The sequence below is a fragment of the Variovorax sp. IB41 genome (genome assembly GCF_016405905.1).
In the GTDB taxonomy this organism is placed as follows: Bacteria; Pseudomonadota; Gammaproteobacteria; order Burkholderiales; family Burkholderiaceae_C; genus Variovorax.
In genome coordinates, this window is sequence record NZ_JAEFCB010000001.1 from 392,135 (window position 1) to 503,872 (window position 111,738).

General features: G+C 64.7%; 113 protein-coding genes and 1 tRNA gene (2 of these 114 only partly in view). 74 read left to right on the forward strand and 40 right to left on the reverse strand.

Features of this window, described 5'->3' with window-relative positions:
* Window positions 1-838, reverse strand: the 5' portion of a protein-coding gene (guaB, locus tag JC881_RS01795; protein WP_198784001.1) for an IMP dehydrogenase. Its footprint begins 632 nt before the window's first position; the window shows 838 of its 1,470 coding nt (coding positions 1-838); it begins with the start codon at window positions 836-838; its stop codon lies off the left edge, out of view.
* A gap of 129 nt (window positions 839-967) precedes the next feature.
* Here guaB and JC881_RS01800 point away from each other — a divergent pair, with 129 nt between their 5' ends.
* Window positions 968-1,498, forward strand: coding sequence for a DUF4124 domain-containing protein (locus tag JC881_RS01800; RefSeq protein ID WP_198784002.1), 531 nt, complete (start codon window positions 968-970; stop codon window positions 1,496-1,498).
* A 16-nt stretch (window positions 1,499-1,514) separates the two neighbouring features.
* Here JC881_RS01800 and JC881_RS01805 read toward each other — a convergent pair whose 3' ends face one another.
* Both JC881_RS01805 and JC881_RS01810 read right to left on the reverse strand, forming a co-directional pair.
* Window positions 1,515-1,850 (reverse strand): RnfH family protein, encoded by a 336-nt coding sequence (locus JC881_RS01805; protein ID WP_198784003.1) that lies wholly within the window; start codon window positions 1,848-1,850, stop codon window positions 1,515-1,517.
* Complete coding sequence (locus JC881_RS01810) at window positions 1,850-2,296, reverse strand: type II toxin-antitoxin system RatA family toxin (RefSeq protein WP_198784004.1); 447 nt, start codon at window positions 2,294-2,296, stop codon at window positions 1,850-1,852. The genes JC881_RS01805 and JC881_RS01810 overlap by 1 nt, the downstream gene beginning before the upstream one ends.
* 62 nt (window positions 2,297-2,358) lie before the next feature.
* Between JC881_RS01810 and smpB the strand changes: the two genes are divergently transcribed.
* The 6 genes from smpB to JC881_RS01840 all read left to right on the forward strand — a co-directional run bounded on the left by smpB (window position 2,359) and on the right by JC881_RS01840 (window position 6,697).
* Window positions 2,359-2,835 (forward strand): SsrA-binding protein SmpB, encoded by a 477-nt coding sequence (smpB, locus tag JC881_RS01815; RefSeq protein ID WP_198784005.1) that lies wholly within the window; start codon window positions 2,359-2,361, stop codon window positions 2,833-2,835.
* 105 nt (window positions 2,836-2,940) lie between these two features.
* The gene (locus JC881_RS01820) at window positions 2,941-3,330 is read left to right on the forward strand and encodes a COG4315 family predicted lipoprotein (RefSeq protein ID WP_198784006.1); all 390 of its coding nucleotides are present in this window, start codon (window positions 2,941-2,943) and stop codon (window positions 3,328-3,330) included.
* A 27-nt stretch (window positions 3,331-3,357) separates the two neighbouring features.
* On the forward strand, window positions 3,358-3,873 hold the full coding sequence (locus JC881_RS01825) for a sigma-70 family RNA polymerase sigma factor (RefSeq protein ID WP_198784007.1): 516 nt from the start codon (window positions 3,358-3,360) through the stop codon (window positions 3,871-3,873).
* A 16-nt stretch (window positions 3,874-3,889) separates the two neighbouring features.
* Window positions 3,890-4,720, forward strand: a complete 831-nt coding sequence (locus tag JC881_RS01830) for an anti-sigma factor family protein (protein ID WP_198784008.1) — start codon at window positions 3,890-3,892, stop codon at window positions 4,718-4,720.
* A gap of 73 nt (window positions 4,721-4,793) precedes the next feature.
* Window positions 4,794-5,186 (forward strand): COG4315 family predicted lipoprotein, encoded by a 393-nt coding sequence (locus tag JC881_RS01835; RefSeq protein ID WP_198784009.1) that lies wholly within the window; start codon window positions 4,794-4,796, stop codon window positions 5,184-5,186.
* An 86-nt stretch (window positions 5,187-5,272) separates the two neighbouring features.
* A complete protein-coding gene (locus JC881_RS01840; protein WP_198784010.1) occupies window positions 5,273-6,697 on the forward strand; it encodes a hypothetical protein in 1,425 nt (474 codons plus the stop codon).
* Between the two features lie 23 nt (window positions 6,698-6,720).
* Here the strand turns inward: JC881_RS01840 and JC881_RS01845 are convergent, their stop codons facing one another.
* The 12 genes from JC881_RS01845 to JC881_RS01900 form a co-directional block, all read right to left on the reverse strand.
* Window positions 6,721-7,650: a DMT family transporter gene (locus tag JC881_RS01845; RefSeq protein WP_198784011.1), complete on the reverse strand. Its 930-nt coding sequence runs from the start codon at window positions 7,648-7,650 to the stop codon at window positions 6,721-6,723.
* Between the two features lie 15 nt (window positions 7,651-7,665).
* A complete protein-coding gene (gene typA, locus JC881_RS01850) occupies window positions 7,666-9,504 on the reverse strand; it encodes a translational GTPase TypA (RefSeq protein WP_198784012.1) in 1,839 nt (612 codons plus the stop codon).
* Complete coding sequence (truB, locus tag JC881_RS01855; RefSeq protein WP_198784013.1) at window positions 9,501-10,469, reverse strand: tRNA pseudouridine(55) synthase TruB; 969 nt, start codon at window positions 10,467-10,469, stop codon at window positions 9,501-9,503. The genes typA and truB overlap by 4 nt, the downstream gene beginning before the upstream one ends.
* 2 nt (window positions 10,470-10,471) lie before the next feature.
* A complete protein-coding gene (gene rbfA / locus JC881_RS01860; RefSeq protein ID WP_198784014.1) occupies window positions 10,472-10,843 on the reverse strand; it encodes a 30S ribosome-binding factor RbfA in 372 nt (123 codons plus the stop codon).
* A 21-nt stretch (window positions 10,844-10,864) separates the two neighbouring features.
* Entirely contained in the window at window positions 10,865-13,837 is a 2,973-nt protein-coding gene (gene infB / locus JC881_RS01865; protein ID WP_198784015.1) for a translation initiation factor IF-2, read from the reverse strand.
* 24 nt (window positions 13,838-13,861) lie between these two features.
* Entirely contained in the window at window positions 13,862-15,355 is a 1,494-nt protein-coding gene (nusA, locus tag JC881_RS01870; protein ID WP_198784016.1) for a transcription termination factor NusA, read from the reverse strand.
* Window positions 15,356-15,371: 16 nt separating this feature from the next.
* On the reverse strand, window positions 15,372-16,019 hold the full coding sequence (rimP, locus tag JC881_RS01875) for a ribosome maturation factor RimP (protein WP_198784017.1): 648 nt from the start codon (window positions 16,017-16,019) through the stop codon (window positions 15,372-15,374).
* Between the two features lie 213 nt (window positions 16,020-16,232).
* On the reverse strand, window positions 16,233-17,429 hold the full coding sequence (locus tag JC881_RS01880; protein WP_198784018.1) for a YbfB/YjiJ family MFS transporter: 1,197 nt from the start codon (window positions 17,427-17,429) through the stop codon (window positions 16,233-16,235).
* Between the two features lie 19 nt (window positions 17,430-17,448).
* Window positions 17,449-19,080, reverse strand: a complete 1,632-nt coding sequence (locus JC881_RS01885; protein WP_198784019.1) for an ABC transporter ATP-binding protein — start codon at window positions 19,078-19,080, stop codon at window positions 17,449-17,451.
* A gap of 5 nt (window positions 19,081-19,085) precedes the next feature.
* Window positions 19,086-20,135: an ABC transporter permease gene (locus JC881_RS01890; protein WP_198784020.1), complete on the reverse strand. Its 1,050-nt coding sequence runs from the start codon at window positions 20,133-20,135 to the stop codon at window positions 19,086-19,088.
* Window positions 20,119-21,159 carry a microcin C ABC transporter permease YejB gene (locus JC881_RS01895; protein ID WP_198784021.1) on the reverse strand — a complete coding sequence of 347 codons (1,041 nt, stop codon included), beginning with the start codon at window positions 21,157-21,159 and terminating at the stop codon, window positions 20,119-20,121. The genes JC881_RS01890 and JC881_RS01895 overlap by 17 nt, the downstream gene beginning before the upstream one ends.
* Before the next feature lie 25 nt (window positions 21,160-21,184).
* A complete protein-coding gene (locus JC881_RS01900) occupies window positions 21,185-22,996 on the reverse strand; it encodes an extracellular solute-binding protein (RefSeq protein ID WP_198784022.1) in 1,812 nt (603 codons plus the stop codon).
* Window positions 22,997-23,033: 37 nt separating this feature from the next.
* On the opposite strand from JC881_RS01900, the gene fabI reads away from it, so the two are divergent.
* Together fabI and JC881_RS01910 are read left to right on the forward strand one after the other, a co-directional pair.
* Window positions 23,034-23,816, forward strand: a complete 783-nt coding sequence (gene fabI, locus JC881_RS01905; protein WP_198784023.1) for an enoyl-ACP reductase FabI — start codon at window positions 23,034-23,036, stop codon at window positions 23,814-23,816.
* A 70-nt stretch (window positions 23,817-23,886) separates the two neighbouring features.
* Window positions 23,887-24,741: a DNA ligase gene (locus JC881_RS01910; RefSeq protein WP_198784024.1), complete on the forward strand. Its 855-nt coding sequence runs from the start codon at window positions 23,887-23,889 to the stop codon at window positions 24,739-24,741.
* 6 nt (window positions 24,742-24,747) lie between these two features.
* Here JC881_RS01910 and JC881_RS01915 read toward each other — a convergent pair whose 3' ends face one another.
* Window positions 24,748-27,057 (reverse strand): Orn/Lys/Arg decarboxylase N-terminal domain-containing protein, encoded by a 2,310-nt coding sequence (locus JC881_RS01915; RefSeq protein WP_198784025.1) that lies wholly within the window; start codon window positions 27,055-27,057, stop codon window positions 24,748-24,750.
* A 197-nt stretch (window positions 27,058-27,254) separates the two neighbouring features.
* On the opposite strand from JC881_RS01915, the gene JC881_RS01920 reads away from it, so the two are divergent.
* The 5 genes from JC881_RS01920 (at window position 27,255) to JC881_RS01940 (ending at window position 29,820) form a co-directional block, all read left to right on the forward strand.
* Window positions 27,255-27,680: an NfeD family protein gene (locus tag JC881_RS01920; protein ID WP_198784026.1), complete on the forward strand. Its 426-nt coding sequence runs from the start codon at window positions 27,255-27,257 to the stop codon at window positions 27,678-27,680.
* A gap of 36 nt (window positions 27,681-27,716) precedes the next feature.
* On the forward strand, window positions 27,717-28,646 hold the full coding sequence (locus JC881_RS01925) for an SPFH domain-containing protein (protein WP_042579791.1): 930 nt from the start codon (window positions 27,717-27,719) through the stop codon (window positions 28,644-28,646).
* 24 nt (window positions 28,647-28,670) lie between these two features.
* Window positions 28,671-28,761 (forward strand) — tRNA-Ser (locus JC881_RS01930).
* Window positions 28,762-28,973: 212 nt separating this feature from the next.
* Entirely contained in the window at window positions 28,974-29,330 is a 357-nt protein-coding gene (locus JC881_RS01935) for a hypothetical protein (protein WP_198784027.1), read from the forward strand.
* Window positions 29,331-29,430: 100 nt separating this feature from the next.
* Window positions 29,431-29,820 carry a response regulator gene (locus JC881_RS01940; RefSeq protein ID WP_198784028.1) on the forward strand — a complete coding sequence of 130 codons (390 nt, stop codon included), beginning with the start codon at window positions 29,431-29,433 and terminating at the stop codon, window positions 29,818-29,820.
* Between the two features lie 104 nt (window positions 29,821-29,924).
* On the opposite strand, the gene JC881_RS01945 is transcribed toward JC881_RS01940, so the two are convergent.
* The 4 genes from JC881_RS01945 to JC881_RS01960 all read right to left on the reverse strand — a co-directional run bounded on the left by JC881_RS01945 (window position 29,925) and on the right by JC881_RS01960 (window position 33,635).
* A complete protein-coding gene (locus JC881_RS01945) occupies window positions 29,925-31,133 on the reverse strand; it encodes a branched-chain amino acid ABC transporter substrate-binding protein (RefSeq protein WP_198784029.1) in 1,209 nt (402 codons plus the stop codon).
* A 137-nt stretch (window positions 31,134-31,270) separates the two neighbouring features.
* Window positions 31,271-31,666, reverse strand: a complete 396-nt coding sequence (locus JC881_RS01950; protein ID WP_198784030.1) for a hypothetical protein — start codon at window positions 31,664-31,666, stop codon at window positions 31,271-31,273.
* Entirely contained in the window at window positions 31,666-32,109 is a 444-nt protein-coding gene (locus JC881_RS01955; RefSeq protein ID WP_198784031.1) for a DNA polymerase III subunit chi, read from the reverse strand. The genes JC881_RS01950 and JC881_RS01955 overlap by 1 nt, the downstream gene beginning before the upstream one ends.
* Window positions 32,106-33,635 (reverse strand): leucyl aminopeptidase, encoded by a 1,530-nt coding sequence (locus JC881_RS01960; protein WP_198784032.1) that lies wholly within the window; start codon window positions 33,633-33,635, stop codon window positions 32,106-32,108. Before JC881_RS01960 ends, JC881_RS01955 begins: the two co-directional genes overlap by 4 nt.
* Before the next feature lie 21 nt (window positions 33,636-33,656).
* On the opposite strand from JC881_RS01960, the gene lptF reads away from it, so the two are divergent.
* From lptF to JC881_RS02000, 8 genes are all read left to right on the forward strand, one after another.
* Window positions 33,657-34,796, forward strand: a complete 1,140-nt coding sequence (gene lptF, locus JC881_RS01965; protein ID WP_198784033.1) for an LPS export ABC transporter permease LptF — start codon at window positions 33,657-33,659, stop codon at window positions 34,794-34,796.
* Window positions 34,793-35,902, forward strand: a complete 1,110-nt coding sequence (gene lptG / locus JC881_RS01970; protein WP_198784034.1) for an LPS export ABC transporter permease LptG — start codon at window positions 34,793-34,795, stop codon at window positions 35,900-35,902. Before lptF ends, lptG begins: the two co-directional genes overlap by 4 nt.
* Window positions 35,899-36,276, forward strand: coding sequence for a sirohydrochlorin chelatase (locus tag JC881_RS01975; protein ID WP_198784035.1), 378 nt, complete (start codon window positions 35,899-35,901; stop codon window positions 36,274-36,276). The genes lptG and JC881_RS01975 overlap by 4 nt, the downstream gene beginning before the upstream one ends.
* Window positions 36,277-36,338: 62 nt before the next feature.
* The gene (locus JC881_RS01980) at window positions 36,339-37,280 is read left to right on the forward strand and encodes a CysB family HTH-type transcriptional regulator (RefSeq protein WP_198784036.1); all 942 of its coding nucleotides are present in this window, start codon (window positions 36,339-36,341) and stop codon (window positions 37,278-37,280) included.
* Complete coding sequence (locus tag JC881_RS01985) at window positions 37,277-38,449, forward strand: pyridoxal phosphate-dependent aminotransferase (RefSeq protein ID WP_198784037.1); 1,173 nt, start codon at window positions 37,277-37,279, stop codon at window positions 38,447-38,449. The genes JC881_RS01980 and JC881_RS01985 overlap by 4 nt, the downstream gene beginning before the upstream one ends.
* Window positions 38,450-38,477: 28 nt before the next feature.
* On the forward strand, window positions 38,478-38,852 hold the full coding sequence (locus tag JC881_RS01990; RefSeq protein ID WP_198784038.1) for a rard protein: 375 nt from the start codon (window positions 38,478-38,480) through the stop codon (window positions 38,850-38,852).
* Between the two features lie 11 nt (window positions 38,853-38,863).
* Entirely contained in the window at window positions 38,864-39,316 is a 453-nt protein-coding gene (locus JC881_RS01995; protein WP_198784039.1) for a DUF3592 domain-containing protein, read from the forward strand.
* Between the two features lie 99 nt (window positions 39,317-39,415).
* Window positions 39,416-39,574 (forward strand): DUF3309 family protein, encoded by a 159-nt coding sequence (locus JC881_RS02000; protein ID WP_013541242.1) that lies wholly within the window; start codon window positions 39,416-39,418, stop codon window positions 39,572-39,574.
* A gap of 45 nt (window positions 39,575-39,619) precedes the next feature.
* Here the strand turns inward: JC881_RS02000 and hrpA are convergent, their stop codons facing one another.
* On the reverse strand, window positions 39,620-43,483 hold the full coding sequence (hrpA, locus tag JC881_RS02005; protein ID WP_198784040.1) for an ATP-dependent RNA helicase HrpA: 3,864 nt from the start codon (window positions 43,481-43,483) through the stop codon (window positions 39,620-39,622).
* Between the two features lie 381 nt (window positions 43,484-43,864).
* Here hrpA and JC881_RS02010 point away from each other — a divergent pair, with 381 nt between their 5' ends.
* The 4 genes from JC881_RS02010 (at window position 43,865) to JC881_RS02025 (ending at window position 49,045) form a co-directional block, all read left to right on the forward strand.
* Entirely contained in the window at window positions 43,865-45,856 is a 1,992-nt protein-coding gene (locus tag JC881_RS02010; protein ID WP_198784041.1) for an AAA family ATPase, read from the forward strand.
* Between the two features lie 40 nt (window positions 45,857-45,896).
* Entirely contained in the window at window positions 45,897-47,243 is a 1,347-nt protein-coding gene (gene argA / locus JC881_RS02015) for an amino-acid N-acetyltransferase (RefSeq protein WP_198784042.1), read from the forward strand.
* Between the two features lie 25 nt (window positions 47,244-47,268).
* Window positions 47,269-47,907, forward strand: coding sequence for a LysE family translocator (locus JC881_RS02020; protein WP_198784043.1), 639 nt, complete (start codon window positions 47,269-47,271; stop codon window positions 47,905-47,907).
* A gap of 136 nt (window positions 47,908-48,043) precedes the next feature.
* The gene (locus tag JC881_RS02025) at window positions 48,044-49,045 is read left to right on the forward strand and encodes a DUF3829 domain-containing protein (protein ID WP_198784044.1); all 1,002 of its coding nucleotides are present in this window, start codon (window positions 48,044-48,046) and stop codon (window positions 49,043-49,045) included.
* 6 nt (window positions 49,046-49,051) lie between these two features.
* On the opposite strand, the gene JC881_RS02030 is transcribed toward JC881_RS02025, so the two are convergent.
* Window positions 49,052-50,059 carry a zinc-dependent alcohol dehydrogenase family protein gene (locus JC881_RS02030; protein WP_198784045.1) on the reverse strand — a complete coding sequence of 336 codons (1,008 nt, stop codon included), beginning with the start codon at window positions 50,057-50,059 and terminating at the stop codon, window positions 49,052-49,054.
* Window positions 50,060-50,154: 95 nt separating this feature from the next.
* Here JC881_RS02030 and JC881_RS02035 point away from each other — a divergent pair, with 95 nt between their 5' ends.
* From JC881_RS02035 to JC881_RS02070, 8 genes are all read left to right on the forward strand, one after another.
* Window positions 50,155-51,021 (forward strand): LysR family transcriptional regulator, encoded by an 867-nt coding sequence (locus JC881_RS02035; RefSeq protein WP_198784046.1) that lies wholly within the window; start codon window positions 50,155-50,157, stop codon window positions 51,019-51,021.
* 32 nt (window positions 51,022-51,053) lie between these two features.
* Window positions 51,054-52,265: a succinyldiaminopimelate transaminase gene (gene dapC, locus JC881_RS02040; RefSeq protein WP_198784047.1), complete on the forward strand. Its 1,212-nt coding sequence runs from the start codon at window positions 51,054-51,056 to the stop codon at window positions 52,263-52,265.
* A gap of 66 nt (window positions 52,266-52,331) precedes the next feature.
* The gene (gene dapD / locus JC881_RS02045; RefSeq protein WP_198784048.1) at window positions 52,332-53,165 is read left to right on the forward strand and encodes a 2,3,4,5-tetrahydropyridine-2,6-dicarboxylate N-succinyltransferase; all 834 of its coding nucleotides are present in this window, start codon (window positions 52,332-52,334) and stop codon (window positions 53,163-53,165) included.
* A gap of 52 nt (window positions 53,166-53,217) precedes the next feature.
* A complete protein-coding gene (locus JC881_RS02050) occupies window positions 53,218-54,366 on the forward strand; it encodes a PilT/PilU family type 4a pilus ATPase (RefSeq protein WP_198784049.1) in 1,149 nt (382 codons plus the stop codon).
* A 16-nt stretch (window positions 54,367-54,382) separates the two neighbouring features.
* Window positions 54,383-55,558 carry a succinyl-diaminopimelate desuccinylase gene (gene dapE / locus JC881_RS02055; protein ID WP_198784050.1) on the forward strand — a complete coding sequence of 392 codons (1,176 nt, stop codon included), beginning with the start codon at window positions 54,383-54,385 and terminating at the stop codon, window positions 55,556-55,558.
* Window positions 55,555-56,436, forward strand: coding sequence for a 50S ribosomal protein L3 N(5)-glutamine methyltransferase (prmB, locus tag JC881_RS02060; RefSeq protein WP_198784051.1), 882 nt, complete (start codon window positions 55,555-55,557; stop codon window positions 56,434-56,436). The genes dapE and prmB overlap by 4 nt, the downstream gene beginning before the upstream one ends.
* A gap of 141 nt (window positions 56,437-56,577) precedes the next feature.
* Window positions 56,578-58,566 (forward strand): ABC-F family ATP-binding cassette domain-containing protein, encoded by a 1,989-nt coding sequence (locus tag JC881_RS02065; protein WP_198784052.1) that lies wholly within the window; start codon window positions 56,578-56,580, stop codon window positions 58,564-58,566.
* Window positions 58,567-58,607: 41 nt separating this feature from the next.
* Window positions 58,608-59,117 (forward strand): hypothetical protein, encoded by a 510-nt coding sequence (locus tag JC881_RS02070; RefSeq protein ID WP_198784053.1) that lies wholly within the window; start codon window positions 58,608-58,610, stop codon window positions 59,115-59,117.
* Window positions 59,118-59,298: 181 nt separating this feature from the next.
* On the opposite strand, the gene JC881_RS02075 is transcribed toward JC881_RS02070, so the two are convergent.
* Window positions 59,299-59,538, reverse strand: coding sequence for a helix-turn-helix domain-containing protein (locus tag JC881_RS02075; RefSeq protein ID WP_198784054.1), 240 nt, complete (start codon window positions 59,536-59,538; stop codon window positions 59,299-59,301).
* Window positions 59,539-59,601: 63 nt separating this feature from the next.
* Between JC881_RS02075 and JC881_RS02080 the strand changes: the two genes are divergently transcribed.
* Window positions 59,602-60,312: a helix-turn-helix domain-containing protein gene (locus tag JC881_RS02080; protein WP_198784055.1), complete on the forward strand. Its 711-nt coding sequence runs from the start codon at window positions 59,602-59,604 to the stop codon at window positions 60,310-60,312.
* A 298-nt stretch (window positions 60,313-60,610) separates the two neighbouring features.
* Here the strand turns inward: JC881_RS02080 and JC881_RS02085 are convergent, their stop codons facing one another.
* The 3 genes from JC881_RS02085 to JC881_RS02095 all read right to left on the reverse strand — a co-directional run bounded on the left by JC881_RS02085 (window position 60,611) and on the right by JC881_RS02095 (window position 62,543).
* Window positions 60,611-61,171 (reverse strand): fasciclin domain-containing protein, encoded by a 561-nt coding sequence (locus JC881_RS02085; RefSeq protein WP_198784056.1) that lies wholly within the window; start codon window positions 61,169-61,171, stop codon window positions 60,611-60,613.
* Window positions 61,172-61,305: 134 nt separating this feature from the next.
* Entirely contained in the window at window positions 61,306-61,626 is a 321-nt protein-coding gene (locus JC881_RS02090) for a hypothetical protein (RefSeq protein WP_198784057.1), read from the reverse strand.
* Between the two features lie 113 nt (window positions 61,627-61,739).
* A complete protein-coding gene (locus JC881_RS02095; RefSeq protein ID WP_198784058.1) occupies window positions 61,740-62,543 on the reverse strand; it encodes a MetQ/NlpA family ABC transporter substrate-binding protein in 804 nt (267 codons plus the stop codon).
* Between JC881_RS02095 and JC881_RS02100 the strand changes: the two genes are divergently transcribed.
* The 7 genes from JC881_RS02100 (at window position 62,542) to JC881_RS02130 (ending at window position 68,881) form a co-directional block, all read left to right on the forward strand.
* Window positions 62,542-62,739, forward strand: a complete 198-nt coding sequence (locus tag JC881_RS02100; RefSeq protein ID WP_198784059.1) for a hypothetical protein — start codon at window positions 62,542-62,544, stop codon at window positions 62,737-62,739. The two genes, JC881_RS02095 and JC881_RS02100, sit on opposite strands and share 2 nt — an antisense overlap.
* A gap of 97 nt (window positions 62,740-62,836) precedes the next feature.
* The gene (locus JC881_RS02105) at window positions 62,837-64,354 is read left to right on the forward strand and encodes an amidohydrolase family protein (RefSeq protein ID WP_198784060.1); all 1,518 of its coding nucleotides are present in this window, start codon (window positions 62,837-62,839) and stop codon (window positions 64,352-64,354) included.
* A 59-nt stretch (window positions 64,355-64,413) separates the two neighbouring features.
* Entirely contained in the window at window positions 64,414-65,469 is a 1,056-nt protein-coding gene (locus JC881_RS02110) for an ABC transporter substrate-binding protein (protein WP_233101578.1), read from the forward strand.
* Complete coding sequence (locus JC881_RS02115) at window positions 65,466-66,335, forward strand: ABC transporter permease (RefSeq protein WP_198784062.1); 870 nt, start codon at window positions 65,466-65,468, stop codon at window positions 66,333-66,335. The genes JC881_RS02110 and JC881_RS02115 overlap by 4 nt, the downstream gene beginning before the upstream one ends.
* Window positions 66,332-67,144, forward strand: a complete 813-nt coding sequence (locus JC881_RS02120) for an ABC transporter permease (protein WP_198784063.1) — start codon at window positions 66,332-66,334, stop codon at window positions 67,142-67,144. The genes JC881_RS02115 and JC881_RS02120 overlap by 4 nt, the downstream gene beginning before the upstream one ends.
* Before the next feature lie 151 nt (window positions 67,145-67,295).
* Complete coding sequence (locus JC881_RS02125; protein WP_198784064.1) at window positions 67,296-68,156, forward strand: ABC transporter ATP-binding protein; 861 nt, start codon at window positions 67,296-67,298, stop codon at window positions 68,154-68,156.
* Window positions 68,157-68,500: 344 nt separating this feature from the next.
* Window positions 68,501-68,881, forward strand: coding sequence for a hypothetical protein (locus JC881_RS02130; protein WP_198784065.1), 381 nt, complete (start codon window positions 68,501-68,503; stop codon window positions 68,879-68,881).
* 222 nt (window positions 68,882-69,103) lie between these two features.
* Here JC881_RS02130 and JC881_RS02135 read toward each other — a convergent pair whose 3' ends face one another.
* The gene (locus JC881_RS02135) at window positions 69,104-69,319 is read right to left on the reverse strand and encodes a hypothetical protein (RefSeq protein WP_233101481.1); all 216 of its coding nucleotides are present in this window, start codon (window positions 69,317-69,319) and stop codon (window positions 69,104-69,106) included.
* 353 nt (window positions 69,320-69,672) lie between these two features.
* On the opposite strand from JC881_RS02135, the gene JC881_RS02140 reads away from it, so the two are divergent.
* The 4 genes from JC881_RS02140 to JC881_RS32780 all read left to right on the forward strand — a co-directional run bounded on the left by JC881_RS02140 (window position 69,673) and on the right by JC881_RS32780 (window position 71,988).
* Window positions 69,673-69,876 carry a hypothetical protein gene (locus JC881_RS02140; protein WP_198784067.1) on the forward strand — a complete coding sequence of 68 codons (204 nt, stop codon included), beginning with the start codon at window positions 69,673-69,675 and terminating at the stop codon, window positions 69,874-69,876.
* Between the two features lie 97 nt (window positions 69,877-69,973).
* Complete coding sequence (locus tag JC881_RS02145; protein ID WP_198784868.1) at window positions 69,974-70,924, forward strand: LysR family transcriptional regulator; 951 nt, start codon at window positions 69,974-69,976, stop codon at window positions 70,922-70,924.
* 115 nt (window positions 70,925-71,039) lie between these two features.
* The gene (locus JC881_RS02150) at window positions 71,040-71,789 is read left to right on the forward strand and encodes an SDR family NAD(P)-dependent oxidoreductase (RefSeq protein WP_198784068.1); all 750 of its coding nucleotides are present in this window, start codon (window positions 71,040-71,042) and stop codon (window positions 71,787-71,789) included.
* Window positions 71,790-71,865: 76 nt separating this feature from the next.
* The gene (locus JC881_RS32780) at window positions 71,866-71,988 is read left to right on the forward strand and encodes a DUF1330 domain-containing protein (RefSeq protein WP_443083331.1); all 123 of its coding nucleotides are present in this window, start codon (window positions 71,866-71,868) and stop codon (window positions 71,986-71,988) included.
* A 163-nt stretch (window positions 71,989-72,151) separates the two neighbouring features.
* Here the strand turns inward: JC881_RS32780 and JC881_RS02160 are convergent, their stop codons facing one another.
* Window positions 72,152-72,619: an ester cyclase gene (locus tag JC881_RS02160; RefSeq protein ID WP_198784070.1), complete on the reverse strand. Its 468-nt coding sequence runs from the start codon at window positions 72,617-72,619 to the stop codon at window positions 72,152-72,154.
* A gap of 98 nt (window positions 72,620-72,717) precedes the next feature.
* On the opposite strand from JC881_RS02160, the gene JC881_RS02165 reads away from it, so the two are divergent.
* The 8 genes from JC881_RS02165 (at window position 72,718) to JC881_RS02200 (ending at window position 82,501) form a co-directional block, all read left to right on the forward strand.
* Entirely contained in the window at window positions 72,718-73,590 is an 873-nt protein-coding gene (locus JC881_RS02165) for a helix-turn-helix transcriptional regulator (RefSeq protein WP_198784071.1), read from the forward strand.
* Window positions 73,591-73,774: 184 nt separating this feature from the next.
* Window positions 73,775-74,065: a hypothetical protein gene (locus tag JC881_RS32280; RefSeq protein WP_233101482.1), complete on the forward strand. Its 291-nt coding sequence runs from the start codon at window positions 73,775-73,777 to the stop codon at window positions 74,063-74,065.
* A 271-nt stretch (window positions 74,066-74,336) separates the two neighbouring features.
* Window positions 74,337-75,734: an integrase arm-type DNA-binding domain-containing protein gene (locus JC881_RS02175; RefSeq protein WP_198784072.1), complete on the forward strand. Its 1,398-nt coding sequence runs from the start codon at window positions 74,337-74,339 to the stop codon at window positions 75,732-75,734.
* A gap of 87 nt (window positions 75,735-75,821) precedes the next feature.
* Window positions 75,822-76,718 carry a transcriptional regulator domain-containing protein gene (locus tag JC881_RS02180; RefSeq protein ID WP_198784073.1) on the forward strand — a complete coding sequence of 299 codons (897 nt, stop codon included), beginning with the start codon at window positions 75,822-75,824 and terminating at the stop codon, window positions 76,716-76,718.
* 137 nt (window positions 76,719-76,855) lie between these two features.
* Window positions 76,856-77,734, forward strand: coding sequence for a helix-turn-helix transcriptional regulator (locus tag JC881_RS02185; protein ID WP_198784074.1), 879 nt, complete (start codon window positions 76,856-76,858; stop codon window positions 77,732-77,734).
* A gap of 378 nt (window positions 77,735-78,112) precedes the next feature.
* Window positions 78,113-79,345, forward strand: a complete 1,233-nt coding sequence (locus JC881_RS02190) for a hypothetical protein (RefSeq protein WP_233101483.1) — start codon at window positions 78,113-78,115, stop codon at window positions 79,343-79,345.
* 777 nt (window positions 79,346-80,122) lie between these two features.
* On the forward strand, window positions 80,123-81,670 hold the full coding sequence (locus JC881_RS02195; protein ID WP_198784076.1) for a hypothetical protein: 1,548 nt from the start codon (window positions 80,123-80,125) through the stop codon (window positions 81,668-81,670).
* Between the two features lie 69 nt (window positions 81,671-81,739).
* Window positions 81,740-82,501 (forward strand): DUF4145 domain-containing protein, encoded by a 762-nt coding sequence (locus JC881_RS02200; RefSeq protein WP_198784077.1) that lies wholly within the window; start codon window positions 81,740-81,742, stop codon window positions 82,499-82,501.
* A 117-nt stretch (window positions 82,502-82,618) separates the two neighbouring features.
* Here JC881_RS02200 and JC881_RS02205 read toward each other — a convergent pair whose 3' ends face one another.
* From JC881_RS02205 to JC881_RS02235, 7 genes are all read right to left on the reverse strand, one after another.
* Window positions 82,619-83,092, reverse strand: coding sequence for a helix-turn-helix domain-containing protein (locus JC881_RS02205; protein WP_198784078.1), 474 nt, complete (start codon window positions 83,090-83,092; stop codon window positions 82,619-82,621).
* 137 nt (window positions 83,093-83,229) lie between these two features.
* Complete coding sequence (locus JC881_RS02210; RefSeq protein ID WP_198784079.1) at window positions 83,230-83,502, reverse strand: hypothetical protein; 273 nt, start codon at window positions 83,500-83,502, stop codon at window positions 83,230-83,232.
* Between the two features lie 280 nt (window positions 83,503-83,782).
* Window positions 83,783-85,591 carry an ATP-dependent nuclease gene (locus tag JC881_RS02215; RefSeq protein WP_269823120.1) on the reverse strand — a complete coding sequence of 603 codons (1,809 nt, stop codon included), beginning with the start codon at window positions 85,589-85,591 and terminating at the stop codon, window positions 83,783-83,785.
* 307 nt (window positions 85,592-85,898) lie between these two features.
* Entirely contained in the window at window positions 85,899-86,912 is a 1,014-nt protein-coding gene (locus JC881_RS02220; RefSeq protein ID WP_198784081.1) for a dienelactone hydrolase family protein, read from the reverse strand.
* A 140-nt stretch (window positions 86,913-87,052) separates the two neighbouring features.
* Complete coding sequence (locus JC881_RS02225; RefSeq protein ID WP_198784082.1) at window positions 87,053-87,736, reverse strand: hypothetical protein; 684 nt, start codon at window positions 87,734-87,736, stop codon at window positions 87,053-87,055.
* On the reverse strand, window positions 87,733-88,149 hold the full coding sequence (locus JC881_RS02230; RefSeq protein WP_198784914.1) for a hypothetical protein: 417 nt from the start codon (window positions 88,147-88,149) through the stop codon (window positions 87,733-87,735). The genes JC881_RS02225 and JC881_RS02230 overlap by 4 nt, the downstream gene beginning before the upstream one ends.
* A gap of 21 nt (window positions 88,150-88,170) precedes the next feature.
* Window positions 88,171-88,521, reverse strand: a complete 351-nt coding sequence (locus tag JC881_RS02235) for a hypothetical protein (protein ID WP_198784083.1) — start codon at window positions 88,519-88,521, stop codon at window positions 88,171-88,173.
* A 123-nt stretch (window positions 88,522-88,644) separates the two neighbouring features.
* Here JC881_RS02235 and JC881_RS02240 point away from each other — a divergent pair, with 123 nt between their 5' ends.
* Window positions 88,645-89,064, forward strand: coding sequence for a helix-turn-helix domain-containing protein (locus JC881_RS02240; protein WP_233101484.1), 420 nt, complete (start codon window positions 88,645-88,647; stop codon window positions 89,062-89,064).
* Between the two features lie 26 nt (window positions 89,065-89,090).
* Here the strand turns inward: JC881_RS02240 and JC881_RS02245 are convergent, their stop codons facing one another.
* The 4 genes from JC881_RS02245 to JC881_RS02260 form a co-directional block, all read right to left on the reverse strand.
* Window positions 89,091-89,426 carry a hypothetical protein gene (locus JC881_RS02245; protein ID WP_233101485.1) on the reverse strand — a complete coding sequence of 112 codons (336 nt, stop codon included), beginning with the start codon at window positions 89,424-89,426 and terminating at the stop codon, window positions 89,091-89,093.
* The gene (locus JC881_RS02250; RefSeq protein WP_198784085.1) at window positions 89,410-90,138 is read right to left on the reverse strand and encodes a hypothetical protein; all 729 of its coding nucleotides are present in this window, start codon (window positions 90,136-90,138) and stop codon (window positions 89,410-89,412) included. Before JC881_RS02250 ends, JC881_RS02245 begins: the two co-directional genes overlap by 17 nt.
* Window position 90,139: 1 nt before the next feature.
* Window positions 90,140-90,526, reverse strand: coding sequence for a type I restriction endonuclease subunit M (locus JC881_RS02255; protein ID WP_233101486.1), 387 nt, complete (start codon window positions 90,524-90,526; stop codon window positions 90,140-90,142).
* 134 nt (window positions 90,527-90,660) lie between these two features.
* On the reverse strand, window positions 90,661-91,737 hold the full coding sequence (locus tag JC881_RS02260) for a hypothetical protein (protein ID WP_198784086.1): 1,077 nt from the start codon (window positions 91,735-91,737) through the stop codon (window positions 90,661-90,663).
* 647 nt (window positions 91,738-92,384) lie between these two features.
* Here JC881_RS02260 and JC881_RS02265 point away from each other — a divergent pair.
* The 8 genes from JC881_RS02265 to JC881_RS02295 all read left to right on the forward strand — a co-directional run bounded on the left by JC881_RS02265 (window position 92,385) and on the right by JC881_RS02295 (window position 96,881).
* Entirely contained in the window at window positions 92,385-92,564 is a 180-nt protein-coding gene (locus JC881_RS02265) for a DUF3606 domain-containing protein (RefSeq protein ID WP_198784087.1), read from the forward strand.
* Window positions 92,564-92,821: a hypothetical protein gene (locus JC881_RS02270; RefSeq protein WP_198784088.1), complete on the forward strand. Its 258-nt coding sequence runs from the start codon at window positions 92,564-92,566 to the stop codon at window positions 92,819-92,821. Before JC881_RS02265 ends, JC881_RS02270 begins: the two co-directional genes overlap by 1 nt.
* 44 nt (window positions 92,822-92,865) lie before the next feature.
* Window positions 92,866-93,015 (forward strand): hypothetical protein, encoded by a 150-nt coding sequence (locus JC881_RS02275; RefSeq protein WP_233101487.1) that lies wholly within the window; start codon window positions 92,866-92,868, stop codon window positions 93,013-93,015.
* Between the two features lie 65 nt (window positions 93,016-93,080).
* Window positions 93,081-93,278 carry a hypothetical protein gene (locus tag JC881_RS32285; RefSeq protein WP_233101488.1) on the forward strand — a complete coding sequence of 66 codons (198 nt, stop codon included), beginning with the start codon at window positions 93,081-93,083 and terminating at the stop codon, window positions 93,276-93,278.
* An 89-nt stretch (window positions 93,279-93,367) separates the two neighbouring features.
* Window positions 93,368-94,519, forward strand: coding sequence for an ATP-binding protein (locus tag JC881_RS02280; RefSeq protein WP_198784090.1), 1,152 nt, complete (start codon window positions 93,368-93,370; stop codon window positions 94,517-94,519).
* 37 nt (window positions 94,520-94,556) lie between these two features.
* Window positions 94,557-94,880 (forward strand): hypothetical protein, encoded by a 324-nt coding sequence (locus JC881_RS02285; RefSeq protein ID WP_198784091.1) that lies wholly within the window; start codon window positions 94,557-94,559, stop codon window positions 94,878-94,880.
* 58 nt (window positions 94,881-94,938) lie between these two features.
* Window positions 94,939-95,754 (forward strand): alpha/beta fold hydrolase, encoded by an 816-nt coding sequence (locus tag JC881_RS02290; RefSeq protein ID WP_198784092.1) that lies wholly within the window; start codon window positions 94,939-94,941, stop codon window positions 95,752-95,754.
* A complete protein-coding gene (locus JC881_RS02295; protein WP_198784093.1) occupies window positions 95,751-96,881 on the forward strand; it encodes a PAS domain-containing sensor histidine kinase in 1,131 nt (376 codons plus the stop codon). The genes JC881_RS02290 and JC881_RS02295 overlap by 4 nt, the downstream gene beginning before the upstream one ends.
* A gap of 34 nt (window positions 96,882-96,915) precedes the next feature.
* Here JC881_RS02295 and JC881_RS02300 read toward each other — a convergent pair whose 3' ends face one another.
* Window positions 96,916-97,158 (reverse strand): hypothetical protein, encoded by a 243-nt coding sequence (locus tag JC881_RS02300; protein WP_233101489.1) that lies wholly within the window; start codon window positions 97,156-97,158, stop codon window positions 96,916-96,918.
* A gap of 268 nt (window positions 97,159-97,426) precedes the next feature.
* Here JC881_RS02300 and JC881_RS02305 point away from each other — a divergent pair, with 268 nt between their 5' ends.
* The 11 genes from JC881_RS02305 to JC881_RS02355 form a co-directional block, all read left to right on the forward strand.
* A complete protein-coding gene (locus tag JC881_RS02305; protein ID WP_198784094.1) occupies window positions 97,427-100,285 on the forward strand; it encodes an ATP-binding protein in 2,859 nt (952 codons plus the stop codon).
* Between the two features lie 790 nt (window positions 100,286-101,075).
* A complete protein-coding gene (locus JC881_RS02310; RefSeq protein WP_198784095.1) occupies window positions 101,076-101,813 on the forward strand; it encodes a gluconate 2-dehydrogenase subunit 3 family protein in 738 nt (245 codons plus the stop codon).
* Window positions 101,814-101,826: 13 nt separating this feature from the next.
* A complete protein-coding gene (locus JC881_RS02315) occupies window positions 101,827-103,587 on the forward strand; it encodes a GMC family oxidoreductase (RefSeq protein WP_198784096.1) in 1,761 nt (586 codons plus the stop codon).
* A 14-nt stretch (window positions 103,588-103,601) separates the two neighbouring features.
* The gene (locus JC881_RS02320; RefSeq protein ID WP_233101490.1) at window positions 103,602-103,955 is read left to right on the forward strand and encodes a c-type cytochrome; all 354 of its coding nucleotides are present in this window, start codon (window positions 103,602-103,604) and stop codon (window positions 103,953-103,955) included.
* Window positions 103,956-104,070: 115 nt separating this feature from the next.
* Complete coding sequence (locus tag JC881_RS02325; protein ID WP_233101491.1) at window positions 104,071-105,507, forward strand: efflux transporter outer membrane subunit; 1,437 nt, start codon at window positions 104,071-104,073, stop codon at window positions 105,505-105,507.
* 71 nt (window positions 105,508-105,578) lie between these two features.
* Window positions 105,579-107,093, forward strand: a complete 1,515-nt coding sequence (locus JC881_RS02330; protein WP_198784098.1) for an MFS transporter — start codon at window positions 105,579-105,581, stop codon at window positions 107,091-107,093.
* Between the two features lie 30 nt (window positions 107,094-107,123).
* Window positions 107,124-108,137 (forward strand): HlyD family secretion protein, encoded by a 1,014-nt coding sequence (locus tag JC881_RS02335; RefSeq protein WP_198784099.1) that lies wholly within the window; start codon window positions 107,124-107,126, stop codon window positions 108,135-108,137.
* A gap of 278 nt (window positions 108,138-108,415) precedes the next feature.
* The gene (locus JC881_RS02340; RefSeq protein WP_198784100.1) at window positions 108,416-109,060 is read left to right on the forward strand and encodes a TetR/AcrR family transcriptional regulator C-terminal domain-containing protein; all 645 of its coding nucleotides are present in this window, start codon (window positions 108,416-108,418) and stop codon (window positions 109,058-109,060) included.
* Window positions 109,041-110,135, forward strand: a complete 1,095-nt coding sequence (locus tag JC881_RS02345) for a TetR/AcrR family transcriptional regulator C-terminal domain-containing protein (RefSeq protein ID WP_198784101.1) — start codon at window positions 109,041-109,043, stop codon at window positions 110,133-110,135. Before JC881_RS02340 ends, JC881_RS02345 begins: the two co-directional genes overlap by 20 nt.
* Window positions 110,136-110,221: 86 nt before the next feature.
* Window positions 110,222-110,446 (forward strand): hypothetical protein, encoded by a 225-nt coding sequence (locus tag JC881_RS02350; RefSeq protein WP_198784102.1) that lies wholly within the window; start codon window positions 110,222-110,224, stop codon window positions 110,444-110,446.
* Window positions 110,447-111,210: 764 nt separating this feature from the next.
* Window positions 111,211-111,738, forward strand: partial view of a recombinase family protein gene (locus JC881_RS02355; RefSeq protein ID WP_198784103.1) — the 5' portion only. The gene runs 69 nt beyond the window's last position; only the first 528 of its 597 coding nucleotides appear in the window; its start codon is at window positions 111,211-111,213; its stop codon lies off the right edge, out of view.

Here is a 111,738-nt window from a genome sequence, read left to right on the forward strand (position 1 = left end):
CGCCGGTGGCGATGTTGCCGCCGATGACGTCGACCTGCGGATAGTTGCGCTTGACCCAACGCACGCGCTCGATCACGCCGGCGCTGTGGCCGTGTGCGGTGTCGACCACGATGGCATCGACGCCGGCCTTCACCAGCGCCTCGACGCGCTCCTCGGTGCCGTCGCCCACGCCGACCGCCGCGCCCACGCGCAGGCGCCCGCTCGCGTCGCGTGCGGCGTTGGGGAAGCTGGTCTGCTTGGTGATGTCCTTGACGGTGATGAGGCCCTTGAGCTCCCAGTCGTTGTTGATGACCAGGAGGCGCTCGAGCTTGTACTTGTTCAGCAGCGCCTTGGCATCGGCCAGCGTGGTGCCGTCGGGCACGGTGATGAGCTTGTCGCGCTGCGTCATGATTTCGCTGACGGGCACGTCGTAGCGGGTCTCGAAGCGCAGGTCGCGCCCCGTCACGATGCCGACGACCTTGCCGCCGTCGACCACCGGGAAGCCGGAAATGCCGAGCTGGTCGGACAGCGCCATCACCTGGCGCACCGAGTGCGTCGGCGTGATCACCACCGGGTCGCGCAGCACGCCCGATTCGTAGCGCTTCACGCGGGCCACTTCGGCGGCCTGCTGTTGCGCGGTGAGGTTCTTGTGAACGATCCCGATGCCGCCCTCCTGCGCGATGGCGATCGCGAGGCGGGCTTCCGTCACGGTGTCCATGGCCGCCGAGACGAGCGGCAGGTTCAGCGTGATGTTGCGGGAGAGTTTGGTGGCGAGGGAGGTGTCCTTGGGCAGGACCTGGGAGAACGCTGGCACCAACAACACGTCGTCGAAGGTGAGCGCTTTGCCGAGAAGGCGCATGGGTGAAGCTCCAAAAGACGGATTGTAACGAGGCTCCCGCACCGTTCGCCGGCCCGGGCTTTTCACAACCGTTGCAAAAGCACCCCACCCAGGATGTTGCAAGAAGTAAGGCACGGCTAAACTTCGGGCATGAAATTCATGCACTGGCTGCTGGTGGGATGTGTCGTGGCGCTGCCGCTCTCTGCGAGCGCGCAATGGCAATGGATCGACAAGGACGGCAAGAAGGTCTTCAGCGACCAGGCGCCGCCGCCCGATGTTCCCGAGAAGAACATCCTGCGCCGCTCGGGCACGCCGCCGCCGCGGCCCGCTGCCGGCATCGCCGCGCCGGATGCGCCGGCGGCCGAGGGCACCGAAGCCGCTGCGGCCAAGCCGCGCGAAAGCGCCGCGGCGCCCAAGCCGAGCGGCGTCGACAAGGAACTCGAAGAGAAGACCAAGAAGGCCGAGGCCGAAGAAAAGGCCAAGCGCGCCGCCGAAGAGGCGAAGGTCGCCAAGGCCAAGGCCGACAACTGCGCCCGCGCCCGCGAAGGCAAGTCCACGCTGGACAGCGGCATCCGCATCGCGAAGGTGAATGCCAAGGGCGAGCGCGAGATCATGGACGACGGCGCACGCGCCGCAGAGCAGAAGCGCGTTCAGTCGGTCATCGACAGCGACTGCAAATAAGCCGACGCCGGCAGCCTCAGTAGCCGGCCTTGCCGCCCTTGCGGCGGTTCGCGAAAAGGCCGGCACTCCCCGCGCCCTGGCGCTTGAATCGTTCGCGGCGCGCGACCTTCGGGTCCACCGTGAGCGGGCGGCACAGCTCGATGCGATCGCCGTCTTTCAGGGCCTGACTCCACTCGACCGCCCTGCCCCAGATGCCCGGCGTCATCGCATGCCGCCAATCGAGATCGGGAAAGCGCAGCGACAACCCGCTCGCTTTCACCGCGTCGCTCAAGACGATGCCATCTTCCAGTTGCAGGACCTGCTCGAACACCTCGCGCGCCGCGGGCGAGCAGCTCAGCGTGACCTGGATCATCAGGGGCTGCCGTAGACCTGCTCGGCGCGCTTGACGAAGGCCTCGACCAAGCTCGATGCAATGGTGTCGAACACCGGGCCGACGAGCGCCTGCAAGGCGAAGTTGCTGAAGCCGTAGCTCATGTGCAGTTCGACGCGGCAGGCGCGTTCGCCCGCTTCCCCCACGGGCACGAACTTCCAGTTGCCGTCGAGGTTGGAGAACGGGCCATCGACCAGTTTGAGTTGCACTTCCCGGCCAGGAATGTGGGTGTTGCGGGTGGTGAAGCTCTGGCGCAGGCCGGCGAAGGCGAGGCCGACTTCGGCGGTCATGCCGGCTTCGTCCTCCTCGATGATCCGGGCCTTGTCGCACCACGGAAGGAACTGCGGATACTTCACCACATCGGTGACGAGCGCGTACATCTCTTGGGCGCTGTACCAGATGAGGACGGACTTGTTGACTGTTTTCATAGAATCGGTGCAGCGTGCGCGACGGATTGTATTGAAGCCATGCGTCCCCATCTTCCCGAGCCATGGCCACAAAGAAACAAGATAACTCCTCCCGCATCGCCGACAACAAGAAGGCCGCGTACAACTATTTCTTCGAAGAACGCTTCGAGGCCGGCATGGTGCTCGAAGGCTGGGAAGTCAAATCGCTGCGCGAAGGCAAGGTGCAGCTGACCGACGGCTACGTGGTCATCCGCGACGGCGAACTCTACGTCGTGGGCCTGCAGATCAACCCGCTCAAGAGCGCCTCGACGCACGTCAACCCCGATTCCATCCGCACCAAGAAGCTGCTGCTGCACAAGGAAGAAATACGCCGGCTGGTCGGCAAGGTCGAGCAAAAGGGCTACACGCTGGTGCCGCTCAATCTGCACTGGAAGGCGGGCAAGGTCAAATGCGACATCGCGCTGGCCAAGGGCAAGGCCGAGCACGACAAGCGCGACACCATCAAGGACCGCGAAGGCAAGCGCGAGGTCGAACGCGCGATGAAGAGCCGCAGCCGCTAGGCATTCTTTTCATTCTTTTTTGCGCGGCATGGAATAAAACGCGCTCTGCGGGCGTTTGTGCGGTGTCATCGGATTGCCGATGCCACCCAACCCAGGAGTCTTTCCATGTCGCCCCTTCGCGTGTTTCGAATTTCCTCCGCCGGCATTGCAGCCGCCCTGCTCGGCAGCCTGCTCGCCCTCCCCGCGTTCGCCCAGCCCAAGCCCGCCGATGGCGCGCTGGTCGGTGCGACCGGCATGACGCTCTACACCTTCGAGAAAGACACGGCCGGCAACGGCAAGTCGGTCTGCAACGGCGGCTGCGCCACCAACTGGCCGCCCTTCATGGCCGCCGACAGCGACAAGCCGAGTGGTGACTTCACCATCGTCACGCGCGACGACGGCAAGAAGCAATGGGCCGCCAAGGGCTGGCCGCTCTACTACTGGGTGAAGGACACCAAGCCGGGCGACAAGACCGGCGATGGCGTGGGCGGCAACTGGAAGACCGCCAAGCCCTGACCCGGAACACGCGCTCCCGGCCCGCCCATGGACGCCCGCCTGCTGGTCGACCACATCCCGAGCCTGCGCCGCTATGCGCGCGCGCTCACGGGCAACACGTGGGCGGCCGACGACCTGGTGCAGGACACCCTCGAGCGGGCCTGCAGCAAGTGGCGCCTCTGGGTGGTGGGGAGCGACCTGCGCGCATGGCTCTTCACGGTCATGCACAACATCTTCGCGAGCCAGGTGCGGCGCACGCCGCCGCCGCACAGCGTGGTGTCGCTGGACGAGACCACGCACGAATTGCACGGCGGCATCGATCCGGGCCGCGACCAGGGCGCGAGCCTCGACCTCCAGCGCTGCCTCATGCAACTGCCCGAGGAACAGCGCGCCGTGCTGCTGCTGGTGACGCTCGAAGACCTGTCCTATGCCGAGGTGGCGAAGGTGCTGGGCATTCCCGCCGGCACCGTGATGTCGCGCCTCTCGCGCGCCCGCGTGCGGCTGCAGGAACTGCTGGACGGCGCCGCCGCCCCGAACCGCCCCGGCCTGCGCCGCCTCAAGTGAAACCCGCCGCCGCACCATGAACCGCCCCGCCCCGCCCTCCACCGACGTCACCGACGACGAACTGCACGCGCTGGTCGATGGCCAGCTCGCCCCGGATCGCCAGTGCGCCATCGAAGAGGCCCTGGCGCGCGACCCTGCCATGGCCGCGAAGGTCGCGGCCTGGCACACGCAGCGCGATGCCCTGCGCCGCCTGCACGGCGAGTTGCTGGACGAACCCATTCCGGCGCCGCTGATGAGCGCGCTCGAGCGCCATCTGCCGCGGCAGGCGCAGCGCAGCAGCTGGATGCGCTGGGGCGGCATCGCGGCCGGCGTGCTCGTCGCCTTTGCGGCGGGCTGGCTCGGCAATGCGCAATGGTCGGCGTCGCGCACCCCATCGACCCAACTGGCCAAGGCGCCCGCGATGCGCGAGTTCGTGCACGACGCATCGATCGCCCACGTCGTCTACGCGCCCGAGAAAAGGCACCCGGTCGAGGTGGCCGCCTCCGAGCAGCAGCACCTCGTGCAGTGGCTCTCCAAGCGCCTGGACAGGCCGCTCAAGGTGCCCGACCTGAGCACCCTGGGCTACACGCTCGTCGGCGGCCGCCTGCTGCCCGGGGAAACCGGCGCACGCGCCCAGTTCATGTTCGAAGACACCGCGGGCGAGCGCGTCACGCTCTACATCGGCACCCTCGACGCCCGGGCACCGGATTCGGCGGCCGCGCGCGAAACCGCCTTCCGGTTCACCTCCGACGGTCCGGTGCCGAGCTTCTACTGGGTCGACCAGGGCTTCGGCTATGCCGTAGCCGGCAAGCTCCCGCGTGATGTTTTGCTGAAACTCGCGACCCTTGCCTACCGCGATTTGTCGTGAGCCCGGCATAAACTGCCGGGTCGCGCAACCACCTGCCTTGTTGTCGCGATTTTTCAACTGAAGGAGAAACTGCATGAAATTGCTCAGCGCCTCGATCCTCGCGGCGGCCCTGCTCGCCGGCTGCGGCGGCATGTCCAACAAGACCGCCAGCGCGCCCGACACGCCCACCCGCACCGCCGACGGCGTGCTGGTCGGACCGAACGGCATGACGCTCTACACCTTCACCAAGGACACGTCCGGCGCCGGCACCTCCGGCTGCAACGCCCAGTGCGCCGCCAACTGGCCGCCGCTCCCCGTGGCCGAAACCGCCAAGCCCATCGGCGGCTACACCATCATCATTCGCGAAGACGGCAAGCGCCAATGGGCCTACAAGGGCTGGCCGCTGTACTACTGGGCCAAGGATGCCAAGCCGGGCGACAAGACCGGCGACGGCGTGGGCGGCAACTGGAAGATCGCGCGCCCCTGAACGGCACGGTGATCACCTGATCGCAAAGGCTCCGGCACACGCCGGGGCCTTTTTTCTTGGTGCACGCGCCACGGCAGAATCGCCGCATGAATCCTGCAGCTGCGAATCCGGACGCGTTCCTCGCCCTTCTCTCCCACGGCCTGATCACCGACGCGCAGCACGACGCGGTGCTCGCCCATCCCGAGACCGCCGCGCTCCCGCCGATTCCCGGCCCCGCGCACGCACTGGCCTGGATGTGCGTGAAGGGCCTGGTCACCCAGGAAGAAATCGACGCCGCCGTCGAACGGCTCGAGGAGGCCTCGCCGCCCGTCGCCACCGCCGACGATGCAGCGGACATCGCCTACGACGCCGAGGATTTCGTGGAACTCGGCGACCGCGGCATCACGCACGAGGCGGTGAACGCGCTCTTCAACGACGGCCTCGTCGATGCCGAGACGCGGGACATGGCCCTGGAGGAAACGCCGCTGGTCGGCAGCGTCCCCGCCGCACCGAGCGCCACGCTGGCCTGGATGGTGATCGACGGACCGCTGGAGAAAGAACTGTTCGAGGCCACGCGCGCCGAAGTCGCGGCCGAGCCCGCCTTTGCCATGGCGGCAGACCGAGCCCGCATCGTGGCCGAGGCGCAGCAGGAGATCGCAGCCGATGAAAAGTCGACCGGCGCATGGCAGGCCCGCGCGCAAGGCAAGCGCCGCTGGGGCACCTGGACCTTCTGGCTGCTCGCGCTGTGCATCACTGGCGGGTGGGCTTGGGATCTCGTCGTGCCGGACAGCGTGCCGGCCTGCAACGGCGACGCCGCGCGCAAGATGCTGCAGAGCCAGATGCGCCGCCTGTCGATCGATGCCCGCATGCAGACGCCGGACTCGCGCGAGAGATCCGATCTCACCACTCCGACCGTCAGCGGGTTGCGAGAAGTCGGCTACCGAAAGGACGAGCGCACCCGCGGCTGCATGGCGACAATGATCCTGGAAGACGGGACCAAATCGATCGCGTACACGATCGGCCCGGTCCCCGCTGACAACGGCCAGATGACGGTGCGCGGTGCCGACCCGGTCATGGTGGAGGCCCGCTTCGGCAATCTGGATGCGAAAGGCAAGCCGCTCTACAACGCCGAGCCCATCGGGCGCGTGGCGGCGGAGAAGGCCTTCCGAGACGGCGTGACCGCCCTGCCGTCGAACTCGGCTGCCGCGGCGATGCTTGAACGCCAGCGTCGGCGTTCCGGCGCGGGCCTCGCGGCCGCTGTCCCGGAGATCACCGGCCTCGAGCCCACCGGCTCCTGTCGCGTGCATGAAGACGGCGTGAGCCGGGTCTGCCCGCTGGTCGTCGAATACAACGACCGCGTGCTGGGCACCCTCGGCCGCGCGCAATCGCTGCCGCTGACCGGCGACTTCACCTTCGTGCCGGACAACGGCGCCTGGCGCATGAGCGACGACTTCGCGAAGCGCTTCAATCGCGCCGTGCTGGAAGCCCGCCTCACCCGCATGGGCGTGACGGACGCTGCGATGCCCGAGTAGTTCTTTGGGCGCCTGGTGGGCGCCTAGTGCGCGCCCGGCAGCGCGTTGTCGGCCGCCGTCGTGCGGCGCCCGCGCAGCGCCAGCAGCTCGTTGAACACCAGCGCGCCGATGACCAGCGCACCGCCGGTCAGCACGCTCGCGGCGGGCTCCTCGCCCGCGCCGATCCAGGCCAGCGCGATGCCGAAGATCACTTCGAGCAGGGCCAGCAACGCGACCTCGGGCGCCTTCAGCACCTGCGCGCACAGCACCGACAGCACGCACGGAATCGCGAGCTGGAACACCCCCAGGAAGGCCAGCAAACCCAGGTCGTGTGCGCTCGCCTGGAACGGCAAGGCGAAGGGCAAGGTGAACAAAGCGGTGAGCACGGCGCCGATCAGCACCGCGGGCACCAGGTCGATGTCATGCCCCTTGGCATGCGCATGCTGCACGACGGTCCAGTTGGTGGCGCCGGCGATCGGCACGCACAACGCAACGAGCGTCCCGAGCAGCGAGCCGCCCACACCGCCTGAAGCGCCCTGCATCAATTGCGTGCCGTACATCCAGCCGATGCCGACACCGGCCACCACGATCGCCGCCCACGTGCGCGCAGGCAGCCGATGCCCGATGAAGACGCGCGCGGCCAGCGCGGTGAGCAAGGGCCCGAGCGACATCGTGACCAGCACGCTCGCCGTCGAGGCCATCGTGAGCGCCACCATGAAGGCCGTGAACATCACGGCCCAGCAGACACCCGAGATCCAGAGTTCGCGCCCGCCGCTGCGCAGCTGCGAGAACACGGCGCGCCCCCGCCAAAGCGGCAAGATCACCAGCAGCGCCAGCGTCGTGAAGAGGCTGCGCCAGAAGGTGATCTCGAAACTGTGCGCCTGCGTGAGATGCCGTGTGACGACGCCCGCCGTGCCCCACATCAGGGTCACGACGACCATCAGCCACACAGCCCCGCCGTGCGTCAGGCGCATGGAACCCTCGGGGGGTCAGGCGGCCTGGGTGTCGCGGCCGGCGCGCTTGCGTTCGTTTTCCTTCAGGAAGCGCTTGCGCAGGCGCACGCTCTTGGGCGTGATTTCGACCAGCTCGTCGTCCTCGATGAACTCGACGCCGTATTCCAGCGTGAGGTCGATCGGGGGCGTGATCTTGATCGCGTCTTCCTTGCCGCTCACGCGGAAGTTGGTCAGCTGCTTGGTGCGCGTGGCGTTCACCACGAGGTCGTTGTCGCGGCTGTGGATGCCCACGATCATGCCTTCGTACACCGGATCGTTCGCCTTCACGAACATGCGGCCGCGGTCGTCCAGCTTGCCCAGCGCGTAGGTGAAGATTTCACCGTCGTCCATCGAGATCAGCACGCCGTTCTTGCGGCCGCCGATGTCGCCCTTGTGCGCTTCGTAGCTGTCGAAGATGTTGCTGATGAGGCCCGAGCCGCGCGTCAGGTTCAGGAATTCGTTGGTGAAGCCGATCAGGCCCCGCGCCGGAATGCGGTACTCCAGGCGCACGCGGCCACGGCCGTCCGGTTCCATGTTGACCAGTTCGCCCTTGCGCTCGCCCAGCGCCTGCATCACGCCGCCCTGGTGGCCTTCTTCGATGTCGGCCGTGACCATTTCGATGGGCTCGTGCTTTTCGCCGTTCACGGTGCGGAACACCACGCGCGGCTTGGACACGGCCATTTCAAAGCCTTCGCGCCGCATGTTTTCCAAGAGGATGGTCAGGTGCAGTTCGCCGCGGCCCATGACTTCGAAGATGCCTTCTTCGTCGGTCTCGCTCACGCGCAGGGCCACGTTGTGCTGCAGCTCTTTTTGCAGGCGGTCCCAGATCTGGCGGCTGGTGACGAACTTGCCTTCGCGGCCGGCCAGCGGGCTGGTATTCACGCAGAAGTTCATGGTCAGGGTCGGTTCGTCGACCTTGAGCATGGGCAGCGGCGCGGGCTTGTCCTTGTCGGTCACGGTGACGCCGATGCCGATGTCGGTGATGCCGTTGATCAGCACGATTTCGCCGGGGCCGGCTTCGGTCGATTGCACGCGGTCCAGGCCCTGGAAGGTCAGCACCTGGTTGACGCGACCCTTGATGGCCTTGCCGTCCGGACCTTCCATGACCAGCACGTCGGTCATGGGCCGGAGCGTGCCCTGGCTGATGCGGCCCACGCCGATGCGGCCGACGAATGTCGAGAAGTCGAGTGCGGAGATCTGCAGCTGCAGCGGCGCTTCAGGGTCGCCCTTCTGTGCCGGCACGTGCTTCAGGATGGTGTTGAAGAGGGCCGACATGTCGGGACCCCACTGCTCGCCCGCAGCGCCTTCTTCGAGCGACGACCAGCCGTTGATGCCCGAGGCGTACACCACGGGGAAGTCCAGCTGTTCGTCGGTCGCGCCGAGCTTGTCGAACAGGTCGAAGGCGGCGTTGACCACCTTGTCGGGGTTCGCGCCGGGCTTGTCCACCTTGTTCACGACCAGGATGGGCTTCAGGCCCAGGGCCAGCGCCTTCTTGGTCACGAAGCGCGTCTGCGGCATCGGGCCTTCCTGCGCGTCGATCAAGAGCACCACGCCGTCGACCATCGAGAGCGCGCGTTCCACTTCACCGCCGAAGTCCGCGTGGCCCGGGGTGTCGACGATGTTGATGTGCGTGCCTTCCCAGGTCACGGCGCAGTTCTTGGCCAGGATCGTGATGCCACGTTCCTTTTCGATGGCGTTGTTGTCCATCACCGTGTCAACGACCTTCTCGTGCTCGGCGAAGGTGCCGGACTGGCGCAGCAGCTGGTCGACCATGGTGGTCTTGCCATGGTCCACGTGGGCAATGATGGCGATATTGCGGATTTGCTTGGTACTCATGGTGTCGCTTCTGTCTGTTGTGCGTTCAAAAGAATTTGCTGAATTTCGATGGGGTTCAGCAAGCGCCCCGGGATCAGTTCGTTGGCGGCGACGTGCGCCGTACCGAGAAAGGCGGGCGGCGTGTCGCCAAATACCGCCACGTGGTCGGCGTCGGGCCAGGCGCCACGGCGGCGCAGGCCGGACAAAAAGCGCCCCGCATCTTCGCTGCCGAGCGTGACGATGGTGTGGCCTTCGACCAGGGATTCGGCAGGCAACAATTGGGCCAGCCGCTCGTCCTCGCCCATGGCTTCGAGCGCCTCGAGCGTGATGCACTGCGCCACGCCGAAGCCGCCGGTGGCGGTGCGGCGCAGCGACGTGAGGTGGGCGCCGCAGCCCAGCGCCTCGCCGATGTCTTCGCCCAGCGTGCGGATGTAGGTGCCCTTGCTCACGGAGGCCACGATGCGGATGGCGTTGCCAGCTGATTCAGAAGCGGCCTGCGTGACCTTCAGCGCGTGGATCACCACGTCGCGCGGCGCGCGTTCGATCTCGATGCCTTCGCGGGCGTATTCGTAGAGCGCCTTGCCGTCCTTCTTGAGGGCGCTGTGCATCGGCGGAACCTGGCGGATCGGGCCGGTGAACTGCGTCTCGGCGCGGGCCAGGTCTTCAGCGGTGACGTTCACCGGGCGCTCGGCAATCACCTCGCCCTCGGCATCGCCGGTCGAGGTCTTGATGCCCAGGCGTGCCGTGGCTTCGTAGGTCTTGTCGGCGTCCAGGTGCAGCTGGCTGAACTTGGTGGCCGCGCCGAAGCACAGCGGCAAGACGCCGGTGGCCAGCGGATCGAGCGTGCCGGTATGACCCGCTTTTTCGGCACGCAGCAACCACTTGGCCTTCTGCAAGGCCTGGTTGCTGGAGAGTCCCAGCGGTTTGTCGAGCAACAACACCCCATGCACAGGGCGCCGCTGCACCCTTGTGCGTGGCGCATTCATCGCTAGTCGTCTTTCGAGCGCGAAGCGACGGCCTGCGCGATGAGCGCGTTCATGTCGGCCGCACGCTCGGTGGTGCGGTCGAACAGGAAGTGCAGCGTCGGCACGGTGTGAATATGGAGGCGCTTGAACAGGCCGTTGCGCAGGAACCCTGCAGCCTGGTTCAGCGCGTCGGTGGTCTCGGTCACGTCGCCCGTGAGCATGCTGAAGTAGATCTTCGCGTGCGCATAGTCGGGCGTGACCTCGACCGCCTGGATCGTGACCATGCCCACGCGCGGGTCCTTCAACTCGCGCGCGATCAGCTCCGTCAGATCCCGCTGGATCTGGTCGGCAACCTTGAACGCGCGATTGGGGGCGGCGGCTTTTCTCTTGGGCATGGACTCTTTCGCTTCGAACGCTTACAGCGTCCGGGCGATTTCCTTGATTTCGAAGAATTCGAGCTGATCGCCTTCTTTGATGTCGTTGTAGTTCTTGAGCTTGATACCGCACTCAAAACCTTCGCGGACTTCGCGGACATCGTCCTTCATGCGCTTGATCGAGTCGACTTCGCCGGTGTAGATCACCACGTTGTCGCGCAGCAGGCGGAAATGCGCACTGCGGTTGACCGAGCCCGAGGTGATGTACGAACCTGCGACCGTACCGATCTTGGAAGCCACGAACACCGTGCGGATCTCGGCCGAGCCGATGATCTCTTCGCGGCGCTCCGGTGCCAGCATGCCCGACATCGCAACCTTGATCTCGTCCACGGCGTCGTAAATGATGCTGTAGTAGTTCAGTTGCACGCCGTTGTTCTCGGCCAGCTTGCGCGCACCGGAATCGGCCCGCACGTTGAAGCCGATCACGATGGCCTTGGAGGCGATGGCGAGGTTGATGTCGCTTTCGCTGATGCCGCCGACGCCGGCGTACACCATCTGCACCTTGACTTCCTCGGTCGCCAGCTTGAGCAGCGACTGGGCCAGCGCTTCCTGCGAGCCCTGCACGTCGGCCTTGATGATGATCCGCAGCGTCTGCACTTCGCCCGCCGACAAGTCGGTGAACATGTTCTGCAGGTTCGCGGCCTGGGCCTTCGCCAGCTTCGTGTTGCGGAACTTGCCGGCACGGTAGGTGGCGATTTCGCGCGCACGGCGCTCGTCGGCCATCACCATGAACTCGTCGCCCGCTTGCGGCACTTCGGTCAGACCCTGGATTTCGACCGGGATCGACGGACCCGCGGTCTTGATGGTCTTGCCGTTCTCGTCCAGCATGGCGCGCACGCGGCCATAGGTGGAACCGGCCAGCACCACGTCGCCGGTCTTGAGCGTGCCCGACTGCACCAGCACGGTGGCGACCGGGCCGCGGCCCTTGTCCAGCTGCGCTTCGATGACCAGGCCCTTGGCGGCGGCATCCACCGGCGCCTTCAGTTCCAGCACTTCGGCTTGCAGCAGCACCTGCTCGAGCAGGTCGTCGATGCCCTGGCCGGTCTTGGCCGACACCGGCACGAACGGCACGTCGCCGCCGTACTCTTCGGGCACGACCTCTTCGGCCACCAGTTCCTGCTTCACGCGGTCCAGGTTGGCGTCGGGCTTGTCCACCTTGTTGATCGCAACCACGATCGGCACACCCGCCGCCTTCGCGTGCTTGATGGCTTCCTTGGTCTGGGGCATGACGCCGTCGTCGGCCGCCACCACCAGGATCACGATGTCGGTGGCCTGCGCACCGCGGGCACGCATGGCGGTGAACGCCTCGTGACCCGGGGTGTCGAGGAACGACACCATGCCGCGTTCGGTTTGCACGTGGTACGCGCCGATGTGCTGCGTGATGCCGCCGGCTTCGCCCGCTGCGACCTTGGCGCGGCGGATGTAGTCCAGCAGCGAGGTCTTGCCGTGGTCGACGTGACCCATGACGGTCACGACCGGTGCGCGCGGCAGGGCTTCCGCCGTTTGCGCCGACACGTCCTCGTCGGTGAAGGCTTCCGGATCGTCCAGCGCGGCAACCACCGCGTTGTGACCCATTTCCTCCACCAGGATCATGGCGGTATCTTGGTCGAGCGACTGGTTGATGGTCGCCATCTGCCCCAGCTTCATCAATTGCTTGATGACTTCGCCGGCCTTGACGGCCATCTTGTGCGCGAGCTCGGCCACCGTGATGGTTTCGGGCACGTGCACTTCCAGGATGCGCGCCTCGACCGGTGCGGCCGGTGCGTGCTCCTCGTGACCGCCGCGGTCATTGCCGCGACGGCCGCGCGGGCCTCCGCGCCAGTTGCCGCGACCGACACCACCGCTGGCATCGCCGCGGGTCTTGATTTCCTTCTTCTTGGCAGGATCGCCCGCCCAGCTCGAGGAGAGCTTGGCCGACTTGACTTCCTTGCCGGCACCGGCTGCGGCGCCAGGGGCTGCTGCAGCACCCGGAGCGGCCGGCGCGCCGGGACGCGCTGCGGGCGCGGCCGGCTTGTGCAGCGTGCCCTTGACCGCGGCCTTTTCGGGCTGCGGCTTCTCGGGCGCCTTGTGCGGCACCAGCACGCGGGCCGGTGCATTCATCATGGCGCGGATGGCTTCGGCCTCGGCGAGGGCCTTGCGGCGACGCTCGTCCAGGTCCTTGGCGCGGGCGGCTTCCTCGTCGGCACGGGCCTTCGATTCGGCGGCGGCCTTGGCCTTCGCGTCTTCCTTGGCTTGCGTGGCGGCGGTCTGGGCGGCCAGCTTGGTATCGGCGGCTTGCTGTTCGGCGGCGGCGGCAGCAGCGGCCGCGGCGACTGCAGCAGGCGCCTCGACCGGCTTGGCGGCTTCCTTCGCGGGCGCAGTGGCGGCTTCGGCGGCAGCCTTGGCGGCCTTCTGTTCGGCGGCGACGCGCGCGGCTTCCTGCTCGGCCTGTTCGGCGCGCTCGGCCTTTTCGGCTTGCTCGCGTTCGCGGGCTTCGGCTTCTTCGCGCAGGCGCCGCTTCTCGACCAGCTCTTCTTCCTGGCGGCGGATCAGTTCGGCCTGGCGGCGTGCTTCTTCCTCGCGGCGGGCCAGCTCGGCCTCGTCGACGTGGGGTGCGGCCGGCGCGGCGGCGGGCGCCTCGGCGACTTGCTGCGCCGGCTCGGCCGGGTGGCCTTCGTCGCGCTGGATGAAGGTGCGCTTCTTGCGCACTTCCACCTGGATGGTGCGGGCGCGGCCGGTGGCGTCGGCCTGCTTGATCTCGCTGGTCGACTTCTTGGTCAGCGTGATCTTCTTGCGCTCGGGCTCGGCGGTGCCGTGGCTGGCTTTGAGAAAGCCGAGCAGGCGCTGCTTGTCAGCCTCGGTGAGTGCATCGGTGGGTGCCGCTTTGGGCACGCCTGCGCTCTTGAGCTGGTCAAGCAAGGTTTCGGGAGTCTTCTTGAGCTCGTTCGCGAACTCGGCGACAGTGGTACTGGACATATTGGTTTCGTGCCTCCATGACCATCACTCTTGGCCGGCGAACCAATGTTCGCGGGCTTTCAAGATGAGGGCTTTGGCGTCATCGGCGCTGTGGCCGGTGATCTCGGTGAGTTCATCGACCGCGAGGTCGGCGAGGTCGTCACGGGTGTTCACACCCGCTTCGGCCAACTTGGGAATCAGCTCGGGGTCCAGGCCTTCGAGGTCGCGCAGGTTCTGCGACACCGGCGACTGGGTCTCCACGCCCTCTTCCTTGGCGATTTCCATGGTCAGCAGCGCATCCTTGGCACGCGAGCGCAGCTCATTGATGGTGTCTTCGTCGAACGCTTCGATCTCCAGCATTTCGGAAATCGGCACATAGGCGACTTCTTCCAGGCTGTTGAAGCCTTCGGCGATCAGGATGTCGGCGATTTCTTCATCGACGTCGAGCTTTTCCATGAAGAGCTTGCGGCTGGCATCCGTTTCGGTCGCCTGCTTCTGGGCCGACTCGTTGGCGTCCATGATGTTGATCTTCCAGCCGGTGAGGTCGGAAGCCAGGCGCACGTTCTGGCCGCCGCGGCCGATGGCGATGGCGAGGTTTTCCTCGTCGACCACCACGTCCATGGCGTGCTTTTCTTCGTCCACCACGATCGAGGACACGTTGGCCGGGGCCAGGGCGCCGATCACGAACTGGGCCGGGTCTTCGCTCCACAGCACGATGTCCACGCGCTCGCCGGCGAGCTCGTTGGTCACGGCGTTCACGCGGGTGCCGCGCACGCCGACGCAGGTGCCGATCGGATCGACGCGCTTGTCGTGCGAGAGCACGGCGATCTTGGCGCGCGAACCCGGGTCGCGGGCGCAGCTCTTGATTTCGAGGAGGCCCTGCTCGATTTCGGGCACTTCCTGGCGGAACAGCTCGATCATGAATTCAGGCGCCGAGCGCGACAGGATGATCGGCGCGCCGCGCAGCGTCAGGTCGACTTCCATGATCATGGCGCGCACGCGGTCGCCGTTGCGCAGGTTCTCCTTGGCGATCATCTCGCTGCGGCGCAGGCGCCCTTCGACGCGGCCGGCCTCCACGATGATGTCGCCCTTGTCCAGGCGCTTGACGGTGCCCACGAAGATCTTGTCGCCGCGCGACATGAAATCGTTGAGCAGCATCTCGCGCTCGGCGTCGCGGATCTTCTGCAGGATCACCTGCTTGGCGGCCATGGCGCCGATGCGGCCGATCGGCACCGAGTCCACCGCTTCTTCGATGTACTCGCCGACTTCGATGTCCGACATTTCTTCCTTGGCTTCGAACAGGAGGATTTCCTGGTCGGGCAGCTGCAGGCCGGCCTCGTCGGGAACAACGTGCCAGCGGCGGAAGGTTTCGTAGTCGCCGCTGTCGCGATCGACCGCGACGCGGATGTCCACATCGCCCTGATGGAGCTTCTTGGTGGCTTGCGCCAGTGCGGATTCGACCGCGCCGAAGACGACGTCACGTTCGACGTTCTTCTCGCGCGAGATCGCATCCACCAACATCAACATTTCGCGATTCATGCCACCACTCCTCTGGTCAGTCCGGAACATTCGTTCCGTCGTCAATATCCGAAAAACCCGGTTGGGTTTTGGCCTTGCGGCCCTTGAAATCCACAATGGGCGCGAGCCGCGCGTCGCGCAGCTCGTCCAGCACGAAGCCCAGCGCCCGCAACGGTGCAGGCGCGCGCTTCTTGCTCACTTTTTGACCCGGCTTGGGCTCGGGCGCATCGCTCCAGACGATTTGCCAGCCCGGGGCTGAGTCAGCCCCTTCTGCCTTTTCAGCACGCTCCAGCGTGCCGCGAAATTTCTTGCGGGTGGCGGACACCTGGCCCGCCGCCGCCGCGCCCATAGGCACCTTGAGCGTGATGTCGATCACCGCGCCCACGAAACGCTCGAAATCCTGCTCGTTGCGCAACGGCCTGTCGATACCGGGCGAGGACACCTCGAGCCGCTTGTAATCGACACCATCGACCTCGAGCGCGAACTGCAGCTGGCGCGTCACCTTCTCGCAGTCCTCGACCGTCACGAAAGGCTCCGGCACGCCTGCAGCCACAGCTTCAGAAGTGGGGGCCGTCCAGGGCAAATCAATCGTCACGCGCAGCAATCCCCCGGCCGAGCGTTCGATCTCGACCAGGTCGTAGCCAAGACCGGCCACGGTTTGTTCCACTATTTGCTGCAATGCCACGTGTTCGAAAGTGCCTTTTAAATACTCAATTCGCCGAATTCGCGATATCCGCCTCTGCGAATACGGCGAATGCCTGGTGCTGAAATCACTCAGCGACGTAACGAATGATCAAGAATGCATAGACCAAAAAAAACGGGCGGTTGGTACCCGCCCGTTTGGTCGTGAGCCTCGAATTATATGCTATTCGTGTGATAAATGAAGGGGCATTGCAGTTCAGACAGTCATTGGACGACGAGATTTCGACCAGACCACTGCAAACAACACCGCCCCGAGCGCCAATGCCGCCGCCGCAACCAGCAATGGCTGCTCGAAGGAGCCGGTGCGCTGCGCCAGGGGCGCCGCGAACAGCGGTCCGATGATCTGCCCCACCCCATAGGACGCCGTCGCATAACCGATCAGCCCGGCCGCCGCATTGCCGCGCAGCCGGCGCGCCTCCCGCATCGCGAAAAGCGTGATGGCAGTGAACGGCATGCCCAGCAGCAGGCTTCCCAGCGCAAAACCAACGATCGTGGGCCACGCCACGGACAGCACCACGCCCAGCGCCTGCAACGCATAGGCGGCCGCCAGCAACAGGCGGTTGTCCCAGTGGATGGGCGCGCGGGCGCCGATCAACGCGCCCGGAATGATCGCCGCACCGAACAGCGGCCAGAAGAAATCAGGCCACGACGATCCCGGCAGCGCCTGGCGCGCGATCACCGGCAGGAAGGTGGCCGTGATGATGTAGCCGAAGCCCGCCAGCCCATAGAGCGCGACCAGCCAGATCGCATCGCTGCGATCCGCGCCGGATGCGGTCACGCGGCTTGCGGTCACAGGGGCCTTCGCACCGCCGTTTTGCGCGGATTCACCGTCATCGAACACCCGCCAGATCACCGCCACGAGCACCACGGCCAGCAGCCCCAGGCCGATCCACCCTACCTCGGAACCCCAGCGCCCCAGCGCGCCGCCGAGCAGCCCGGTCATGGCAATGCCGATGCCCGGCCCGGTGTAGATCACGCCAGCCAGCGTCGGCGAATTCGTTTCGGCCAGCCGCCGCAGGCCCCAGCCCGAGGCAAAGACGAAGACCCAGGCGCTCATCACGCCCGCCGCCGCGCGCAGGATGCCCCAGCCTGCAAAGCTGTGGAGCAGGCCCATGCCGATCAGCAAAGCGGCGGTCGCGGCCAGCCCGCCCCGGACCATGCTCGACGCCTTGATCCCGATGGCGGCGCAGCTCACCGCCCCAAGGAAATAGCCCAGGTAATTGAGCGACGCCAGCACCCCGCCCCCGGCCAGCTCCAGTTTTCCCTCGCCCAGCATGATGGGCAGCATGGGCGTGAAGGCGAAGCGCCCGAGGCCCATCGCCACCGCCAGGGTGACCATGCAGGCCAGCGCCGCGCGCCAGGCGCCGCGGCGGTCCTGTCCGTTTACCGACATTTCTTCTTCTCTTTTCGTTCTATTCCAGCAGCGCAGCGGCCACCAGTTTCTGCGTATAGGGATGCGCCGGCGCATCGAGCACGCGCTCGACCGACCCGGTTTCGAGGATCGCCCCGTCCTTCATCACGATGACCTGGTGCGCCATGGCGCGGATCACCTCGACGTCGTGGGTGATCAAGAGGTAGCTCAGCCCGCGCTCGCGCTGCAGACGCTGCAGCAGGCCCAGCACCTGTTTCTGGATCGTCACGTCGAGCGCGCTGGTCGGCTCGTCGAGCACCAGCAGTTGCGGATCGACGATCAGCGCGCGCGCGATCGCCAGCCGCTGCCGCTGGCCGCCCGAGAACTCGTGCGGGTAGCGGTCGAGCAGCGCGGGAAACTGCGCCTCGGTCAGCCCCACGTCCGCCAGCGCCGCGAGCGAACGGGCCCGGCGCGCCTTCGTGTCGAGTTCGGGCGCGTGAACGCGCAGCCCCTCCCCCACGATCTGCTCGACTGTCATGCGCGGCGAGAGCGAGGAGAACGGGTCCTGGAACACCACCTGCATCGTGCGGCGAAGGGCCAGGTCCGACGCGCGATCGACCGCCCACCCCTTGCCGTCCACCTTCAGCTCGCCCCCATGCTTGAGCAGCCCGAGCGCCGCGAGCGCCAGCGTCGACTTGCCCGAGCCCGATTCGCCGACCACGCCCAGCGTCTCGCCCGGCACGATGCGGAAATCGGCGCCCTGCACGGCGATGAATTCGCCCTTGCGGAACCAGCCGGCAAAGCCCGGCCTCGCCACCGGATAGCTCACGCGCAAGGCCTTGGCCTCGAGCACCGGCGCGGCATCCGCACGCGCGGCCACCGCCGCCACGTCGCGCTCCGGATGGCTGTCGATCAGCTTGCGGGTGTAGGCGTGCTGCGGGGCATCGAACACGGTCGCCACCGCACCGTGCTCGACGATGTGGCCGTTCTCCATCACCGCCACGCGGTCGGCGAAACGGCGCACGAGGTTCAGGTCATGCGTGATCAGCAGCACGGCCATGCCGTACTTGCGCTGCAGCTCGGCCAGCAGCTCGAGGATCTGCGCGCGCACCGTGACGTCCAGCGCCGTGGTCGGCTCGTCGGCCAGCAGGAGGCGCGGCTTGCAGGCAAGCGCCATCGCGATCATTGCGCGCTGGCGCTGGCCGCCCGAGAGCTGGTGCGGAAACGACCGCGCCCGCCGCGCCGGCTCGGGAATGCCGGTGTCCGCCAGCAGCTGGACGGCCGCCGCCTGCGCCGCGCGGGCCGACAGCCCCTCGTGCAGCTCGAGCACCTCGGAGATCTGGTCGCCCACGCTGTAGAGCGCGTTGAGCGCGGTCATCGGCTCCTGGAAGATCATCGCGATCTCCTTGCCGCGGATGCCGCGCAGCTCGCGCTCCGGAATCGCCAGCAGGTCGCGCGCGCCCTGCGACGGCTCGGGGCCGAAGAGCCGTGCGACGCCCGCGAGATCGGCGTTCTGCACCAGCCGCAGCAGAGACAGTGCCGTGACGGTCTTGCCCGAGCCCGATTCGCCCACCAGCGCAAGCTTTTCGCCCGCGCCGATCTGGAAGTCGACGCCATGCACGACCTCCTTGCCGCCGAAGGAAACCCGCAGGCCCTTCACGTCGAGCAGGGGCTTCTTCGTTGTTGGATTCATGTCGCTCACTTGTCGGCCTTCCGCGGATCGAGCGCATCGCGCAGCGCGTCGCCCATGAAGGTCAGCAGCATGAGGGTGATGACCAGGACGCCGAAGGTGGAGAGCGAGATCCACCAGGCGTCGATGCTCGACTTGCCCTGGTTGAGCAATTCGCCCAGCGACGGCGTGCCCGGCGGCACGCCGAGGCCGAGAAAGTCGAGCGAGGTGAGCGCCAGGATCGCCGCGCTCATGCGGAACGGCAGGAAGGTGACGACGGGCACCATGCTGTTGGGCAGGATGTGGCGCCACATGATCTGCAGGTTGCTCACGCCCAGGGCGCGGGCGGCGCGCACGTAGTCCATCTGGCGGTTGCGCAGGAACTCGGCGCGCACGTAGTCGGACAGGGCCATCCAGCCGAACAGGCTCAAGAGGATCAAGAGCAGCGTCACGCTCGGCTTGAAGATGGCGCTGAAGATGATCAACAGGTAGAGCTCGGGCATCGAGCCCCAGATCTCGATGAAGCGCTGGAACGCCAGGTCGATCCGGCCCGCGAAGTAGCCCTGCACCGCGCCGGCCGCCACGCCCAGCACCGTGCCGATGACCGTGAGCGCAAGGGCGAACAGCACGCTCACGCGAAAGCCGTAGATCAGCTGGGCCAGCAGGTCGCGGCCGCGGTCGTCGGTGCCGAGCCAGTTGTCGGCCGAGGGAGCGGCCGGGCTCGGCGCCTTGGCGAAATAGTTGAGCGTCTTGGCGCCGTAGGTGTTGGGCGCGAAGACTGCCCAGTTGTCGCCCGCGGTGATCCGCTCGCGGATGAAGGGGTCGAGGTAGTCGGCCGGCGTCTCGAAGTCGCCGCCGAAGGTCTTCTCGGAGTAGTCGCGCAGCACGGGGAAATAGGTTTGCCCCTGGTAGCGCACGACGAGCGGCTTGTCGGTGGACAGCACCTCGGCAAAGAGGCTCAGCACCACCATCAGCGTGAAGACCACCAGGCTCCAGTAACCAAGCCGGTTGCGCTTGAAGCGCATCCAGGCGCGGCGGCCGGGCGAGATGTGCGGGGCCGTCTCAGTCGAATTTGACACGCGGATCCACCCAGACGTAGCAGAGATCGGAGATCAGCTTGGTCACCAGCCCGATCAGCGTAAAGATGTAGAGGGTGCCCAGCACTACGGGGTAATCGCGCCGGATCACGCTTTCGTAGCCCAGCAGGCCTAAGCCGTCGAGCGAGAACAGCGTCTCGATGAGCAGCGACCCCGCGAAGAACGAGCCGATGAAAGCCGCCGGCAGCCCGGTGATGATCGGAATGAGCGCATTGCGGAACACATGCTTCCAGAGCACCTGCCGCTCGCCCAGCCCCTTGGCGCGCGCGGTCAGCACGTACTGCTTGCGGATTTCCTCGAGGAACGAGTTCTTGGTCAGCATCGCCGTCACCGCGAAGCTGCCGAGCACCATGGCCGTGACCGGCAAGGTGATGTGCCAGAGGTAGTCGACGATGCGGGCGCCCCAGCTCAGTTCGTCCCAGTTCGAGGAGGTCAGCCCGCGCAGCGGAAACCACTGCAACTGCCCGCCGAAGATCACCAGCAGCGCCACGCCCAGCACGAAACCCGGAATGGCGTAGCCGATCAGCACGATCAGCGTGGTGACGAGGTCGAAGCGCGAACCGGCGCGCACCGCCTTGGCCACGCCCAACGGCACCGCCACGCCATAGCTGATGAAGAAGGTCCAGAGGCCCAGGCTGATCGACACGGGCAGCTTCTCCAGGATCAGCGTCCACACGTCCTTGTTCTGGAAGAAGCTCTTGCCCAGATCAAAACGCGCGAACTGCCCGAGCATCTGCCAGAGGCGCTCGTGCGGTGGTTTGTCGAAACCGTAGAGCGCCTTGATCTGCGCCAGGCGCTTGGGGTCCACCCCCTGGTTGCCCCGGTAGGAGCCGCCGCCCGATTCGAACCCGCCGCCTCCGCCGCCGACGCCCGCGGTCTTCGCCTCGGCCAGGTACTGCTCCACCGGGCCTCCGGGCACGAACTGCACCACCGCGAACGTGACCAGCAGCACGCCCAGCAGCGTTGGAATGAACAGCAGCAGCCGCTTGAGGACATAGGAGAGCATCGACGGGTTCCTTCTCTTCTATGTTCTAGGGCTTGGGCGGCCTGGCCCACCAGGTGCCCATGATCCAGCCCTCGGCGGCGGCATACGGCGGCATCGGCGCCTTGAACGCCAGGCGCCAGTCGTCGTACACGACGCGGTGCGAGCTCAGCGTCCACTGGGGAATCAGGTAGTGGCTGTGCATGATGACGCGGTCCAGGGCCCGGCAGGCGGGCAGCAGTTCGGCTTTGGTGTCGGCATCGACGATGTCCTTGAGCAAGGCATCGACTGCTGGCGTCGATACGCCCATGTAGTTGCCCGAGCTCTCCGTCTTGGCCGCCTTGCTGCCGAAGATTTCGAGCAGCTGCTGGCCCGGGTTGTTGGTGCCGGGGAAATTGATGGTGGTGATGTCGAATTCGAACCGATCGAGCCGCTCCTGGTAGAGCGCGAAATCGACGGACGAGAAATTGAGCGCGATGCCCAGCTTCTCGAGATTGCGCACCCACGGCGACACGGTGCGCACGCCGCCTTCCCTGCTGTCCAGGTACTCCAGCGTCATGGCCTCGCCCTTGGCGTTGCGCAGCGCGCCGTCGCGGTATTCCCAGCCGGCTTCCTTGAGCAGTTCGCGCGCGCGGCGCAGGTTGTTGCGCAGCGACTGGTCCGCGCCCTCGGTCGTGGGCGGCGTGTACATCGGGCCGAAGCTCGCGTCGGGAATCTTGCCGCGCCAGCGTTCGAGCAGGGCTTTTTCTTCTGGAGAAGGCAGGCCTTGCGCTTCGCAGTCGGTGTTGCCGAACAGGTCCTTCACGCGTGGATAGCCGCCGTAGAACATCTGGCGGTTCATCCACTCGTAGTCCAGCGCCAGCCCGAGCGCCTCGCGCACGCGCGGGTCCTTGAGCTTGTCCCGCCGGCTGTTGAGCACGTAGCTCTGGAAGCCCGCGGGCTTCTTGTGCTGGAACTCGTGCTTGATGAGTTCGCCGGTGTCGAAGCGCTTGCCGGTCACCCGCCGCGCCCAGTCGCCGGCCGAGTAGAAGCTCATCATGTCGAACTCGCCGGCCTTCAGCGCCTCCAGGCGCGCCGTGTTGTCCTTGTAGATCTTGACGGTGATGCGGTCGAAGTTGTAGCTGCCGCGGTTCACCGCGAGGTTGCGGCCCCAGTAGCCGGGGTCGCGCACGTAGGTGATGTCTTTGCCGAAGCGCACCGGCCCGATCCTGTAGGCGCCGCTGCCGATGGGGACGTCCATCACCACCTGGTCGAAGGGCTTGGCCTTGCCGTTCTCCACGCCCCAGTCGCGGCTGAAGACCGGCAGGCTGCCCACGGTGAGCGGCAGTTCGCGGTTCGGCGTCTTGAAGCGAAAGCGGATGGTGCGCGCGTCGAGTACGTCGGCGCCCTCGACCTCCTGCAGCAGCGTCTTGTAGCCCGGCGCGGTGAAGGGGCCGATCAACGTGTCGTAGCTGTGCTTCACATCGGCCGCCTCGACCGGCTTGCCGTTGTGGAACTTCGCCTCGGGCCGCAGGCGAAAGGTCACGCTGCGGCGGTCGGGCGCGACCGCGATGTCCTCGGCCAGCAATCCGTAGCCCGAGGCGGTTTCGTCCATCGAACCGGCCAGCAGCGTCTCGAAGATGAGGCTGTCCAGGTAGGCCGGCGCCGTGCCCTTGATGGTGAACGGGTTGTACTTGTCGAAGGTGGAAACGCGCAGGTTGCTCACCAGGCGCAGCTCGCCCCCCTTGGGCGCGTCGGGGTTGACGTAGTCGAAGGCGGTGAAGCCGGGGGCGTACTTCAGGTCGTCCCAGAGTGCATAGCCATGCGCCGCCCACGCGGGAGCCGCACACACCAACAACCACCAGACCCGAAGAAACCGCATGCGAGAATTCTGCCCAAGATTTTCACGAGGCAATTTCATGAGCTTTCTTTCCGGCAAAAAACTGTTGATCACCGGCGTGTTGAGCAATCGCTCGATCGCTTACGGCATCGCCAAGGCGTGCCACGAACAAGGTGCGGAGCTCGCCTTCAGTTATGTCGGCGAACGATTCAAGGACCGTATCACCGAATATGCCGCAGACTTCGGCTCGAACCTGATTTTTGATTGCGACGTGGGCGACGACGCCCAGATCGACAAGCTCTTCGCCGACCTCGCCCAGACCTGGCCGAAGTTCGACGGCTTCGTGCACAGCATCGGCTTCGCCCCGCGCGAAGCCATCGCCGGCGACTTCCTCGATGGCCTCTCGCGCGAAGGCTTCCGGATCGCACACGACATCAGCGCCTACAGCTTCCCGGCGATGGCCAAGGCGGCCCTGCCCTACCTGAACGACAAGTCGGCCCTGCTCACGCTGACCTACCTGGGCGCCGAGCGGGCGCTGCCCAACTACAACACCATGGGCCTGGCCAAGGCCTCGCTCGAAGCCTCGGTGCGCTACACCGCGTCGTCGCTGGGGCCCAAGGGCATGCGCGTGAACGGCATCAGCGCCGGCCCCATCAAGACGCTGGCCGCGAGCGGCATCAAGGGCTTCGGCAAGATGCTGGCCGCCGTGGCCGACGCCTCGCCGATCCGCCGCAACGTGACGATCGAGGAAGTGGGCAACGTCGCCGCCTTCCTGCTGAGCGACCTGGCCAGCGGCGTGACGGCCGAGATCACCTACGTGGACGGCGGCTTCAGCAACGTCGTCGGGGGCATGGCGGAGTAAGCCTGCCTTCTGTCCGAAGGACAGCGGCGATCGTCGAACGATCGCTGGTCGCTACCCATTGAATGGCATCGTGCTGAATCGACGTTCCCTCCTGCTCGCGGCTCTGGGCGCGGCCCTGGCCGCCCCGGCGCTCGCGCGCAATGCCGCGCCTTCGCTGATGCTGGCCGACGTCTACCGCCCCGGCATGTCGCTGGCCGACTACTGGGTCAGCGAAAAATACGACGGCGTGCGTGGCTACTGGGACGGCAAGCAGCTCTGGACGCGCGGCGGCGAGCCCGTCGCGGCGCCCGCCTGGTTCATCGCGTCGCTGCCCAGGCAACCGCTCGACGGCGAGTTGTGGGCCGGCCGCGGCCGCTTTGCGCACGCGGTGTCCACCGTGCGCAGCCAGACACCGAACGACGTCGCCTGGCGCGAGATGCGCTTCATGGTGTTCGACATGCCGGCCCAGCCTGGCGACTTCACGACGCGCCTGGCAGCCTTGCGCCGGCTGCTGCCGATCACCGATGCGCCGTGGGTCACCCTCGTGCCGCAGGAGCGCGCCACCACCGAGGCCGAGCTGCAGGCCCTGCTCGACAAGACGGTGAAGATGGGCGGCGAAGGCCTGGTGCTGCACCGCGGCGGCTCGCTCTACCGGGGCGAGCGCAACCACGACCTGCTCAAGTTCAAGCCCTACGACGATGCCGAGGCCCGCGTGGTCGGCCACGTGACCGGCAAGGGCCGCAACAGCGCGCGGCTCGGCGCGCTGATCGTCGAGACGCCCGAAGGCAAGCGCTTTCGCATCGGCAGCGGCCTGACCGATGCCGACCGCGAGCACCCGCCCGCCATCGGCAGCTGGGTCACCTACCGCTTCAACGGCACGAATGCCAGCGGCCTGCCCCGGTTCGCGCGCTTCATGCGGGTGCGCGAAGACGCCCCGCACTCCTGAACGACATCAGCCGGCCCTGCGCACGCAGTCGGCGTAGTAGCGCTTCTTGCCCGTCTCGTCGACGCGCGCCACGAGGCCGTGGATGTCGGTCTCGAAGCCCGGGCACTGCAGGTTGAATTCGCGCGAGAACTTCAGGTAGTCGACGATCTTCTTGTTGAACACTTCGCCCGGAATCAGGAGCGGAATGCCCGGCGGGTACGGCGTGATCAGGCTGGTCGTGATGCGGCCTTCGAGCTCGTCGATCTCCACGCGCTCGGTCTTGCGGTGCGCGATGTGCGCGAAGGCGTCGCTCGGCTTCATGGCCGGCGTGAGGTCGCTCAGGTACATCTCGGTGGTCAGGCGCGCCACGTCGTAGCGGGCGTAGAGCTGGTGGATGTGCTGGCACAGGTCGCGCAGGCCCAGGCGCTCGTAGCCCGGGTGCTGCTGGCAGAACTCGGGAAGGATTCGCCACATCGGCTGGTTGCGCGCGTAGTCGTCCTTGAACTGCTGCAGCGCCGTGAGCAGCGTGTTCCAGCGGCCCTTGGTGATGCCGATGGTGAACATGATGAAGAAGCTGTACAGGCCCGTCTTCTCCACGATCACGCCGTGCTCGGCGAGGAACTTGGTCACCACGCTCGCGGGAATGCCGGTCTCGGCGAAGTTGCCTTCCAGGTCGAGGCCGGGCGTCACGATGGTCGACTTGATCGGGTCGAGCATGTTGAAGCCGTCGGCCAGGTCGCCGAAGCCGTGCCAGTTGCGCGGCGTGTTCTTGTTCTTGCCGCGCTTGGAGGTCTGGCCTTCCTTCTCGCCCTTCATGATCCAGTCGTCGGCGCGGCCGATGCCTTCGTCGACGAGCTTCTCGGGGCCCCAGACCTTGAACCACCACTCGTCCTTGCCGAACTCTTCTTCGACCTTGCGCATGGCGCGGCGGAAGTCGAGCGCCTCCAGGATGCTTTCCTCCACCAGCGCGGTGCCGCCGGGCGGCTCCATCATGGCGGCGGCCACGTCGCAGCTGGCGATGATCGCGTACTGCGGGCTGGTGGACGAGTGCATCAGGTAGGCCTCGTTGAAGAGGTCGCGGTCGAGCGCGCGGTTCTGCGAGTCCTGCACGAGCACGTGGCTGGCCTGGCTGATGCCGGCCAGCAGCTTGTGGGTGGACTGCGTGGCGAACACCAGCGAATCCTTGGGCCGCACGCGGCGCTTGCCCATCGCGTGGTAGGCGCCGTAGAACGGGTGGAAGGCGGCGTGCGGCAGCCAGGCCTCGTCGAAGTGCAGCGTGTCGACGTAGCCGTCGAGCATGTTCTTGATGGTCTCGGTGTTGTAGATCACGCCGTCGTAGGTCGACTGGGTGAGCGTCATCACGCGCGGCTTGACCTTCTCGTGGTCCACGTCCGCCAAGAGCGGATTGGCCTTGATCTTGGCCTTGATGGCGCTCTGCTCGAACTCGCTCTTGGGGATCGGGCCGATGATGCCGAAGTGATTGCGCGTGGGCTTCATGAACACGGGAATCGCGCCGGTCATGATGATCGCGTGCAGGATCGACTTGTGGCAGTTGCGGTCCACCACCACCACGTCGTCAGGGGCCACCGTGTGGTGCCACACCATCTTGTTGCTGGTGCTGGTGCCGTTGGTCACGAAGAAGCAATGGTCGGCATTGAAGATGCGCGCGGCATTGCGTTCGCTGGCCGCCACCGGGCCGGTGTGGTCGAGCAGTTGGCCCAGCTCTTCCACCGCGTTGCAGACGTCGGCGCGCAGCATGTTCTCGCCGAAGAACTGGTGGAACATGCGGCCCACCGGGCTCTTGAGAAACGCCACGCCGCCCGAGTGGCCGGGGCAATGCCAGGAGTACGAGCCGTCTTCCGCGTAATCGATCAGCGCCCTGAAGAACGGCGGCTGCACGCCTTCCAGATAGCTCTTGGCCTCGCGGATGATGTGGCGCGCCACGAACTCCGGCGTGTCCTCGAACATGTGGATGAAGCCGTGCAGTTCCCGCAGGATGTCGTTGGGGATGTGGCGCGCGGTCTTGGTCTCGCCGTAGATGTAGATGGGCACATCCGCGTTCTTGCGCCGCACCTCGCCGATGAAGGTGCGCAGGTTCAGCACAGCCGGATCGAGGTCGGGGCCAACGGTGAACTCCTCGTCGTCGATCGACAGGATGAAGGCGCTGGCGCGGCTTTGCTGCTGCGCGAACTGGCTCAGGTCGCCGTAGCTGGTGACGCCCAGCACCTCGAAGCCCTCGCTTTCGAAGGCCTGCGCGAGCGCGCGAATGCCGAGGCCCGAGGTGTTTTCGGAGCGGAAGTCCTCGTCGATGATGACGATGGGAAAGCGGAATTTCATGAGCGGGGCTCCGGACAGGCAATGAGGCGCGAAGTGTACGGAATTCAGATGAAGGATTTGGTCAGCCTCGTGCAAGACATTCGGGCGATGGCGGCATGAGGCACGCCCCTGGCGCCAGTACCCCTACGTGGGGCAAGCGCTTGGCGCCGTATGCCTCAGAATGGCGCGCATCGAACAAGCAAAAAAGAGGAGTTGTCATGGCGAATTCCACCATCTGGTGGCTGATCGCGGGCGCAGCCATCGTGGTCGAGCTGCTCTCGGGCACGGTGTACCTGCTGCTGCTGGCGGCCGGCTTCGCGGCCGCGGCAATCGCAGCGCACCTGGGCTTCGGCACCATCACCCAATTGATCGTCGCGGCCGTGATCGGCGTGGGTGCCGTGCTGGTCTGGTACTCGATCCAGCGCAAGCGTCCGCGGGCCGCGGCCGCCGGCACCAACCGTGACGTGAACCTGGACATCGGTGAGAGCGTGCATGTCGATGCATGGAACGCCGACGGCACCGCCACCGTGCGCTATCGCGGCGCCCAATGGACCGTCGTGCAGCGCGCGGGCCATGCGCCCTCCACGGGCGAGCACCGCGTGGTCGAGGTGGTCGGCAGCCGCCTCGTCGTCGACAAGATCTAGTCAACAGAGAACAGAGCTTAGAAAAGGAAGAGCACCATGGAATTCTCGGTCCCCCTCATCATCCTGGTCATTGCGATCATCTTCATCAGCCAGTCGGTCAAGTTCGTGCCGCAGCAGAACGCCTGGGTGCGCGAGCGCCTGGGCAAGTACCACGGCACCATGACGCCAGGGCCCAATTTCCTGATCCCGTTCATCGACCGGGTGGCCTACAAGCACAGCCTGAAGGAAATCCCGCTCGACGTGCCGAGCCAGATCTGCATCACGCGCGACAACACGCAGCTGCAGGTCGACGGCATCCTCTACTTCCAGGTGACCGACCCGATGCGCGCGAGCTACGGCTCGTCGAACTACATCGTGGCGGTGACGCAGCTGGCGCAAACGTCGCTGCGCAGCGTGATCGGCAAGCTCGAGCTCGACAAGACCTTCGAGGAACGCGACGTCATCAACGCCCAGGTGGTGGCCGCGATCGACGAGGCTGCGCTCAACTGGGGTGTGAAGGTGTTGCGCTACGAAATCAAGGACCTGACGCCGCCCAAGGAAATCCTCTTGGCCATGCAAGCGCAGATCACCGCCGAGCGCGGCAAGCGCGCGCTGATCGCGGCCTCGGAAGGCCGCCGGCAAGAGCAGATCAACATCGCCACCGGCGAGCGCGAGGCCTTCATCGCCCGCTCCGAAGGCGAGAAGCAGGCGCAGATCAACAATGCCCAGGGCGAAGCCGCCGCCATCACGGCCGTGGCCACCGCGACGGCGGACGCCATCGAGCGCGTGGCGGCCGCCATCCAGCAGCCGGGCGGCGAACAGGCCGTGCAGCTGAAGGTGGCCGAGCGCGCGGTCGATGCTTACGGCAAGGTCGCGGCCGATTCCAAGACCACGCTGATCGTGCCGAGCAACATGAGCGAGACCGCCGCGCTCATCGCCTCGGCGATGCGCATGGTTCAGGCCGGCAAGCCGTCGAATCCGAGTTGAGCGACTGCTATAATCGAGGGCTCAGGAGCGGTGGATGAGCGGTTTAAGTCGCACGCCTGGAAAGCGTGTGAGGGTTAATAGCCCTCCGCGGGTTCGAATCCCGCCTGCTCCGCCAGAGATTGATTGTTCGTAACCGTTCACGAACATGCAGAGAGACAGCAAGAAGCCCAAGTCGCCACAAGCACTTGGGCTTTTTTGTCGTCCAGGGTGTCATATGACACGTTGCTTCACTGCAACTGGGGTCAAGGCTGCGGACGCATTCGTCTGGCGGTACGATCCAAAGGTTTTACTTTTTCAAAGCCGGCAAGAGCCGCAAAAGGAGCCTCGATGGCTGGACAGACCCAAACCGCGCCGCGTGGCAAGACCTCCCTGGACAAGACGCTCCAAAAGAGCGAAGAAGTCGCCGCCGATGTGCAACGGGCGTCGGACAACCTCGCCGTGGTGAGCACGGTGCTCGAGCAGGAACTGCCCGACGAGATCCAGGTCGGCGAAGTGGCGCAGGCCATCGAGCACACCAGCCAGCTCGAAGAGAAGCTGGCCAGGTCGGCGGAAAAACTGGCCGAGGTGAACGCAGCGCTGAGCGAGGAAATCGAGAAGCGCATCGAGGCGACGGCGGAGCGCGACGAGAGCCAGGCGCTGGCCGAGAAGCTCAAGGCCAAGATCCGCGCCAACGGCTCGGACTGAACGGGCGACAGAACAACGTTCCCTCGGTCCGTCTCCCTTCTCCTACGCTGCGACCGCGTTCGGCACGCTACGCTATTGGTTCTCAAAGCGAAACCAAGGCATGTCCCTCATCACGTTCCTCGTCGAGGACAACAAGACCATCAGAGACAACCTGGTCCCGGCACTGGAGGATCTGGTCAATGGACATGTGGTCGGATTTGCCGAAACGGAGTCGGATGCGCTGGCGTGGCTGGCGGCCCACCCGAATGACTGGCAACTGTTGATCGTCGACCTGTTCCTCAAGGAAGGCTCCGGCCTGGGCGTGCTGGCCGGCTGCAAGGCCCGCTCGGCGGGCCAGCGCGTCGTGGTGCTGAGCAACTACGTGACCGTGGACATCCGGGCCCGCTGCCAGGCGCTGGGGGCCGACGCGGTGTTCGACAAGTCGCGCGACCTCGATGCCTTCATCGAGTACTGCAACACCGACCGCCCCTCGGGCCTCGCCGCACTCTGATGAAGTCGTGGTCGCGCTCGCGGCGCACCATGAAAAAAGGGCCCGAAGGCCCTTTTCTTTTTTAGCCGGCAAGCCGCGCAAATTTGCGCGACTGCCAATGCGCTTCAGCGCACCACGGCGATCTGCGTGCGCACGCCACCCTTGTACGTGAACAAGGTCAGCGCGCCGTTCTTGATGTCGCCCTTTTCGTCGAAGGCGATCGGGCCGGTCACGCCCTTGTATTGCAGCTTGCCGATTTCAGGCAGGTACTTTTCCGGCTCCGACGAACCGGCCTTGACCATGGCTTCGGCCAGCACGTTGACCGCGTCATAGACGTACGGTGCATAGATCTGCACTTCGACGCCGTTCTTGGTCTTGAAGCGGGCCTTGAAGTCTTCCAGCGGCTGCTTGAAGTCGCCGTCGACACCGCCGGCTTCGGCGCACACCACCATGTCTTCGCCGATGGCATCGCCAGCCAGCTTCGGCAGTTCGCCGGTGCACAGGCCGTCGCCGCCCATGAACTTGACGTTCAGGCCGAGTTGCTTGACCTGCTTGAGCATCGGGCCGCCAACGGCGTCCATGCCGCCGAAGAACAGGACGTCGGGCTTGGCAGCCTTGAGCTTGGTCAGGATGGCGTTGAAGTCGGTCGACTTGTCGGTGGTGAATTCGTGGCCCACGATGGTGCCGCCGGCGGCCTTGGCGGCCTTCTCGAATTCTTCGGCAACGCCTTGGCCGTAGGCCGTGCGGTCGTCGATCACGGCAATGTTCTTGCCCTTGAGCGTGTCGACGGCGTACTTGCCGAGCGTGCCGCCCAGTTGCGTGTCGTCAGCCACCACGCGGAACGTGGTCTTGAAGCCCTGGCGCGTGTACTTGGGGTTGGTTGCCGAAGGCGAGACCTGCGGAATGCCGGCGTCGCTGTAGAGCTTGGAGGCGGGAATGGTGGTGCCCGAATTCAGGTGGCCGACCACGCCGTTGACCTTTTCGTCGACCAGCTTCTGCGCAACGGCCGTGCCTTGCTTCGGATCGCCGGCATCGTCTTCAGGCACCAGCACGAACTTGGCAACCTTGTCGCCGATCTTGAGGCCCTTTGCATTCAGGTCTTCGATGGCCATCTTGGCGCCGAACTCGTTGTCCTTGCCGAGGTGGGCAATGGGACCGCTGGTCGGGCCGACGTGACCGATCTTCACGACCAGTGCATCGGCAGGAGGTGCTGCGGGTGCGGGGGCAGCCGCCGTGGGCGCCGGCGTTGCAGCGGGTGCAGCAGCTTCTTCTTTCTTGCCGCAAGCCACCAGCGTGAGTGCAGCCAGTGCGACCGCAGTCCATTTCAATTGCATGGGAAACCTCCAGAACTTGGATGAAAACAATAAAAAACCGGTCGTGTGATCCGGGCGCGCAGACCTCGCAAGTTTCGCGCCGCAGACCAGCGGCACCCTCACGCCATTCCGACCTGCGGCGCAGTTTAGCCGAGGATTTATGCGCCGGAAGCTGGCGTAGACCCTGTGTTTTCGGAGAGTTCGGCGGCCATCGATTCGATCACCAGCGCGCGCAGAACGGCCTCGATTTCACCGCGCAGCCGCGGCACCATGTCGTCCAGTTGCTGCTGCACCGCGGCGGACACCGCATCGCTCAATCGCTCTTCCAGAGACAGGTCCACGCGCTGCAGCACGCGATGCAGAAGCTGCTCTTCGAGGCTCACGATTTCGGCCTGCGTGAGCTGCGCCGCGGGCGGCAATGCGACCGCGCTGGCCGCATCGGGTTGTGGCGCCGGCGCGTCGGCCGGCTCGGCGCTCGCGGGCTCCGCCGGGATCTCCAGCACCGTGGTCAGCGTGGGAACGAACCGGGGCGGCGTGCGCAGCGTGCTGGCCATCAGGAGGCGCTCCTTGCGAAGTCGTGCGGCTGGATCGTGTAGCCGCGGTCGGCGTAGTGGCGCCAGCGCGAGCGGCCGACCTGCCGGTCGTTGGCCTCGTCGCTCACGATGTCGATCAGGCGCTCGAAGCGCTCGAAACCGGCGGGCACTTCGAGGCCCAGGTTCACCAGCATCTCGCGGTGCGGCAGCGATGCCGCGTCGGCGCCTTCGGAAGAAAGAATCACCGGCGAGCGGGCCACCACGTGGGCCTGCGCGTCGCTCCTGCAATGCGCGACGAAGTCGACAGGCGACAGCTGCCAGAGCGCGGCGCCCACCGCGTCGAGCGCCTGTGCGTCGCCGACCACCACCACCCGCAGGCCGCGTGCATTCACGGCCTTGCGAACGAGCCGGCAAGCGTAGTTCAGCTTGTCGGGCGCGTTGAAGTGAAAGCCGATTTCCGTCACTTGGAGGACCGGGCCTTCCGGGGCGGCGCCGCCTTCGGTTCGGCCTTGGCCTTGGGCTTGGCTTGAGGTGAAGCCGAAGCAGTCTTGTCTGCCGCGCGTGTCGTCAGGTAGGACACCAGAAGCCCCACCGGCCGCCCCGTCGACCCCTTGGCCGCCCCGCTCTTCCATGCGGTGCCCGCGATGTCCAGGTGCGCCCATGCGTAGTCGGCGGCAAAGCGCTGCAGGAACTTGGCCGCGACAACCGCGCCACCGGCACGTCCGCCGATGTTGGCCACGTCGGCGAAGTTGCTCTTGAGGCCTTCGGCGTACTCGTCGTCCAGAGGCAGGCGCCAGCAGCGGTCCTGCGATTGCTCGCCCGCCGCCTGCAGGGCCGTGGCCAGCGTCTCGTCGCTTGCGAAGAGGCCGCTGCGCACGCCGCCCAGCGCGATCACGCAGGCGCCCGTGAGCGTGGCGATGTCGATCACCGCGGCCGGCTCGAAGCGCTTGGCATAGGTCAGCGCATCGCACAGGATGAGCCGGCCTTCGGCGTCGGTGTTGAGCACCTCGATGGTCTGCCCGCTCATGCTGGTGACCACGTCGCCGGGCTTGACGGCCTTGCCGTCGTTCATGTTCTCGCACGAGGGAACGAGGCCGACCACGTTGATCGCCGGCTGGATCTCGCCCAGCGCGCGGAAGGTGCCCAGCACGCTCGCGGCGCCGCACATGTCGAACTTCATCTCGTCCATCTCGGCCGCGGGCTTGAGCGAAACGCCGCCCGTGTCGAAGGTGATGCCCTTGCCGACCAGCACCACGGGCGCCTGGTCCTTAGGCGCGCCCTGGTAGCGCAGCACGATGAAGCGCAGCGGCTCGGCCGAGCCCTGTGCCACCGCGGCGAAGGAGCCCATGCCCAGCTTCTCGACTTCTTTCGGCCCGAGCACTTCGCACTTGATGTTGGGAAGCTTGGCCAGCCCCTTGGCGGCTTCGGCCAGCAGCGTGGGTGTCGCGTAATTGGCGGGGCGGTTACCCCACTCCTTGGCCAGCTCGATGCCCAGCACGGTGGCGCGGGCTTCGTCGAAGGCCTGGCTCGCACCGGTTGCGTCTGCAACGCCGAGCGTCAGGTGGCGGATGCTGCGCGCCTCGGCCTTCGGCTTGGTGGTGGTGTAGACATAGCTGGCATCGGCCGCGGCGGTGACCGCGCAGGCCACGGCAGCGCCATCGGCCGGCTGGGCGAACACGATGACGGCCCGCTTGGGCCGATGGGCCTTGGCGGCATTGACCGCCGCGATCACCCCGCTGCGCACCGACGCGGGCTTGCCGTCGCCGATGGCCGCGAGCACCACGCGGGAGGCCACGACGTCGTCGGGGCGGTAGAGTGCCAGGAGCTTGCCGGCCTTGTCGGGCAGGTCGCCGGCCTTGCGGGCGCTGGCGGCCAGCACGGAAAGCGCGTCCTTGGAGGTGATGGGAGCGCTGCCGACGAGCACGATGAGGACATCGGATTTTTCGGCTGCGGCCTGGGCGACGGTGAGGGGCTTGAGTTGAAAGTCCATAATCCTTTTTTTCCTCGAACGATGTTATTCCATTCTTCATTACGCAAGGAGCTGTCCCGCAGCTTCGGAGCGACCCTCGTGGTTCTGGTCACCATCGTGATGACCATGATGCTCATCCGTACCCTCGGCCTCGCGTCCAAGGGCAGTGTGAATCCGGCCGATGTCTTCATCGTGATGGCCTACACGGTGCTGGGCTACATGCCCACCATCCTCAGCCTGAGCCTGTTCATCGCCATCGTGGGCACGCTCTCGCGCATGTACCGCGACAGCGAAATGGTGATCTGGTTCTCCAGCGGCCGGGGGCTGACCGACTTCATCGAGCCGCTGTTCCGCTTCGCCTGGCCGGTGCTGATCCTGATCGCCGCCATGGCGCTGGTGGGCTGGCCCTGGGCCAACTCGCAGACCATCGGCATGCGCCAGCAGTACGAGCAGCGCGGCGACATCGAACGCGTCACGCCCGGCGAATTCCGTGAATCCTCGGGCCGCATGCGCGTCTTCTTCATCGACAAGGACACGCCGGACGGCGCCACCGCCACCAACGTCTTCATCTGGGCGATCGAGCGCGGCCTGCAGATCACCACGTCGGCGCGCAGCGGCCGCGTCGAGAACGTGGGCGCCAACCAGTTCATCATGCTCAGCAACGGCCAGCGGCTGGAACGCCCGCTGCTGCCGACCTCGGGCCTGAAGATCAGCGAATTCAAGACCTACGGCACCCGCTCCGGCGGCAGCGCCGGTGCCGGAACAGACGCCACGCCGGCGCGCGCGCGCACCACCCTGGCGCTGCTGCGCGATCGCAGCAACGCGAGCCTGGGCGAACTGGGCTGGCGCATCGGCATGCTGCTGGCGGCCATCAACTTCGTGCTGCTGGCGCTGACTGTCTCCAGCGTCAACCCGCGCGTGGGACGCAGCGGCAACCTGCTGTTCGCGCTGTTCGCGTTCGTCATCTACTACAACCTGCTGAACCTCGGCCAGAGCTGGGTGAGTTCCGGCCGCTACGGCATGGGCACCTTCCTGCTGATGCTGCACGGCGGCGTGTTCCTCATCGGCACGGCGTGGCTGGTGCTGCGCAACAACAACTGGGGACAGCGCAAGACCCCCGCACATGCGACCGGCGGCAGCGCCCCGGCCCCGCAGCCCTCCAAGATCGACCCCACCTCGTGAAAACCATAAGACGCCTGATCTACGTGGAGGCCCTGAAGTCGGTGGCCTTCGTGACGCTCGGCTTCCTGAGCCTGTTCTTCTTCTTCGACTTCGTCGACGAACTGCAGTCCGTGGGCAAGCCCGAGAGCCTCGCCTACGGGCCGATGCAGGCGCTGGCGTACGTGGCGCTGCTGGTCCCCAGCCACCTGTACGAGCTGCTGCCGATCACCGTGCTGATCGGCTGCATCTTCGTGATGGCGCGCCTCGCGCAAAGCTCCGAATACACGATCCTGCGCACCAGCGGCCTGGGGCCATGGCGCGCACTGCGCACGCTGCTGCTGCTGGGCCTTGGCTTCGTCATCCTCACCTTCGCGGTGGGCGACTACATCGCGCCGCTGTCCGGACGCACCGGCCAGTTGCTCAAGTCCAAATACCAGGCCCCCTACACGCTGGTGGGCAACACCGGCGCCTGGCTCAAGGAGAAGCGCGACAACGTGTCCTACGCGGTCAACGTGCTGTCGATCTCGCGCGACGGCACGCTCAAGAACGCGCGCATCTTCGAATTCGACGCCAACGGCTACGTGAGCAAGCAGCTGGTGGCCAAGTCCGCGCGCATCCTGGACGGACACTGGGCGCTCGCGGACATCGAGAAGCAGGACTACGACACGCGCAGCGCCGCCGACAAGGCCCGCATCGTCACCACCGAAATCCCGCAGATGGACTGGCCCACTTCGCTCACCGCCGAAATGGTCTCGGTGGCGCTGCTGCGGCCGGACCGCATGAGCACCATCGACCTGTTCGACTACATCCGCCACCTGGATGCCAACGGCCAGACGGCGCAGCGCTACGAGATCGAGTTCTGGCGCAAGGTGTTCTATCCGCTGTCGTGCCTGGTGATGGTGGTGCTCGCCCTGCCCTTCGCCTACCTGCACTTCCGCCAGGCCGGCATCACGACCTACGTGTTCGGCGGCGTGATGATCGGCATCAGCTTCTTCTTGCTGAACAACGTGTTCGGCTACCTGGGCAACCTCAGCAACTGGTCGCCCTGGCTCACGGCGGCGGCGCCGGGAATGATCTATTCGGTGATGTCGTTGACGGCCTTCAGCTGGCTGGTGCTTCGAAGATGACCGGGGCGCTGGCATCGCGGGGCACCGTCCTGCTGGCGCACGGTTCGCGCGACGCGCGCTGGCGCGAACCCATCGAGGCCGTGGCCGCGCGGGTGGTCCAAGACGACCCGACCGCGCGCGTCGTGTGCGCGTACATGGAACTGGCCACGCCGGACCTGCATTCGGCCGCAGCCGGCCTGATCGCCGATGGCGCCACCGCCATCCGCGTCGTTCCGCTGTTCCTCGGCATGGGCAAACATGCCCGCGAAGACCTGCCCATGCAGCTCGACGCGCTCCGCAAGACCTGGCCGCAGGTCGATTTCTCCCTCGCCCGCATCGTCGGCGAGGAGCCTGAACTGGTCGAATTGCTGGCGAGAATTGCGGTCAAATCCTGAGACCCGGCAATTTCGATAGATTGCGAAGGCATAATGAATTCCGCAATAAGACGGAATTTGATATGAATCTGCACCAATTCAAGTTTGTTCAGGAAGCCGTGCGGCGCAACCTGAACCTTACCGAGGCGGCCAAGGCGCTCCACACCTCGCAGCCGGGCGTCTCCAAGGCGATCATCGAACTCGAAGAAGAACTGGGCGTCGAGATCTTCGCGCGCCACGGCAAGCGTTTGAAACGCGTGACCGAACCTGGCCAGCACGTCATCGCCAGCATCGAACTCATCATGCGCGAGGTCGGCAACCTGAAGCGCATCGGCGAGCAGTTCAGCGCGCAGGACAGCGGCACCCTCTCCATCGCCACCACCCACACCCAGGCGCGCTACGTGCTGCCGGTGCCCGTGGCCAATTTGCGCGAGGCCTATCCGAAGGTCAATGTGAGCCTGCACCAGGGCTCGCCCGACCAGGTGGCGCGCATGGTGATCGACGAGATCGCCGAGATCGGCATCGCCACCGAATCGCTGGACGGCTACGCCGAACTCGTGACCCTGCCCTGCTACGAATGGCAGCACGTGCTGGTGCTGCCCAAGGACCATCCGCTGGCGGCCAAGGAGCGCATTTCGCTCGAGGACCTGGCGAGCGAGCCGATCATCACCTACCACCCGTCGTTCACCGGCCGCACGCGCATCGACCACGCCTTCGCGCAAAAGAAACTCGCGCCGCGCATCGCGCTCGAGGCGATCGACTCCGACGTGATCAAGACCTACGTGCGCCTGGGCCTGGGCGTGGGCATCGTGGCCGAGATGGCGGTGCGCGACGAGTCGAACGCCGATCTCGTGGTGCGCCCGATGGGCCATGTGTTCGGCCAGAATATCGCCCGTGTCGCGTTCAAGCGCAGCGCGTACCTGCGCAACTTCGTCTTCAAGTTCGCCGAGCTGTTGTCCGACCGGCTCGACCGCAACCTGATCGCCAAGGCCTTGAGCGGCCATCAACAAGATTACGAACTATGAGTACTGTGCTTTCCCCACGCACGCCCGAGATCACGACCAAGCTGCCGGCTGTCGGCACCACCATCTTCACGGTCATGTCGGCGCTGGCCGCCGAGAAGAATGCGGTCAATCTCGGGCAGGGCTTTCCGGATTTCCACTGCGATCCGAAGCTGCTCGAAGACGTGACCGCCGCGATGGCCGCGGGCCACAACCAGTACCCGCCGATGCCGGGCATTCCGGCGCTGCGCGAGGCCATCGCCGCCAAGATTTCCGCGCTCTACGGCCACAGCTACAGCGCCGCCACCGAGATCACCGTCACCGCGGGCGCGACGCAGGCCATCATCACCGCCATCCTGGCCATCGTGCGGCCGGGCGACGAAGTGATCGTGCTGGAGCCCTGCTACGACAGCTACGTGCCCAACATCGATCTGGCCGGCGGCAGCGTGGTGCGCGTGCCGCTCGTGCCCGGCACCTTCCGCCCCGACTTCGACAAGATCGCCGCCGCGCTCAGCCCGCGCACGCGCGCGATCATCATCAACACGCCGCACAACCCGAGCGCTACGGTCTGGACCGCGGACGAGATGCGCAAGCTCCAAGAGCTGCTCGCCCCGACCGACGTGTTCGTGATCGCCGACGAGGTCTACGAGCACATGGTGTTCGATGCGGCGCGCCACGAAAGCGTGGCCCGCTTCCCGGGCCTGGCGGCGCGCAGCTTCATCGTCAGCAGCTTCGGCAAGACCTACCACGTGACCGGCTGGAAGGTCGGCTACGTGGCCGCGCCCGCGCCGCTGATGGCCGAGTTCCGCAAGGTGCACCAGTTCAACGTGTTCACCGTGAACACGCCGATGCAGCATGCGCTCGCGCAGTACATGGCCGAGCCCAAGCCCTACCTCGAGCTGCCGGCCTTCTACCAGCGCAAGCGCGACCTGTTCGCCGCGGGCCTGGCCGAGAAGACGCGCTTCAGGCTCTTGCGCAGCGAAGGCAGCTACTTCCAGTGCGTGGACATCTCGGCCGTGAGCGATCTCTCCGAAGCCGACTTCTGCCTGTGGCTCACCGGCGAGATCGGCGTGGCGGCGATCCCGCTGTCGGCGTTCTACGGCAACGGCTTCGACCAGCGCGTGGTGCGCTTCTGCTTCGCCAAGAAGGACGAGACGCTTCTCGCCGCGCTGGACCGGCTCGCGAAGCTCTGACGACGGCCGCCAGGACCCGGGTGCCGCGATGACGATGAACCGGCCGCGCTGGCTCCTCCTGGTCCTGGGCCTCTCGTTCCTCGTGGTGGGCGTGGCCGACGCCTTCATGCCGCCCGTGCGCGGCAAGGACTACACCGTGCTCGACGTGGCGCACGCGTTCCTGATCTCGGCGCTTTGCTACACGTGGTGCCGGGCCGAGGGCCTCGCGCGCGGCGTGATCCCGCCGGGCCGCTCGGCGCTGTGGGCCGGGGTCTTTCCGCTGGTGGGCATTCCGGTCTATTTCTTTCGCACGCGCTCGTGGCGACGCGCGTTGCTGTCCACGTTGGGAGCGGTGGGTTTCCTGGCCGTGGGCCTGGTGCTCGCGGCCGTCGGCACCCTGTTGACCGAGTTGACGCGAAGCTGAGGGCCGTCCGAATGAAGTCCGCCAACATCGTCAAGCTCGTCTTCGGCCTCGTCGGCGTGCTGATGCTCGCCGGCGCCTGGTTCCTGTACCAGAACACCACCAAGTTCATCGCCTCGGCCAGCCGGGCGCAGGGCGAGGTGATCGAGCTGCTGCGCGTGGAGAGTTCGCGCCGCAACAGCTCGGACACTTGGCGTCCGCTGGTGCATTTCAAGGGGCCGTCCGGTGAAATCGTCGAATTCGCGCCGTCTAGCAGCAGCAGCCCGCCCGCCTACGACAAGGGAGAGGTCGTGGGCGTGTTCTTCGACCCCGCCGATCCGAAGGATGCCCGGCTCGACGGCTTCTTCGACCTCTGGGGCGGCGCGACCATCGTCGGCGGGTTGGGTACCGTGTTCCTGGCGTTCGCCGTGGGCATGCACTTCCTGCTCTCCGACGAGGCAGGCGCCAGGCGCCGACGTCCACGGTAGGACTGTCCTGACCGCCGAAGGGGCGGCTCTCCGGCGCTTCGCGCGCCCCGGGACGATGAGCATCAAGGCTCGTTACAACAAACGTCCCAGGAGAAAACCATGTCCCTCTCGTTCATTCTGCTCATCGTCCTGATCCTGATACTGATCGGCGCGCTGCCGAGCTGGGGTTACAGCCGCTCCTGGGGCTACGGGCCAAGCGGTGGCGTCGGCCTGATCGTGCTGATCGTCGTCATCCTGGTTCTCATGGGTCGCATATAGCACCCACCCCTCAATGAAAAAAGCCCGCTTCGCCGCGGGCTTTTTTCATGCCTGCAGCTGGGCCCAGGCCTTGTCCAGCCGCTTGACGCTCACGGGCTGCGGCGTGCGCAGTTCCTGGGCGAAGAAGCTCACGCGAAGCTCCTCGAGCAGCCAGCGGAACTCGAGCATGCGGTCGTCCACCACGCCCTTGCGCTCGGCCACCAGGCGCCAGTAGCGCTGCTCCTGCGGGCGCAGTTCGGCCAGCTTGGCGGTGTCGCGCGCGGGGTCGGCGCGCAGCTTGTCCAGGCGCAGCACGATGGCTTTCAGGTAGCGCGCGAAGTGCTGCAGCTGCGTCCACGGCGAGTCGGCGATGAAGCGTTTGCCGACGAGCTTCTGCAGCTGCTGTCCAGCGTCCTGCACCGCCTCGGGCTGGATCTTGGTGTCCTTGATCTTGCGCGCCGCGGCGGCGTATTCGACGAGGATGGTGGACGCAAGGCGCGCCACCTCGTTGGCGATCAGCGTGAGCCGCCCTCGCCCCTCTTCCAGCCGGCGCTTGAAGGCGAACTCGTCGGTGGGCAGCGGCTCCTGAAGGAACGCGCGATCGATGGCCACGTCGATGATCTGCGCGCGCAGTTCCTCGGAGGTGCCCAGCGGCATGTAGGCCACGGCCATCTTCTGCAGGTCGGGGATGTTCTTCTCGAGGTACTTGAGCGCGTCCTTCAGCTGCAGCGCGAACAGGCGGCGCAGGCCCGCACGATGCTTTGCCGCTGCGACGGCGGGCTCGTCGAACACCTCGATCGTCACCGCGTCGCCTTCGTCGCGCAGCGCGGGAAAGCCGATGAGCGATTGCGCGCCGCGGCGCACTTCCATCAGCTCCGGCAGTTCGCCGAAGGTCCAGGCCGTGTAGCGCTGGCCCGCGGGCAAAGCGGGTGTCGCCTTTTCGGGCGCTGCGCTTTTCACGGGCCCCTTGCCTTCATCGGCGGCAGAGGCTTTCGGCGCCGGCGACGCTTTCACGTTGAGCCCCGCGAGCGCCTGGAACGCACCGCGTGCCTGCGCGCCCAGCTCTGCCTTCAGCGCGCCGAGGTTGCGCCCCATGCCCAGTTGGCGGCCGTGCTCGTCGACGATGCGCAGGTTCATGAACAGGTGCGGCGCCAGCATGTCGAGCTTGAAATCGGCGCGCTTCACGTCGATGCTGGTCATGTCGCGCACGCGCTTGAGCAGCACGTCGGTGAGCGAGCCGCTGCCGAACAGCTCGGGCACCGAGAGCGCCTCGGCCAGCTTCGACGCCGATTCGGGCAGCGGCACCAGCCGCGAGCGCGGGCGCTGCGGCAGGCTCTTGAGCAGCGCCTGGATCTTGTCCTTGAGCATGCCGGTCACCAGCCACTCGCAGCGCTCCTCGCTCACCTGGTTGAGCACGAAGAGCGGCACGCTGACCGTGAGGCCGTCCTTCGCATCGCCGGGTTCATGCAGGTACGCCGCCGCGCAATCGACACCGCCGAGCCTGAGCGTCGGCGGGAACGACTGCGTCGTGATGCCGGCCGCCTGGTGGCGCATGAGCTCCTCGCGCGTGAGGTACAGGAGGCGCGGCTGTTCCCTTGAGGCGTGGCGGTACCAGTTCTCGAAGCTGATGCCGCTCGCCACGTCGGCGGGCAGTTGCGCGTCGTAGAACGCGAAGATCAGTTCCTCATCGACCAGCACGTCCTGCCGGCGCGCCTTGTGCTCCAGCCCCTCGACTTCGCGCACCAGCTTGCGGTTGGCCGTGAGGAACGGAAACTTGCTTTCCCACTGCCCGGCGACCAGCGCTTCGCGAATGAAGATCTCGCGCGCGGCGACCGGATCGACCTTGGTGAAATCGACGCGCCGCCCGCTGTACACCACGAGGCCGTAGAGCGTCGCGCGCTCCAGCGCCGAGACCTGCGCGCCCTTCTTTTCCCAATGCGGATCGAGCAACTGCTTCTTCAGCAGATGCCCCGCCACTTGTTCGAGCCACTGCGGCTCGATGTTGGCGATGCCACGGCCGAAGAGGCGCGTGGTCTCGACCAGTTCGGCCGCGACGATCCAGCGGCCGGGCTTCTTCTTCAGGTGCGCGCCGGGGTGCTTGTAGAACTTGATGCCGCGCGCGCCGAGGTACGCCTCGTCGTCTTCGAGCTTCCAGCCGACGTTGCCCAGGAGGCCCGCGAGCATCGACAGGTGCAGCGGCTCGTAGCCGGCCGGCTCGGCGTTGATGCGCCACTTGTGCTCGGTGACCACCGTGAGCAGCTGCGAGTGGATGTCGCGCCACTCGCGCACGCGGCGGATGTTGATGAAGTTCTGGCGCAGCAGTTGCTCGTACTGGCGGTTGCTGAGCTTGTGCGTGTCGCCATGGCCGCCGCGCGCATCGGCGATCCATTTCCACAGGCGCAGGTAGCCACTGAATTCGCTCTTCTCGTCATCGAATTTCGAATGCGCCTGGTCGGCCTGCTGCTGCGCTTCCATCGGGCGGTCGCGCACGTCCTGCACGCTGAGGGCCGAGGCGATGACCAGCACTTCTTCGAGCGCACCGCGCGTGCGGGCCTCCAGGATCATCCGGCCCACGCGCGGATCGAGCGGCAGCTTGGCGAGCTCGCCGCCGGTGGCGGTGAGCTCGTTCGCATCGTCGACAGCGCCGAGTTCGTTGAGCAACTGGTAGCCGTCGGCGATCGCGCGCGGCGACGGCGCCTCGAGGAACGGAAAGCGCGCCACGTCACCCAGCCGCAGCGACTTCATCCGCAGGATCACGCCCGCGAGCGAGGAGCGCAGGATTTCCGGATCGGTGAAACGCGGACGGCCGTCGAAATCCTTCTCGTCGTAGAGCCGGATGCAGATGCCGTTGGCCACGCGGCCGCAACGGCCCGCGCGCTGGTTGGCCGCGGCCTGGCTGATCGGCTCGACCAGCAACTGCTCGACCTTGCTGCGGAAGCTGTAGCGCTTGACGCGCGCCGTGCCGGTGTCGATCACGTAGCGGGTGCCCGGCACGGTGAGCGAGGTCTCGGCCACGTTGGTGGCGAGCACGATGCGCCGGCCCGTGTGGCTGTCGAAGATGCGGTCCTGCTCGGGGCCCGAGAGCCGCGCGAACAACGGCAGCACCTCGGCGTTGCGGAACAGCGGCTGGTGGCTTAGGTGGCGGCGCAGGTGGTCGGCCGCCTCGCGGATCTCGCGCTCGCCGGGCAGGAAAACGAGGATGTCGCCCGCGTTGTGCGGATCGCGCCAGAGCTCGTCGACGCCGTCGGCGATGGCGTCGTTCAGGTCGTGCTCGCGCGATTCCTCGAAGGGGCGGTAGCGCTGCTCGACCGGGAAGGTGCGGCCCGAGACGTAGATGATCGGCGCCGGTCCCTTCGAGGATGCGAAGTGCTGCGCGAAGCGGTCGGCATCGATGGTCGCCGAGGTCACGATCACCTTCAGGTCGGGGCGGCGCGGCAGGATCTCGCGCAGGTAGCCGAGCAGGAAGTCGATGTTCAGCGAGCGCTCGTGGGCCTCGTCGATGATGAGCGTGTCGTAGGCCTTGAGCAGCGGATCGGTCTGCGTCTCGGCCAGCAGGATGCCGTCGGTCATGAGCTTGACCGAGGCGTCGCGGCTCAGGCGGTCCTGGAAGCGCACCTTGAAGCCGACCACGTCGCCCAGCGGCGTCTTCAGCTCTTCGGCGATGCGCTTGGCCACGGAGCTTGCGGCAATGCGTCGCGGCTGCGTGTGGCCGATGAGCCGGCCCTTGCCCGGCTCGGCGTTGATCTTGCCGCGGCCGAGCGCGAGCGCGATCTTGGGCAGCTGCGTGGTCTTGCCCGAGCCGGTTTCGCCGCACACGATCACGACCTGGTTCGCCTGGATGGCGGCCATGATCTCGTCGCGCCGGCCGGAGACGGGAAGCGATTCGGGGAACTCGATGCGCAAGGGGGCGGAGGGTGTCGTGGTCGTCAAGGGAAAGCAGTCGTCGTCGGCACGCGGCGGGCAAACCGTCGATTATCGGCGCGCACCGGCTGTTGCACAGCTTCCACAGTACGGCGCCACCGCTTGTTGTGTGACGTAAATAGTCTTTACTCCACCGCAACCCGCCGATAGGATCGCATCCATGTCCTTCCTTGCCCTCACCCCCCTGCGCAGCCGCTGCGCAGGCCATGCGCTCTGCGTGCATGGCCGGGTCAGGTTGCTCCGCCCGGCCTGAGGCCCGCGCCACTTTTTTCCAGTTGCGCGCTTCAGGCACCGAAGCGCAGCAACCGTCCCTTTCAAGCGTCTGCCTGCCGCTCCTTCATTGCGAAGGGGTGGCCGCTTTTTCGTACCCGTTTTTTCAAAGAATCATCCATGTCCAACGACATCCATTCCGAACTGCATGCCGAGCTCGCCGAGCGCACGAAGCACCTGCAGAACGTCGCCCGATCGCTGAAGCAAGAACTCTTCGGCATCGACGACATCATCGATCGCGTGATCGAATCGCTGCGCGCCTGGTATGTGCTGCCGCAGCTCATCAGCCGCCCGGTCATCGTCTGCCTCTGGGGCCTGACCGGCACCGGCAAGACGCAACTCGTGCGCAAGCTGGCCCAGCACCTGGGCTTCTACGACCGCTTCATCGAAGTGCAGATGGACGGCTTCAGCCACGGCTCGGGCCACGGCAGCCGCGGCTCCATCTCGGCGATGCTGGCCGAATCGGGCATCGTCGAGGGGACGCCGGGCATCCTGGTGCTGGACGAGTTCCAGCGCTTTCGCACCGTGGACGGCAACGGCCACGACGCCAAGGTCGAGCGCTACCAGGACGTGTGGGCGCTCCTGTCCGACGGTCGCCTGCCGCCGGCCCTCTCGATGCTCGGCGAGATCGAGTCCTCGCTCGCCTACGCCGAGTACGAGCAGGACCGCGACGGCCCCGCCGACAAGAATAAGCTCAAGAAGCGCAAGCTGCACCTGGCGCCGTGGGAAGCGCGCGAAGTCAAGCGTTGCCTGAAGCTGCCCGAGACCCTGCTGCAGATCATGGCGTGGAAGCCCGCCGAGGTGCATGCGCGCCTGCGCGCCTTCCGCGACACGCAGCAAAGCTGGGAGACCGACTACAGCAAGCTCCTGGTGTTCGTCTCGGGCAACCTGGACGAGATGTACGCCGAAACAGCGCAGCGCGTGGAGGACTGCGACACCGACGCCGACATCTTCCACACGCTCACCAAGAAGCTCTCGGTCATCGACGTGAAGAAGGCGCTGGCCGGGCGCTTCCGTCCCGAGCAGATCGCGCGCCTGGGCAACAACCATGTGATCTACCCGTCGCTCAACCGCGCGACCTACGTGCAGCTGATCCTGTCGATCTGCGACCGCTACGTGAGCGAGATCCAGGAGAGCTCCGGCGTGCGCTTCGTGCTCGATGCCGTCGTGTACGAGCAGATCTACGCCAACGCCGTGTTCCCGGCGCAGGGCACGCGCCCGCTGTTCTCCTCGATCCACGCGATCCTGAGCGCGACGCTGGTCAACGCGGCGCTGTGGGCGCTGGAGCGCGGCGCCGGTGACGACGATGGCGGCGAGCCCGTGTGGCTCACGCTCGACGCGAGCGTGCCCTGCATCGTGGCGAAGTACCGCAAGGCGCGCCGCCAGTTCCCGGTGGCGCTGGAGCTCAATCGCCTGAAGCAACGCTCGAGCGAGGACTTCCGCGCCCTGCTCGCGGTGCACGAGGCGGGCCACGGCGTGATCTACGGCGTGCTCTTCGGCCGCGCGCCGCAAGAGATCAAGATCAACGTGGCCTCGTTCGAGGGCGGCTACAACAGCTACGAGCAGCGCAAGACCTGGTCCAAGGAAAACCTGCGCGACCGCATCTGCGTTGGCCTCGCGGGCCGCGCCGCCGAGGAGATGGTGTTCGGCGCCGAGGCCTGCACCTCGGGCGCATCGCAGGACTTCATGCAGGCCACGTCCTTCGCCGCGCAGTACGTGCGCCACTACGCCTTCGGCGCGCGCTTGAGCCGCACCGATGTCGCGAACGACGCCGAGGACAACCTGAACACCGACCTCGAAGCGACGAACCCGGAGATCGAGGCGCTGCTCGCGCAGCAGCACGCACGCGCACTCGCGCTGCTCGAGACCCATACCGCGGCGCTGATGGCGGTGGTCGATGCGCTCATGCGCGAAGGCTCGATCGCCCCGGCGGAACTGGCCGCGATGCTCGACCTCGCGCCCGCGCCCGCCGGCGAGCCGACCGACGCCTACGCAGCACTGCTCGCGACCTTCCGCGCCCGCAAGGGCGGCGGGCCGCTGCCGGCGCCTGAACCCGTGCCGGGCGCGGGCCCGCCGGCGGTCGCGGCCCGCGTGCTGCGCGCATTGGCCTGAACCGTACGAAACCCTTTCCAAGAATGCACAATCACGCCCCATGTCCACCGTCTTCAATTTCACCTTCGTGCCCTGGTTCCGCTCGGTCGCGCCCTACATCCACACGCACCGCGGTAAGACTTTCGTGGTCGGCCTGGCGGGCGAGGCAATCGCTGCGGGCAAGCTGCAGAACATCGCGCAAGACCTGGCGCTGATCCAGAGCATGGGCGTGAAGATCGTGCTGGTGCACGGCTTCCGTCCGCAGGTCAACGAGCAGCTGGCGGCCAAGGGCCACGAGGCGCGCTACTCGCACGGCATCCGCATCACCGACGAGGTGGCGCTCGACTCGGCGCAAGAGGCCGCCGGCCAGTTGCGCTACGAGATCGAGGCGGCCTTCAGCCAGGGCCTGCCGAACACGCCGATGGCCGGCTCGACGGTGCGGGTGATCTCGGGCAACTTCATCACTGCGCGTCCCGTGGGCGTGGTCGACGGCGTGGACTTCAAGCATTCGGGCCTCGTGCGCAAGGTGGACGCCTCGGGCATCCGCCGCACGCTGGACTTCGGCGCGATGGTGCTCATGTCGCCCTTCGGCTTCTCGCCCACCGGCGAGGCCTTCAACCTCACGATGGAAGAAGTCGCCACCAGCGTGGCCATCTCGATCCAGGCCGACAAGCTGATCTTCCTGACCGAGATCCCGGGCATCCGCATGGACAGCGAACTGCCCGAGAGCGAAGACAACCCGATCGACACCGAACTGCCGCTGGACGCCGCCGAAAAACTCCTCGCGTCGCTCCCCCCCGCGCAGAAACCCACCGACACCGCCTTCTACCTGCAGCACTGCGTGAAGGCCTGCAAGGGCGGCGTGGAGCGCAACCACATCCTGCCGTTCGCGCTGGACGGCGCGCTGCTGCTGGAGGTGTACGTGCACGACGGCGTCGGCACCATGGTGATCGACGAAAAGCTCGAGAGCCTGCGCGAAGCGACCGTGGACGACATCGGCGGCATCCTGCAACTCATCGAGCCCTTCGAGCGCGACGGCACGCTGGTCAAGCGCGACCGCACCGAGATCGAGCGCGACGTGGGCCACTACACGGTGATCGAGCACGACGGCGTGATCTTCGGCTGCGCGGCGCTGTACCCGTACCCCGAGGCGAAGACGGCCGAGATGGCGGCGCTCACGGTCTCGCCGCTGTCGCAGTCACAGGGCGACGGCGAGCGCATCCTGAAACGCATCGAGCACCGCGCGAAGTCGATGGGCCTGGAGAGCATCTTCGTGCTCACCACGCGCACGATGCACTGGTTCCTGAAGCGCGGCTTCCAGCAGGTCAACCCCGACTGGCTGCCCGAAGCCCGCAAGCGCAAGTACAACTGGGACCGCAAGAGCATGGTCCTGGTCAAGAAGATCTGAAGCACACCCAGACGGAGACACCCCGATGACGCTCGCCACCGCCCTGCTGTTCGCCATCGTGGCCTTCGCGGCCATCGCCACGCCCGGCCCCACCGTGCTGCTGGCGCTGAGCAACGGCTCGCGCCACGGCGTGCGGCGCGCGCTGCCGGGCATGCTGGGCGCGGTGCTGTCGGACTTCGTGCTGGTCGGTGCCGTCGCGCTCGGGCTCGGCGCGCTGCTGGCGGCCTCGGAGTTCTGGTTCTCGATGTTGAAGTGGTTCGGTGCGGTCTACCTGGCCTGGCTCGGGCTGCGCATGCTGCGCTCCAAGGGCGGCTTCCAGCTGCCGACCGCGGATGGCGCCGCGACGGTCACGGCGGGCGAAAGCCGGCGCATCTTCTTCAAGTCGTTTCTCGTGGCGGTGACCAACCCCAAGGGCTACATCTTCTGCTCGGCGCTGCTGCCGCAGTTCATCGACCCGACGGCCGCGCAAGCGCCGCAGTACCTGATCATCGCGCTCATCTTCGCGGGCCTGGACACGCTGGTGATGCTGGCCTACGCCTTCGTCGGCGCCCGCGCGATCCGGCTCCTCACGATCTCGGCCACGCGCTGGATCGACCGCGCCTGCGGCGGCATGCTGCTGGCGCTGGCGGGCTCGCTCGCCTTCTACCGGCGCAGCGCCGCCTGACCCCTCGACCGCTGTCCTCAGGCAGCGGCGCCCCTCCCCACGATGTTTCCCCGGGGCCCGAACGGGCTCCGATGTTTTTCGGCAAGCCGTGCCATGGCTTGCCTGCGCTATTTTTTTAACCGGAGGAAAAGAAAGAATGAAGTACCAGACCCTTTTTGGCGCCACGCTCATCGCCGTCTCGGCGCTCGTCGCCGGCTGCGGCGACAAGGCGGACAAGACCTCGCAAGCCCAGGCCCAGGCTCAGTCTCAGCCCCAGGTCACCGCCAAACAGTCCGGCAACGAGCAGCAGCTCGTCGAGAAATACAACATCTACGTCGACGTGTCGAACAACCTGCGCACCTCTTTCCAGGAAGCGCGCGAGAGCTACGTCCAGGGCCAGCTGCCGCTGCTCCAGGCCAAGGCGCCGCTGACCGGCCTGCGCATCCAGAACGACATCCTCGTGGACCGCTCGGCCAAGAAGCTGGACGCGGCCGCCGCCATCGCCGCGCCGCTGCCCGAGATCGATGAATCGGCCAAGTCGTTCTCGGCCGCGCTCAAGGTGCTGTCGCCGCTGAGCCGCGAGCTCAACGACTACGCCAATTCCAAGGGCTACCTCGCCGACAACGGCGACAAGGCGCGCCAGCTGAACAAGGACTACCTGGCCGCGCTCACCACCGTCGCCGAGGCCGAAGCCGCGTTCGACAAGGGACTGGGCGCCCGCGACCAGGCGCTCACCAAGGAAGCCTTCGAGAAGGCGCCCAAGGACAGCGCCGCCTACTACCGCGCCGGGCTCGTCTACCACGGCAAGCTCAACCACGCCGATGCCGGCGCGCTGTTCGCGGCGCCCAACGACCCGAAGGCGCTCGCCGCCTTCGAAGCGTCGCTCGCGCTGGTGGCCGACTCGGCCGCGGGCTGGAGCAAGAAGATGGCCGAGCAGTCGGCCCAGAGCGGCAAGAGCTGCAGCGGCGGCATGCTGCAGATCAACGAGTTCATCGGCCAGTCGCGCTCGGTGGTCAAGGACGTCAAGGACGGCGCGTTCAAGCGCAAGGAGACCGGCGCGATGGCCCGCATGGGCCGATCGGGCATCGCCGACGCGGCCAACCGCTACAACCAGAACTTCGCCAACATGATCGGGCAGTTCAACCACCCGCTCTGCTGAAGCGGTTCAGGCCTCGATATCGACCACGATGCGGCCGCGGGCCTTGCCCGATTCGACCGCTTCGTGGGCCGCTGTGGCCTCGCCCAGCGTGAAGCGGCGCGCGTCCATCAGCGGCACGAGCTGCCCGGCTTCGGCCAGCCGCGCCGCCGCTTCCAGGATCTCGCCGTGGTGCGCGCGGCCCCGTCCCAGGATCATCGGCAGCAGCGTGAACACGCCTGAATAGGTTGCCGCGCGGAACGACAGCGGTGCCAGCTTGTGCGTGCCCCAACCCAGGCAACTGACGACGTGGCCGCCGTAGCGGCGGGCGGCGGCGAACGAGGCATCGAGCACCGCGCCGCCGACCGTGTCGTAGACCACGTCGAAGCCTTTGCCGGCCGTGTGCTGCGCCACATAGTCCTCCACCGACGTCGTCGTGAAATCGATCGGCGTCGCACCGAAGCGCCGGATGGTTTCGGCCTGCGCCGGCGAGCCGGTCGCGAACACCCTGGCGCCCAGCGAGCGCGCCAGCTGCACCGCCATGTGGCCGACGCCGCCCGCGCCGCCGTGCACGAGCACCGTCTGCCCGGCCTGCGTCTTCGCGCGGTCCACGAGCCCTTCGTACGCGGTGATGAACACCAGCGGAATCGCCGCCGCCTCGCGCATGCCGAGGTTGTGCGGCTTGAGCGCGAGGAGATCTGCATCGACGGCCGCGTATTCGGCCAGCGTGCCCTGCAGCCCGCCGATGCCGCCGGCCATGCCGTAGACCTCGTCGCCGCGCTTGAATCGCGTCACGCCCGGCCCGACCGCTTCGACCACGCCGGCCAGGTCCATGCCCAGCACCGAGGGCAACGGTTGCTGCGCATGCGCGGCCTGTCCGGCGCGGATCTTGGTGTCCAGCGGGTTCACGCCGCTCGCGTGGACGCGCACCAGCACCTCGTTGCGGCCAGCCGTGGGACGCGTGAGTTCGGCGTTGCGAAACGGCTGGCCGCCGGCGTCGAGCACGGCGGCGCGCATCGTGGAAGAAGAAGCTGTCATTGGGAAATCCTCGAAGTTGTGAGTGGATGGAGATCGATTGTTCGATCAACACAACTGCAAGTAAATTGACAGAACTGCAGGTTTATCATTCACAAATGAATGACACCCCCATGGAATGGAGCGACGTGAAGGTCTTCCTGGCCATCGCCCGCACCGGCACGCTGATGGCCGCGGCCCGGCAGATCGGGCTCTCGCAACCGACCATGGGGCGGCGTCTGAAGGCGCTCGAGGCGAGCCTCTCGCTCACGCTCTTCCAGCGCACGAGCGACGGGTTCGTGCTCACGGCCGAGGGCGAATCGGTGCTCGGCCACGCCGAGCGCATGGAAGAACAGGCGCTCGCCTTCCAGCGCGAACTCCAGGGCAGCGAGCAGCGGCTGGAAGGCTCGCTGCGCGTGTCGTCTTCGGACTGGTTCGGCGTGTACGTGCTCTCGCCGATGCTCGCGGGGTTCATTCGCCAGCATCCGGGCGTGAGCGTCGAGCTCTTGACCGACACGCGCCTCCTGAACCTCGCACGCCGCGAAGCGGACCTCGTCTTTCGCATCCAGCCCTTCGACGAGCCCTACATCCTCCAGCGCAAGCTGATGCACATGGACTACGCGGTGTTCGGCGCCGAGGGGCAGGAAGCGCCGAAGCCCGGCGACGGCACCGGCACTGCGCTCGTCACGCTCGACACGGCCTACCGCGATTTCCCCGACGTCGTCTGGCTGCGCCGCATGCTGCCCAACGCCCGCATCGCCTTCGCCAGCAACAGCCGCGAGGTGCAGGCCCGGCTCTGCGCCGCCGGCATCGGTCTCGCGGTGCTGCCCGTGGCGCTGGGCGACCAGACGCCCGGCCTGCGGCGCATCGAGTTGGGCGAATCGCCGCCCGGGCGCGACGTCTGGCTCGGTTACCACCGCGACCTGCGGCGCCTCGCGCGGCTGCGGGCGCTCATCGACTGCACGATCGACGCCCTGGCGTCGTGAACCCGACACCCCCGTCGCCGATAATCCAGCGCATGAATCCCTTGCTTTCCAGGTTGCAGCCGTACCCCTTCGAGCGGCTGAAGCAACTGTTCGCGGGCGTCACGCCCCATCCCGAATACGCACCCATCAGCCTGGGCATCGGCGAACCCAAGCACGCCACGCCGGCCTTCATCAAGGAAGCGCTGAGCGCCAGCCTCGGCGCGCTGGCCGCCTACCCCGCCACCGCCGGCGACCTGAAACTGCGCACCGCCTTCACCGACTGGCTCCAGACCCGGTACAGCCTTGCGCTCGATCCGGCCTCGCAGGTGCTGCCGGTCAACGGCTCGCGCGAGGCGCTGTTCTCGCTGGCGCAGACGGTGATCGACGCGACCGTTTCGCCGCAGCCGGTGGTGCTGTCGCCCAATCCGTTCTATCAAATCTACGAGGGCGCGGCCCTGCTCTCGGGCGCCGAGCCGTACTACGTGCCGAGCGTGCCGTCGCGCAATTTCGCAGTCGACTGGGACAGCGTGCCCGATGACATCTGGGCCCGCACCCAGCTGGTGTTCGTCTGCTCCCCGGGCAACCCGACCGGCGCTGTGATGGCGCTCGACGAATGGCAGAAGCTCTTCGCGCTGTCGGACCGCCACGGCTTCGTGATCGCGGCGGACGAGTGCTACAGCGAGATCTACTTCCGCGACGAGCCGCCGCTCAGCGGCCTCGAAGCGTGCGTGAAGCTCGGCCGGCCCGACTTCAAGAATTTGATCGCCCTCACCTCGCTGTCCAAGCGCAGCAACGTGCCGGGCCTGCGCAGCGGCTTCGTGGCGGGCGACGCGGCCATCATCAAGAAGTTCTTGCTCTACCGCACCTACCACGGCAGCGCCATGAGCGGCACCGTGGCGGCCGCCAGCATCGCGGCCTGGGGCGACGAGGCGCACGTGGTGGAGAACCGCGCCAAGTACCGCGCCAAGTTCGCCGCGGTCACGCCGCTGCTCGAACCGGTGCTCGACGTGCGCTTGCCCGACGCGAGTTTCTACCTCTGGGCGGGCGTGCCCGAAGTGTGGGCTGGCGACGACGAAGCCTTCGCCCGCGCGCTCTACGCTCAATACAATGTCACGGTTCTGCCGGGGAGCTATCTGGCGCGCAACACGGCCCACAGCGCCAACCCCGGCCGGGGCCGCATCCGCATGGCCCTGGTGGCCGAAACGGCCGAGTGCGTGGAAGCCGCCGAACGCATCGTCCGCTTCGTGCGAGACGGCCGGCGCTGACGCTCTGCTTCCCAAAGCTTTTTCCAAGGCTCCCCTGGCCCCGATTTTTCACCCGAGACTCTCTCCATGACCCAGCAACTGCAACAAATCATCGACGCCGCGTGGGAAGACCGCGCCAACATCTCGTCCTCCGCCGCCTCCGCCGAAGTGCGCGACGCCGTGGAGCACGTGATCACCGAGCTCAACAACGGCAAGCTGCGCGTGGCCACCCGCGAAAGCGTCGGCAAGTGGACGGTGCACCAGTGGATCAAGAAGGCCGTGCTGCTGTCGTTCCGCCTGAAGGACAACGAGCAGATGCAGGCCGGCTCGCTCGGCTTCTACGACAAGGTGCCCACCAAGTTCTCGCACCTGTCGGCCGGCGAGCTGAAGGAATCGGGCGTGCGCATCGTGCCGCCGGCCGTGGCCCGCCGCGGCAGCTACATCGCCAAGGGCGCGATCCTCATGCCCTCCTACGTGAACATCGGCGCCTACGTGGGCGAAGGCACCATGGTCGACACCTGGGCCACTGTGGGTTCCTGCGCGCAGATCGGTGCCAACGTGCACCTGTCGGGCGGCGTGGGCATCGGCGGCGTGCTCGAGCCGCTGCAGGCCGGCCCGACCATCATCGAAGACAACTGCTTCATCGGCGCGCGCTCCGAAGTGGTCGAAGGCGTGGTGATCGAAGAAAACTCCGTGCTCGGCATGGGCGTGTACATCGGCCAGAGCACCCCCATCTTCAACCGCGACACCGGCGAGACTTCCTTCGGCCGCGTGCCCTCGGGCAGCGTGGTCATCAGCGGCAACCTGCCCAAGAAGACCAAGTCGGGCCAGGACTACAGCACCTACGCCGCGATCATCGTGAAGACGGTCGATGCGCAGACGCGCTCCAAGACCAGCCTGAACGACCTGCTGCGCGACTGATCCCCTTTGCTTTTGTCCCGTTAGAAAACAACAGACCCGAGGAGAGAGACCGATGAACATGATGGAGCGAATTCTTCGTTTGATGGCCGAGCGCAAGGCCTCCGACATCTACCTCTCGGCTCACTCCCCGGTGATGATCCGCATCAACGGCATCTGCGTGCCGATCAATGCGCAGGTGCTGCCCGCGACGGCGCCGCTCGCGCTGCTGTCCGAGGTGGTGCCCGAAGCCCGCATCCAGGAGCTGGAGAACACGGGCGAACTGAACATGGCCGTCGCCCTGGAAGGCGCCGGCAACTACCGCATCAGCGCCATGCGCCAGCGCGGCACGTATGCGGTGGTGGTGCGGCACATCGCCTCGGTCATTCCGAGCTTTGCCGACCTGAACCTGCCCGACATCCTGAAGACGCTGATCATGGACAAGCGCGGGCTGATCCTGATGGTCGGCGCGACCGGCGCGGGCAAGACCACCACCCTGGCCTCGATGCTGGACTACCGCAACGAGAACGCCAGCGGCCACATCCTCACGGTGGAAGAGCCGATCGAGTTCACCTACACCAACAAGAAGTCGCTGGTGAACCAGCGCGACGTGGGCAGCGACACCACTTCGCTGCACATTGCCCTGAAGAACGCGCTGCGCCAGGCGCCGGACGTGATCCAGATCGGCGAAATCCGCGACCGCGAGACCATGACGGCCGCCATCGCCTACGCGCAGTCGGGGCACCTGTGCGTGGCCACGCTGCACGCCAACAACAGCTACCGCGCGCTGAACCGCATCCTGAGCTTCTTCCCGGTGGAAGTGCGCCCCACGCTGCTGGGCGACCTGGGCGGCGCGCTGCGCGCCATCGTGTCGCAGCGGCTCCTGCGCACGCCGGCCGGCGCGCGCGTGCCGGCGCTGGAAGTCATGCTGAACACCGCGCTCGTGGCCGACCTGATCGAAAAGGGCGACTTCTCCGCCGTCAAGGAGGCCATGCAGCAGTCGATGGCCGAAGGCTCGCAGACCTTCGAGGAAGACATCGCCCGCCTCATCACCGAGGAGCGCGTGACGCGCGAAGAGGGCCTGGCCCACTCCGATTCGCCCACCAACCTGCTGTGGCGCCTGCAGAACCGCGCTGCGCCGAAGCAGCAAGTCGACGACCGCAATCTCACCGATCAGGTCGACGAACCCACCTTTACCGACATCACGCTAGACGTGAAGTTCTGAACGAACCTTTCCCCCGATGTCCCGCACGCTCCAGCTCGCCGAACAACTCATCTCGCGCCCCTCGGTCACCCCTGACGACGCGGGCTGCCAACAGATCCTCGGCGAACGGCTGGCGCAACTGGGCTTCGCGCTCGAAACCATCGAGAGCGGGCCGGCCGACTTTCGCGTGACCAACCTCTGGGCGGTGCGCCGACCGGCGAACGTCACGGGCAGCAAGACGCTGGCGTTTGCCGGCCACACCGACGTGGTGCCCACGGGCCCCGTCGAGCAATGGACCAGCCACCCGTTCACGCCCACGCACCGCGACGGCAAGCTGTACGGCCGCGGCGCCTGCGACATGAAGACCTCGGTGGCCGCGTTCGTCGTGTCCATCGAGGAATTCCTGCAGAACACACCGGACCCGAAGCTCACGCTGGCCCTGCTGCTCACGAGCGATGAAGAAGGCCCGGGCGTGGACGGCACCGTCATCGTCTGCAATGCGCTGGCCGCGCGCGGCGAGGTCATCGACTACTGCATCGTCGGCGAGCCGACGGCCGTGGAGCGCTGCGGCGACATGATCAAGAACGGCCGCCGCGGCACCATGAGCGGCAAGCTCACGGTCAAGGGCGTGCAGGGGCACATCGCCTACCCGCACCTGGCGAAGAACCCCGTGCATTCGGTGGCGCCCGCGCTGGCCGAACTCGTGGCGATCAACACCGCGGGCGGCTGGGATGCTGGCAACGACTATTTCCAGCCGACCAGCTGGCAGATCAGCAATTTCCATTCGGGCACGGGCGCGAGCAACGTGATCCCGGGCAGTGCGGTGATCGACTTCAACTTCCGCTTCTCGACCGAGTCGACGCCCGAATCGCTGCAGCGGCGCGTGCGCGCGGTGCTCGATGCGCATGGCGTGGACTACGCGCTCGCGTGGACGGTCGGCGGCCTGCCCTTCTTGACCACGCCCGGCGAACTCGTCACCGCGGTGCAGGCGGCCATTGCCGACGAGACCGGCATCGCGACCGAACTCTCGACCAGCGGCGGCACGAGCGATGCGCGCTTCATCGCCAAGATCTGCAAGCAGGTGGTCGAGCTCGGCCCGGTCAACGCCAGCATCCACAAGATCGACGAGCACATCGAGGTGGCCGAGATCGAGACGCTGAAGAACATCTACCGGCGCACGCTCGAGACGCTCGAAGCCTCGCTCGCAAGATGAGCACCGTCATCGAACTCATCGAGGCCGGCGCCAAGCGGCTGGAAGAAGCCGGCGTCGCCTTCGGGCACGGCACGGCCAATGCCTTCGACGAAGCCGCGTGGCTGGTGCTGTGGCGCCTGAAGCTGCCGCTGGACGACATCGACGCGGTGGCCGACACGACTGTTTCGCCGGCCGACGCCGGCAAGGTCGCGGCGCTGCTGGACGAACGCATCGCCACGCGCAAGCCCGCCGCCTACCTCACGAAAGAAGCCTGGCTGCAGGGCGTGCCCTTCTACGTGGACGAGCGCGCCATCGTGCCGCGCAGTTTCATCGCGGAGCTGATCGCCGACGGCAGCATCGACTACTGGCTCGGCGTGCACACCGAGCGCGTGCTCGACCTGTGCACCGGCAACGGCAGCCTGGCGGTGCTCGCGGCGCTGACGTACCCGGACGTGACGGTGGATGCGGCCGACCTCTCGGTCGAGGCGCTCGAAGTCGCGGCAATCAATGTCACCCGGCACGAACTCGATGCGCGCGTGAAGCTGGTCGAGTCCGATGGACTGGCCAACCTGCCCGGCCCCTACGACCTGGTGCTGTGCAACCCGCCCTACGTGAACAGCGCCAGCATGGCCGCCCTGCCCGCCGAGTACCGGGCCGAGCCTGAACTCGCGCTGGCCGGTGGCGCGGACGGCATGGATTTCATCCGCCAGCTGTTCACCGACGCGCCCTCGCGCATGAGCGACGAGGCGGTGCTGGTGCTGGAAATCGGCAACGAGCGCGACTACTTCGAGGCGGCATTCCCGCAGCTGGAGGTGGTGTGGCTCGAAACGTCGGCGGGCGAGGACCAGGTCCTGCTCGTGACCCGCACCGCCTTGCTGGCCGGTGCCGGCGCGCGTTAGCTGCGCCCGCCCCAGCCCCTTTTTTCACCGTTTTTCGCAGCCCGGCTGCGCTCCCCTTGACCGGGTAATGCCCCTCTTTTGCCCCCTCGCGCCAGGCCGCCCGGGGCCGGACGGGATAATCGCCCCTACGGTTCCTATTTCATGATTACTCTCAAAAACGTCATTCTTCGCCGCAGCGCCAAGAAACTTCTCGACGGCGCCACCGTCAACCTCAACCCCGGCGAAAAGGTCGGACTCGTGGGGCGCAACGGTGCCGGCAAGTCGTCGCTGTTCGCGCTGTTCAACGGCTCGCTGCACGAAGACGGCGGCGATTTCTACGTGCCCAAGCAGTGGCGCATGGCCCAGGTGGCGCAGGACATGCCCGAGACCGACGAATCGGCCACTGAATTCGTGGTCGGCGGCGACACCCGCCTGACGGAGCTGCGCGCCACGCTGGCCGCCATCGAGGCCGCCTACGAAGCCAATCCCGACGACGCCGACATCGGCATGGAACTGGCGCACGCCTACACCGACCTGGCCGATGCCGGCGAGCACGACGCCGTGCCGCGCGCGCAGGCGCTGATCCTCGGGCTGGGCTTCAAGTCGCACGAGCTCGAGGGCGCCGTCAACAGCTTCTCGGGCGGCTGGCGCATGCGCCTGCAACTGGCCCGCGCGCTGATGTGCCCGAGCGACCTGCTGCTGCTGGACGAGCCCACCAATCACCTGGACCTGGACGCGCTCGTGTGGCTCGAAGCCTGGCTGCAGAAGTACGCCGGCACCATGATCGTCATCAGCCACGACCGCGAGTTTCTCGACGCCGTGACCGACGTGACCCTGCACATCGCCAACGCCCAGCTCACGCGCTACGGCGGCAACTACAGCGCCTTCGAAACGCTGCGCGCCGAGCAGATGGCGCTGCAGCAGACGGCCTTCAGCAAGCAGCAGGACAAGATCGCCCACCTGCAGAAATTCATCGACCGCTTCAAGGCCAAGGCCAGCAAGGCCAAGCAGGCGCAAAGCCGCGTGAAGGCGCTCGAGCGCATGGAAAAGGTGGCGCCGCTGCTGGCCGAAGCCGATTTCACCTTCGAGTTCAAGGAGCCGGGAAACATTCCTAACCCGATGCTCTCGATCAGCAATGCGAGCTTCGGCTACGAGATCGAGGACGAAGCGCCCAAGACCATCCTGCGCGGCGTGAGCCGCTCGGTGCTGGCGGGCCAGCGCATCGGCATCCTGGGCGCCAACGGCCAGGGCAAGTCGACGCTGGTGAAGACCATCGCGCGCGAAATGGGCGCGCTGGCCGGCGAAGTCACCGAAGGCAAGGGCCTGAACATCGGCTACTTCGCGCAGCAGGAATTGGACGTGCTGCGCCCGCAGGACAACCCGCTCGAGCACATGGTGCGCATGGCCCGCGAACTGGGCAGCGCCGTGAAGGAAAGCACCGGCGAGCAGGCGCTGCGCGGGTTCCTGGGCAGCTTCAATTTCAGCGGCGACATGGTCAAGCAGCCCGTGGGCACCATGAGCGGCGGCGAAAAGGCCCGCCTCGTGCTCGCGATGATGGTCTGGCAGCGCCCCAACCTCCTGCTGCTGGACGAGCCCACCAACCACCTGGACCTGGCCACCCGAGAGGCCCTGGCCGTGGCGCTCAACGAGTTCGAAGGCACGCTGATGCTGGTGAGCCACGACCGCGCGCTCCTGCGCTCGGTGTGCGACGAGTTCTGGCTCGTGGGCCGCGGCGTCGTCACCGACTTCGACGGCGACCTGGACGACTACCAGCGCTACCTGCTGGACGAAGCCAAGCGCCTGCGCGAAGAGGCCAAGATCGCGGTGCGCGAGGCCGAAAGCGCCGTGGTGGCCGCGGCAGCGGCTGCGGCGCCGGCCAAGTCCAAGGCCCAGAACACCCAGAATGCCCAGGACCGCCAGCAGCGCAGCGACCAGGCCAAGCCGATCAAGCGCGAAATCGCCCAGATCGACGAGCGCCTGGCTGCCGCCGGCACGGAGCGCACCGCACTCGAAGCGCGCCTGGCGCAACCCCTTTCGTCCGCCGAGATCGCCGATGCGGGCAAGCGGCTGAAGGCGCTGAACGACGAAATCGCCAAGCTCGAGGAGCGCTGGCTGGCCCTTTCGGACCAGCTGGAGGCCCTGGCCGCCTGATCCCCATCTGACCCACCGGTCCCACCAAGAAGACACGCCGCATGCCGTCCGCGATCGAACTGGCCCATGGTGACGAAAAACTCATCGCGGCCATCCACCGCAGCCGGCGGCTGATCGGCCGCAAGGCCCTGATGGCGGCGGCGGCCAGCGCGATCCCGCTGCCGGGCATCGACTGGGCGGCCGACGCGGCGCTGCTCTCGCGGCTGGTGCCGCAGATCAGCGCCGAATTCGGGCTCTCGGTCACCCAGGTCGAAAAGCTCGCGCCGCACCAGCGCGAGCGCATCCAGAAAGCCGCGACCACCGTGGGCGCGCTGCTGGTCGGGCGCCTCGTCACGCGCGACCTGCTCATCAGGCTGGCCAAGCATGCCGGCGTGCGCCTGACGGCCAAGCAGGCCACCAAGTACGTGCCGATCGCGGGGCAGATCGTCTCCGCGGCGCTCGGCTACGCAGCCCTGCGCGCCCTCGGCGAGCAGCACATCAAGGACTGCGTGCGCGTCAGCGCCACACTCGGTCTAGAGCCTCCCGCACCGCACGTTCCCGTCGGCGCGTAGCGCCGTCGAACAGCACGCACGCGACCCAGGCGGCCCCGGCGAGGCCGAACACCGCCATGCCGATGAGGGACGGATCGCCCGTCAGCGCTCCGCAGAGCAGCGCTGCGAGGGACAGCAGCACCAGCAGCGCGCACAGCGCGCGGTCGAGCCAGAAGCCCGATGACGCAGAACGGCGCACCGCTCAGTCATGGATGCGGGGCCAATGGAAGGCGGTCGGCACCGGCGCTGGCGCGGCCGCTTGCACCTTGATCTGCTGCTCGTAGGCCGTCAGCAGCGCCACGTAGTGCCGCGACATGACGTCGCGCACTCGCCCCAGGCCGATCTTGCTGACGGTGGGTTGTGGAATTCCAGTTCTTTCCTGAATCTGCTTTTGCGTCAGGCCCATGGCCCTGAGCGCCAGCACCAACTCGCGTGGCTTCATAAAAACTCCCATTTTTATATTTTTCAGTCTAACTATAATATTCATAGCAGCTTAAATATCGTCATGGACACCATAGCCAAACGAGCGAAGGCGGCACGCCTTTACGCCAACCTCACCCAAAAAGAAGCCGAAGTCGCCTCCGGCGTGAAACAAGGGAGCATTTCGAAGATCGAGCGCGGCGCAACCTTGCGCACGATCGGCCTGCTCGCGCTGGCGCGCATCTACCGCGCCGACGTGAACTGGCTCGACAGCGGCGACGGCCCGGCGCCCTGGGACCCGATCCAGATCCGCAAGGCGCAGCACTACGCCAACGAGCCCGCGGCCATCTACCGGGTCGTGCGCGTGCCGCCGGAACTGCCGTGCTTTGCGCCCGGCACGCCCGACACGGTGCCGCTGATTTCCTGGTTCCAGGCCGCCAGCTGGGAAAGCGCCGGCAAGCAAAGCGCCGATCGCTGGATTCCCTGCATCGCCCACCATGCCCCCGACAAGACCTATGCACTGCGGGTGGAAGGCGACAGCATGGCCGCGGCGAGCGGCGAGTTGAAGAGCTATCCGGAAGGCTCGATCATCTTTGTCGACACCAACCTCAAGACCCCCGACGAAGGCGAGCGCGTGGTCGCCCTGCTCACCGAGAGCAACAAGCTCACGTTCAAGGAATTCAAAGAGCAGGACGGCCCGCGCTGGCTGCTGCCGCTGAACCCGAAGCACGAGCCGATCCGCGCGCCGTTCGTCGTGCTCGGCACCGTCATCGGCAAGTGGGAAGACGAGGACTGAGTTAGGAGGAAATGAGGGCCGAGGGAGAGCCGAAAGAGGTCAGGTTGCGTACAGCTTGGCCGCGCATAGTCAGGGCTCTCCCGTGACCTGCAATCCTCTCTGATCCTCCCTCCTCCAGCAGGTCACCTTCCAGCCCGCCTCGTGCGGGCTGTTTTTTTAAAAGGCTGTTGCTCGCCCCCAGGCTGCGCACACTTCGTGTCGCTTCGCCCACCCCCTACCGGGGGCAACACCTGCGGCCTGGCAAAGCCAGCTCCGCGGTGTTCGCTGGAATGAGAGAGGACGCCGATACCGCTCGGCCTTATTTCGGCAGCAGCACCTTGTCGACCACGTGGATCACGCCGTTCGACTGGTAGACGTTCGGGATCGTGACAGTGGCGGTGCCGCCCTTTTCATCGGTGAGCGTGATCTTGCCGCCCTTGCTCTTGGCAATGAGCGTGCCGCCGGCAACGGTCTTCAGTTCGGCGGAGCCCTTGCCGGCCTTGATCTCCTTCTTCAGCTCGGCCGCATCGAGCTTGCCCGACACCACGTGGTAGGTCAGCACGCCGGTCAGCGCATCCTTGCTCTCGGGCTTGAGCAGCGTGTCGACGGTGCCGGCCGGCAGCTTCGCGAAGGCCGCGTTGGTCGGTGCGAACACGGTGAACGGACCCGGGCCCTTGAGCGTGTCGACGAGGCCCGCTGCCTTCACGGCCGCCACCAGCGTGGTGTGGTCCTTGGAGTTGACCGCGTTGTCGATGATGTCCTTGGTGGGCAGCATCGGCGCACCACCGACCATGACGCTGGCCGCCATGGCCGAATAGGCGCCGGCTGATAGCGCGACGGCGAGGGTGACGGCTGCGAGGCGATGAAGTTTGCTGTGCATGAAGGTGCTCCTGTTGTGTGACGGGGCACGCCGCGAAATGCGCGACGGCTGCCTTCAATACGGCGCCTTGCGCACAGCAGATTCGTTCATCGACGAAAAAAGAAAAACGGCGCCCGATCGCGCCGAAGCAAAGCTCAGAACCGGAACGAGCCCAACGTCCGCCAGTGCGCAAGCAGTTCGGAGCGCGGCGTCTTCTTCGCATACGCCAGCGCCAGGATCAGGCCGACGCCCGTCGCGGCCGCGCCGCCCAGCACCACGGGGTTCAAGAGGAAACGCCCGATGCGCGATCGCGTCCGTTCATTGCCCTGCCCCTCACCGGACGCCGCGCGCTCCAGTGGCGTGACCGCACGCAGGGCGCTCGGGTTTTCTTCTCCTTCGAGAATGCCCTGGGAAATTTCCAGCGGCGTCAGTTCTTCTGCAATCGGGCCCGAAAGCCGGGTGTCGTTGGCGCGCATGGGAAAGCCTTTCCTCGTAGGTTGATCTTGCGGTCAAGCCTCGCTCGCGAACCCGCCGGCCCTGCTCAGCGGGCGGCGGACATTCGCGTAGGCCGAAGGCGCGCGCAGCGAGATCAGAAGGCCGGAATCACCGCGCCCTTGTACTTGTCCTGGATGAACTTGCGCACCTGCGCGGTGTGCAGCGCCGCCACCAACTTGGCGACGGCCGGCGACGCCGCGTTGTCCTTGCGCGAGGCGATGAAGTTGGCATACGGCGAGTTGCGGCCGTCCTCGATGAAGAGCGCATCCTTGCTCGGGTCGAGCTTGGCCTCGAGCGCGTAGTTGGTGTTGATGAGTGCCAGGTCCACGTCGGGCAGCGCGCGCGGCAGCTGCGCCGATTCGAGCTCGCGGATCACCAGCTTCTTCGGGTTGGCGACGATGTCGCGCGCCGTCGACTTGATGTTGCTCGGGTCCTTGAGCGTGGTGAGCCCTTCGCGCGCCAGCAGCGCCAGTGCGCGGCCCGAGTTCGACGGATCGCTCGGGATCGCGACGACAGCACCCTCGCGCAACTCGGAGGCCTTCCTGATCTTCTGCGAGTACGCGCCGAAGGGCTCGATGTGCACGTCGCTGCCCGGCACTTCCACGATGTCGGTCTTGCGGTCCTTGTTGAAGGATTCGAGGTACGGGCGGTTCTGGAAAAAATTCGCGTCCAGCTGCTTGTCGCTCACGGCCAGGTTCGGCTGCACATAGTCGTTGAACACCTTGACCTGCAGGTCCACGCCCTGCGCCTTCAACTGCGGCCGGATGAATTCGAGGATCTCGGCGTGCGGCACCGGCGAGGCGGCCACGCGCAGCACCTCCTGCGCGTGCGCGCTGGCGCCAAGCGCGGCGATCGAAAGCGTCATCACGGACAGTGCGCGTCGGATGGAAAGCAACATGGTTCTGGGTTCCCTCAAGAGATGGATCGATAGGTTCTGTTCGCTCGCCTTCTCCATCGCGATGAAAAAGAAGAAGAAGGCGTGGGCGCCGCAGGTTAGTCGCGCAGCCTTCGGCGCCAAACAACGGATGGGCGCTTCGATATCTGTTTTCCGCATGCGGCGCTTGCCCGATGGCCTATATGCACGCAGCGGCTAAGCAATCCCAAAAGCCTTCTTTGGCGAGCGCGTATGCCACGCGTAGCCTGCGCCGTTCCCTTTCCTTTCCGTTCCTTTCCCCATCGAGGAATTCGCAGATGAACGATCGTTTGAACCGCGTGCACGCATCGCGCTCCGCCGCCGTGAAGGCCGGCCTCGACCATCCCGTGATCGACACGGATGTCCACGTCAACGACTACGCCCCCGTGCTCGAGGACTACGTGGCGCAGTACGGCGGCAACAAGCTCGTCGATGCGCTGCGCAAGGCCCTGGGCGGGCGCTTCGTCACGCGCAGCAATGCCGGCAAGGACTGGTACCAGCAGACCCCCGAGGAGCGCCAGTTCCATCGCACGCTGCGCGCGCCCTGGTGGGCCCGCGTGACGCGCAACACCTATGACCTGGCCACCTACACGCTGCCCGCACTGCTCCATGAACGCCTGGGCGAACAGGGCTCGGACTACTCGATCCTGTTCCCCAACGACGTGCTCTCGCCCGCCGCGGCCGGCAGCGAATACCGCCAGCCGCTGCACCGCGCGATCAACCACTTCCACGCCGACCAGTACCGTCCTTACGCCGACCGCTTGACGCCGGTGGCGGGCATCCCGCTGCACACGCCCAAGGAGGGCATCGAGGAGCTGGAGTTCGCGGTCAAGACGCTGGGCCTGAAGGTCATCAACATCGCCGGCGGCGTGCGCAGGCCGATCCGCGCCATCGCCGAGAAGTACCCTGCCGCCGAGCACCCCGAGATCGCCAGGCAGGCCGGCTACATCGACTTCTACGGCATCGACAGCGAGCACGACTACGACCCGTTCTGGGCCAAGGTGGTCGAGCTCGGCGTGCCCGTGACCACGCACTACGGCAGCCAGGGCTGGACCGGCCGGCAGTCGATCAGCAACTACATGAACAACCACGTGGGCCACTTCGCCGACGGCTCGCAGGCCTTTGCCAAGGCGCTGTTCTTCGGTGGCGTGACGCGGCGCTTTCCGGGCCTGCGCGTGGCCCTGCTCGAAGGCGGCGCGGACTGGGGTTCGCACGTCTACACGCACCTGGTGGACCGCTGGGAAAAGCGCAACAGGAACGCGGTGCGCAACTACGATCCGGCAGAAGCCGACATCGAACTGCTCGCCTCGCTGTTCGAGCGCTATGGCGGCGACCTGCTCAAGGGCCGCAGCATCGACAAATCGACGCTGCTGCGCGACAGCCTGGGCATCTCGGCGCTCCCGCACAGCCGCGAGCCCAACGACTCGGAGATCGACGACTTCGCGCTCGCCGGCATCGAGAAGGTCGAGGACATCCGCGACCGCTGGGTCAACAATTTCTACTTCGGCTCCGAGGCCGACGACCGCACCGTGGCGGCCGCCTTCAACACCAAGGTGAACCCGCTGGGCACGAAGATCAACGCGATCTGGTCGTCCGACGTGGGCCATTGGGACGTGCCCGAATTCACCGAGCCGCTGGCCGAAACCTGGGACCTCGTGCAGCAGGGCGTGATCTCCGCCGCAGACTTCAAGGCCTTCGTGTTCGAGAACCCGCACCGCTTCTACACCGAGGCGAATCCGCGCTTTTTCGAAGGCACCGAAGTCGGCCGCAAGCTGGGCCTGAAAGGCGCGAAGTGAAAGCAACCGTCTTCACGCTCCTTCGCCGCTGGACCGCACCGCTCGGCGCTCTCGCGCTGATGGCCGCTGCCACGCTGCCTGTGCAAGTGGCCCACGCAGCGCCCGACACCATCCGCATCGGCGTTGCCACCGCAGGCGGCGGCGATCCCGTCACCTGGGGCGGCTCGCCCGGCGGCGTGGCGCGCGTCAACAACTGGCTGGAGGACGAGTTCAAGGCCTCGGGCGTCAAGGTCGAATGGCTGTTCTTCAAGGGCGCGGGCCCGGCGGTGAACGAGGCGCTCTCGAACAAGCAGATCGACTTCGCCTACCAGGGCGACCTGCCGGCGATCGTCGGGCGCTCCAACGGCCTGAAGACCAAGCTCCTGGTGGTGAGCGGCGCGCGCAACAATCTTTACCTGGTGACGCCGCCCAAGTCCGATATCCGATCGATCAAGGACCTGAAGGACCGCAACGTCTCGATCTTCCGCGGCACCAACGGCCACATCGTCGCGATCAACGTGCTGGCCGCCAACGGCCTGGCCGAGCGCGACATCAAGGGCGTGAACCTGGACACCGGCAGCGCGCAGGCGGCGCTGGTCTCCAACGGCGTGGACGCGGCCTTCGGCGGCTACGAGTGGTTCAAGGTGCGCGACCAGGGGCTGGCCAAGGTGGTGTATTCGACCCGCGGGCAAGACCCGTCGTACACGCGGCAGGCGGCGCTGCTGGTGCGCAGCGACTTCGAGCAGGCCAACCCGGCCGAAGTGCAGCGCGTGGTCGACGTGTTCGTGCGCGCGGCGCACTGGTCGTCGGACGAGAAGAACCGCGACGAGCTCTTTCGCATCTGGGCGCGCAGCGGCACGCCGGTCGCCTCCTGGGTCGCGGAGTTCGACCAGCAGCAACTCGCGCTGCGCAACTCGCCGCTGGCGGACGACTTCATCGTCGGGCGCTACAAGGCCGTGGTGGCCGATGCGCTCAAGCTCAAGCTGATCCGCCGCGAGGTGACGGTCGACGACTGGTTCGACACGCGCTACCTGAAGAACGCGCTGAAGAAGCAAGGGCTCGAGAACTACTGGACGGCCTACGACGCCAAGGGCAATCCCAAGGGCGGCCCGGTCGCATCGGTCGCGGCCCGATGAGCGCCGAAGCGGAGTTGACGGCCGTCCTGCAGCCGCGCGACGACGCGCCTGCGTCCGCCAGGGCGCGCACGTTCGCGTCGTCACTGGCGCAGTTGCCCTGGCGCCGCATCGGCGACGCGGCCCTCCCCTGGCTCCTGCCCATTGCGCTGCTGGCGCTCTGGTTCACCGGCGCCGAGCAGGGCTGGATCTCGCCGCAGGTGCTGCCGCCGCCGCAGTTCGTCTGGGAAACCCTGCGCGACCTCGCCACGAGCGGCGATCTCTGGCTGCACGTGAGCACCAGTTTCACGCGCGTGGGCGTGGGCTTCGCGGCGGGCACGCTGCTGGGCGTGGTGCTGGGCTCGGCCATGGGCCTGTCGCGCAGCGTCGAGGCCTACCTGCTGCCCAGCTTCAATGCACTGGTGCAGATCCCGGTGCTGGCCTGGCTGCCCTTCGTGCTGTTGATCGTGGGCATCGGCGAGCCGCTGAAGTACATCCTCATCGCCAAGGCGGCGCTGGTGCCCGTGGCGCTGAACACGCTGCAGGGCTTTCGCCAGACGCCCGCCGCGCTGCGCGAGGTCGGCGACGTGTACGGCTACAGCCGGCGCCAGCAGGTGCTGGAGATCGTGCTGCCGCATGCCGTGCCCACGCTCTTTACCGGCGTGCGGCTGGGCTTCACCAAGGCCTGGCTCTCGCTGGTGGTGGTGGAACTCGTGGCGTCGAGCGAGGGGCTGGGCTATCTCATCGTCTATGGCCGCCAGCTGTTTCAGCTCGACCTGGTGATGGCCGCCGTGATCGTGGTGGGCGCCATCGGCTACGCCATCGACCGGCTGCTCGACCGGCTCGAAGGCGCGGTGCACCGTCGCCGCCCCGGCGGAGGCGCGAAATGAGCACCGCTGCCCGCGATGCGGCCGAGCTGGCCGCCGTGCAGCCGCTGCGGCCCCAGCAGCGCAGCCGCTGGCGCGGCTTCGTGCTGCCGGTGGTGGCCGTCGTGCTGTGGTGGCTGCTGTCGTCGCTTGATGTCGTCAACTCGGCGCTGCTGGTCTCGCCGGCCAAGGTGTTCGACACCGCGGTCGACCAGGTCGCGAGCGGCCGCCTCTGGCGCGCGCTGAGCGCCAGCCTTGCGCGCGAGGCCACGGGCTTTTTGATCGGCACGGCCTCGGGCCTCGTGCTCGGCGCGCTGCTGGGCCTGTCGCCCCTTTTCAACCGCATCGCCGGCCCGAGCTTCAATACCTTCAAGCAGATCTCGCTGTTCGCGTGGATTCCGCTGATCTCGGTGTGGTTTGGCCTCGGCGACGTGGCCAAGGTGGTGTTCCTGTCGCTCGCCGCGCTGGTGCCGGTGGTGGTCAACACCTGCGACGGCATCCGCACCGCGCCGGCGGGCCTGCTCGAAGTGGCGCGCGTCTATGGCTACACGCGCTGGCAGACCGCGACGCAGGTGGTGCTGCCGTCGGCGCTGCCCTCGATCTTCACGGGCGTGTACCTCGCGCTCATCTATTCCTGGCTCGCGACCATCGGCGCCGAATACCTGCTGGTGGCCGGCCGCGGCATCGGCAACACGCTGATCGAGGGCAGCGAGCATTTCCAGATGGACCTGGTGATCTTCGGCATGTTCGTGATCGGCCTGGTCGGCTGGCTCATGAACGCCTCGGCCCGCGCACTGGAGCGCCGCTTGTCGCGCTGGACCGGGCGTGCCTGAACCCACTTGTGCCTGGCAAAGAGACTCCAACCCGTTCACGCTGAGCTTGTCGAAGCGCCGCGCAAGGCTTCGACAAGCTCAGCCCGAACGGTTGTGCGCCCTCTGCGCGGCAAAACCCCACCCGTATGAAATCGCCTAACCCATCGAACCCATGAGCAACCCCACCGTCACCGCCTCGAACGAACTCGACATCCGCGCCCTCGGCAAGCGCTACGCGAACACGCAGTCCGACGGCGGCGAGTTGCAGGTGCTCGAAGGCATCGACCTGCACGTGCCCGCCGGCCGCTTCGTGAGCATCGTGGGCGCGAGCGGCTGCGGCAAGTCGACGCTGCTGCGCCTGGTGCTAGGGCTCGATGACCAGTACGAAGGCCAGATCCTGCTGGGCGGCCAGCCCATCTCGGGCACGGGGCGCGAGCGCGGCATCGTGTTCCAGGACCACCGGCTCTTTCCGTGGCTCACCGTGGCGCAGAACATCGCCGTGGGCCTGCGCAACGCGCCGTACAGCGCGAAGGAAAAGGCCGAGCTGGTGGCCGAGCATGTGGCGCTGGTGGGCCTGGGCGGCTTCGAGCGCTCGTGGCCGCACGAGATTTCCGGCGGCATGGCCCAGCGCGTGGCCATTGCGCGCGGGCTGGTCAACCGCCCGCGGGTGCTGCTGCTGGACGAGCCCTTCGGCGCGCTCGATGCGCTCACGCGCTCGCGCCTGCAGAACGAGCTGCAGCGCATCTGGCAGAAGGAACAGATCACGATGCTGCTGGTGACGCACGACGTGGAAGAAGCCGTGTTCCTCGGCGACCGCGTGGTGGTGATGCAGCCCTCGCCGGGGCGCATCCGGCGCATCGTCGATGTCGACCTGCCGCATCCGCGCAACCGCAGCGACCCGGCGTTCATCCGGTTGCGGGACGATGTGCTCGGCGATTTCCTGGACACCGAGCCGCAGTCGCGGGTGCCGCTGCCACCGCGCGGCGGGCTTCCCGTCGGGGGCGTGCCGCAGCGGCTGCAACTGGCCTTGTAGAAAAACGCAAGCGCCCGCGCTCAGGCGGCCGCGCGCTCCTGCGGCTCGCCCAGCGACAGCATCAACCGGTTGGCCCAGTTGAAGAAGGCCGCCGCGCCGGGGGTCGGCGCGGGTGCGCGCGCCCAGGATGCCGGGGTTGCGCGGCATCCGGATGAGACGAAGGTCGTCGCAGCGCCTCCGAGTCTTGCGCGTGAGGCGAGCTGCAGGGAAATCCGGTTTTCGTGCTTGGGTATGCGGTTTGCACTACCGCGCGCGCGGCGCGCTCATGCCGCTCTGCACGAGGCATCGAAGCGACTTCGCGGACGTCTATATTCGGTGCACCGTTTTTCCCACTGCAAACCAAGATGCCGTTGAATGCACTCGAACTGAAGCAGCTCGCCGAAGCCGGCGAACAATCGGCACAACCCGTTTGCGGTTGCTGGCTGCACCGGACACAGGCGTGGGAGAGCTTCACCGAAGACCGCTGGCCCGCCGCGCTGATGCAGCGCGTGGGCACGCTGCGCGCCGAAGACATCGACGAGCCGACCTTCGAGGAGTTCCATCCGCACGGCACGCGCTACGACGCGGCGGATGCGCCGATCTCGGTGGCGCACTTTCCGTTCAACCGCTGCGACGTGTTCCGGTGCAGGACCTGCGCGCGACTGGTGCTGCGCTACACCGAGTTCGGCGGCTACTACGTCGATCACCGCGCGCGGCAGGTCGATGCGGCGCTGGTGATCGTCTAGGCCCCAGTAGCCCTTTCCAGCAGAGCCGCGCCGCGGCCGGCACGGGGCGCATCTGCGTCGTGTGCGCGCTGAGATGGCGACGGCTCGCACAGATCGCCAGGATGTCGAAGAGCGGCATGCGATAGCCCGACATGACCGCCACCAATCGGCCGGCCCGCACATCCTCGCCGCTCGCCCCGCCGAAGGACGGCGGTGGTGGCAATGGGTCACGCGTTGATGAGTTCAAGCGCGGCGCGGCCGCGGGTCCTTCTCGTAGATCCAGCGATCGAGCTCGGCCATGCCCTCTGCAGTGATGCAAAGGACGGTCGCAGAGCGCGACAGCGCATACGACTTCGTCCACTCGAGGGCGTGGATCTCGGCTTCGATCAGCCCCGTCGCCTTGAGTACCGAGACGAGCTTGATCTCCTCGCGCGTTTCGACGCGCAGGGGCAGTTGCATGTGTTGGAGCCTCATGAGGAAGTAAAGCGGCATGGTGATCCTGTGCTGTCGACCGTCCGCAGACGGACGCTGCGGACATGCAAGCTCGACGCCAAGAAGCCCCGCGCAGTTGCATCAGCGGCGCGGAAAGAGCGTAGGTGCGTGAACCAGGTCACGGAAATCCCCAAGGGACCGCGCCCCAGGCTTGGCCGACTGCAGGGCTGCGGGCTGCCGTCCGACGCGTCCCATCCCACCCAAAGCATTAACTTAAGTACTCCAAACGCAAAGCCGCGCCCGGTGCGGAGAGTAGGTAGTTCGTTGCGCGGGGTGCAGCCCAACATCCCACCGCGCCCCAGCCAAGATTCAGAATTCTCATGACGCTCAAGAAACCAGACAACCTCGCGCGACTGCGCCACAAATTTTCTGTACCGGCCCGCAGAGGTGGTGCGGTCGAGGTGCTAGGACGCTGCGGAATCATCACAGGCGTGGTCGGCGACTGCGTGCGGGTCAGGCTGATCGGCACGAAAAGAGGCATCCCGTTCCATCCGCACGAAATCGTCTATCTCGCTCCATCCTGAGAAGACGTTGCCCCGGCTGCTGATCGCGCCCGAGCATGCCTTTCAGATCAACCCGCGGGTCACGGCCATGCAGTTTCCGTGCGGCGAGAATGCCGCAATGGATCGCTTTGCTTCGTTCGACACGTTCGTCACGGTCTATGAGACGGGATCGTTTTCAGCCGCCGCGCGCAAGCTCGCCGTGGGGCAGCCCGCCGTGTCCAAATCGGTCGCGCTCCTCGAATCGCACTTGGGTACGCGCCTGCTGACACGATCGTCCCGCAAGCTGGTACCGACAGAAGCGGGGCATCGCTTCTACATGCACGCCCGCCAGGCCATCGAGGCGGCGGCGGCTGCAGAGCTTGCGGCGCGCGGTTCTGCAGCGAACCTGCGCGGCCAGGTGAGCGTGAGTGCCGCGACCACTTTCGCGCGCCTGCACATCATCCCGCGCCTGCCGCTGTTTCTCGCCCAGCATCCTGAGCTTTCGGTCGACATCCAGCTGGATGATGGCAACGTCGATTTGTTTGCAGAGGGGGTCGAAGTCGCATTGCGTATGGGTGACCTCGCGGATTCCGGGCTGACCGCGCAACGCATCGCGCGCGGTCGGCGTGCGGTCGTCGGGACACCAGCTTACTTCGAAGTACGGGGCGAACCGCGCGTACCCCAGGAGCTCATGGCGCATGAAGCCATTGTCTACAGCCGGGGCGGCGGCGGTGCGAATTGGTCATTCCAGCGCGAAGGCATCGACGTCTCCGTCGCTGTGCACGGGCGTGTGACCGTGTCGGTCTCCGAAGGCGTGCGCGCGGCCGTCCTGGCCGGCGTCGGGCTGGCAATCGCCTCGGAATGGATGTTCTCCCCAGAACTCGCCTCGGGTGAAGTAAGGCGAGTTCTCACCGACTGGTCTCTCCCATCTATCGACTTATGGGCCGTGTATCCGGCAGGCCGGATGGCTACCGCCAGGGCAAGAGCGTTTGTCGAATTCGTGCGCGAGTCGCTTGATGTCGATGACGGCCAAGTTAACGCCGCGCCAGCCCCTCAAGGTGCAGTAGCCGCGGTGTTGCGGCCATCTTGAACATTCCGATCAGGCATAGACGCTATGCCCGCTGCATGACTTATCAGGCCGGCCACGCGGCCGCATCCTTGGTGCTTACCGCTGCCATTGGGGCAGCGAAACAAAGGTGAAAGTCATGTCGAATCTTGAAGGAAAAGTTGCCGTCATCACGGGTGGGTCGAGCGGTATCGGATTGGCGACCGCAAAGCGCTTCGTGCGTGAAGGCGCCTATGTATTCATCACAGGTCGGCGCCAGGCCGAACTGGACGCTGCGAAGAATGAAATCGGCCGCAACGTGACCGCCGTACAAGGCGACGTTGCCAACCTTGCGGATCTCGATCGCCTCTACGCCGCCGTCAAGGCCGAAAAAGGCGTGCTCGACATCGTGGTCGCGAACGCGGGCTTCATAGAGCACGCCGGTATCGGCGAACTGACCGAAGCTCATTTCGACAAGACCATCGACATCGACCTGAAAGGCGTGGTCTTCACGGTTCAAAAGGCGTTGCCGCTGATGGCGCGCGGTGGTTCGATCGTTGTTTTGTCTTCGGTCATCAACTCGAAGGGAATCGCCGCGCATGGCGCCTATGCCGCAGCGAAGGCCGGCGTGCGTGCGCTGGTTCGCGTCTGGACACAGGAGCTCAAGGGCAAAGGTATCCGCGTCAACGCATTGAGCCCGGGGGCGACCGAGACGCCGATCATCCGCGGTCAATTCGACAGCGACGAGGCCTCGGAGGCCGCAAAGAAGGCATTCAGCGCCGTCACGCCGTTGGGTCGTCTCGGCCGGGCGGAAGAGATTGCATCGGCAGCCTTCTTCCTCGCCTCGGACGAATCGAGCTATGTGGCCGGGATTGATCTGCCTGTCGATGGCGGTCTGGCGCAGGTCTGAGACGCACGCGCCGCAGCCGCTGGTCGTCTACGGCGACGTGCTCCATCTCGCAGGAACCTAGGCCGAAGGCGTCGTAATCCTCGAGTTTCCCGACATGGACTCGGCACAGGCTTGGTATCACAGCCCCGTGTATCTGGCAGCGGCCGCATTTCGTCACGCCGGATCAAAGTCTCGGGCATTCTTCGTTCAAGGCGCCTGAGGCACGCGACGTCGGCTCGCCGCTTCTACACCGGCCCTGGAACTGACGATTGTTTCCGAGCCGGATGTGTACGACCTGCTGTGCGCGGATCGATGCCGCCTCGCCCCGTTGCTCACTCGTGCGCTTGCCGCAGCTTCGCATCCGCTCGAAGCAGGAACGGTGGCTAGGCAGCCTTGGGACGGACAACGATTCCAAGCGCGAGCCACGCTTCGAGCGCATCGACCACATCCCAGTGCTCAACCAACAACCCGTCCTGCAAGCGATAACGGTCTGCCGTCGAAAAATGCAGCGCCTTGCCCGTCGCGGGAACACCGAAAAACATCCCTGTGTGTGTCGCTTCCCAATGCGTCATGGCCATGAGTCCGCTGCCATCGACCATGACGTCCTGCCGCACCGGTTTCAGGTCGGGTAAACCGACGTAGAAGGTCGAGACGAATTCCTTGTAGGCGGGTCGCACATCGACGCTGGATGATTTGGCGGACCGCGCGGCTTCGAGCAACGGGCGAACATTGGCGCTGTGACTGAAAAATTCAGGATGCAGGTGCTCGTCGACGGCCGTGAGATCGTGCTCGATGTACAGCCGGCTCCGGAAGTCGAGGAAGCGCTCTTTGATGTGGTCGTTGGATGTCATTCCGTGGTTCTTCATAAAGTGAGAGCCCAGCGTAGAACGCCTAACATCCAGGGACAAGACAAGAAGTTATCCAGGTATCAAAAGCATCAGCCTAAGCCGTGAAGCAACGATCCACCCTGCCTGCGCGCGCCGAGCTGGCGGCGTTTCTTAGGCACCGCCGCGAACGCCTGCAGCCCGCTGAAGTAGGCCTTCCCGTGACCGCAAGACGACGCACGCCCGGCCTGCGACGCGAAGAAGTTTGCCAACTCGCAGGTGTCGGCCTGGCTTGGTATACATGGCTGGAGCAGGCGCGCGAAATTGAAGTTTCAGCGCCTTTCCTCGACCGCATCGCGCGAGCGCTGAAGCTCGATTCGACCGAGCGCGCTCACCTTTTCACGCTGGCTCACAACCGCCCGCCTCCCATCGCGCCCGGCTTCGCATTCGAGGTCACGACTCATCTGCGCCGCATGCTCGATGGGGTCACCGGGCCGGCTTACCTGGCGACGGCGTCGATGCACGTGATTGCATGGAATGCCGCACTCTCGGCGGTGTTCGGCGACCTCTCGCCGCTTGCGCCGGAAGACAGGAACATGCTGTGGCTGGTGTTCGCGAGTCCCGCGCACCGCGCGGCAATTCCGGATTGGGAAACCGATGCGCGCGTCATGCTCGCGCGCTTTCGCATCGAGTTCGGGCGGCACCGCGACGATCCGGCTTTTCTGGCGCTGATCGAGCGCCTGCAGCTGGCCAGCGCCGAGTTTCGTCAATGGTGGCCGGACCACGACGTCAGCATGCGCGGCGACAGGGCCAAGCGTTTCGAAGTACACGGCGTCGGCCGAATGGAACTCGAACAGAGTTCGTTCATGGTTGAGGAATCGCCGGACATGCGCCTGGTGGTCTACACGCCGGTCGACGCACAAAGCGCGCAGAAGGTGGGTTTGCTGCAACGCCGCTGGAACGCGCGTCGCGCACGGCTCAGTTCATCCCATCCCTAGCGTCGCGGTCGCGGGAGCTCGCTGCGAATGTGCGAGACCCCTGCTGCGCGTTGACAGGCCTGGATGGCTTCCTGGAGCTGATGGAGGCTCTTCCCGTAGCTGCGTCACAACCGACGGCGGCTCAGGCGCGAGCCTTCGAAACTTGACGCGCTATCGCGCAAACCGGCGTGAAAACTAGCGGTCAATGAACGAGACACCCCCGCCGGTCTACCTGGCCCCCGACCGCTACGTCACCGTGGGCGTCTACGCCACGATCAGCGGCCGCACGCAGAACTCGATCCGCATGAAGATCCGTGACGGCAAATGGCTCGAGAAGCGCGAGTTCATCCGCGACCCGGACGGCACCGTGCTATCGACCGCGAAGGCGTCCAGCGGTGGGCGTTGCGCGAATTTTGAGCTTCTGTCACCAGACTGCCACCGGGCGCAAAAAGAAAAAAGCCCGCTCCCAATTTGGAAGCAGGCTTTTTATATCTGACACGGGTTCGGTGGTAGGACGTACTGGATTCGAACCAGTGACCAACGGATTAAAAGTCCGATAAATTGAATTCCCTCATCATGCCACCCTAGGTCGCGAACGCACCATTTCATTGGAGATTCGTTGAATTTTCGATTTTTCCTTTTCCGATTCATGTCATGATCAAGCATCAAAATTCAGTTTGTATCGTGACATGGATCGTGACAATAGTCTTCGCTCGGTACAGGGCTCAACGCCTCATGTAAGAATCCGCCGCACAGCCCCGAAGCCGTTGACGACGGCGACCATCAACGCTCTCAAGCCCGGAAAACTACTGGCAGATGGCGCAATACGGCCCGGCGCAGGAAGCCTCAAAATCCGCAAGCGCGTGACGGCTGGTGGCGTTGTCTGCGAATGGATATTCGAGTGGAGCCGCGCGGGCAAAACGGCGCGCCAGTCGGTAGGCCGCTACAGTCCCGTTGAGAGCCCCGACGCCCTGACTCTGTCGCAAGCGCGCGCGGAAGCCGGCCGGCTTCAGTCCCTCATCAAAGCCGGAGAAGACCCACTGGCGCGACGCGATGCCGAACGCCACGCCGCTCGACTGCGTGTTGACGCCGAAAAAGAGCAGATCAAACACGCCAACGAGAAAAATCTCTCCGCTCTGCTTGCTGCGTACGTGGAGAGCTTGCGGCTTAAGCACAAGACCGACTCGGCATATGACGCGGAGAACATCTTCGCCAACCACGTGAGCAAGCCTTTTCCAGGAATCGCCAGCTTGCCGGCTGCGGACATTCAACCACAGCACATTTCGATGATCCTCGCGCGCTTGGTCGGCCCCGAGGTTGAACACAAGAAAGGCCGCACGGCGCTCAAGCTACGTAGCTACGCAGGTGCCGCATACAAGATGGCGCTCGGAGCCGGCATCGATCCCATGGCGCCCGCCGCGGCCAAGGAATTCGGCTTGACCTTCAATCCAGTGGCTGCAGTCCCCGTAACCAAAATGGCTGCGGCTTTCAACCGCGCTGGCAACAGAGTCTTGGGCGCGGACGAGCTGCGGCACTACCTCGCGCACGTGACCGCACTGGAGACCGATTTGCCGAGACTGGCGCTGCAATTGCAAATCGTCACCGGCGGTCAGCGCATGCAGCAGCTCTTGCGCCTAACCCATGCGAATGTGACGGACAAGTCCGTCAATCTCTACGACCCCAAGGGCAAGCGGCTCCAGCCGCGCTTGCATACATTGCCTGTATTACCTGAGATCGAAGAAATTCTGGTGGCACTCATGCTGCTGAACCCCCCAGCCAACGAAGAAAGCGAAGCTGAAGCCGCCTTGTTCCGCAGCCGTGATTCAATCGTCGCACTCGAGAGCATCTCCAATACTGTGCAAGGAATTTCGGATGCCATGCTTGCCCAAGAGCTGACGGACACGCCGTTTCGCGCCGGTGACATCCGCAGAACAATTGAAACCGTTCTCAGCGAGACGTTGATGGTCAGTAAGGACGTTCGCGCCCAACTCTTGAGCCATGGCCTGTCGGGCGTTCAAGATCGGCACTACGACAAGGGAAAGCATCTAGCCGCCAAGACCAACGCGCTGCGGCTGTGGAATGACTACGTTGCCGATCTCTGTCTCGATCGACCTTCGCAGGCTGGCACACACCTGGAGCGGACGAACACAGTCGCCAACGAGTAGGCGGCTTCTTGTCACCCAGCTCCATCAGCGTCGTCGCGCGGCGACCCATGCTCAGTCGCGGCATACTGATGCGGTGGAGGACCATCGATGAAGCCGTTCAAAGCCGATTGGCGTGACAAAACTCAATATCCGCCGCGCGGCTGCACCGACAAGAACCGGCTCGCATGGGAGTTCATTCGTCGCCATCCGGACTATGCAGTGCATTGGCAGCAGATGCAGCCATTGGTTGAGGCCGGCGAGTATGAACGCATCAAGCGCAGTTCCGAAAGTTGCCTTGACGGCGTCGAATGCTGGCCCGAAGCCGAGCCAAGCGAAACGGTCAAGGCATATTTCGCGCGCATGAAGAAGAGCAACATCAAGCAACCGCGCGTTGACCGGCCGCGCAACAGCTTCATGAACAAATGGCGGCTGGAATGCCCAGTTACCCCTGATACAGAGTATTCGACTGAGGCCGTGAAATTCTCGCCACACGAAGTCCGACTCAAACGGCACACCTCGCTCAACACCAAAAACTTCAGGTTATTCCTCTACCCGAACGAAGCTGCAATTCGATTCAGGCTGGACATCCCGGTGGTCGAGCAGATCGATATGGCCAAGCTGAAACTGATTGAAGCAACCAAGGCATATGCGAAAGAGCGCGAAGCACTTGCGAAAGAGACTCGCATGTTGCTCGCCAAACACGCAAGCTCTGAATTGCCGACCTTGGCCTTGGGAGACGCTCACTATTGGCTGCGGTGCTATGACGCGGACTGTGAGGATAAGACGCCCAGCGGCCACGGGAATGCTCGGCGAAAACATCCGTCAGGCCCCGGCGAAAGGAAAAAGCTGTTCAATGAGGAGCATCGGGCAGCCGGACTCACGGAAATCTTCGACATCGGAAAACTCAAGAGCTTCTTGAAGCTGGCGCACGACTTCATCGACAACAGGAAGTTCTTGTTGCTGATGACAAATGGTTCAAGACGAAAGACCATTGCGTCAACGTAAAGACGATCACGGTTTCCGTTGGTACCTCCGCGTCGGCTGATCGACGGATGCACGCGGCAGATGGGTGAACTGGAGTCATGTTCGCGCGCAACATGACGCGTATTCAGATGGGGCCTATTAACTCAGGAGCCCCATCAATGCCCTCGACTTCCCATTCCCGCGCCGCTCTTCGGAGCTGCTACCTCAGATTTTCTGCTAACACGATTCTTCACGTCGTATATGTCGGCATTCATCCAGATGGCCGTATTCGCGTCACCATCAACAGCGACAAGGCGCTGGTCAGCGGCAACTTGTACTCGATCGGCGAGAAGCATCACGCCGACGGCTCGATCAAAAAGATTCGCCACCATATCCACACGACAAAGGACTACCAAGCTGGCGGTGCCGATGAGGTCGGCTTCTTGGCGGTTGGTCGAAAAACGAGCAAGCCGTATCGCATCATCGGTTGCGTGGAGTACTGCAGTCCACCACCCTCGACGCCACCGCAGCAGCTGAGTTCGCGCGATGTCGTGGCGGTCACAGATACGGAGGGTCCAGCAGCAGCCAATGACCACACGACATTGCAGCAGGAGCAACATCTGCAATCGATATCGATGGGTACGATAGCTCCAGCAGAGCCAGTCCTGCAAGAGGCGGAGCAACAGCCGACCGCGACCATCTCATTGGCGTGCGATTCACCCGGCGAGGCACCACCGTCGCCGGGCGTTGATGCCGGCACTGACGTTTGCCACAACATCAACCCTGAAGATCAAGTGGAAGCACTGCGTCGTAAGAAGCAGCAACAGCAGGCCGAGCGGCGGGTTAAGGCGATACATCGTGAGCAAGCGGCCGTCACGGCACAGCGTCTGCTCGGACTCGATCCGCTGATCAGCGTCACGTACCTCTCTCACATCAGTGGGCGCTCCATCTCCACGCTCTACCGTGCGTTCGGCAAGGCATTGCCGAAGCCGATCAAGGCCGGCGGTCGCTCACGTGTGCCCTACTCTGCGGCCGAGGCGTACATAACTGCGCGCTAGACCTTCGCGAAGGACTACGACTGCCTGTTGGTTAACGCGCAAGACGACGACTCCCGGGGTCACGGAAAGACACCTTGGGCCCAGTGGAGCTACGCATCACACCAACGTCGGCTGTCCGGCGGAAATCGTAGTGACACCGCACATTCAACGTCGGTTGGCGGTGGTGCGACTTCAAGGAAGAACGCACCACCAAAAAACCGAAATCGCTGTACTGCGTAGTACCGCAGTGAATTTAAGCAAATGAGCGCATGCGCTACACCACTACCGAGTACTCCATATAAGAACCATATAGATGGTCTTACAGAGAGATGCAGTAGTGCTGTAAATGAATAGACCAACCGTTCGATAGACACATACCCATGTCCCTAGTGACATGAGATGAGAAAGACCAATATGTTTGACCCCAAGAAATCAGACGAGGCATCGGTGTCCGATGTCAATCAGCCCCGCAACGCCAAGAAGCCAGGAACCATCGAGAAGAAGTCCCCGAGCCGGCAACGGCCTCCCCTATCGAAGAGATCATTGATCTACAAGGAGCTGACGACGCCCGCAGCATCAGCCACCCCGTCAACGCCCTGCAAACTCGACAAGCTCGACAAGCTCGAGCTTGTACTCCCTCGCCACGCGATGACCGAGCACGAACTGCAGCAGGCTGGCGCTCGACTGAAAGCAACTGGCTTGGTTACCAAGCGCACCACCAAGGGCGAAGCGTACTTGCTGCTATACGTGCTCCGCTGCCCCAGCGGCACGAAGATCGTCTTCAACTTGGTGGCCAACAAAGCCGACATGCGCTTCTGCCTGAAGATCACGCTTAACCCCGATCACATGACGGCCGAAGACACCGAAGCGTTCCTCGCGTGCGTGAAGCACCTGTTCTTGCTGAACGGCCGAGCAATAGTGGCGCGCCTCCTGCTGAACCGTGTAGATCAGGCCTACGATCACCCGGTTTCCTTGGCCGACCTCGTGATTCGACTGCCCGGCTCCCCCACTGAGCGCAAGTTCTTCATCGCCACAGACCGAAAGGGTGTGCCGCAATCCTGGTACTGCGGCAGTATCGAATCGCCGGTGCATTGGAATGCCTACGACCAGAACGCCAGCGACGACTACAAGGCTGAACGGGGAGAAGTTGTTCCCCGCCGCCGCGTGAGGCCCGAAGACGATGCGGAGTTCCTCGTCAAGTCGGGACGTCGCGGAGCAAACACGCGCTTCGAAGTTCGCCGAGTCTTCGATCAGCCCATGAGCCTGCGTCAAGCGGACGAACTCGCCAGGACCACCCCCTTCGGAATCGTCGACATCTATCTGGTTGACGACGCGAAGATGAAAGGCGCCCCACCGGACTTCTGCTTGTACCTCGACTCAGTGAAACTGCACGGGGTGGCCGGGGCACGCAGCAACTTCTTGGCTCGGGACAAGAGCCCTCACCGGAACAAACGTCTGGCCGCTTTCGAGGAACACTTAGCCGGCTGCTGCGCACCGTTTTGGAACAGGTCAGGATTGAACTCAAGCATCGAGGACGCGCTGAGCAAGCTACCCGTCTGGAAAGTGCTGAAGTATCTGGTGCCAACCAGTTCCACTACCGCCGCCGCTATCGCTCCGAAGCCAAAGCGCTAGAAATAACTCCGTTCTTCTCATTTTGAGTCAGCCGCCGGACCGCTTTTGCACGCTTCGGCGGCCACCAAGCCACCACCATCAATCCAGACACCAAAAGCCGCGCTGACGGCCGATTTGGTGGCTCGCCGAGCACTCCGAAGCGGCAGATTCGCCAGCCATGACGCCGACGAATCAAAATCAACTCATTTTGTTACAAATGGCCATTATCCGGTGGATGGTGAGCTGTCCGGCATGACGGCCTGAACAAGCCTTTCCCTGCGCGCGCCTGTGCGACTCGGCTCTGTCCTCGATCCAACTAGACGAGGGGATCACCAGAACAGAAGCGCCACCACGCATGTGACGACCAGCGCTCGTGCCGAAGTTCCAGCGGCCTCGTGTCCACACATCAGCATCGGCTGGCTGGTATCCAAATCCTTGGCGGCGATGAAGCTCTTTCTCCAAGAGGTGCGTGGCACCAGCTGTGCTCTTGCCCCCTCTCAACGCCCGACTGCGCCCTGCGCTCGCTGGGCCGCGCAGCTCTTCATCATTTAGCTCGCTCAAATCTGGCATACGCGAATTTTTCGATATGCGCAGACCAGTTCCTCAGACGGCCGCTATGGAGCTGCGTCAATATCTCAAAGGGCCCTGAACGGACCTATGCCATCATGGTCTCGTTGCCTCGAAGCCGTCGCTCAAATCCGCCGTCCAGAACCTCGCGGCTTCACCGAAAATGTGGCCCCAAGCAACCTTGCATCAGACGGCTGGTGCGACCTTGAACCGTTAGGTCGGAGGAACCCGTTGACTGAAAGCCTCAGCGCGCACGATGTGCTCAGTTCGGCCTCGCCAGAGCAAGCACTGCTGGACAGGATCGCCTTGCAGGAGAAGCAGGCCTTCGATAGGCTGTCGCGCTTTGAACCGACATCCTCCACGCTTGCGTGGCTGGACAACCTGCGCACGATCGAAGAATGCATCAATCTGCAGACAGTAAATTGGGGCGACGACGACTTCAGGGCGCGCCTGTTTGGGATGCCAGTTGCGGGTCTTGTTCATGATCTCGCACCGTTGATGGAATGGCACGCCCGCCTCACTGAGCGATTCTCCGAACCCTTCGCCAACCGGTTCCGGCAGCTGATGCTGCAGGCTAGTTCAATGGCGACTCCGTTTCTTTCCCAAGGCATGGGTGAGGTGGCCGGTGCAATGCACAACCTCGCCACTTTGATTGGCTATCTGCAGTCGCGTCGCCGCCACTTTGTGGCGCTGCTGCATGTACTGCCCACAGCATGCCGCGGCAACGTCCGCATGGTCCCCCTGGAGGCCTTGACCGTGATGCTGCCCATCGTGGAATTCGCGGGAATCCCGATGATGAGCGCGCACGGCGGACTGATGGCGAGGCTGGCGCGTGAAAGTCTCGGTTTACCCGTGAGAAGCGGCGTGGAGATACCGATGCTGGACGCCGGCTTCCTGGAACCGGAACGATCACGGATTGACGAGATTCGCTGGTCGGACGCAGGCTACAAGCACTTTTATGCCATGCGGGAGCCTTTGCGGCCGGACCGGCTGTTCTCGGCCGCGGAGTTGCGCAACGACATCGTGACAGTCGAGGCCGCCTATGCCGAGTTCGACCTCGCCGGTAGCGACTTCGCGATCGCCGCAGGACTCGTCCGCAGGCTGTCGCGCCAGTGCGTCGTACGCGACTTCTGGGTGGAGATCGCACCCGACGTGCTTGCGTCGATGTTGGACGTGGCAAAGGCGCCTGCAGCGCTGCGCGCGGCGCTCGTGCGCCCGGCTTCGAGCTACATGGAGGGGTTGTCCAGCTATGCGCCGTTCGTGCAGGTGGACGGCATGCTGCGCTCGACGGTCACCCTACTGAGTCGCTTCATCTACAACTGGCGTGCTCGCACACTGGACAGCCGCAAGAGGTACCAGATTCGCACGGGCTTCATCTTCGAAACCGTGGTCAAGGAACGACTGACCGCGCAAGGGTTCGCGGTCCAGAACATCAAGCGCATCAACCGACGTGAGTTCGATGTGGTCACCGTTTTGGAAGGCGTCGTCTGGAACGTTCAGTGCAAGAACAACTTCGTGGACCTGGCCACCGTCGATTCCGACGCATGGCGGTTTGCCCGCTACAACCGTGCACTCGTCAAGGCCTACGAAAAGGCCCTCGACAAGGAGCGCCGACGAGAACATCTACTTCAGGCCAGACTCTCGATCGACAACGTCCAACACGTGGTGGTTACGCGCTTTCCGGTAGTGAGCGACGACCCTCGCATCGTGCCCCTCAGCCGGATCGACGAATTTGTCTCGCAAGCACGCGCGTTGCTGGCGCAGACCGCTACTCCTTGACGCACCCGGCGGTTAGGCTGCGCTATCGGCTAAGCTCGCCCGCTTTGGCAATTCTCCCTCCCCGCAGCTATGGATCGATCTGTCTTCACCCGCACCTTCAACAAGGAGACCGTTCCCGATTGGCGCTGCCCAACCTGTGGCACCGGCAAGCTCACACTGAAGCCCGACAGTTTGACTGTTGGAGAGGGGAGCAATAGCAGGCAAGCCCACGACCATCCCGCATGGGGACCCGAGTGGATCGACTATCGCTTCTCATGCATGTTCTTGTGCGATAGCAAGCCTTGCGCCGAAGTCGTCGCGTGCGTAGGCACCGGGAGCGTCGATCACTATGGCTGGTTTGATGAACAAACTGGCCACGAAGAAGAAAGCTATGAGGATTTCTTCACTCCCAAGCTCTTCGTTCCTCCCCTGGTGCTAATGGATATACCGAAAGAGTGTCCTGATTCTGTGTGCGTCCGACTCAAGCAGTCGTTCGCCATGTATTTCGCGGACCCTGGGGGTGCTATGAACGCGGGGCGCGCTGCCGTAGAAGCATTGATGACCGAGCTCGGCGTTGCTAGGTACACCAACAGCAAGGGCAAGCGGCATCCAATCCCGCTGCACAAGCGAATCGAGAAACTCACGGCCAAGTACGCAACCCCCCTGAAGGAGATGCTGATCGCAGTAAAGTGGCTCGGAAATGCGGGCAGCCATGATGGCAATGAGCCCGAACATGAGCATGTCCGCCTGATGTATGACATGCTCGAACATTGCTTGGCCGAAATCTACGACAACAAAGTCAAAAAGCTGAAGGCGCTCGCCAAGCAAGTGAACAAGAAGAAAGGCATTTAGGCGGCCTGTTTGACCGTGCCGCGATGTCGGGTCCGCGACGAAACTGGCTTCGGTTGAGAACGGCGGCTTTTGGCTAGGTCGCCGCAGACACCGAAGCTCTAAGTCGTCGCTGAGGACTCAGGTTGCGCTGCATCTCAAGGAAGTCCCGCGCAATTCGTCCTTCAGCAGTTGCGCTACATCTCTCTTTCCCAAGCCCCGCACCGAAGCCAGAGATTCGAGCTGAGCAGCACGAGGTCGAGCCCTGCCCTGCTCCCAGTGATAGACCGTCTGACCCGACACACCCACCAGCTCGCCGTAGGCTGCTGCAGACAAGTCAAGCTTTTCACGGTGTGCGGCCAAACGGCTGGCGCTGAACCGCCTGGCAGGAGCTTGCTCAACTGACTCGCTCGATGCATCTGCTTGCGCGGCACGCGCAGACACCCTGGTAGTACGCCGCACCTCTTTCTCTAGCTGTTCGACCTGTCGACGCAACGCTGCGATCAAATTCCGGTATTGCGCTGAAGCTCTCTTTAGCGTTTCGATCTCCGCGCGAACCTCTTTGCGAGCCACGCGCGAAATTTCGGCTTTAAGAATGGATGCGATGTTTGGCATCGCCAGCATTGTGCATGCGTCGCTTCTTTCAGCATTCCGGCCGTCCAGCTATGCAGGAAAAGGGGATGCTCTGCGAATCCTAGCTACCTGATGATCAGGTAGCTAGCTTGACAGTGATGCTCAGTCGCTTCGATCGCTCAAGGTGTGGGCTTTTTCTGCGGCCACTTGACTGCAGCTAAGACGTGCATCCTGAGGGCAGCCCTCGCAACGGGCGCCTTGCCACTATATGAATCGACGGCGTCCAGTACAGCCTGCCTGTTCTCATCGGTGTGCACTTTCCCTGCTTCGTCAAGGATTGACTCGATGAAATATCGAAGCTCGTATGGCTCCGTGAGAGCAACGTAAATCGAATCAGGCTTCCCCACAATCTTCTTATTGTCTTGATCGCCCCAAATCTCATGCAACAGCATACTTTCCTCCTGTAAAAATTGACCTCTTGGATAGAGTCCATCACAACTACGAGTTTCCAGACCGCACCATTCAATGTCGGCGCGGCGTCTCCGCAATTCCCGGCGATCAGGCTTGGCTAGCGTCGCCAGCTTGTGCACTTGCTGTTCGCATTCCGATGGCCCGTTCTGCCACGCGAGCCGCAGCCACCTCGCGCCATCGAACCTGTCGATGTAGCGGCAAGGCCGAGCAACCACACTGCGTTCGCCCCATACCGATTCATGGTCGGTTCGTTCGCAGTACCTATTGGAGCGGAGCATCACCGCTTGCCTGTCCGACGCCTGCAAGTGGTAACGCAGACTGCACCACCGACACTGCCGCCGCAGGCTGTTGGGCCACCACAATTGGAGCAGCCACACCCTCGTGACCGCTCCACAACGGGGCAGTCTGCAGGCCATTCGCCTGTATATGGGCATCGCGCTTTGTTTCAAACGCCGCCTGAGTGGTTGTCATCACGCCGGCGTCACGAAACAGAACTCGGCTGTATGTGTCAACGATGCGCTGGTACTCACTCGACTCCTTGCTGTCGAGCGCCTCGAGCACACGGTCTACCTTGCCGCTCGTCAGTTCCTCACCGAAGAATTCGCCCTCGAAATGCGGAAATTGCGTGAATAGATGACTTCCTTTGGACTGTGCCACTGAGTTTCGGATTTGCTCATTGACCGTCCATGTACCACTCTTGACCAGCTTTTTCTTGCGCCTGATGAACGGCGTGTCGGCATCGTGGATCACTACATAGGGCACCTTGAAGTGGTTCAAGATACGCGCGAACAGGGGAATGTTAGCTTTCCCCATGCAATCAATCACATGAACATCCGTGCCGATCAAGCCCGCGACGTGCTTGACCACCAGATGCTCGGTCGGACCTTCCACCAACACAATGTTGTTGTAGAAGAAAAACTCATTCACAACGGGGTGACAGGCACGGACCATCTTCAACCGCGTACGCTCATCTTCGTCAAATGAAATCGAATCGGTCGAGATGTAGTGTTCGCTGGTCGGATCGGCATCGACCCGAATGATCGTTGTGTGATCCTTGGACAGATCAATGAAGACCGGCGAATGTGTGGTCGCGATGACTTGCCAGTCTGGGTTTCCAGTCGCGAAGTCATAGAGGGCGTCACGTGCGCTGCGAATCGTCGGTGGATGCAGAAAAGCCTCGGGCTCATCGATCAATAGGATTCGGGGCGCTGCCACCGCTGCCGGCTTCTTCTTGGCATCACCCTTGTCAGCCATCACTGCCAGGGCCGACCAGAGCAATGCACGCTGCAAGCCAGTTCCCTGCAAAAGCAATGGCGTGGAGCCACCGCCGGCCGTGGTGACTTTCAGATAGGAATCCGCCCCAATGATGTTTTCGTTCAACGCATCTTTGGACCTGGGGATGAGCTCGACGGCCGTACCGGGGAAGATATTGGACACGCTGGCATTGATCCGCGTGGCCACGTCATCAAACGCCGCCTTGGAATCATCAAAGATTGATTTTGCCAAAGCCTCGATCTGAGCAAACGCGCTCTTCGTCGCGGAAGAATCGGCTTTCAGACGGGTCTTGACGTGGTCTTTGAGCATTGCAGCAATTTTGGTCTGCGTCGTCTCCACTGACTCTGTCGGACGGATGCGCAGTGGCTGCGGTATCCGGCTTTGTATTTGGGAATCCCAGCCGCCCATACCACCGTCCTCAAAGGCACCAGTGGTGGGATTGAAAGACTGCTTCAATCCCTTTTCACCTGGCTTGCTCCAGACCCAGCGCACCTTTAAACACTGGCCGTACTCAGCATCGCCATATGTCCACTTCTTTCCAACCGCCTCCTCATCTGCGGCATTCACCTCGTTAAACACGCCGGTAATCTCGATCGGTCGAGACAAGTCCTCGCGATGGAACTCGTCGTGCTCCCTCACTGCGCCCGCCGAAGCAAAGGCCTCATAAGCATCCAAGATGGTGGACTTGCCAGCGTTGTTCTGGCCGATCAGGACAACGATGCCGTCGATACGAAGACGTCGCTCGGTATCGCCGATGCATTTGTAGTTCTTCATATGCAGTCCAGCCAGGCGCATTGCGTTCTCCAAGTCGTGACGGTTGTCATAGCCATTTCGACGAGCGCCGATACGGCAGCATCAGTCTAAGGTCCGGCCCCTCGGGATCCTCAGTGCGAGCAGGCCACTGCTGTCGCCGACACCCAGCTACGTGTCGCGTTCCTCAAACACAGGGTCGGCGAACATGTGCACCGCGTGCACAAGCACGCAGAGATTTCGACTTGAACTGCCGAGATGAATTTCCGAGTGATGGGCAATGTAATCTTTGGTAACCAAGCGTACATCCCATATTTGGGTGACTTAGGCCAGTCACTTCTCGACTTGCACATCAGCCTCCCAGGTTCTGCTTGAAGAAATCGACCCAATGCGGCACCGCCACGAACCGGTCCTTCCAGTAGCCGGAGTGGTAGATCGTGCTCTTGCACTTGGCGAACATCGGTGCCGAGTCCGTGCCCGCCATGGTCTGGCCGCTGTTGAGCTCTCTGACCGTTGAACCCTCAATCAAGATGTCGCACTTCGCATAGTGCGGACCGAAATTGTTGCGCTGGCGCTTGTACGGTGCGTCGAAGCTATGGCCCTCCCCTTCCAGCACCACGATCTTGGCGTTGCCGCCGCGCCCGTTCATGTACGGCACATAGCGTTCGCAGTACCGACTCGGCGTCTCGTCATCGACTTCACCGGTGATGAACAGAAACGGTGTGCCGACATACCCATCTCGGTTAGCGTTGCGGAACCCGCAATAACCGTACATTCCGACCACCGCGTCCAGCGGCTGCGTCTTGAAAGTCTTGGCGTACAGCCGCGTCATGTTGCGATCAGCGAACTCGTGGACCCACTTCTGGACCAGCAAGATCGCTGCTGCACCGCCCTGCGACTCGCCGATGCTTCCGATCTTGGTGAAGCCTTTGGCACGCAGCAGATCGGCCGCGGCCAGGCTGTCGAACGCTTCGTTCAGTTCGGTAGCGCCCTTTGCCGCAGCTGCTACGTAGTCATCGTGCGTGGAGCCGACACCGCGCGGCGTCCAGTGATCGATCACGAGTGCAGCTAAGCCGGCCTCGCGCAAGCTCTTCACGTAGTCGAACATGCGTGCGTCCACGCCCTGCGAGCCATGGCTGATCAGCACGATCTTGCTCTGGCCCGGCTCGGCGAACAGCAAGCCTTTGGCGTCCAAGCGGTTGCAGACGAACGGCGTACCGGCACAGACCATGCTCGACCAGGAGAGTTGCTCGGCCGCCCCGGCCGGCGTTTGCCGAAGCGCCGCGGCGCTATCAGTCTGCGCCGAGACCAGTGCCGACGCGGCAACGGCGACCGCAGCGATGGCGGTTTTGACATTGATCCACATGAATGTTGTTCCAGTTATTGGGTTGCATGAGCCATGCGGCGCATCGCACCGCCAGGTGCTATGCGCCAAGCTGAGGGACGGCCGTGCTCTTGCCCGGTCTTGGCCGGACGATGCGGCAGCGTCACGGACGAAAGTGATCGCTACATCTTTGTGCGCTGGGCATCCGTTGCTTTGCGCGCTCGCTCGGAGGCTTCGCGCTCTTCCCGGTAGTACTGCAAGATGGCGTTCGACTGGACCAGCAGCACTGCGGCGTATCCCTTTTCGTCGCACGTGTAGTACGGATAGCTCCGGTAGCTGCAGCTGGCGAGCTGCGCCGTGCCCCACGGTCGCTTCCAGATCGTGGTCTCGGTGTCGAAGTTCGGCACTCTCGCGTCCATCGACGATAGCTTCCAGATCAACGGCTTTCGCTCACTTGGTCGAGCGCCGAACCTCTCGGAGAGTCTCTGAACAAGCTCTTCATACCGCTGCTTTCGCATCGCTGGCGTGAACTGCTCCGAGAACGTCTTGAACGTGTTCAGCTGGAACCTGGCCTCTTGAATGACGCCATCAGCCGTGGTGTACAGGCTGACGTTGAGCCGGTCGGTGACCCAGGTCGGTCGGCGGTCATCCGGAATGCTCAACTCGTCATGCCAAAGCTGGCCATTGCCGAGCCTGAACGGAATCTCGGATTTCCAACCCTTGCGCGGCGTCGTCCCATCGATGGTGTATCCGAAGAACGTTTGATCTTCCAGACTCGATGGCTGCGACGGCGTCTGTGCTGTTGCTTGTGATACGGCGAGCAGCAGCGAAAGCGAGATGGCGGCGTAGTGGTGGCGGCGGCTCATCGCTTGAACCCCATGACCAGCGAGATGACCAACGTCACCAGAAAACACAGCATCTGCTCGGACGATCCGATTGACGTCGTCAGCGTGTACAGGTAGTACACCGATGCGATCAGGATGGCATTCCGGATGTTCTTCGGGAAAGTCTTTACCTCACCCTTCGAGTCGTAGTACATCGGTCCGGTCAGTGCGACCAGCGCGGCGATCGGAGCGATGGTCATGAGCGACGCTATCAAGAACCAACGCCGGCGATACCACTGGGTCTTGGCGTACTCGCTCGACGCCGCGGCCAACGGCGCAGATACGGTCGCGCCGCCCGCCACAGAAAGATGCTGTGGTGCGCCGCATTTTGGGCACGTCGGCGCCGTCTCGTGAATCTGTACGCCGCAGCCGCGGCAATGCACAAAGGTTGTCACTTCAATTCTCCTCGTCAGTTGTTAAAGGTTTGCGATGCAGATCAGCAAGCCGATGCCTGCCGCCACGAGACCAACCGCGGCTGCGATGCGGCCGGGTTTCTGGTGATAGGTGCTCAACCCCGCGCAGATGACGGCGGTGAGCGTCAAGCCAAAGGCGCCCAGCAGCTCGTCGCGGTCAGACGGAAAGCCATCGGTCAGTACGGCCAACAGCATCAGCACGCCAAGGACGCACGAGACGATGCCCAGGGCCGGACTACCGGCTGAAGGCGACGCGGCTACGACTTGCTGCTGTGGAGCGCCGCAGTACGGACATACGGCTGCTCTCGTATGCAATGACTGGCCGCAGGCGCGGCAGTGAGCAAAGGTCGTCATCAATTTCTCCTCACCGTGTTGTTTTCTAAGCCCCACATTTCCTGCGAGGCGTGGTGTTTTCGATGCACATACGCATCATTAGTATATTCATCGATGCGAGTACTGCGTGGATACAGCCGCTACATGCGTGCAGATTCAGCATTGATGACATCAGCCTCTCGCTCAAGCAAGCCCGCCACATCGCAGCCAAAGACCGACGCCAAGCTGCCACACACCGCTTCCCGTCCGGAGCGCGATGCAAACCCCGTATCACTGGCGTTGGGTAAACAGCTCAAGAGCTTGCGAATCGATCGCCAGCTATCTCAGGAAGAATTGGCGGACAAGTCCGAAGTGGATCGAACTCAGATCAGCCGGATTGAGCGGGGCGTTGCCAATCCGTCTCTGATGACGCTGTCCATCATTTGCTACGTGCTCGACATCACACTGTCGGAGCTACTGGCCCCGATCAAGAAGAATTTGAAGCCGCACTGGGCCGATCCAACGGCCCCGATTCGGCGTGCCGCGGCACAAGGACAAAGATCAGCGCCACGTCGACTGCGCTAGCTGCTTGCGTGTTCTCGAGACTTCGCTCAGTCCGTCCGGCGACACTCAGCGGCCAGCACCATGCAGTGCGCGGCCAGATCACCAAGCTCGGCCATAAGCCAGCCCAGTGCTTCGATACTGTCGGCACCGACTGTGCCGTCTTCGATCACCGGCGACGAATTCGCTAGCAGATGACCGAGCGCGCCCAGACCGTTCTGGCACACGGCCATGATGGCTTGCGCGTTGTCGGCGAGTCGGCGTCGCGCCTCGTCGTCTTCCGAGGACGGCATCTTCAGATCGCATAGGAGCTGTCGCATCGGCCGCAGCGCCACGCTTCGATGTTGATGCCGTCGAGCGGCATGTCGATCAGCTGCGTCGCTCACTTCGCACTCCCCGGCCAAAAAAGCTGTCGTCGTTGCGGACCAACGAGATGGCCGACAGCAACTTCACCGGCTCACTCTGGCCCATGGTCGTGTAGTGCCAGTGCACCGACGCCCGCCGTTTGTCGAATGTCACTGGCTTGTCGATGCTCAGAATTCCATTGCAGCTCGCAAACGGCAAGGCATCATCAGATGGGTCCAGCACCAGCAAGGAATCGACCGTCAGCTTCTGGCCGACCGCAATGCCGCCGCAGCCGACGCCGAGCACCACATGCCGGTGATGGTCCTTGACGGCTTCGTAGCTGATCAAGGTCAGCTGTGCCCTCTTTAAGGAGTCCACGGCAAACGCATCGACGCCACGGTCAAAGCCGTCAGCCCAACGGACGGTGATCGGCAGTTCCATCGCTTCGAGTGCTTCCACCACGTCCGGCGCGTAGGCACCCTCGTGCCAGCTGTCGCCCAGCATTGTGTAGAGATCGGCGGCGACACCGTACTTCCGATGCGCCATCGCCAAGACGGCACTGCGCTTGACCAGATCAAGGATGACCAGCGCCATTGCCAAGCTGTACATCGCGCACGCGCTGTCGGCTTCACCCTGGCGGATATGAGCCGGAATGGGGTCTTGTCGCCGGCCTGTGGTCGTCAGCACGTTTCCGATATCGAGCGCCGGGTGATACCGCTGAACACGCATGCCCGCTTTGGTCGCCCGCGCCATCTCAGTAGTCCGAGGGTAGGAGCAACGTTGTGACCGAAAAGTCTCTTTCGGTTATCACGTAGACCTTCGGCGAACGGCGACGCTCTTCACTGGTCATCGACTGGAGCACGGTCGGATCGAGCAGCCGATAGACCGACAGCAGCCGGTTGCCGAGCTTCAGTGCTTCGTCGTTGGACCGCGCATCGTCGGCACCGACATCGCCCCAATCGCCACATTGATGGCGAGCCAGCAATGCCGAGGGCGAGACGCCATGCTTTTCCAGCAGCGCCAATGCCGCGGGGGTTGCGACCGTGCGGCCCAACCGAAAGCGCGGTTCGGAATTGCAGGGCGCGGCACTTGTGCAACGCTTGGTCTTGAATTTGGTCTCGGGCTTGAGAAGATCGCACATGAGAATTTTCTTTGTTCGTTGAATTCGAGACGTGCGAAGACCTCCGAAAACCATCGTTCGGATACGCGTGCGCACACGTCAGTGGTTGGAATCAGGGCAGCCAGCAGTGGCTGCAGAAATGGAACTTCTTTCTGCTATGCGGCGGCAACTGAGGCGACCGCGTACAGCGCCTGCATCAGCGCCAGAACCGTCACCGCCCGGTGTCGCTGGCCGTGATCGACAAAGCAACGCTGGACCGTCGACTCGATCAGGTCGAACGTCAGATGTCCAGCAAGCGGCTGGTACTGCTCGGCCGGAATCTGCCAGCCGGTGAGCCAGGTGATCACGACCGCTATCTGAGCCGCGCTCATCGAACGCTCGTTGCGCGCAGTCACAAAGACCTCGGCGACGGGCAGATCGAACCACTCAACAAGCAGACCGTCGGGTACATCGTTCTCAGGTTGCAGCGTCCAATGGGACCGCGGCTCCAGCAGATCGGCCAGCAGCGCGCTTCTTGAACGATGAACGGTTTCCAACACTTCCACCAGCGTCTCGCTGGCTTCCAGGCACTGGCTCACGCTCGACGGCACGCGCAGCGTATCCGTCAGCATCAAGCGCAGAGCCCGCAGTCGGCACGGCGAGGCCAAGCAAACGGCCACGGCGATTGCAGGCTCGTCCAGCAAGATCGAAAGTGCCTCGATGGCATCCGCCCAGTTCTCGCACGGCACGCATCCGAGCACCCGATTGAGCACAGCCGGATGCTCGGTTTCAGCACAGTAGGACCAGAGCAGGAGCTTTCGCTCGACCTCAGTCAGATGGAGCAATTCCGCGAGCCAGTCGAGATTCCTGAGCACGGAACATTCGCCATCGAATTCAGGCACTACCAAGGCCTGTATTTGGATACCGAATAACACTGGGTCGATCAGCTCTTCCGGGCAATCGACGGGCAAGAGGAATCGCGGAACATTGGCGGAATAAATGCGAACGTTCGCAATACCAAGCTCGGGGGCAAAGTAATTCCGAATATGACGAGCGGCCCGCTGGAATTCTTCGCCCTGATCGTCGTCGATCAAGCGATGCAAATTCGCACCGATAAACTTCAGCATCAGCTTCGTTTGGGCTTGGCGGAACGCCATATTGCAGGGGTGTTCGGGCACGGAAAAGGGCAATGCACGGGGTGTAGCAACCAATGCTTCGGGCATGGCTGCGCCACCGGACAAGGTGTCGGTCATAAAAGCTCCGAGAGTGAGTGGGAACAGGGACGTCGAATCAGACGCGCGGGCGCTGGCATCGGCCACGACAAGGCGGCCGGCGAGCGGTCAGAAACGATCTGGGAAAGCGAAAGTCGACGGTAGAAAACCGCCGATAACCAGGCTGCCAGCCGACAACTCAATTAGCCGTCGAACTCGGAATTGGTCAGAAAAGCATAAAAAACCGCTGAAAATCAGCTGTTTTCAAGCCAAAAACAGTGGATTTCAAGAAAATCCGGCTATTTGCTCTATTTTACCACAAATTTCGATAAAATAGAGTCAATTGAAATTGCACAGATCAATGGCATTTCGATCATTCAATTCAATTGATTTGTCTGTCATTTTCAATGCCCAGCTTTAAACCGCTGGTGGTGGTGGCAGACAAAAAACCCCGCCGAAGCGGGTAGTAAATGATCCGAAGACAGGGATCGAATGGCCGCACTACAGGACGCCTCGATGAAAACGATCGGCACTGACATTCAAAACAGCAGGGAAATTTCCGCTGGGCCGCTCTGGCGTAGGAGATGGGCTGGCATCGGGATGCGCGTTTTGCGCATCGCTTGAGCGTCGTCGAACCGCCACTGTCAGGTAGTCAGGTCGGCGCAGCCGGCCGCTAACCGGAGACAACCATGGCAGACGATCCCAAGAAGACAGGGCTGGACCGCAAACTGATCGCCATGCATGAGCCTCACGAGGTGCGCTCGTGGATGGAATCGCTTGGCTGTACCGAGACACAGCTGCGCGATGCGGTGAAGGCCGTCGGCAACTCTGCGGAGGCCGTGCGCGAATACCTCGCCGGCAAGCGTTGATGAGCCACATTCGGCGCATTGCCGTACACGTCGACGAGCCTGATCCTGGCCTTTTCTACTGGGTGCTCATGGAGGAAGGCGACGACACCAGTCAATGGGTCGAGCTCGAGTCCGCTGATGAGCACTACGACATGTGGCTTGACGCGCTGCAGGCTGGCGTTCGAGCGCTTGAGGGCTATGCGCCAGACGAGCGGATCGGCCCCAGGGCGTCCGGCGACGACGAAGACGCCAACCCAGTTCGGGAGCAAGAAACATGACGCCCCAACGAGAACCCCGACCGTCTGTTCTAGGGAAGCGGCTGATGTTCACTCTGCTGGCGATCATCGCCGTAGTCATCGTGGGCGTGCTGTTTGTCTACGGGATAAAGGATCCTGCGAAGGGTCCCGGCAATCTTCCGCCTGGCGGCGCCTCCGCCCCTCACTCCGAAAGCGGATTGCCCGCATCCAAGTAAGGCATGGACCGTGGCGCAGCAAATCAAATGCAAGGGTGCACGGTGGTGCTGAGATAAGTAATCTCATGCGGATGGAAGGGAATGCCTCGCGTGGTCCCTACCAGTTTGCGCAGTTGCGGTTTGTCTCGGTGCTCAAATCGACAGGAATGATTGAGGCTGAGATGGAGCCACGGTTCTCGTCGATAAACCGGTATTCGCAGCCGCTGGCGGCGACGGTGTTTCGCATTACGGCAGCCGGCAAGACTCAACTCGAGAACTGGTGAGATGTGCTGATTCAACTGATGGCAAGCAGCGTCGAATGACAAACTTACTCACTGTGTGAGCGCGCTCCTACAAAGCGCATACTCCCGCGATGCGCCTCAGCCAATTCATCAGGGACAACATCGAGCCGATCTTGGTGGAGTGGGAAATGTTCGCTCGCACCATGATCCCTCCGGCGGAGACGATGTCCGTCGCCGAGCTGCGCGATCACGCGCATGAAATCCTGCTCGCCATTGCCGACGAGATGGAGTCCAGCCAGTCCGAGGACGAGCGCGAAGCCAAGTCCAAGGGCCTTGCCGGGCCGGGCATCAAGGTGACCTTTGCCGCTGTCCATGGCACGTTGCGCCAGCGCGTCGGTTTCGACCTGAGCCAGCTGAGCGCCGAATACCGCGCCCTGCGCGCATCGGTGCTGCGCCTGTGGATGGCCCAGGTCGGCACGGTCGACGCCACCGTGCTCGAGGAGGTGATTCGCTTCAACGAGGGCATCGATCAGGGACTTGCCGAAGCCATGCTCACCTACTCGGAGCACATGGCCAGTTCGCGGGACACCTTCCTGGCCGTGCTCGGCCATGACCTGCGAAGCCCGCTCGGGGCGCTCAGTTCCTGCGTGCATCTGCTGGGGCACGTCGTCGATGGCAAGCCCAACGAGCGCGCGCTGCGCATCGCCAGGCAGAGCGTCACCTCCATCAGCGAAATGATCACCGACCTCCTGGAGTACACCCGCACCCGGCTCGGGCGCGGGATCGAAGTCACGCCGCAGCATGGCGATCTGAGCGCGCTGTGCGATGAGGCTTTCGACCAGGTCTGCGCCGCCTATCCGCTGCGCAAGCTCGAGGCGGACATCACCCCTGCCGTGACGATGGACTTCGATGCGCCACGCATGCGGCAGGTGCTCTCCAATCTCCTGAACAACGCCGTCCAGCACGGCGACCCGGCCTTTCCGGTGGTCCTGGCGGTTCACATCGAGGGAAAGGAAGCGACGCTGACCGTCAAAAACCACGGCACGCCCATTCCCGCCGACTCGATGCAAGTCATATTCAACCCGCTGGTCCAGGTCACGTCGAAGGAATCGGAGCCCCACGAGCGCCCCGCGACCAGCCTGGGCCTGGGCTTGTTCATAGCCCGGGAAATTGTGAAAGGTCACGAGGGGACGATCGCTGTGACATCGTCGGAAGTAGAAGGCACGTCCTTTGTCGTGCGCTTGCCGCTGTTTAGCACGGCGGGGGCCGAAAACGCTCAGTGAGGCGATACCGGCACGGCCTTCGAGGTAGCAAGCGCCAATGTGGAAGCCCGACAAGCCCATCGTGATCGCAGGCGAAGCGCTAACCGACATCGAAGTCTGGTGGCGCGAGTTTGGCAACGCATTCCACGAACTGTGCGCTGGCGAGGTCGATGAAGAATGGCTGGTCAGCATCACGCATGCAATCTACCCATTGGCCCTCGATCACGAACCTCGCGGCACAGCCAAGCTGGTCTACACCGCGCTGATGTTCGAGATGCCGGAATTCGTGGAAGGCGAGCACGCCGCGCGAGCGCGCAACGTTCGGCTGAAGGCAATCAGGGCCTGGATGTCACGGTGCAATGGCCCTTGGCAGCCGCGGTAGCGGCGCCGTAATTGCCCAGGGGGCAAAATGGCTTTTTTTGAGTGCTTAGGGCAGCGTCATGAACATCCAGCAGCGAAACAACATTCAGGTGCTTGGCGCTGGGGATCAAACGATGATCTTCGCTCACGGGTTCGGTTGCGACCAGAACATGTGGCGATTCATGGCTCCGAAGTTTGCCGAGCGCTTTCGCGTGGTGACCTTCGATCTTGTCGGCTCGGGCCAGTCGGACCTGGGCGCCTACGACAAGGCCAAGTACGCAAGCCTCCAAGGCTATGCCGACGACGCGCTGGAGATCGCGAACGAATTTGCGACAGGGCCAACGATGTTCGTCGGTCACTCCGTGAGCGCCATGATCGGCATGCTGGCCGACTTGAAGGAGCCTGGTGTTTTCGCGGCACACATGATGATCGGTCCGTCGCCCTGCTACGTAAATAACGGCGACTACGTTGGCGGCTTCACTCGCGACGACATCGACTCGCTTCTCGACGCGCTGGAGAGCAACTATCTCGGCTGGGCCAGCAGCATGGCGCCTGCGATCATGGGCGTGCCCGAGCGGCCCGAGTTCGGCGCCGAACTCACGGCCAGCTTCTGCCGCACCGATCCCGAGATCGCCAAGGAATTCGCCAAGACCACCTTCCTATCTGACAACCGGGCGGACGTGGCAAGGCTGCAAACGCCCACGCTCGTGATCCAGTCGTCCGAGGATCTCATCGCCCCCGTGACGGTCGGCGAATACATGCAGCGCACGCTGCCGAACAGCACGCTGCGCGTTGTAGCCAACACCGGGCATTGCCCACACCTGAGCGCGCCCGGAGCAAGCTGCGACGCGATCGAGGAGTTCCTGGCCACGCTCGGACAGCCGAGAGACAAATGAGCCCGGTTCTGCCGGAACCCGATGACCTCCTCGATGAGGCGCCCTGCGGTTTCCTGGTCACGACCCTGGATGGCACCATCCTGAAAGTCAACGCGACTTTCTGCAATTGGATCGGCATTCCGCGCGATGACCTCGTCGGCAACAAGCGCGTGCAGGAGCTGTTCACCATGGGCGGGCGCATCTTCCACCAGACCCACTGGGCGCCCGCGCTGCAAATGCAGGGCTCGCTGGCCGAGGTGAAGTTCGACGTGCGCCACCGCGACGGCCGCAGCATTCCGATGATCTTCAACGCGCGACAGCGGAAACGTGCTCATGGCGATTTCCATGAAATCGCCGCTTTCGTAGCAGAAGACCGCAACCGCTACGAGCGCGAACTCTTGAGCGCGCGAAAGAAAGCCGACCTCCTGCTCGAGGCGGAACGCGACTCGCAACACCTGCTGAGGGACCGTGCGCTCTTCGCAGAGCAGATGGTGGGCATCGTGAGCCACGACCTGCGAAACCCACTGTCGGCCATCCTGATGGGGCTGCAGGTGCTCGGGCGCTCCGAGAACGAGCGTCGCGTTCGTGTGCTGGGCCACGTGCGCAATTCGGCCGAGCGCGCCCAGCGCCTGATCGAGGAACTGCTGGACTTCACGCAGGCGCGCATCGGCAAGGGCTTGACCGTGAATCTCGGGGCCATCGATCTGCACGAGATCACGGCACATGCGATCGACGAATTGATGCTCGCATTTCCGGACCGGGAAATCGTCCATCGCCCGAGTGGCCCAGGAGCATGCGTCGCCGATTCGGATCGACTGGCGCAACTCATCGGCAACCTCGTGAGCAATGCGGCGACCTACGGCGGCCGAGGCATGCCGATCGAAGTGCGCTCACAAATCGACGGATCAGATGCTGTGGTGTCGGTGCTCAATCAGGGCGAACCAATCTCGCCTTCCATGCTTGCCACGGTGTTCGAGCCGATGGTGCGAGGCGCAACCGCAAGCGGTTCGGCACGCAGCGTGGGCTTGGGGCTTTTCATCGTGAATGAGATTGCGAAGGCTCACAACGGCTCGATGAGCGTGACCTCTTCAGCCGCGCACGGGACCGAATTTACGCTGCGCTTTCCTGCATGCCGGGCTTCGGAATAGGGCCCTTCTTCTTTCGAGTTTAGGTAGCAGCACCTCAGAACGGCAGCTCTTCTTCCTGGGGGCCGGTAGGTGCTGGTTCGCCCTCTCTGAGCTCGGCGGCCGACACTGGTACGGCGCTCATCAGGTCAACAGGGATGAGTCCGATCATCCGGCGTGCCTCCTCCGGAGTACACGTCAGCCAGCGGTCGAAGTCACGCTCTTCAATCGCAACGACGGAGCGCTTGTCCTGCACCTCGAGCGGCTTCTTCGTCGTCTTGTCGATCTCGGGCTTGTGCATGCGAGACATGATCGGATGCAGTTTCGCGTCAAGGGTTGCGCACGGTGTAGCGCTCCTCATAACGTTAGTTTCGTAGTCGACCAATTCTCTACCGACCGCGAAACCCCACAGAACTGCAACGAAGATTTTGCGCCGACGGGCCGTCCGGCTAAAGTCGCCCACTAACTGGGCAAGCCAATCCCAGTTCCAAGCACATGCGGGGGGCCTGCAGGCGCTCGCACGACGCTCGGGATGGCGTGACAAACCGGGCGGGCCATACGGTTCAACTATGCAGACTGACTCCAAAACTCTGTCCGACCGCGCTCTCGCCTCGCAGGCCGGCGCGGTCTTGGCAGAGGTTCGTTGGCGATTCGGGCCATTCGTTCTGCATGAGATGCAACGTCGACTCGAACGCGGCGACGAACTCGTGCGACTGGGGCCGCGCGCGTTCGACTTGCTGCTGCAGCTCATCAAGCGCGCCGGCGAGTACATTGGTAAGGATGAACTTCTGGCCACCGTCTGGGCCGGCGTCGTGGTCGAGGAAGCCAGCGTGCGCGTTCACATGTCGCTGCTGCGTAAGGCGCTAGGGCCGCTGGGCGAGTCGGAAAAGGGCGAGGGGCGCGAGGAGTGGATCACCAATGTGCCCCAGCGCGGCTATCGCTTTAACGTCAAAGTCGACCGCGAAGCGATGGATACCTCAAATGGCATCGAAGCTCGCTCACCCGCGCCTTCTTTCAACAGGTTGCCGGCGCGCCTGACCGAGCTTGTGGGCCGTGAGTCGGAGGTTGAAAAGGTTCTATCGTCGCTCGAGTCACACCAGTTGGTCACTCTCGTCGGTCCGGGCGGCATTGGCAAGACCAGCGTCGCGATCCACGTCGCGGAACACTGGCAGTCGCGCCGCGGCACGCCGTGCGCCTTCGTTGACCTTGCTCCGCTGATCTCGCATGACCACGTACTTGGGACCATCGCGCGCGCACTGGGTGCTGCGGCGGACATGCCGGATACCGTGCAGACAATCACCCAATTTCTGCAGGGGCAAGAGGTGCTACTGCTGATCGACAACTGCGAACACGTCATTGAGTCGCTCGCGCTGCAGGTCACGCTCTTGCTGACTACTTCGCCTGGGCTGCGAGTGCTAGCCACAAGTCGCGAGTCCCTTCGCGTCGCTGCGGAGTATGTGGTGCGGCTGCCGCCATTGGCCGTTCCTGACGCTGACAACATTCTGCTTCCTCAAGCCATGCAGTGGCCTTCGGTCAAGTTACTGGTGGAGCGCGCAAGGGCAGCCGGTGCCGGTTCGTTCGACGAATCGCACGGCTCTCAACTTTCAATGATCGCGAGACAGGTTGATGGCATTCCGCTGGCCATCGAGTTGGTGGCAGCGCGCCTGGCTGTGCAATCAATCCATGATCTTGCACGAACGCTGAACGATCACATGCGTCTCTTTGCCATCGGCAAACGAGCGGTGGCGCCGCGCCACAAGACCCTTGCCGCGGCGCTCGACTGGAGCATCGCGCTATTGGACGAAGAGGAACTTCGGCTGCTGCGTCGGCTGTCAGTTTTTCGCGGCCGCTTCGACGTCGAATCGGCGATGGCCATCTACGACGACACCGCATCCGAGGCAGCGTTCGACGCTCTAATCTCGCTGACCAACAAGTCGCTGATTTCGTTCGACAGCAATGACGCCATCGCGCCTTACCGCCTACTGGACACGACACGCGCCTACGCCGCCACGCTGCTGGCTCGCAGTGACGAGCGCCCGCTGCTATTGAAGCGCCACGCGATGTTCATGCTCGATCTGATGAGAGCGGCAACGTCCGACCTGCCGGATAGCACTGAACAGGTATGGGGCGAGCGGTATGCGTTCAGGCTCGACGACGTGCGCTTCGCGTTTGAGGTCTGCTTGGTCGAGCAGCCTGATGTGAAGATCGCTGCGTCACTGGTCACCGCGTCAGCGCCCTTGTGGTTCTACGTCTCGCAAGTCGTGGAGTACGGCGACAAAGTGAGGGCCGCACTTGCGCTGGTCGACCAGCAGCCTGAGCAAGACATGGCAACGGCGGCTTGGCTAGCCACGGCCCTAGTGGGAGCCCTGTTGCACACCGTAAGGCCCGCTCATGACCTCAGCGCGGCCTGCGACCGGGCGCTATCCGGTGCACTGGCTGCCAAGGTGCGCGCGCTGGAGCTTCAGGCTCGCTGGGCTCACTGCACATATGATGTGTTTCGCGGTGAGTACGCGGCGGCTTGGAAAGGCGCGCAAGCTCTGCTCGGCGCCGTGCAAACGTGGGACGACCCGCCGGCTTTGATACTGGCGCATCGCGTAAGCGCGATCACCAGCCATTTCCGCGGGGACTTCGAGGTGTCCCGACTGCACAGCGAGGCTTCAATCGCCATCACCGGTGGCCTAGGTCGAACGCGCTCGAGCATGTTCCAGGTGGACGCCATCGTTGCATCCAACTCGGTGCTGTGCCGCACCCTGTGGATTCAAGGAGACAACTTGCGGGCGCTGCAGATGGCGCGCGACACAATGGCTCGCGCCGAGTCGCTTGGCAATTCCGTGTCGCTGTGTGCCGCGGGATACGGGGCCTGCGCCGTGGCGCTGTGGTCGGGCGAGACCGAACTGGCGCGCAGGTGGATTCAGCTGATGTGGGAGGAGGGACGCCGCCGAGGCCTGCTCGGGTGGCACCGGCATGCTGAGTGCTTTGTGCTGGCCATGCAACTGTACGACGCACCCGATCCACAGCGACACATCGCCGAGGTGCTTGGACAATTCGGTGGCTATGACAAGCAGCGCAAGGAAACGCTCGTGACCTTCTGCCCCGAATGGGTCGAAGACGAAATGGTAGAGCTCGTCTTGCAGGGTGAGAGCCATTGGAGCGCGTCAGAAGTCTGGCGCGCCGCCGGTCTACGCAGCGAACGACACGGCGCGGTCAAAGAGGCCGAGACGTTCTACCTTCGCGCAGCAAAGACCTCCAGGCAACAAGGCGCCATGGGTTGGGAGCTGCGCGCCGTGCAAAACCTGGCGCGCCTGTGGGCCGGCCAGGGCCGGATGCAAGAGGCAATACAGCTGCTAGACGAGACCTGCGAACGTACCGGCCCGTCTGGCACAGGTCGTGATTTTAATCAAGCCCGCGAACTTCGGCAGAAGTTGTGAAATCAGCGAGAAAGCGGTGTCTTGACTTTGCCTAATTCAGTACGAGTGAAGTTATTGAAGACCAGCTACCGACATTCGCTCGAATTTCCAGGCTCTCCGACTAGCGAGCTCAACTTCATTTTTGCGCGCCCTATGGGACGTCCATTCGGGAAGTCGAAGAGCTGCCTCGGCCTCGGTAACGATTGAGACGTTCTCGCTGTCGTTAAAGAGGCGTGGGCGCGATGCCTTTTTTACGAACTCGATCTCCATCGTCAGCTGCCCAATCTCGCGCTCCAAGGCGGAGATCTTCGTTTCATAGTCAGCCATACGAACCGACTCACCCTCCGTTGCTGAGCTTGATGCGATCAAACGAAGTCAGCCACATCTGGATGAGATTGGCCGAGAGATACGTAGTTGCGCTAGGCGCTTCGCCATGCCAAGTCGCCTGAGCGAATGTCATTGCACAGCTTCTGCAGGAACTACACAGAGCGCCTGCGAAACGGACCTGTTGCGGAGGTGGAACTTCGCCTTTGTTGAAGTTCGGCCAGCGTAGTAGTTCCATCTTTTCCCGATGGCCGAGTCTGTGGGGTTCATCGCAATCGCGCCGGGATCCTATGCAATCGACAGCTTCTTGTTCGCTTCTTCGTGGGGCATTGGTTCTGATTGCGCAACACGGCGATTCCGTCTGCCGATCTTCCGGAATGAGGGACGGCTCCATAGCATGAGCCCATCGCAGCGTGACAGTTTCAGGCCAGGGCCCACTCTTGCTAGCACTGTCTGCGCAACCTCTGCTCCACGAAAGAAAGTCTTTATGTCCATCCACGGCAAGGAGCCGTCCGCCAGGCGTCTGTTCCTGCGCAAGATAGGCGGCGCATCCGGCGCGGCGCTCGCGGCGCCGGCACTGCTCGGCGGTTTTGCTGCATCTTCCACTTCGGCGCAAAGCGTCTCGGCCAGCCCGTCGCGTGCCTCAGGGTATTTGTCGTTGGGCCCGCAGGAAGTGGCCTGTGTCGAAGCCCTGGTGAACCTGATGTGCCCTGCCGATGCGTTGACGCCAAACGGCGTCGACTGCGGCCTCCACGTCTACATCGACCGACAACTCGCCGGCGCTTGGGGACGCGGCGACCAGCTCTATCGGCAAGGTCCCTGGCGCCCAGGCAAGCCGCAGCACGGCTACCAGTCGCCGCTCACGCCCGAAGAACACTTCAAGGCCGGCATCGCAATGCTTCGCCACGAGGCCGAGCAGCGCACGGGCAAGGCCATCGAGCAACTCGATGCTCCGCGCCTGGACGCCTTGCTGCAGGAGGTGGCCGCGGGCCGCATGGACAACGAGCGCTACGCGCTTGGCGCATGGTTCAACGACCTTTTCTATCCGCTGTTCGCGCAGGCCTGCTTTGCCGACCCGATCTACGGCGGCAACCGAGACAAGGCCTTCTGGCGCGCCATCGGCTTTCCGGGGCTGCCCGCTTTTCACGGACGCAACGTCGTCGAGTTCCGAGGCCGCGCCGTCCCCGCCGCGTCCAAACCGCAGTCGATCGAGGACTTCAGTTGAAGACCCACGCACCATGACCAAGAAACTACCCAAGCGCTCCGTCGTCTTCGTCGGCGGCGGACTCACCGCCGCACTCGCGGCACGGCAGATGATGAGCGCCGGCATCGACGTGCTGGTGCTCGAGCGAGGCGGCGACCATGCCGGCAGCGCCGCCGCGACACTGCCCAACCAGCGCGACGAATTGCGCTGGGGCGTGCACAACGGCCTGGTCCAGAACTGGGCCAACGAGACCTATACCCTGCGCCACGCCGCGAGCGAAAGCGCCCTGCCCGTGCGCCGGATGGAGGCTTTTCTCCCGGGCGACGGCATGGGCGGCGCGGCCAACCACTGGAACGGCCAGACCTGGCGCTGGGCCGAATACGACCCGGCCCTGCGCACCCGCCTGGAGGCCCGCTACGGCAAGGCCGCGATCCCGCGCGAGATGACCGTGCAGGACTGGGGCATCGGCTACGCAGAGATGGAGCCCTACCACGACCTCTTCGAGCAGCTCTTCGGCATCGCCGGGCAGGCCGGCAATGTCGGCGGAAAGCTGATCGAGGGCGGCAACCCCTTCGAGGCACCGCGCAAGCGCGACTTTCCGCAGAAGCCGCTCGAAATCCTCGAATCGGGCCGGATCTTCAAGGCCGCCGCACAGAGCCTCGGCTACAAGCCGTTCCCGCTGCCCGCGGCCAACTCGCCGGGCGCCTACACCAACCCTGACGGTGCGAGCCTCGCACCTTGCCAGTACTGCGGCCACTGCGAACGCTTTCTCTGCGAAGCCAATGCCAAGGCCAGCCCGATGGTGCTGCTCTACCCGATGCTGCAGAAGCAACGCAATTTCGAGATACGCCTGCATTCCCAGGTGACCGGCATCGACTACGACAAGCGCGCCCAACGCGTCACCGCCGTGCGCTTCATCGACCTGCAGACCGCGCAGGAGTACGAGCAGCCCGCCGACGTGGTGGTGCTCTCGGGATTCACCATGACCAACACCAAGCTGCTGCTCACGAGCGGCATCGGCAGGCCCTACGACCCGAAGACCGGCAAGGGCACGGTCGGCAAGAACTTCTGCTACCAGGTGATGTCGTCGGTGCCGGTGTTCTTCAAGGACCGCTTCATCAATCCGTTCATGGCTTCGGGTTCCTCGCAGATGGTCGTGGACGAGTTCAACGGCGACAACTTCGACCACGCCGGGCTCGGCTTCTTCGGCGGCGGCTACATCTACTCGAACGTGACGAACGGCCGGCCGATCAATGCGCGGCTGCTGCCGGCCGGCACGCCGCGCTGGGGATCGGCCTGGAAGCAGGCCAACGCCGACTGGTACTCGCACGCCTTCAACGTCTCCGTGCACGGCAGCAACTACCCTCACCGCGAGAACTACCTGGACCTGGACCCCACCTACCGCGACGCCTACGGCATGCCGCTCGTGCGCATGACCTTCAACTTCCACGAGAACGACTACCGCATGAGCGAGTACGTCACGAACAAGGCCGCCGGCATCGCGCGCGCCATGGGCGCCACGACCGTGGGCACGCCGCAACCCCGGCGCGGCGACTTCGACGCGCGCCAGTACCAGACCACGCACACCACCGGTGGAACCATCATGGGCGCAGATCCCGCAACGAGCGTGGTCTCGCCGCACCTGCAGCACTGGGACGCGCAGAACCTCTTCGTGGTCGGCGCGTCGGTCTACGCGCACAACGCCGGCTACAACCCGACCGGTCCGCTCGCGGCGCTCGCGCTGCGCCTGGGCGATGACCTCGTGCGCTACGCCAAGCAACCGCGCATGTTGTGAGGAGAACCCGCACCATGAAACCCCTTCTTTTCGCCGCCTGCGCCGCGACCGTCATGAACCTGGCGCACGGTCAATCGACCGTGCAGCCGCCCAAGACGTGGGCCGCCTGCGCGGCCTGTCATACCGCGGGGAGCGCCGCCATCGGCCCGCCGCTGGCCGGCGTATTCGGCCGCAAGGCCGGCTCGGCGCCCGGCTTCGGCTACAGCCGCGCGATGAAGAGCGCCGACATCACCTGGGACGACAAGTCGCTCGCGGCCTTCGTGACCGATCCACAGCAGGCGGTGCCCGGCAACCGCATGCCTTTTGCGGGCGTCCCCGACGCGGGCGAAGTGGCTGAACTCGTCAAGTACCTGAAGACACTGCGATAGCGGCGCCAGGCCGTTGTGCAGACGGCGCCCGCGCAATGTGCCCTTCCACAGGAGAATTTCCATGAGCCGCGCTTTTCAGCACCAAGAGCTTCCCCGAGCCGCACACGGCGGAGCCATGCTCGCCCTGGCCCTTTCGCTGGCGGGCTGCCTGTCGGCACCGGATGTCCGGCTGCCGTCGCTCGACTCGCACGACGCCGCCTTGCGAGCGCGCGCGGCCGCGATGGCCAAGGAACCGGCCCTCACCGAAGAGACGATGCCCTCCGAATGGTGGCAACTGCTCGGCGACCCCACGCTCTCTGCGCTGCAGGCAGAAGCCGCCGGCGCCAGCCTGGACCTGCAGGTCGCAGCCGCGCGCATCGACGAGAGCCGCGCGCAACTCGGCCTGGCCGATGCGGCACGCAGACCCCAGGTTTCTGCCGATGCTGCCTACACTCGCTCGGCCCTGAGCGACTACGCGCCGTTCGCCTTGCTCGGCGCGCCCACCCATCCAACGAGCAGCTGGACCCTGGGCCTTCAGGCCGGCTGGGAGCTGGACCTCTGGGGCCGTCTCCGCCAGCAGAGCGAATCGGCCGAGGCACGGCTGATGGCCAGCGCCTACGGCATGGAAGCGGTCAGAGTCTCGGTGGCCGGCGACATCGCGCGCACCTATCTGCTGCTGCGCGGCGTACAGGCGCAAATGGCGATCGTCCAGGAGAACCGGCAGATCGCCGGCAACCTCGTGCGATTGGCCGAGAGTCGGGAGCGTCACGGCGTCGCCACCCGCTTCGATGCGGCATCGGCACGCGCCGATGCCGCCGGCATCGAAGCGCGTCTGTCGCAGTTGCAGCAACAACGTGATGCGCTGATGAACGCGCTCGCGCTGCTGCTGGGCCAGGCGCCCAGGGAGCTCGACGCGCGCCTGGCGAGTGCCGCCCTGCCTGCGATGCCACGGCGCTTGCCGATCGGCGTTCCGTCGGAGCTGGCGCGCCGCCGGCCTGACATCCTGCAGGCCGAAGCCCGCCTGCGTGCGGCAGTCGCGGACATCGGCGCGGCCGAGGCCGATTTCTATCCGCGCGTGAGTCTCACGGGCAGCTTTGGCTTCCAGGCGCTGGACCTGTCGGACCTGGGCAGTTGGGATTCGCGTCGCTTCTCGATCGGACCGGCGCTGCACTTGCCGATCTTTCAGGGCGGGCGGCTGCGGAGCAATCTCGCGTTGAGCGAGACGCGCCATCGCATCGCGGGCATTGCCTACCGGCAAGCCGTGCTGCGCGCCTGGCACGAAGTGGACGATGCGTTGACCGCCTACAGCACCGAGCTCAAGCGCCACGCGCAGTTGCAGCTGGCTCTGACGCAGAACCGCACGGCGCTCGACGTGGCGCAGCGCGCGTACGAGCAGGGCACCGCAGACTTCACCGCAGTGCTGGTGGCGCAACGCTCGCTGCTGGCCAGCCAGGCCGAACTCGCCAACTGCGCCACGGCTTCGGCGCTTTCGGTGGTCTCGCTCTACCGCGCGCTGGGCGGCGGCTGGTCGCCGGCGCTGCACACGGCGACGCTGGCTGGAGGCGCATCGTGAGTGCGCGAGCGGCGGCTTCGGTGCCTCCAGCATCCCCGGCCAGCCCCGGCGCGCCGGGGTTCAAACCACAGATGGCTGCCGGCCTGCTCGGCGTGCTGCTGGCGGCGATCGTCGCGGGGCTGAACAGCCGCGTGCCAGGCCTCGTACTGGCCGATGTGCAGGGCGCGCTGGGCTTCGCGCGCGACGATGCCTCGTGGCTCACCACCGCCTATGCCGCGGGCGAACTGGCCGCGATGCCGTTCGCGATGTGGTTCGCCCTGACCTTCTCGATGCGCCGCTTTCACCTCGCGATGCTCGGCACAGCGCTGGTGTTGTCGGCGCTTTTGCCCTTCGTGCACGACCTGAATCTCCTGCTCGCGTTGCGTACGTTGCAGGGTCTGTGCTCTGGCACGATGATCCCGATGCTCATGGGCGCGGCGCTCGCTTTCCTGCCTCCGCCCGTGCGGCTGCACGGCCTGGCGCTCTACGCGCTCACGTCCACCTTCACCCCCAACGTCGCGCTCTGGCTCGCGGCAGTCTGGGTGGACGGGCTCCAGGACTGGCGCTGGGCCTATTGGCACGTGATACCGCTCGGCCTTGCGGCCATGGCGCTGGTCGCCTGGGGCCTGCCGAAGTCACCGCCCGCACTGCCGCGCCTGAGACAAGGCGACTGGCTCGGCATGGCGCTGGGCATTCCCGGCCTTGCGCTGCTCGTGGTCGGTATCGACCAAGGCGTGCGTCTGGATTGGTTCCATTCGCCGCTCATCGTCGCCTCGCTGCTGCTGGGCGGCGTACTTACCGCGCTGTTTCTCCTCTGCGAGTGGCGGCACCCGGCACCTTTCATCAAGCTACAGATGCTCGGGCGCCGTAACCTCGGGCTCGGCTTCAGCGTGTTCGTACTGCTGCTGATGATCTCCGCTACCGCGGTGAACCTACCACTGCTCGCGCTCGCGCAGTTGCAAGGCTTTCGGCTCGCGCAGAGCGCCGACATCGGGCTGATGGTGGGCCTACCGCAACTCGTGCTGGGCGTGGGGGCCGCGCTGTTGCTCTACCAGCGGTGGGTCGATGCGCGCCATGTCCTCGCCGCGGGCCTGGTCTGTATAGCGCTCGCCTGCTGGCTCGGCAGCGCCATCACCGGCGAGTGGATGGTGGCGCAGTTCGTCCAGGCCGAGGTGCTTCATGCCATCGGGCAGCCCCTGGCAATCGTCTCGCTGTTGTTCCTCGCCACCAGCGTGGTTCAACCGAGCGAAGGCGCCTATGTCGCGGGCATCGTCAACACTTTGCGCACCTTCGGCTCGGTGCTGGCCGGCGCGGTCGTGGGTGAGCTCATGGTGGTGCGCGGCCATTTCCACGGCGAGATGATGCTGGATCAGGCCGGGCACCTGACCGCCCGGTTGTCCGACGCCCAGATGCAGCTGAACACGCTCGCCGGGAGCGTCGCGCGACAGGCCAGCGTGCTGGCCGCCGCCGACACCTACCTCGTCTTCGGCCTGCTGGCGCTGTTGCTGGTGCCGGTCGTGCTGATGCTGCAGCGCATTCCGGCGCCCTCCACCGCCATGGCCCCCGTCGTCACCCAGCCCGCCGCGCCCGCGCGCGCCACCTCCTGAATCTCACCTTTCTCAAGAGCGGAACCCATCATGGCCTCTAATCTTTTTCGCATCACAGTCGGCACGACCGCCGCTGTCGCTCTCGTGGCGGCCTTCTTCATCTTCAACCGGCCGGAGTCGGGCGGCTCCGAGCAGAGCACCGACGACGCCTACGTGCAGGCCCACTTCACCGTTGTCGCGCCGCAGGTCGCCGGCGTCATCGGCCGCGTGTCGGTCGACGATCACCAGGCAGTGAAGGCAGGCGCGCCGCTTGTGAACATCGACGATCGCGCGCTGCGCATCGCCGTCGATGCCGCAAAGGCCAACGTCGACAGCCTGCAGGCGCAGCTCGAGCGGCAGCAGAGCACGATCGCGCAGGCGCGCGCGGGACTGGCCGCATCCGTCGCAAGCCTCAAGCTCGCGGAGGCCAACCGCAGCCGCTTCGCCAACCTCGCGCGCGACGGCTCGGGCACGGTGCAGGCCCACCAGCAGGCCGACGCCGAATGGGACAACCGACGGGCCGCGCGCGAGCGCGACCAGGCCGGTCTGCGCTCGGCCGAGCAGCAAGTAGCGGTGCTGCGCGCCGAGGTCGAGAAAGCGCGCACCGCGCACGCCAATGCCGAACTCAACCTGTCGTACGCCAGCGTATTCGCGCCGCTGGACGGCATCGTCGCGCAGCGCAGGGCCCGCGTGGGCGGCTATGCGCGCGTGGGCGAGCCGCTGCTGACGCTCGTGCCGCTCGATGCCCTGTACGTCGAAGCGAATTTCCGCGAAACGCAGCTGGCGCGCGTACGCGTCGGCCAGCCCGTGGACATCGTCGTCGACGCGCTGCCGGGCGTGCGCCTGAAGGGCCGCGTGGAAAGCCTGGGGCCCGCCAGCGGCGTGAGCTTCTCGCCAGTGCCACCGCACAACGCCACCGGCAACTTCACCAAGATCGTTCAACGCCTGCCGGTGCGCATTTATCTGGAGCCCGGCCAGGAAGCCGCGCGGCGCCTGCGCGTGGGCATGTCGGTGCGCCCGCGCATCGACGTCGATGCCGAGGACGCAAGGGCCAACGTGCTCTAGTTTTGCGCGGCGTTCAGCGCCACTTCATTGCATCAAGACGCCCGCAGCATCTCGTGCTGCGAGGCGAATTGCGTCGATCAGCCCTCGCCTTGCACATCGTCGCGGTGCCTTCATGGAAACATCGCGATGCAGAAGAACAGGCTTCAAACATTGATGTCTTTTTCCTAATATTCATCCAACACGGTTCAAGGCCGAGGGCTCGCAAAAAGGCACACGCCGTTCGCAATCATCCAGCACTTGAACCGAAGCCCTGGATCAATCTTAAACAGAGTCACACCATGTCCATCGCTCCGCACAACGCAAGCACCCAAGGTCGACGCGACGCGATCCTCAAGGAAGTGGCCACTGCCGCCGAGCATGCGAGCAGCAGCTTCGCGAGCATCGAGGCCGTTATCGCCGCGACGCGCTTCTCCTACCAGGACATCGTCGATGCGTTCGGCAACGGCAGCGGCCTGCTCGTGGCCCTGGTCGAGCGGCTCGCGATGTCGATGCTGGAGCCGCTGGGCGACGGCACTGCAGCGCATTCATTTCATGACAGCCTTCAGGCATTCGGCCGACGCGTCACCGATGCACGCGCCGCCTCGCAGTTGAAGTGCCTCTATCGGATCGCGCTCACCGATGCCATCCGGCAAAACGGACTCGCACGGAACTTCTACCGGCGCGGCCCCGGCCTCGTGGCCGCAGGTCTGGCCGGCTTCTTTGATGCCGCGCAAGCTGCGGGCATCGTGGTGCCGCAGGCGAGCCACGCGCTGGCCAGCCATCTCATGGCGCTTCTGCGATCCAGCCTGGACCTGTCCAACACCATTGCGCTTCGCGGCGCTTCGAGCGAGACGCTGCATGTCCCTGGCGACATCTCGCAAGTCATCGAACTGTTCTGTGGCGGCATCGAAATTAAAGTGAATCATGCGTACTTTTCTCACTAAGGTCCTGGCCCTGACATCAAGCCAGGAAACCGCGCCGCAGAGCGCCACCATCTACAGCTCGCGCATCGATGGCGTGCCGAACGAACTGACCGGCGAGATCGACGTCAACGGCTCGCCGTTGACCATTGAGCCGGCCGACTGGTTCGTCTGCTTCGTCCCCGGGCTGCAGCGGCAGTGGTGGCACCGCTTTGCGCACCCCAAGCACAAGCACGTTTTCGCGCTGCGCATGGTCGACGACGACAAATGGCTTCTGGTGGAGCCCTGGTGGACGCGACTCATGGTCAACGTGCTCACGCTCGACGAGGCCATCAAGTTCCTGCGCTGGGGTGCAGCCGGCAACATCCTCCGCGTCCGCGAGAACATACCGGGCCGTGGCACCCAGGTGCGCGGTTGGGCCAACTGCACCGTGCTCGTTTCATTCCTGCTCGGCCGCTCGTACTGGACTTGGACACCGCACGGGCTCTACCAGCGACTGGCCGCCGACCCCGATGCGACGCCCGTGGACCTGTCGCAGTTCCTGAGCCATCACTTTGAGGAACTAGCCCACAGGAAGGCCGAGAGCGCCTTGCAGCCACTGCCGCTGCGAGAAGCTCCGCTGCCGCTGCACGAAGCGCTCACCGAACTGGGGAACGGCATCATGAACGCCACGATGTCGCCCTCGGCCATCAGTCTGTACAAAGCGGCCGTCTCCGAATCGATCCGCTTCCGGGGCGCCGCAGAGGCTTTCTGGACCTTCGGCCCCGAGCGCGCGGTCGACCGGGTCTGCGAAGTACTCAAGCATGCGAAGGGGCGTGGCGAAATCGGCATCGGGCTGGACGATTGCGCGGCCGCATCGCGCCAGTTCATCGCAATGCTCCAGGGAAACATGCAACAGGAGATCATCTTCGGCCTGCGCGCCTCGCCAAGTCCGAGCGAAGTGCACGGGCATGTCTTGTCCGTGGTCTCAATATTTCTGCGCGGCGCTAGGGCGAAGAAATGGAGGCAACTCGCGCGCATACCGAACGATCCGCAAAGCGCCGGTCCAAGCAAAATGCTGCCGGCACCGGCCTTGGTCTCGACTTTGGCTACAAGGTGAATGCAAGCCCGCCGTTCGCATCAAGCAATGAGCGGCAGCGTGAAGACCGGCGACACACCTCCCGGTTCGAGTACAGGGGCTGGCACGTGAGTCTAAAGATCGGCAATGCGGCCGATCCGCAGAGTTGCTACGCAGAACTGAGCTACTGGGGCCACCCAGTGTGCCGCGTGGGCCTGTACACGAAACTGAATGCGCGCGCCGTGCCATGGGCCCTGGACTCCAAGGCTTGCGACTTCATCGACCACTACTGGTCGCAGAGACTGCATCACGGCGCACGTGTGGCCACGTGCCGCGAGCTCGAAGTGTGGTGAGCGGGCGATGAAGTGCATCCTCTGGATCTTGGCTTTCGCGCTTGCAACCGCCTGCGCGACGGGTCTGCTAGTTCTCAGTGAACTGATCCACAGCGAACCCCGGCACATCTCGCAAGAGAACTTCTCGCGGCTGGAGCGCATTTCTGAAGTTCTTGCGAGGTTTGGAACATGCGCGGCCGTTAGGCAACGGCCTCGAATTGCATCTGTACCTGAAGAACGTCCTGCGGCGCTTGGCGACACAGCTGATCGGCATTAAAGGACTGCTTACGCACAGCTTGGTGACGCAGGGCACAGGCGAGAGTAAGCATGGCAACTATCTGGCGATCTTGTCGACCATCGTCAGCGAAGGTTTAAACAGCAACGGTTAAATTCCGACAAGGGTTGTCAGAAACTCCACGATCTCGACAGGTGCGATAACACCGATTCCTCAATATTCAGCCGATTTTTTCCCGCCCGCGAACAGGCCGCCGCTGCGCCGCTGGATGCCGCCACCGCCACCAGATATCGGCGAACACAAGAAAGACGCTTGGCGGCCGGATTTGGTGGCTTGCCGGTCGTCTCGCTGCTGCCATTTGTGACGGCGGCCGATTTTTTGGCGCTACCGGCCAGTGGTCGCCTCAGATGTCCATCTAGCGTATACGCTAACCAGACACTTGGAACGATGCCGTTTCGTGTCCAGATAGGCTCGGTTTTGGAATTTATCGACAAATTCCAAAATACCTTTTAGAGTCAATTCAGACATTGACCAACAAAGCCACCGCCCCATGACACCACCGAAAAAACCTGTCACCGGCCACAGGGTCGGCTACGTACGCGTCTCTAGCGCCGATCAGAACGACGCGCGCCAGCTCGAGGGTCTGGAGCTGGAAAAAATCTTCACCGACAAGGCCAGCGGCAAAGACACGAATCGACCACAGTTTCTGGCGATGCTCGGCCACTTGCGCGACGGCGACCATCTGTACGTCCACAGCATGGACCGGCTCTCGCGGTCGTTGAAGGATCTGCAGCACGTAGTCGAGTCGCTGGCCGCCAAGGGCGTGAGCGTCACGTTCGTGAAGGAAAATCTGACGTTCCAAAAGCCAGGCGCGGGAGACAAATCTCATGAAGCCATGTACTCCATGTTGATGCTGCAACTGCTCGGCGCTGTCGGCCAGTTCGAGCGCGCGCTCATTAAAGAGCGCCAACGCGAAGGCATTGCCATAGCCAAGACCAAGGGCACCTACAAGGGCCGGAAGCCGTCGCTCGATGCAGGCGCCGTCGCGACGCTGAAGGAGCTGGCCGCCAGTGGCATG

Coding starts and splice junctions, on each gene's coding strand:
- JC881_RS01800 (WP_198784002.1), top strand. CDS start 968: ATGAAATTCATGCACTGGCTGCTGGTGGGATGTGTCGTGGCGCTGCCG.
- JC881_RS01805 (WP_198784003.1), bottom strand. CDS start 1,850: ATGATCCAGGTCACGCTGAGCTGCTCGCCCGCGGCGCGCGAGGTGTTC.
- JC881_RS01810 (WP_198784004.1), bottom strand. CDS start 2,296: ATGAAAACAGTCAACAAGTCCGTCCTCATCTGGTACAGCGCCCAAGAG.
- smpB (WP_198784005.1), top strand. CDS start 2,359: ATGGCCACAAAGAAACAAGATAACTCCTCCCGCATCGCCGACAACAAG.
- JC881_RS01820 (WP_198784006.1), top strand. CDS start 2,941: ATGTCGCCCCTTCGCGTGTTTCGAATTTCCTCCGCCGGCATTGCAGCC.
- JC881_RS01825 (WP_198784007.1), top strand. CDS start 3,358: ATGGACGCCCGCCTGCTGGTCGACCACATCCCGAGCCTGCGCCGCTAT.
- JC881_RS01830 (WP_198784008.1), top strand. CDS start 3,890: ATGAACCGCCCCGCCCCGCCCTCCACCGACGTCACCGACGACGAACTG.
- JC881_RS01835 (WP_198784009.1), top strand. CDS start 4,794: ATGAAATTGCTCAGCGCCTCGATCCTCGCGGCGGCCCTGCTCGCCGGC.
- JC881_RS01840 (WP_198784010.1), top strand. CDS start 5,273: ATGAATCCTGCAGCTGCGAATCCGGACGCGTTCCTCGCCCTTCTCTCC.
- JC881_RS01845 (WP_198784011.1), bottom strand. CDS start 7,650: ATGCGCCTGACGCACGGCGGGGCTGTGTGGCTGATGGTCGTCGTGACC.
- typA (WP_198784012.1), bottom strand. CDS start 9,504: ATGAGTACCAAGCAAATCCGCAATATCGCCATCATTGCCCACGTGGAC.
- truB (WP_198784013.1), bottom strand. CDS start 10,469: ATGAATGCGCCACGCACAAGGGTGCAGCGGCGCCCTGTGCATGGGGTG.
- rbfA (WP_198784014.1), bottom strand. CDS start 10,843: ATGCCCAAGAGAAAAGCCGCCGCCCCCAATCGCGCGTTCAAGGTTGCC.
- infB (WP_198784015.1), bottom strand. CDS start 13,837: ATGTCCAGTACCACTGTCGCCGAGTTCGCGAACGAGCTCAAGAAGACT.
- nusA (WP_198784016.1), bottom strand. CDS start 15,355: ATGAATCGCGAAATGTTGATGTTGGTGGATGCGATCTCGCGCGAGAAG.
- JC881_RS01880 (WP_198784018.1), bottom strand. CDS start 17,429: ATGTCGGTAAACGGACAGGACCGCCGCGGCGCCTGGCGCGCGGCGCTG.
- JC881_RS01885 (WP_198784019.1), bottom strand. CDS start 19,080: ATGAATCCAACAACGAAGAAGCCCCTGCTCGACGTGAAGGGCCTGCGG.
- JC881_RS01895 (WP_198784021.1), bottom strand. CDS start 21,159: ATGCTCTCCTATGTCCTCAAGCGGCTGCTGCTGTTCATTCCAACGCTG.
- JC881_RS01900 (WP_198784022.1), bottom strand. CDS start 22,996: ATGCGGTTTCTTCGGGTCTGGTGGTTGTTGGTGTGTGCGGCTCCCGCG.
- fabI (WP_198784023.1), top strand. CDS start 23,034: ATGAGCTTTCTTTCCGGCAAAAAACTGTTGATCACCGGCGTGTTGAGC.
- JC881_RS01915 (WP_198784025.1), bottom strand. CDS start 27,057: ATGAAATTCCGCTTTCCCATCGTCATCATCGACGAGGACTTCCGCTCC.
- JC881_RS01920 (WP_198784026.1), top strand. CDS start 27,255: ATGGCGAATTCCACCATCTGGTGGCTGATCGCGGGCGCAGCCATCGTG.
- JC881_RS01925 (WP_042579791.1), top strand. CDS start 27,717: ATGGAATTCTCGGTCCCCCTCATCATCCTGGTCATTGCGATCATCTTC.
- JC881_RS01935 (WP_198784027.1), top strand. CDS start 28,974: ATGGCTGGACAGACCCAAACCGCGCCGCGTGGCAAGACCTCCCTGGAC.
- JC881_RS01940 (WP_198784028.1), top strand. CDS start 29,431: ATGTCCCTCATCACGTTCCTCGTCGAGGACAACAAGACCATCAGAGAC.
- JC881_RS01945 (WP_198784029.1), bottom strand. CDS start 31,133: ATGCAATTGAAATGGACTGCGGTCGCACTGGCTGCACTCACGCTGGTG.
- JC881_RS01950 (WP_198784030.1), bottom strand. CDS start 31,666: ATGGCCAGCACGCTGCGCACGCCGCCCCGGTTCGTTCCCACGCTGACC.
- JC881_RS01960 (WP_198784032.1), bottom strand. CDS start 33,635: ATGGACTTTCAACTCAAGCCCCTCACCGTCGCCCAGGCCGCAGCCGAA.
- lptF (WP_198784033.1), top strand. CDS start 33,657: ATGTTATTCCATTCTTCATTACGCAAGGAGCTGTCCCGCAGCTTCGGA.
- JC881_RS01975 (WP_198784035.1), top strand. CDS start 35,899: ATGACCGGGGCGCTGGCATCGCGGGGCACCGTCCTGCTGGCGCACGGT.
- JC881_RS01980 (WP_198784036.1), top strand. CDS start 36,339: ATGAATCTGCACCAATTCAAGTTTGTTCAGGAAGCCGTGCGGCGCAAC.
- JC881_RS01985 (WP_198784037.1), top strand. CDS start 37,277: ATGAGTACTGTGCTTTCCCCACGCACGCCCGAGATCACGACCAAGCTG.
- JC881_RS01990 (WP_198784038.1), top strand. CDS start 38,478: ATGACGATGAACCGGCCGCGCTGGCTCCTCCTGGTCCTGGGCCTCTCG.
- JC881_RS01995 (WP_198784039.1), top strand. CDS start 38,864: ATGAAGTCCGCCAACATCGTCAAGCTCGTCTTCGGCCTCGTCGGCGTG.
- JC881_RS02000 (WP_013541242.1), top strand. CDS start 39,416: ATGTCCCTCTCGTTCATTCTGCTCATCGTCCTGATCCTGATACTGATC.
- JC881_RS02010 (WP_198784041.1), top strand. CDS start 43,865: ATGTCCAACGACATCCATTCCGAACTGCATGCCGAGCTCGCCGAGCGC.
- argA (WP_198784042.1), top strand. CDS start 45,897: ATGTCCACCGTCTTCAATTTCACCTTCGTGCCCTGGTTCCGCTCGGTC.
- JC881_RS02020 (WP_198784043.1), top strand. CDS start 47,269: ATGACGCTCGCCACCGCCCTGCTGTTCGCCATCGTGGCCTTCGCGGCC.
- JC881_RS02025 (WP_198784044.1), top strand. CDS start 48,044: ATGAAGTACCAGACCCTTTTTGGCGCCACGCTCATCGCCGTCTCGGCG.
- JC881_RS02030 (WP_198784045.1), bottom strand. CDS start 50,059: ATGACAGCTTCTTCTTCCACGATGCGCGCCGCCGTGCTCGACGCCGGC.
- JC881_RS02035 (WP_198784046.1), top strand. CDS start 50,155: ATGAATGACACCCCCATGGAATGGAGCGACGTGAAGGTCTTCCTGGCC.
- dapC (WP_198784047.1), top strand. CDS start 51,054: ATGAATCCCTTGCTTTCCAGGTTGCAGCCGTACCCCTTCGAGCGGCTG.
- dapD (WP_198784048.1), top strand. CDS start 52,332: ATGACCCAGCAACTGCAACAAATCATCGACGCCGCGTGGGAAGACCGC.
- JC881_RS02050 (WP_198784049.1), top strand. CDS start 53,218: ATGAACATGATGGAGCGAATTCTTCGTTTGATGGCCGAGCGCAAGGCC.
- dapE (WP_198784050.1), top strand. CDS start 54,383: ATGTCCCGCACGCTCCAGCTCGCCGAACAACTCATCTCGCGCCCCTCG.
- prmB (WP_198784051.1), top strand. CDS start 55,555: ATGAGCACCGTCATCGAACTCATCGAGGCCGGCGCCAAGCGGCTGGAA.
- JC881_RS02065 (WP_198784052.1), top strand. CDS start 56,578: ATGATTACTCTCAAAAACGTCATTCTTCGCCGCAGCGCCAAGAAACTT.
- JC881_RS02070 (WP_198784053.1), top strand. CDS start 58,608: ATGCCGTCCGCGATCGAACTGGCCCATGGTGACGAAAAACTCATCGCG.
- JC881_RS02075 (WP_198784054.1), bottom strand. CDS start 59,538: ATGAAGCCACGCGAGTTGGTGCTGGCGCTCAGGGCCATGGGCCTGACG.
- JC881_RS02080 (WP_198784055.1), top strand. CDS start 59,602: ATGGACACCATAGCCAAACGAGCGAAGGCGGCACGCCTTTACGCCAAC.
- JC881_RS02085 (WP_198784056.1), bottom strand. CDS start 61,171: ATGCACAGCAAACTTCATCGCCTCGCAGCCGTCACCCTCGCCGTCGCG.
- JC881_RS02090 (WP_198784057.1), bottom strand. CDS start 61,626: ATGCGCGCCAACGACACCCGGCTTTCGGGCCCGATTGCAGAAGAACTG.
- JC881_RS02100 (WP_198784059.1), top strand. CDS start 62,542: ATGGTTCTGGGTTCCCTCAAGAGATGGATCGATAGGTTCTGTTCGCTC.
- JC881_RS02095 (WP_198784058.1), bottom strand. CDS start 62,543: ATGTTGCTTTCCATCCGACGCGCACTGTCCGTGATGACGCTTTCGATC.
- JC881_RS02105 (WP_198784060.1), top strand. CDS start 62,837: ATGAACGATCGTTTGAACCGCGTGCACGCATCGCGCTCCGCCGCCGTG.
- JC881_RS02110 (WP_233101578.1), top strand. CDS start 64,414: ATGGCCGCTGCCACGCTGCCTGTGCAAGTGGCCCACGCAGCGCCCGAC.
- JC881_RS02115 (WP_198784062.1), top strand. CDS start 65,466: ATGAGCGCCGAAGCGGAGTTGACGGCCGTCCTGCAGCCGCGCGACGAC.
- JC881_RS02120 (WP_198784063.1), top strand. CDS start 66,332: ATGAGCACCGCTGCCCGCGATGCGGCCGAGCTGGCCGCCGTGCAGCCG.
- JC881_RS02125 (WP_198784064.1), top strand. CDS start 67,296: ATGAGCAACCCCACCGTCACCGCCTCGAACGAACTCGACATCCGCGCC.
- JC881_RS02130 (WP_198784065.1), top strand. CDS start 68,501: ATGCCGTTGAATGCACTCGAACTGAAGCAGCTCGCCGAAGCCGGCGAA.
- JC881_RS02135 (WP_233101481.1), bottom strand. CDS start 69,319: ATGCAACTGCCCCTGCGCGTCGAAACGCGCGAGGAGATCAAGCTCGTC.
- JC881_RS02140 (WP_198784067.1), top strand. CDS start 69,673: ATGACGCTCAAGAAACCAGACAACCTCGCGCGACTGCGCCACAAATTT.
- JC881_RS02145 (WP_198784868.1), top strand. CDS start 69,974: ATGGATCGCTTTGCTTCGTTCGACACGTTCGTCACGGTCTATGAGACG.
- JC881_RS02150 (WP_198784068.1), top strand. CDS start 71,040: ATGTCGAATCTTGAAGGAAAAGTTGCCGTCATCACGGGTGGGTCGAGC.
- JC881_RS02160 (WP_198784070.1), bottom strand. CDS start 72,619: ATGACATCCAACGACCACATCAAAGAGCGCTTCCTCGACTTCCGGAGC.
- JC881_RS32280 (WP_233101482.1), top strand. CDS start 73,775: ATGAACGAGACACCCCCGCCGGTCTACCTGGCCCCCGACCGCTACGTC.
- JC881_RS02180 (WP_198784073.1), top strand. CDS start 75,822: ATGAAGCCGTTCAAAGCCGATTGGCGTGACAAAACTCAATATCCGCCG.
- JC881_RS02185 (WP_198784074.1), top strand. CDS start 76,856: ATGCCCTCGACTTCCCATTCCCGCGCCGCTCTTCGGAGCTGCTACCTC.
- JC881_RS02190 (WP_233101483.1), top strand. CDS start 78,113: ATGAGAAAGACCAATATGTTTGACCCCAAGAAATCAGACGAGGCATCG.
- JC881_RS02200 (WP_198784077.1), top strand. CDS start 81,740: ATGGATCGATCTGTCTTCACCCGCACCTTCAACAAGGAGACCGTTCCC.
- JC881_RS02205 (WP_198784078.1), bottom strand. CDS start 83,092: ATGCCAAACATCGCATCCATTCTTAAAGCCGAAATTTCGCGCGTGGCT.
- JC881_RS02210 (WP_198784079.1), bottom strand. CDS start 83,502: ATGCTGTTGCATGAGATTTGGGGCGATCAAGACAATAAGAAGATTGTG.
- JC881_RS02215 (WP_269823120.1), bottom strand. CDS start 85,591: ATGCGCCTGGCTGGACTGCATATGAAGAACTACAAATGCATCGGCGAT.
- JC881_RS02220 (WP_198784081.1), bottom strand. CDS start 86,912: ATGTGGATCAATGTCAAAACCGCCATCGCTGCGGTCGCCGTTGCCGCG.
- JC881_RS02225 (WP_198784082.1), bottom strand. CDS start 87,736: ATGAGCCGCCGCCACCACTACGCCGCCATCTCGCTTTCGCTGCTGCTC.
- JC881_RS02235 (WP_198784083.1), bottom strand. CDS start 88,521: ATGACGACCTTTGCTCACTGCCGCGCCTGCGGCCAGTCATTGCATACG.
- JC881_RS02240 (WP_233101484.1), top strand. CDS start 88,645: ATGCGTGCAGATTCAGCATTGATGACATCAGCCTCTCGCTCAAGCAAG.
- JC881_RS02250 (WP_198784085.1), bottom strand. CDS start 90,138: ATGGCGCGGGCGACCAAAGCGGGCATGCGTGTTCAGCGGTATCACCCG.
- JC881_RS02255 (WP_233101486.1), bottom strand. CDS start 90,526: ATGTGCGATCTTCTCAAGCCCGAGACCAAATTCAAGACCAAGCGTTGC.
- JC881_RS02260 (WP_198784086.1), bottom strand. CDS start 91,737: ATGACCGACACCTTGTCCGGTGGCGCAGCCATGCCCGAAGCATTGGTT.
- JC881_RS02265 (WP_198784087.1), top strand. CDS start 92,385: ATGGCAGACGATCCCAAGAAGACAGGGCTGGACCGCAAACTGATCGCC.
- JC881_RS02270 (WP_198784088.1), top strand. CDS start 92,564: ATGAGCCACATTCGGCGCATTGCCGTACACGTCGACGAGCCTGATCCT.
- JC881_RS02275 (WP_233101487.1), top strand. CDS start 92,866: ATGTTCACTCTGCTGGCGATCATCGCCGTAGTCATCGTGGGCGTGCTG.
- JC881_RS32285 (WP_233101488.1), top strand. CDS start 93,081: ATGCGGATGGAAGGGAATGCCTCGCGTGGTCCCTACCAGTTTGCGCAG.
- JC881_RS02280 (WP_198784090.1), top strand. CDS start 93,368: ATGCGCCTCAGCCAATTCATCAGGGACAACATCGAGCCGATCTTGGTG.
- JC881_RS02285 (WP_198784091.1), top strand. CDS start 94,557: ATGTGGAAGCCCGACAAGCCCATCGTGATCGCAGGCGAAGCGCTAACC.
- JC881_RS02290 (WP_198784092.1), top strand. CDS start 94,939: ATGAACATCCAGCAGCGAAACAACATTCAGGTGCTTGGCGCTGGGGAT.
- JC881_RS02295 (WP_198784093.1), top strand. CDS start 95,751: ATGAGCCCGGTTCTGCCGGAACCCGATGACCTCCTCGATGAGGCGCCC.
- JC881_RS02300 (WP_233101489.1), bottom strand. CDS start 97,158: ATGCACAAGCCCGAGATCGACAAGACGACGAAGAAGCCGCTCGAGGTG.
- JC881_RS02305 (WP_198784094.1), top strand. CDS start 97,427: ATGCAGACTGACTCCAAAACTCTGTCCGACCGCGCTCTCGCCTCGCAG.
- JC881_RS02310 (WP_198784095.1), top strand. CDS start 101,076: ATGTCCATCCACGGCAAGGAGCCGTCCGCCAGGCGTCTGTTCCTGCGC.
- JC881_RS02315 (WP_198784096.1), top strand. CDS start 101,827: ATGACCAAGAAACTACCCAAGCGCTCCGTCGTCTTCGTCGGCGGCGGA.
- JC881_RS02320 (WP_233101490.1), top strand. CDS start 103,602: ATGAAACCCCTTCTTTTCGCCGCCTGCGCCGCGACCGTCATGAACCTG.
- JC881_RS02325 (WP_233101491.1), top strand. CDS start 104,071: ATGCTCGCCCTGGCCCTTTCGCTGGCGGGCTGCCTGTCGGCACCGGAT.
- JC881_RS02330 (WP_198784098.1), top strand. CDS start 105,579: ATGGCTGCCGGCCTGCTCGGCGTGCTGCTGGCGGCGATCGTCGCGGGG.
- JC881_RS02335 (WP_198784099.1), top strand. CDS start 107,124: ATGGCCTCTAATCTTTTTCGCATCACAGTCGGCACGACCGCCGCTGTC.
- JC881_RS02340 (WP_198784100.1), top strand. CDS start 108,416: ATGTCCATCGCTCCGCACAACGCAAGCACCCAAGGTCGACGCGACGCG.
- JC881_RS02345 (WP_198784101.1), top strand. CDS start 109,041: ATGCGTACTTTTCTCACTAAGGTCCTGGCCCTGACATCAAGCCAGGAA.